The sequence below is a fragment of the Luteimonas sp. 22616 genome (genome assembly GCF_052044325.1).
GTDB lineage: Bacteria > Pseudomonadota > Gammaproteobacteria > Xanthomonadales > Xanthomonadaceae > Luteimonas.
Map to the genome: position 1 here is coordinate 1,510,716 of NZ_JBQEMW010000001.1, position 112,980 is coordinate 1,623,695.

At 68.9% G+C, this 112,980-nt stretch carries 106 protein-coding genes, 2 tRNA genes and 1 pseudogene (2 of these 109 running past the window's edge); 73 read left to right on the top strand and 36 right to left on the bottom strand.

Translation table 11 applies throughout. The features are described from left to right. On the bottom strand, positions 1–450 hold the start of the coding sequence (ffh, locus tag ACTJIL_RS06925) for a signal recognition particle protein (protein ID WP_440754808.1). 915 nt of this gene lie to the left of the window's left edge; 450 of the gene's 1,365 nt are visible here — the first part of the coding sequence; its start codon is at positions 448–450; the stop codon falls past the left edge of the window. A gap of 147 nt (positions 451–597) precedes the next feature. Here ffh and ACTJIL_RS06930 point away from each other — a divergent pair, with 147 nt between their 5' ends. From ACTJIL_RS06930 to ACTJIL_RS06950, 5 genes are all read left to right on the top strand, one after another. After that, on the top strand, positions 598–1,389 hold the full coding sequence (locus tag ACTJIL_RS06930) for a cytochrome C assembly family protein (RefSeq protein WP_440754809.1): 792 nt from the start codon (positions 598–600) through the stop codon (positions 1,387–1,389). 101 nt (positions 1,390–1,490) lie between these two features. Next, entirely contained in the window at positions 1,491–1,943 is a 453-nt protein-coding gene (locus ACTJIL_RS06935; protein ID WP_440754810.1) for a MarR family winged helix-turn-helix transcriptional regulator, read from the top strand. Between the two features lie 3 nt (positions 1,944–1,946). Next, positions 1,947–3,461, top strand: coding sequence for an efflux transporter outer membrane subunit (locus ACTJIL_RS06940; protein WP_440754811.1), 1,515 nt, complete (start codon positions 1,947–1,949; stop codon positions 3,459–3,461). Further along, a complete protein-coding gene (locus ACTJIL_RS06945; protein ID WP_440754812.1) occupies positions 3,458–4,657 on the top strand; it encodes an HlyD family efflux transporter periplasmic adaptor subunit in 1,200 nt (399 codons plus the stop codon). Before ACTJIL_RS06940 ends, ACTJIL_RS06945 begins: the two co-directional genes overlap by 4 nt. Before the next feature lie 9 nt (positions 4,658–4,666). Beyond that, positions 4,667–6,271, top strand: coding sequence for a DHA2 family efflux MFS transporter permease subunit (locus ACTJIL_RS06950; RefSeq protein ID WP_440754813.1), 1,605 nt, complete (start codon positions 4,667–4,669; stop codon positions 6,269–6,271). 108 nt (positions 6,272–6,379) lie between these two features. Here the strand turns inward: ACTJIL_RS06950 and radA are convergent, their stop codons facing one another. The 8 genes from radA to murJ form a co-directional block, all read right to left on the bottom strand. After that, positions 6,380–7,774: a DNA repair protein RadA gene (gene radA, locus ACTJIL_RS06955; protein ID WP_440754814.1), complete on the bottom strand. Its 1,395-nt coding sequence runs from the start codon at positions 7,772–7,774 to the stop codon at positions 6,380–6,382. 97 nt (positions 7,775–7,871) lie between these two features. Further along, entirely contained in the window at positions 7,872–8,186 is a 315-nt protein-coding gene (locus ACTJIL_RS06960; RefSeq protein ID WP_440754815.1) for a hypothetical protein, read from the bottom strand. Positions 8,187–8,212: 26 nt separating this feature from the next. Then, positions 8,213–8,288: transfer RNA gene (locus tag ACTJIL_RS06965), tRNA-Thr, on the bottom strand. Positions 8,289–8,353: 65 nt separating this feature from the next. Then, entirely contained in the window at positions 8,354–9,307 is a 954-nt protein-coding gene (gene ispH, locus ACTJIL_RS06970) for a 4-hydroxy-3-methylbut-2-enyl diphosphate reductase (protein ID WP_440754816.1), read from the bottom strand. Between the two features lie 297 nt (positions 9,308–9,604). After that, complete coding sequence (gene lspA, locus ACTJIL_RS06975; protein WP_440754817.1) at positions 9,605–10,108, bottom strand: signal peptidase II; 504 nt, start codon at positions 10,106–10,108, stop codon at positions 9,605–9,607. Between the two features lie 50 nt (positions 10,109–10,158). Next, entirely contained in the window at positions 10,159–12,957 is a 2,799-nt protein-coding gene (gene ileS / locus ACTJIL_RS06980; protein ID WP_440755869.1) for an isoleucine--tRNA ligase, read from the bottom strand. An 82-nt stretch (positions 12,958–13,039) separates the two neighbouring features. Next, entirely contained in the window at positions 13,040–14,023 is a 984-nt protein-coding gene (locus ACTJIL_RS06985; RefSeq protein ID WP_440754818.1) for a bifunctional riboflavin kinase/FAD synthetase, read from the bottom strand. Between the two features lie 106 nt (positions 14,024–14,129). Then, on the bottom strand, positions 14,130–15,788 hold the full coding sequence (gene murJ, locus ACTJIL_RS06990; RefSeq protein WP_440754819.1) for a murein biosynthesis integral membrane protein MurJ: 1,659 nt from the start codon (positions 15,786–15,788) through the stop codon (positions 14,130–14,132). A 119-nt stretch (positions 15,789–15,907) separates the two neighbouring features. Between murJ and rpsT the strand changes: the two genes are divergently transcribed. Next, positions 15,908–16,180, top strand: coding sequence for a 30S ribosomal protein S20 (gene rpsT / locus ACTJIL_RS06995; protein WP_386712176.1), 273 nt, complete (start codon positions 15,908–15,910; stop codon positions 16,178–16,180). A gap of 160 nt (positions 16,181–16,340) precedes the next feature. Here the strand turns inward: rpsT and obgE are convergent, their stop codons facing one another. From obgE to rplU, 3 genes are all read right to left on the bottom strand, one after another. Continuing rightward, positions 16,341–17,408: a GTPase ObgE gene (gene obgE, locus ACTJIL_RS07000; protein WP_440754820.1), complete on the bottom strand. Its 1,068-nt coding sequence runs from the start codon at positions 17,406–17,408 to the stop codon at positions 16,341–16,343. 126 nt (positions 17,409–17,534) lie between these two features. Then, complete coding sequence (rpmA, locus tag ACTJIL_RS07005) at positions 17,535–17,792, bottom strand: 50S ribosomal protein L27 (RefSeq protein ID WP_440754821.1); 258 nt, start codon at positions 17,790–17,792, stop codon at positions 17,535–17,537. A 12-nt stretch (positions 17,793–17,804) separates the two neighbouring features. Then, positions 17,805–18,125: a 50S ribosomal protein L21 gene (gene rplU, locus ACTJIL_RS07010; RefSeq protein WP_440754822.1), complete on the bottom strand. Its 321-nt coding sequence runs from the start codon at positions 18,123–18,125 to the stop codon at positions 17,805–17,807. 629 nt (positions 18,126–18,754) lie between these two features. Here rplU and uvrA point away from each other — a divergent pair. Further along, positions 18,755–21,700, top strand: coding sequence for an excinuclease ABC subunit UvrA (gene uvrA, locus ACTJIL_RS07015; RefSeq protein WP_440754823.1), 2,946 nt, complete (start codon positions 18,755–18,757; stop codon positions 21,698–21,700). Further along, a complete protein-coding gene (locus ACTJIL_RS07020) occupies positions 21,697–22,122 on the top strand; it encodes an acyl-CoA thioesterase (protein ID WP_440754824.1) in 426 nt (141 codons plus the stop codon). The genes uvrA and ACTJIL_RS07020 overlap by 4 nt, the downstream gene beginning before the upstream one ends. Positions 22,123–22,150: 28 nt before the next feature. Here ACTJIL_RS07020 and ACTJIL_RS07025 read toward each other — a convergent pair whose 3' ends face one another. The 7 genes from ACTJIL_RS07025 to ACTJIL_RS07055 form a co-directional block, all read right to left on the bottom strand. Beyond that, on the bottom strand, positions 22,151–23,551 hold the full coding sequence (locus tag ACTJIL_RS07025; protein ID WP_440754825.1) for a sigma 54-interacting transcriptional regulator: 1,401 nt from the start codon (positions 23,549–23,551) through the stop codon (positions 22,151–22,153). Between the two features lie 172 nt (positions 23,552–23,723). Beyond that, a complete protein-coding gene (locus ACTJIL_RS07030) occupies positions 23,724–25,151 on the bottom strand; it encodes an acetate kinase (protein ID WP_440754826.1) in 1,428 nt (475 codons plus the stop codon). Between the two features lie 45 nt (positions 25,152–25,196). Beyond that, positions 25,197–25,697, bottom strand: coding sequence for a hypothetical protein (locus ACTJIL_RS07035; RefSeq protein ID WP_440754827.1), 501 nt, complete (start codon positions 25,695–25,697; stop codon positions 25,197–25,199). Between the two features lie 13 nt (positions 25,698–25,710). Further along, positions 25,711–26,403: a C39 family peptidase gene (locus ACTJIL_RS07040; protein WP_440755870.1), complete on the bottom strand. Its 693-nt coding sequence runs from the start codon at positions 26,401–26,403 to the stop codon at positions 25,711–25,713. A gap of 2 nt (positions 26,404–26,405) precedes the next feature. Next, complete coding sequence (locus ACTJIL_RS07045; RefSeq protein WP_440754828.1) at positions 26,406–26,813, bottom strand: hypothetical protein; 408 nt, start codon at positions 26,811–26,813, stop codon at positions 26,406–26,408. Between the two features lie 131 nt (positions 26,814–26,944). Then, positions 26,945–27,865: a hypothetical protein gene (locus tag ACTJIL_RS07050; protein WP_440754829.1), complete on the bottom strand. Its 921-nt coding sequence runs from the start codon at positions 27,863–27,865 to the stop codon at positions 26,945–26,947. Positions 27,866–28,204: 339 nt separating this feature from the next. Then, positions 28,205–28,660, bottom strand: a complete 456-nt coding sequence (locus ACTJIL_RS07055; protein ID WP_440754830.1) for a copper chaperone PCu(A)C — start codon at positions 28,658–28,660, stop codon at positions 28,205–28,207. A gap of 74 nt (positions 28,661–28,734) precedes the next feature. On the opposite strand from ACTJIL_RS07055, the gene ACTJIL_RS07060 reads away from it, so the two are divergent. After that, the gene (locus tag ACTJIL_RS07060; RefSeq protein WP_440754831.1) at positions 28,735–29,493 is read left to right on the top strand and encodes an enoyl-CoA hydratase/isomerase family protein; all 759 of its coding nucleotides are present in this window, start codon (positions 28,735–28,737) and stop codon (positions 29,491–29,493) included. Between the two features lie 45 nt (positions 29,494–29,538). Here ACTJIL_RS07060 and ACTJIL_RS07065 read toward each other — a convergent pair whose 3' ends face one another. From ACTJIL_RS07065 to ACTJIL_RS07075, 3 genes and pseudogenes are all read right to left on the bottom strand, one after another. After that, positions 29,539–30,387 carry a sulfurtransferase gene (locus tag ACTJIL_RS07065; RefSeq protein WP_440754832.1) on the bottom strand — a complete coding sequence of 283 codons (849 nt, stop codon included), beginning with the start codon at positions 30,385–30,387 and terminating at the stop codon, positions 29,539–29,541. Further along, a pseudogene (locus ACTJIL_RS07070) lies at positions 30,384–31,215 on the bottom strand (NUDIX hydrolase). Before ACTJIL_RS07070 ends, ACTJIL_RS07065 begins: the two are co-directional and overlap by 4 nt. A gap of 191 nt (positions 31,216–31,406) precedes the next feature. After that, on the bottom strand, positions 31,407–32,108 hold the full coding sequence (locus ACTJIL_RS07075; protein ID WP_440754833.1) for an FKBP-type peptidyl-prolyl cis-trans isomerase N-terminal domain-containing protein: 702 nt from the start codon (positions 32,106–32,108) through the stop codon (positions 31,407–31,409). 215 nt (positions 32,109–32,323) lie between these two features. Here ACTJIL_RS07075 and ACTJIL_RS07080 point away from each other — a divergent pair, with 215 nt between their 5' ends. From ACTJIL_RS07080 to rnt, 14 genes are all read left to right on the top strand, one after another. Next, positions 32,324–33,106: an enoyl-CoA hydratase/isomerase family protein gene (locus ACTJIL_RS07080; protein ID WP_440754834.1), complete on the top strand. Its 783-nt coding sequence runs from the start codon at positions 32,324–32,326 to the stop codon at positions 33,104–33,106. 83 nt (positions 33,107–33,189) lie between these two features. Then, the gene (locus tag ACTJIL_RS07085) at positions 33,190–33,528 is read left to right on the top strand and encodes a hypothetical protein (RefSeq protein ID WP_440755871.1); all 339 of its coding nucleotides are present in this window, start codon (positions 33,190–33,192) and stop codon (positions 33,526–33,528) included. Continuing rightward, positions 33,525–34,211, top strand: a complete 687-nt coding sequence (gene nth / locus ACTJIL_RS07090) for an endonuclease III (protein WP_440754835.1) — start codon at positions 33,525–33,527, stop codon at positions 34,209–34,211. The genes ACTJIL_RS07085 and nth overlap by 4 nt, the downstream gene beginning before the upstream one ends. Before the next feature lie 217 nt (positions 34,212–34,428). Then, positions 34,429–35,574: an OprO/OprP family phosphate-selective porin gene (locus ACTJIL_RS07095; RefSeq protein WP_440754836.1), complete on the top strand. Its 1,146-nt coding sequence runs from the start codon at positions 34,429–34,431 to the stop codon at positions 35,572–35,574. 130 nt (positions 35,575–35,704) lie between these two features. Further along, positions 35,705–36,781, top strand: a complete 1,077-nt coding sequence (pstS, locus tag ACTJIL_RS07100; RefSeq protein WP_440754837.1) for a phosphate ABC transporter substrate-binding protein PstS — start codon at positions 35,705–35,707, stop codon at positions 36,779–36,781. Between the two features lie 329 nt (positions 36,782–37,110). Beyond that, a complete protein-coding gene (pstS, locus tag ACTJIL_RS07105) occupies positions 37,111–38,208 on the top strand; it encodes a phosphate ABC transporter substrate-binding protein PstS (protein ID WP_440754838.1) in 1,098 nt (365 codons plus the stop codon). 21 nt (positions 38,209–38,229) lie between these two features. After that, a complete protein-coding gene (gene pstC, locus ACTJIL_RS07110) occupies positions 38,230–39,201 on the top strand; it encodes a phosphate ABC transporter permease subunit PstC (RefSeq protein WP_440754839.1) in 972 nt (323 codons plus the stop codon). After that, a complete protein-coding gene (gene pstA / locus ACTJIL_RS07115) occupies positions 39,201–40,082 on the top strand; it encodes a phosphate ABC transporter permease PstA (RefSeq protein WP_440754840.1) in 882 nt (293 codons plus the stop codon). Before pstC ends, pstA begins: the two co-directional genes overlap by 1 nt. A 38-nt stretch (positions 40,083–40,120) precedes the next feature. Then, positions 40,121–40,954, top strand: coding sequence for a phosphate ABC transporter ATP-binding protein PstB (pstB, locus tag ACTJIL_RS07120; RefSeq protein ID WP_440754841.1), 834 nt, complete (start codon positions 40,121–40,123; stop codon positions 40,952–40,954). Positions 40,955–41,092: 138 nt separating this feature from the next. Next, positions 41,093–41,803: a phosphate signaling complex protein PhoU gene (phoU, locus tag ACTJIL_RS07125; RefSeq protein ID WP_440754842.1), complete on the top strand. Its 711-nt coding sequence runs from the start codon at positions 41,093–41,095 to the stop codon at positions 41,801–41,803. Between the two features lie 245 nt (positions 41,804–42,048). Continuing rightward, positions 42,049–42,477, top strand: coding sequence for an HvfA family oxazolone/thioamide-modified RiPP metallophore (locus ACTJIL_RS07130; protein ID WP_440754843.1), 429 nt, complete (start codon positions 42,049–42,051; stop codon positions 42,475–42,477). A 60-nt stretch (positions 42,478–42,537) separates the two neighbouring features. Then, entirely contained in the window at positions 42,538–43,380 is an 843-nt protein-coding gene (locus ACTJIL_RS07135; protein WP_440754844.1) for an HvfB family MNIO-type RiPP peptide maturase, read from the top strand. Then, complete coding sequence (locus ACTJIL_RS07140; RefSeq protein WP_440754845.1) at positions 43,370–44,176, top strand: HvfC family RiPP maturation protein; 807 nt, start codon at positions 43,370–43,372, stop codon at positions 44,174–44,176. The genes ACTJIL_RS07135 and ACTJIL_RS07140 overlap by 11 nt, the downstream gene beginning before the upstream one ends. A 160-nt stretch (positions 44,177–44,336) precedes the next feature. Further along, a complete protein-coding gene (rnt, locus tag ACTJIL_RS07145; protein ID WP_440754846.1) occupies positions 44,337–45,005 on the top strand; it encodes a ribonuclease T in 669 nt (222 codons plus the stop codon). Between the two features lie 112 nt (positions 45,006–45,117). Here the strand turns inward: rnt and rlmB are convergent, their stop codons facing one another. Genes rlmB through rnr form a run of 3 tightly spaced genes read right to left on the bottom strand, consistent with a single transcriptional unit; the run spans position 45,118 to position 48,708 of the window. Next, positions 45,118–45,876 (bottom strand): 23S rRNA (guanosine(2251)-2'-O)-methyltransferase RlmB, encoded by a 759-nt coding sequence (gene rlmB, locus ACTJIL_RS07150; protein ID WP_440754847.1) that lies wholly within the window; start codon positions 45,874–45,876, stop codon positions 45,118–45,120. Between the two features lie 49 nt (positions 45,877–45,925). Then, a complete protein-coding gene (locus tag ACTJIL_RS07155) occupies positions 45,926–46,219 on the bottom strand; it encodes a hypothetical protein (protein ID WP_440754848.1) in 294 nt (97 codons plus the stop codon). Further along, on the bottom strand, positions 46,216–48,708 hold the full coding sequence (rnr, locus tag ACTJIL_RS07160) for a ribonuclease R (protein ID WP_440754849.1): 2,493 nt from the start codon (positions 48,706–48,708) through the stop codon (positions 46,216–46,218). Before rnr ends, ACTJIL_RS07155 begins: the two co-directional genes overlap by 4 nt. Before the next feature lie 92 nt (positions 48,709–48,800). On the opposite strand from rnr, the gene ACTJIL_RS07165 reads away from it, so the two are divergent. The 5 genes from ACTJIL_RS07165 (at position 48,801) to ACTJIL_RS07185 (ending at position 55,292) form a co-directional block, all read left to right on the top strand. Next, positions 48,801–48,887 (top strand) — tRNA-Leu (locus tag ACTJIL_RS07165). A gap of 188 nt (positions 48,888–49,075) precedes the next feature. Beyond that, positions 49,076–49,498 (top strand): nucleoside diphosphate kinase regulator, encoded by a 423-nt coding sequence (gene rnk, locus ACTJIL_RS07170; protein WP_440754850.1) that lies wholly within the window; start codon positions 49,076–49,078, stop codon positions 49,496–49,498. 130 nt (positions 49,499–49,628) lie between these two features. Further along, positions 49,629–51,875 (top strand): DNA topoisomerase IV subunit A, encoded by a 2,247-nt coding sequence (gene parC, locus ACTJIL_RS07175; protein WP_440754851.1) that lies wholly within the window; start codon positions 49,629–49,631, stop codon positions 51,873–51,875. 93 nt (positions 51,876–51,968) lie between these two features. After that, positions 51,969–52,631 carry a thiopurine S-methyltransferase gene (locus tag ACTJIL_RS07180; RefSeq protein ID WP_440754852.1) on the top strand — a complete coding sequence of 221 codons (663 nt, stop codon included), beginning with the start codon at positions 51,969–51,971 and terminating at the stop codon, positions 52,629–52,631. A 168-nt stretch (positions 52,632–52,799) separates the two neighbouring features. Then, positions 52,800–55,292, top strand: a complete 2,493-nt coding sequence (locus ACTJIL_RS07185; protein ID WP_440754853.1) for a penicillin acylase family protein — start codon at positions 52,800–52,802, stop codon at positions 55,290–55,292. Positions 55,293–55,340: 48 nt separating this feature from the next. On the opposite strand, the gene asnB is transcribed toward ACTJIL_RS07185, so the two are convergent. After that, positions 55,341–57,035, bottom strand: a complete 1,695-nt coding sequence (gene asnB, locus ACTJIL_RS07190; protein WP_440754854.1) for an asparagine synthase B — start codon at positions 57,033–57,035, stop codon at positions 55,341–55,343. 358 nt (positions 57,036–57,393) lie between these two features. Between asnB and ACTJIL_RS07195 the strand changes: the two genes are divergently transcribed. Then, positions 57,394–58,077, top strand: a complete 684-nt coding sequence (locus ACTJIL_RS07195; RefSeq protein ID WP_440754855.1) for a hypothetical protein — start codon at positions 57,394–57,396, stop codon at positions 58,075–58,077. Positions 58,078–58,261: 184 nt separating this feature from the next. On the opposite strand, the gene dapE is transcribed toward ACTJIL_RS07195, so the two are convergent. From dapE to map, 6 genes are all read right to left on the bottom strand, one after another. Continuing rightward, positions 58,262–59,389 carry a succinyl-diaminopimelate desuccinylase gene (dapE, locus tag ACTJIL_RS07200; RefSeq protein ID WP_440754856.1) on the bottom strand — a complete coding sequence of 376 codons (1,128 nt, stop codon included), beginning with the start codon at positions 59,387–59,389 and terminating at the stop codon, positions 58,262–58,264. Between the two features lie 37 nt (positions 59,390–59,426). Then, positions 59,427–59,786 (bottom strand): Spx/MgsR family RNA polymerase-binding regulatory protein, encoded by a 360-nt coding sequence (locus ACTJIL_RS07205; protein ID WP_440754857.1) that lies wholly within the window; start codon positions 59,784–59,786, stop codon positions 59,427–59,429. An 82-nt stretch (positions 59,787–59,868) separates the two neighbouring features. Further along, on the bottom strand, positions 59,869–61,758 hold the full coding sequence (locus tag ACTJIL_RS07210; RefSeq protein WP_440754858.1) for a CocE/NonD family hydrolase: 1,890 nt from the start codon (positions 61,756–61,758) through the stop codon (positions 59,869–59,871). A gap of 90 nt (positions 61,759–61,848) precedes the next feature. Beyond that, complete coding sequence (gene dapD / locus ACTJIL_RS07215) at positions 61,849–62,778, bottom strand: 2,3,4,5-tetrahydropyridine-2,6-dicarboxylate N-succinyltransferase (protein WP_440754859.1); 930 nt, start codon at positions 62,776–62,778, stop codon at positions 61,849–61,851. Continuing rightward, positions 62,775–65,399 (bottom strand): [protein-PII] uridylyltransferase, encoded by a 2,625-nt coding sequence (gene glnD, locus ACTJIL_RS07220; RefSeq protein ID WP_440754860.1) that lies wholly within the window; start codon positions 65,397–65,399, stop codon positions 62,775–62,777. The genes dapD and glnD overlap by 4 nt, the downstream gene beginning before the upstream one ends. 1 nt (position 65,400) lies before the next feature. Continuing rightward, positions 65,401–66,177 (bottom strand): type I methionyl aminopeptidase, encoded by a 777-nt coding sequence (gene map / locus ACTJIL_RS07225; protein WP_440754861.1) that lies wholly within the window; start codon positions 66,175–66,177, stop codon positions 65,401–65,403. 508 nt (positions 66,178–66,685) lie between these two features. Here map and ACTJIL_RS07230 point away from each other — a divergent pair. Then, complete coding sequence (locus ACTJIL_RS07230; protein ID WP_440754862.1) at positions 66,686–68,422, top strand: EAL domain-containing protein; 1,737 nt, start codon at positions 66,686–66,688, stop codon at positions 68,420–68,422. Positions 68,423–68,473: 51 nt separating this feature from the next. On the opposite strand, the gene ACTJIL_RS07235 is transcribed toward ACTJIL_RS07230, so the two are convergent. The 4 genes from ACTJIL_RS07235 to flgA form a co-directional block, all read right to left on the bottom strand. Continuing rightward, on the bottom strand, positions 68,474–69,706 hold the full coding sequence (locus ACTJIL_RS07235) for an ATP-binding protein (protein WP_440754863.1): 1,233 nt from the start codon (positions 69,704–69,706) through the stop codon (positions 68,474–68,476). Beyond that, positions 69,703–70,044: a flagellar protein FlgN gene (locus ACTJIL_RS07240; RefSeq protein ID WP_440754864.1), complete on the bottom strand. Its 342-nt coding sequence runs from the start codon at positions 70,042–70,044 to the stop codon at positions 69,703–69,705. Before ACTJIL_RS07240 ends, ACTJIL_RS07235 begins: the two co-directional genes overlap by 4 nt. 5 nt (positions 70,045–70,049) lie before the next feature. Continuing rightward, a complete protein-coding gene (gene flgM, locus ACTJIL_RS07245; RefSeq protein ID WP_440754865.1) occupies positions 70,050–70,361 on the bottom strand; it encodes a flagellar biosynthesis anti-sigma factor FlgM in 312 nt (103 codons plus the stop codon). A gap of 111 nt (positions 70,362–70,472) precedes the next feature. Continuing rightward, positions 70,473–71,162 carry a flagellar basal body P-ring formation chaperone FlgA gene (flgA, locus tag ACTJIL_RS07250; RefSeq protein ID WP_440754866.1) on the bottom strand — a complete coding sequence of 230 codons (690 nt, stop codon included), beginning with the start codon at positions 71,160–71,162 and terminating at the stop codon, positions 70,473–70,475. Positions 71,163–71,346: 184 nt separating this feature from the next. Between flgA and ACTJIL_RS07255 the strand changes: the two genes are divergently transcribed. From ACTJIL_RS07255 to ACTJIL_RS07465, 43 genes are all read left to right on the top strand, one after another. Continuing rightward, the gene (locus ACTJIL_RS07255) at positions 71,347–72,267 is read left to right on the top strand and encodes a chemotaxis protein (RefSeq protein ID WP_440754867.1); all 921 of its coding nucleotides are present in this window, start codon (positions 71,347–71,349) and stop codon (positions 72,265–72,267) included. 121 nt (positions 72,268–72,388) lie between these two features. After that, positions 72,389–72,751 carry a flagellar basal body rod protein FlgB gene (gene flgB, locus ACTJIL_RS07260; protein WP_440754868.1) on the top strand — a complete coding sequence of 121 codons (363 nt, stop codon included), beginning with the start codon at positions 72,389–72,391 and terminating at the stop codon, positions 72,749–72,751. A 43-nt stretch (positions 72,752–72,794) separates the two neighbouring features. Continuing rightward, positions 72,795–73,202, top strand: a complete 408-nt coding sequence (gene flgC / locus ACTJIL_RS07265) for a flagellar basal body rod protein FlgC (protein WP_440754869.1) — start codon at positions 72,795–72,797, stop codon at positions 73,200–73,202. Positions 73,203–73,228: 26 nt separating this feature from the next. Beyond that, positions 73,229–73,918, top strand: coding sequence for a flagellar hook capping FlgD N-terminal domain-containing protein (locus tag ACTJIL_RS07270; RefSeq protein ID WP_440754870.1), 690 nt, complete (start codon positions 73,229–73,231; stop codon positions 73,916–73,918). Positions 73,919–73,973: 55 nt separating this feature from the next. Further along, entirely contained in the window at positions 73,974–75,194 is a 1,221-nt protein-coding gene (gene flgE / locus ACTJIL_RS07275; protein WP_440754871.1) for a flagellar hook protein FlgE, read from the top strand. A 161-nt stretch (positions 75,195–75,355) separates the two neighbouring features. Next, the gene (locus ACTJIL_RS07280) at positions 75,356–76,102 is read left to right on the top strand and encodes a flagellar basal body rod protein FlgF (RefSeq protein WP_440754872.1); all 747 of its coding nucleotides are present in this window, start codon (positions 75,356–75,358) and stop codon (positions 76,100–76,102) included. A gap of 37 nt (positions 76,103–76,139) precedes the next feature. Beyond that, positions 76,140–76,925 (top strand): flagellar basal-body rod protein FlgG, encoded by a 786-nt coding sequence (gene flgG, locus ACTJIL_RS07285; protein ID WP_440754873.1) that lies wholly within the window; start codon positions 76,140–76,142, stop codon positions 76,923–76,925. 110 nt (positions 76,926–77,035) lie between these two features. Next, on the top strand, positions 77,036–77,716 hold the full coding sequence (locus tag ACTJIL_RS07290; protein WP_440755872.1) for a flagellar basal body L-ring protein FlgH: 681 nt from the start codon (positions 77,036–77,038) through the stop codon (positions 77,714–77,716). An 11-nt stretch (positions 77,717–77,727) separates the two neighbouring features. Next, complete coding sequence (locus tag ACTJIL_RS07295; RefSeq protein ID WP_440754874.1) at positions 77,728–78,837, top strand: flagellar basal body P-ring protein FlgI; 1,110 nt, start codon at positions 77,728–77,730, stop codon at positions 78,835–78,837. Between the two features lie 27 nt (positions 78,838–78,864). Beyond that, positions 78,865–79,890 carry a flagellar assembly peptidoglycan hydrolase FlgJ gene (gene flgJ, locus ACTJIL_RS07300; RefSeq protein ID WP_440754875.1) on the top strand — a complete coding sequence of 342 codons (1,026 nt, stop codon included), beginning with the start codon at positions 78,865–78,867 and terminating at the stop codon, positions 79,888–79,890. A gap of 3 nt (positions 79,891–79,893) precedes the next feature. Further along, positions 79,894–81,777, top strand: coding sequence for a flagellar hook-associated protein FlgK (flgK, locus tag ACTJIL_RS07305; protein ID WP_440754876.1), 1,884 nt, complete (start codon positions 79,894–79,896; stop codon positions 81,775–81,777). Between the two features lie 40 nt (positions 81,778–81,817). Beyond that, positions 81,818–83,017, top strand: a complete 1,200-nt coding sequence (gene flgL / locus ACTJIL_RS07310; protein ID WP_440754877.1) for a flagellar hook-associated protein FlgL — start codon at positions 81,818–81,820, stop codon at positions 83,015–83,017. 157 nt (positions 83,018–83,174) lie between these two features. After that, positions 83,175–84,338, top strand: a complete 1,164-nt coding sequence (locus ACTJIL_RS07315) for a flagellin (RefSeq protein ID WP_440754878.1) — start codon at positions 83,175–83,177, stop codon at positions 84,336–84,338. Positions 84,339–84,562: 224 nt separating this feature from the next. Continuing rightward, positions 84,563–85,909, top strand: coding sequence for a flagellar filament capping protein FliD (gene fliD / locus ACTJIL_RS07320; RefSeq protein WP_440754879.1), 1,347 nt, complete (start codon positions 84,563–84,565; stop codon positions 85,907–85,909). Position 85,910: 1 nt separating this feature from the next. Then, the gene (gene fliS / locus ACTJIL_RS07325) at positions 85,911–86,300 is read left to right on the top strand and encodes a flagellar export chaperone FliS (RefSeq protein WP_440754880.1); all 390 of its coding nucleotides are present in this window, start codon (positions 85,911–85,913) and stop codon (positions 86,298–86,300) included. Beyond that, positions 86,300–86,581: a hypothetical protein gene (locus tag ACTJIL_RS07330; RefSeq protein ID WP_440754881.1), complete on the top strand. Its 282-nt coding sequence runs from the start codon at positions 86,300–86,302 to the stop codon at positions 86,579–86,581. The genes fliS and ACTJIL_RS07330 overlap by 1 nt, the downstream gene beginning before the upstream one ends. Then, positions 86,578–87,156: a PilZ domain-containing protein gene (locus ACTJIL_RS07335; RefSeq protein WP_440754882.1), complete on the top strand. Its 579-nt coding sequence runs from the start codon at positions 86,578–86,580 to the stop codon at positions 87,154–87,156. The genes ACTJIL_RS07330 and ACTJIL_RS07335 overlap by 4 nt, the downstream gene beginning before the upstream one ends. A gap of 101 nt (positions 87,157–87,257) precedes the next feature. Next, positions 87,258–87,896, top strand: a complete 639-nt coding sequence (locus ACTJIL_RS07340) for a response regulator transcription factor (RefSeq protein ID WP_440754883.1) — start codon at positions 87,258–87,260, stop codon at positions 87,894–87,896. A 198-nt stretch (positions 87,897–88,094) separates the two neighbouring features. After that, complete coding sequence (rpoN, locus tag ACTJIL_RS07345; protein ID WP_440754884.1) at positions 88,095–89,486, top strand: RNA polymerase factor sigma-54; 1,392 nt, start codon at positions 88,095–88,097, stop codon at positions 89,484–89,486. 14 nt (positions 89,487–89,500) lie between these two features. Next, entirely contained in the window at positions 89,501–89,902 is a 402-nt protein-coding gene (locus ACTJIL_RS07350) for a response regulator (RefSeq protein ID WP_440754885.1), read from the top strand. After that, the gene (locus ACTJIL_RS07355) at positions 89,899–91,377 is read left to right on the top strand and encodes a sigma-54 dependent transcriptional regulator (protein ID WP_440754886.1); all 1,479 of its coding nucleotides are present in this window, start codon (positions 89,899–89,901) and stop codon (positions 91,375–91,377) included. The genes ACTJIL_RS07350 and ACTJIL_RS07355 overlap by 4 nt, the downstream gene beginning before the upstream one ends. Positions 91,378–91,434: 57 nt before the next feature. Further along, positions 91,435–91,800: a flagellar hook-basal body complex protein FliE gene (fliE, locus tag ACTJIL_RS07360; protein WP_440754887.1), complete on the top strand. Its 366-nt coding sequence runs from the start codon at positions 91,435–91,437 to the stop codon at positions 91,798–91,800. A gap of 165 nt (positions 91,801–91,965) precedes the next feature. Continuing rightward, positions 91,966–93,672: a flagellar basal-body MS-ring/collar protein FliF gene (gene fliF, locus ACTJIL_RS07365; protein WP_440754888.1), complete on the top strand. Its 1,707-nt coding sequence runs from the start codon at positions 91,966–91,968 to the stop codon at positions 93,670–93,672. 28 nt (positions 93,673–93,700) lie between these two features. Continuing rightward, positions 93,701–94,687, top strand: a complete 987-nt coding sequence (gene fliG, locus ACTJIL_RS07370) for a flagellar motor switch protein FliG (RefSeq protein WP_440755873.1) — start codon at positions 93,701–93,703, stop codon at positions 94,685–94,687. Between the two features lie 16 nt (positions 94,688–94,703). Beyond that, entirely contained in the window at positions 94,704–95,333 is a 630-nt protein-coding gene (locus ACTJIL_RS07375; RefSeq protein WP_440754889.1) for a FliH/SctL family protein, read from the top strand. Continuing rightward, entirely contained in the window at positions 95,330–96,748 is a 1,419-nt protein-coding gene (fliI, locus tag ACTJIL_RS07380; RefSeq protein WP_440754890.1) for a flagellar protein export ATPase FliI, read from the top strand. Before ACTJIL_RS07375 ends, fliI begins: the two co-directional genes overlap by 4 nt. A 5-nt stretch (positions 96,749–96,753) precedes the next feature. Next, positions 96,754–97,212 carry a flagellar export protein FliJ gene (gene fliJ / locus ACTJIL_RS07385; protein ID WP_440754891.1) on the top strand — a complete coding sequence of 153 codons (459 nt, stop codon included), beginning with the start codon at positions 96,754–96,756 and terminating at the stop codon, positions 97,210–97,212. Between the two features lie 191 nt (positions 97,213–97,403). Next, entirely contained in the window at positions 97,404–98,366 is a 963-nt protein-coding gene (locus ACTJIL_RS07390) for a flagellar hook-length control protein FliK (RefSeq protein WP_440754892.1), read from the top strand. A gap of 239 nt (positions 98,367–98,605) precedes the next feature. Then, the gene (locus tag ACTJIL_RS07395; RefSeq protein ID WP_440754893.1) at positions 98,606–99,109 is read left to right on the top strand and encodes a flagellar basal body-associated FliL family protein; all 504 of its coding nucleotides are present in this window, start codon (positions 98,606–98,608) and stop codon (positions 99,107–99,109) included. Further along, positions 99,106–100,113: a flagellar motor switch protein FliM gene (gene fliM / locus ACTJIL_RS07400; protein ID WP_440754894.1), complete on the top strand. Its 1,008-nt coding sequence runs from the start codon at positions 99,106–99,108 to the stop codon at positions 100,111–100,113. Before ACTJIL_RS07395 ends, fliM begins: the two co-directional genes overlap by 4 nt. Beyond that, positions 100,110–100,448 carry a flagellar motor switch protein FliN gene (gene fliN / locus ACTJIL_RS07405; RefSeq protein WP_440754895.1) on the top strand — a complete coding sequence of 113 codons (339 nt, stop codon included), beginning with the start codon at positions 100,110–100,112 and terminating at the stop codon, positions 100,446–100,448. The genes fliM and fliN overlap by 4 nt, the downstream gene beginning before the upstream one ends. A gap of 218 nt (positions 100,449–100,666) precedes the next feature. Continuing rightward, a complete protein-coding gene (gene fliO / locus ACTJIL_RS07410; RefSeq protein ID WP_440755874.1) occupies positions 100,667–101,011 on the top strand; it encodes a flagellar biosynthetic protein FliO in 345 nt (114 codons plus the stop codon). Between the two features lie 254 nt (positions 101,012–101,265). Continuing rightward, positions 101,266–102,027, top strand: coding sequence for a flagellar type III secretion system pore protein FliP (gene fliP / locus ACTJIL_RS07415; protein ID WP_440754896.1), 762 nt, complete (start codon positions 101,266–101,268; stop codon positions 102,025–102,027). A gap of 12 nt (positions 102,028–102,039) precedes the next feature. Then, positions 102,040–102,309 carry a flagellar biosynthetic protein FliQ gene (locus ACTJIL_RS07420; RefSeq protein ID WP_440754897.1) on the top strand — a complete coding sequence of 90 codons (270 nt, stop codon included), beginning with the start codon at positions 102,040–102,042 and terminating at the stop codon, positions 102,307–102,309. A gap of 27 nt (positions 102,310–102,336) precedes the next feature. After that, positions 102,337–103,125 carry a flagellar biosynthetic protein FliR gene (fliR, locus tag ACTJIL_RS07425; protein WP_440754898.1) on the top strand — a complete coding sequence of 263 codons (789 nt, stop codon included), beginning with the start codon at positions 102,337–102,339 and terminating at the stop codon, positions 103,123–103,125. A gap of 25 nt (positions 103,126–103,150) precedes the next feature. Next, positions 103,151–104,311, top strand: a complete 1,161-nt coding sequence (gene flhB / locus ACTJIL_RS07430) for a flagellar biosynthesis protein FlhB (protein ID WP_440754899.1) — start codon at positions 103,151–103,153, stop codon at positions 104,309–104,311. Beyond that, positions 104,308–106,377: a flagellar biosynthesis protein FlhA gene (gene flhA, locus ACTJIL_RS07435; protein WP_440754900.1), complete on the top strand. Its 2,070-nt coding sequence runs from the start codon at positions 104,308–104,310 to the stop codon at positions 106,375–106,377. The genes flhB and flhA overlap by 4 nt, the downstream gene beginning before the upstream one ends. Positions 106,378–106,524: 147 nt before the next feature. Further along, positions 106,525–108,306 carry a flagellar biosynthesis protein FlhF gene (flhF, locus tag ACTJIL_RS07440; protein ID WP_440754901.1) on the top strand — a complete coding sequence of 594 codons (1,782 nt, stop codon included), beginning with the start codon at positions 106,525–106,527 and terminating at the stop codon, positions 108,304–108,306. A 7-nt stretch (positions 108,307–108,313) separates the two neighbouring features. Beyond that, positions 108,314–109,207 (top strand): MinD/ParA family protein, encoded by an 894-nt coding sequence (locus tag ACTJIL_RS07445; RefSeq protein WP_440754902.1) that lies wholly within the window; start codon positions 108,314–108,316, stop codon positions 109,205–109,207. After that, positions 109,204–109,956, top strand: coding sequence for an RNA polymerase sigma factor FliA (locus ACTJIL_RS07450; RefSeq protein WP_440754903.1), 753 nt, complete (start codon positions 109,204–109,206; stop codon positions 109,954–109,956). Before ACTJIL_RS07445 ends, ACTJIL_RS07450 begins: the two co-directional genes overlap by 4 nt. Positions 109,957–110,158: 202 nt before the next feature. Further along, complete coding sequence (cheY, locus tag ACTJIL_RS07455; RefSeq protein ID WP_440754904.1) at positions 110,159–110,551, top strand: chemotaxis response regulator CheY; 393 nt, start codon at positions 110,159–110,161, stop codon at positions 110,549–110,551. Further along, positions 110,548–111,168 carry a protein phosphatase CheZ gene (locus tag ACTJIL_RS07460; RefSeq protein ID WP_440754905.1) on the top strand — a complete coding sequence of 207 codons (621 nt, stop codon included), beginning with the start codon at positions 110,548–110,550 and terminating at the stop codon, positions 111,166–111,168. The genes cheY and ACTJIL_RS07460 overlap by 4 nt, the downstream gene beginning before the upstream one ends. Before the next feature lie 9 nt (positions 111,169–111,177). After that, positions 111,178–112,980, top strand: partial view of a chemotaxis protein CheA gene (locus tag ACTJIL_RS07465; RefSeq protein WP_440754906.1) — the 5' portion only. 18 nt of this gene lie beyond the right edge of the window; 1,803 of the gene's 1,821 nt are visible here — the first part of the coding sequence; its start codon is at positions 111,178–111,180; the stop codon falls past the right edge of the window.

Here is a 112,980-nt window from a genome sequence, read left to right on the forward strand (position 1 = left end):
CGTCTTCAGCTGCTCGATCGCCGCCGGGCGATAGACGTCGGCGCTGACCACCATCACCTTCTTCTTGCGCTTGTCCTTCAGGTGTTTCGCAAGCTTGGCCACCGTGGTGGTCTTGCCCGCGCCCTGCAGGCCGGCCATCAGGATCACGGCCGGCGCCGGCACGTTGAGGTTGAGCTCGCTCGCCGCCGCGCCCATCACCAGGGTCAGCTCGTCGCGGACGACCTTGATCAGCGCCTGGCCCGGAGTCAGCGACTTGAGAACTTCCTGGCCCACCGCGCGCACCTTGATGCGCTGGATCACCGCCTGCACCACCGGCAGCGCGACGTCGGCTTCGAGCAGTGCGATGCGCACCTCGCGCAGCGCCTCGCTGATGTTGGATTCGGTCAGCCGGCCGCGGCCGCGCAGGCGCTCGATGGTGCCGGACAGGCGTTGGGTCAGGGATTCGAACATGGATGCGGGATGGTTCGGGAAAGCGGCCGCGGATTATAGCTTGGTGGTCGCGGTCGCCCGGCTCGTGGCGGCTCTCGTGCCGGCACCCGCGCCTGCGATCGCATCCGCGGACGCTCCGGCGGGCCGGCCATGTGCGACACTTCCCGGATGACAATCGTTCTCATCGCCATCGCCCTTTACCTGCTGGCCGCATTCGCACTGGTGGCCGGCGTGATGCGCGAACAGCGTCGCCGCGGACGCGCCTGGTTGTTCCCCGCGCTGCCGGCCGTTGCCCTGCACGCCGGTTACCACGCCATGGTGTGGCGCAACGCCGGCGGCACCGACCTGCACTTCTTCTCGGCGCTGTCGCTGGTGGGGCTCGGCATGGCGCTGCTGACGTTGCTGGTCGGTGCGCGCGGGCGGATGGCGACGCTGGGCGTGGTGGTCTTCCCGATCGCCGCCGCCGCGCTCGGCGGCTACGCCGGCTACGGCCACCACTTGGCCGAAGGGCTGGACGTGCGCCTGCAACTGCATGCGTGGTGCGCCCTGCTCGCCTACGCCACGCTGGCGATCGCCGCGCTGCTGGCGATCATGCTGTGGCTGCAGGAAGGCGCGCTGCGCCGGCGCGACTTCCACGCCTGGCTGCGCGTGCTGCCGCCGCTGACCGAACTGGAAACGCTGCTGTTCCGCACGATTGGCGTGGGTTTCGTGCTGCTGACCGCGACCCTGCTCACCGGTGTGCTGTTCGTCGACGACCTGTTCGCCCAGCACTTGGTACACAAGACGGTGCTCAGCGTGCTGTCGTGGCTGGCGTTCGGCGCGCTGCTGCTCGGCCGCTGGCGTTACGGCTGGCGTGGCGCGATCGCGGTGCGCTGGACGCTCGCGGCGATGGCGCTGCTGGTGCTGGCCTTCTTCGGCAGCAAGTTCGTGCTGGAGCTGGTCCTGCATCGCGCAAGCTGAGGGGCGAAGCTGAATCCGCGAACACCGGGATTTTCAATTCCATTGCCGGGACAATAGTTGCATTGACAACTATTGCATGGGGCAGCAAAATGCCGCCCCTCATGAACACCCCCGCCTTCCCCGACAGCGGCGCGAGCCTCGGCCTGCTGTTCCGGCAGCTCCGCGACGCCATGTGGGCGCGGATGAAGCTGGAACTGGCCGACCTGGGCCATGACCTGACCTTCAGCCAATACGTCACGCTGAAAAAGCTGGCAATTGGCTCGACCGGCGTCACCGACCTGGCACGCGCCGCCGAACTCAATCCCGGCGCGATGACGCGCCTGCTCGACCGCCTCGTCGCCAAGGGCATCGTGGCCCGCACGGCAGACCCCACCGACCGACGCGCGCTCAACATCCACCTGACCGAGTCCGGCCTGGCCATCTGGCAGGACATCAACAAGTGCGGTGAACGCGTGCGTGAACGCGCGATGGCCGGCATGAGCGAAGAAGAACGCAGCGTGCTCACGCAGCTGCTCGAACGCGCGCGCGACAACCTCACCTCCACGGAATCCTGACCCATGGCCGCCCCACGCCATCGCCCGCGCCGCGGGCTGCCCTTCGTGCTTTCCGTCTTTTTCGCGTCTGTCGCAGCGCTGGTCCTGGCCGGCTGCGCCAGCACCCGCGGACTTGCGCCGGAGGAGCATGCGATCGAAGCCGATTCGCTCGCCAGCAGCCGCAGCCTGGGGCCGCAGGCGCTCAGCGACGCCGCGTTCCCGGCCCAGGACTGGTGGACCGCGCTCGGCGACCCCCAGCTCGACACGCTCATCCGCGAAGCGCTGCAGGACAGCCCCTCGCTCGCCGCCGCCGACGCGCGCGTGCGCCAGGCCCAGGCGCAGGCCGGGCTGGCGGACGCCGCTCGCAAGCCGACGCTCGGCGCCAGCGCGCAGGAAACCGCCGTGCAACTGCCCGAAACACTGGCGCCGGCGCCGCTGGGCGGCGACCTGCAGGCCAGCACCGTGCTGATGCTCGACTTCAAGTGGGCGCCCGACCTGTGGGGCGGCAAGCGCGCGAAGTACGAGGCCGCCGTCGGCCAGGCGCGCGCCGCACAAATTGATGCGCAGGCCGCGCGGCTGGCGCTGTCGTCGAACGTCGCGCGTAGCTACATCGCGTTCGCGCAGGCCCACGAGATGCTCGACGTCGCGCAACGCGAACAGGCGCGCGCCTCGCACCTGCGCGACCTGGCCCGCCAGCGCGTCGAAGCCGGCCTCGACAACCAGCTGCAGCTGCGCCAGTCGGAAAGCACCATCGCCGCGGCAAGGCAGCAGGCCCAGTCGGCGCAGCAGCAGATCGACGCGCTGCGCAACGCGCTGGCCGCGCTGCTCGGCAAGGGTCCGGACCGCGGCCTCGACATCACCCGTCCGCACCTGCTCGACGCGCCCTCGCCCGCCGTGCCGGCGGTGCTGCCCAGCGAACTGCTCGGCCACCGCGCCGACGTCGTCGCCGCGCGCTGGCGGGTGGAAGCCGCGAGCCGCGGCATCGACGCGAGCAAGGCCGCATTCAAGCCCAGCATCAACCTCAACGCGCTGGTCGGGCTCGCATCCGCCGGCCTGTCCGACCTGTTCAGCGGCGACGCGCTGCTGGGGTTCGGCGGCCCCGCGATCAGCCTGCCGATCTTCGACGGCGGTGGCCTGCGCAGCCAGTTGGCGAAATCGGACGCCGACTACGACCTCGCCGTCGCCGGCTACAACCAGTCGCTGGTTGCGGCGCTGCATGAAGTCACCGATGCGGTGCAGGCGGCGCGCGCGCTCGACGCTCAGATCGCCTCGGCCACGCAGGCGCGCGACGCCGCGCAATCGGCGCTGCAACTGGCCGACACCCGCTACCAGGCCGGCATCGGCACCCAGCTCGACGTGCTGTCGGCGCAGCGTCCGCTGCTGCAGCTCGAACAGCAACTCGCCGCGCTGCGCGCGCAGCGCTATGCGGCCACGGTCGATCTCGACCGCGCGCTCGGCGGCGGCCTCGTGCTCGCCGGCCCGGATGCCGCTCCCGAATCCGATTCCAACCCAGACCTTGCCGGGGCCCCCACGCCATGACGTCCGAAATCAATCCGCAAGCCGCCACTCCCACCGCCGCGCCCGCGCCGAAGAACGGCAAGCGCAAGCGTGCATTGCTGATCCTCGCGACGGTCGTGGTCCTGGCCGGCATCGCCTGGCTGGCGTACTACCTGCTGGTCGCACGCTGGCACCAGGACACCGACGACGCCTACGTGCAGGGCAACGTGGTCAGCATCGTGCCGCAGACGATCGGTACGGTGGTCAGCATCGACGCCGATGAGGGCATGAAGGTCGAAGCCGGCCAGCCGCTGGTGGAACTCGACCCCAACGACGCGCAGGTCGCCTACGACCAGGCCGTCGCCAACCTCGCCGGCACCGTGCGCCAGGTCCGCGGCCTGTACAGCAGCGTCGACGCCGGCCAGGCCGACATCAAGGCGCGCCAGGTCGCGGTGGCGCAGGCGCGCGCCGACGCGAAGCGACGCGAAGGACTGGTTGCCACCGGCGCGGTGTCGCGCGAAGAACTCGCGCATGCACGCGACATGCTCGCCGCCGCCGAGGCCGCGCTGTCTGCCTCGCATGGCCAGCTCGCGCGCAGCCGCGCGCTGGTGGATGCCACGACCGTGCAAGGGCAACCGCAGGTCCAGGCCGCCGCGGCGCAGTTGCGGCAGGCCTACCTCAACCTGCAGCGCACGGCGATCGTCGCGCCGGTGTCGGGCTACGTCGCGCAGCGCAGCGTGCAGCTGGGCCAGCGCGTGCAGCCGGGCACCACGCTGATGACCATCGTGCCGATCGAGCAGATGTGGGTGGAGGCCAACTTCAAGGAGACGCAGCTGACGAAGATGCGCATCGGCCAGCCGGTCGAGGTGCGCGCCGACCTGTACGGCGGCAGCGTGAAGTACGACGGCAAGGTCGCCAGCCTCGGCATGGGCACGGGCAGCGCGTTCTCGCTGCTGCCGGCACAGAACGCCAGCGGCAACTGGATCAAGATCGTGCAGCGCGTGCCGGTGCGGATCGACCTTGACCCGAAGCAGCTGGCCGAGCATCCGCTGCGGCTTGGACTGAGCATGGCCGTGGACGTTTCCATCCGCGACCAGGACGGCGCGGTGATGGCCAGGGCGCGCAAGGGCGCAGAGCCCTTGCTGAGCACGCAGGCCTACGCCAGCCAGCTCGACGATGCCAATGCGCTGATCACGCGCATCATCGAACAGAACCTGCCGCAAAGCGCGCGCAACTGATCCGCGGCCATGTCCACGACCGTCGAACAGGCTGACGGCGGCGCGCCGTCCGCGCACGATCCAGCGAAGCCTTTCCGCCCGCCGAACATGGCGCTGGCGACGATCGGCATCGCGCTGGCGATGTTCATGCAGGTGCTGGACATCACCATCGCCAACGTCTCGCTGCCCACGATTTCCGGCAACCTCGGCGCCAGCGCCAACCAGGCCGTCTGGGTCATCACCTCGTTCGCGGTCAGCAACGCGATCGCGCTGCCGCTGACCGGCTTCCTGACCCGCCGGTTCGGCGAGCGACGACTGTTCATCTGGGCCACGTTCGCGTTCGCGATCGCCTCGCTGCTGTGCGGCCTGGCCACCTCCATGGGGATGCTGGTGGCCGCTCGCGCGCTGCAGGGCTTCGTCGCCGGCCCCATGTACCCGGTGGCGCAGGCGCTGATGATCTCGATCTATCCCCCGGCCAAGCGCGGGCAGGCCATCGCACTGCTCGCGATGGTGACCGTCGTCGCGCCGATCGCCGGCCCGATCCTGGGCGGCTGGATCACCGACAACTACAGCTGGGAATGGATCTTCTTCATCAACGTGCCGATCGGCATCTTCGTCAGCTTCGTCGTCGCGCGCCAACTGCGTGGCCGTCCGGAGAGGCTCGACAAGCCCCGGATGGATTACGTCGGCCTGGCAACGCTGGTGGTTGGTGTCGGCGCGCTGCAGATCCTGCTCGACCTGGGCAACGACGAGGATTGGTTCAACTCCACCAAGATCGTGGTGCTGGCGATCGTCGCGGTGATCGCGCTGGCGGTGTTCTTCATCTGGGAACTCACCGATTCCGACCCCATCGTTGACCTGCGGCTGTTCCGGCACCGCAACTTCGCCACCGGCACGATCGCGCTGGTGCTGGCCTACGCCGCGTTCTTCGCGGTGGCGCTGATCATCCCGCTATGGCTGCAGCGCAACCTCGGCTACACGCCGATCTGGGCAGGCCTGGCGACCGCGCCCATCGGTGTGTTGCCGGTGCTGTTGACCCCGTTCGTGGGCAAGTACGCGACCCGCTTCGACCTGCGCATCGTGGCGAGCCTGGCGTTCATCGCGATGGCCGCCACCAGTTTCGCGCGCGCCGGGTTCAACCTCGACGTCGACTTCGAGCGCGTGGCGATGGTGCAACTGTGGATGGGCCTGGGTGTCGCGCTGTTCTTCATGCCGGTGCTGACGATCCTGCTGTCGGACCTGGAGCCGCACGAAATCGCATCGGGCTCGGGTGTGGCGACGTTCTTCCGCACCCTTGGCGGCAGCTTCGCCGCGTCCCTGACAACGTGGGCCTGGAACCAGCGCACCGTCATCCACCATGCGCAGCTCACCGAGCACATCCCCGCCGCCGATCCGGTGATCCGCCAGACCGTCGAGGCGCTCGGCCAGGGCGACCCCGGATCAGGTCCGGGGCAGGTCCTGCAGCGCGGCGCGCTGGCGCTGGACCACATGATCTTCCAGCAGGCCGCGCAGATCGGCTTCAACGAGATCTTCCATCTGCTCGGCATCCTGTTCATCGGCGTGATCGCGTTCGTCTGGCTCGCCAGGCCGCCATTCGCGGCAAAGATGGGCGGCGGCGCAGCCAGCGGACATTGATGCAGGTCGGGGGCTATGCCCCCGACGCGAGGGTTCCGTCGACGTCGCCCCGGCCTGCAGCGAAGGATTCTGGCTGCACTGGATGCGGGCGCGTAGCCCGGACCGGCGTCAGCCGGCAGCTTCCAGGGCGTCGGCCAGGCGCTCCACGGCGACCACCTCCATCCCCTTGTAGCTGCCACCCTTCGGCGCATTGGCCTTCGGCACGATCGCGCGCTTGAACCCGTGCGTGGCCGCTTCCTTCAACCGCTCCTCGCCGTTGGGGATCGGGCGGATCTCGCCGCTCAGGCCCACTTCGCCGAAGGCGACGGTCTTGTCGGCCAGCGGCTGGTCGCGCAGCGAGGAAAGCACCGCGAGCAGCACGGGGAGGTCGGCTGCGGTCTCCTGCACGCGGATACCGCCGACCACGTTGACGAACACGTCCTGGTCGGACACCACGATGCCGCCGTGGCGATGCAGCACCGCCAGCAGCATCGCGAGGCGATTCTGCTCGAGGCCCACCGCGACCCGGCGCGGATTCGACAAGGGCGACGCGTCGACCAGCGCCTGCACCTCCACCAGCAGCGGCCGCGTGCCTTCGCGCGTGACCATCACGCAGCTGCCGGGCTGCTGCGTGCTGCCGCCGGAGAGAAAGATCGCCGAGGGATTCGGCACTTCCTTCAGGCCCTTCTCGCCCATCGCGAACACGCCCAGCTCGTTGACCGCGCCGAAGCGGTTCTTGAACGCGCGCAGCACGCGGAAACGACTGCCGCTGTCGCCTTCGAAATACAGCACCGCGTCGACCATGTGCTCGAGCACGCGCGGGCCGGCGATGCCGCCTTCCTTGGTGACGTGGCCGACCAGGAATACGGCAGCGCCGGTTTCCTTGGCGTAGCGCACCAGGCGCGCGGCCGATTCGCGCACCTGGCTCACCGAGCCCGGCGCGGCGGTCAGCGACTCGGTCCACAGGGTCTGGATCGAATCGGCCACGATCAGTTTCGGCTGCAGCGCGGAGGCGTGTTCGAGGATGCGCTCGACGCCGGTCTCGGCCAGCGCATTGACGCCATCGAGCGGCAGCCCCAGGCGCGCCGCGCGGCCTGCCACCTGCGCCAGCGATTCCTCGCCGGTGACGTACAGGCCGGGCAGCGTCGCCGCCATCTGCGTGACCGCCTGCAGCAGCAGCGTGGACTTGCCGATGCCGGGGTCGCCGCCGACCAGCACCACCGCACCCTCGACCAGCCCGCCGCCAAGCACGCGGTCGAACTCGCCGATGCCGGTGGTGACGCGCGCATCCTCGTGATGGCGGACGTCCTTGAGCGCGGTCACCTTCGGCGCGTCGACCTTCCCCGCCCAGCCGCTGCGCCGCGACGCCGGCGACTTCGCCGCCGCGGCCGACTCGAGCACGATCTCGGACAGCGAGTTCCACGCCCCGCATTCGCCGCACTGGCCCTGCCACTTGTTGTGCTCGCCGCCGCACTCGCTGCAGACGTAGGCGGTCCTTACCTTGCTGGTGGGCTTTACGGCCATTGGGTTCCCCGTTCGACGCCGGCACTCTAGCCGAACGGCGTCGCAAGGACGGAGATCATCCGACCGCGCCCGAGCGGCGGGCGAAGCGATCGCGCCGTCAACGGGCGCGCGGTGTTTCCAGGTCGCCGTGCGGGTCGGACCCATTGCCATCGCTGGCCGCGACGCCATCATCCGCTTCGCGCTGCTCGATGATCTTCGCGGCCTGCGCGTCTGCGGCGACGCGATGCTGCAGCGACTTGCACAGCTCGATGCCGGCGGAGGTCAGCCGCAGCGGGTCCGTGTCGACGGTTACCAGGCCGCTGTCGACCAGGCGCTGGTGGATCTTCGTGTCGCCCGACTCCAGCGGAAGGCACTGGTCGACCCGCTGCAGCACCTCGAGCAGGGCGAGGTCTTCTAGGGCAATCGGATCCATGGGCTTGCTCGGTACGGCAGTGAAGATGGTGCCGGAAATAGGAATCGAACCTACGACCTACGCATTACGAATGCGCCGCTCTACCAACTGAGCTATTCCGGCGATGTTGCCTGGCCCGACCGTCACCGGTCGCGGGCCGTGAATTCTAGGTTTCAACGCAGGCAGGGTCAATCGACCAGCTGCATGCGCAGTTCCTTGGGCAGCGCGAAGACCATGCTTTCCGGTTCGCCGGACAGCTCGCGCAGGCCGGCGGCGGCGCCCAGCGCCTGCAGGCGCTCGATTACGCCGCGCACCAGCACGTCGGGGGCCGAGGCGCCGGCGGTGACGCCGATGTGGCGGCGGCCCTCGACCCACTGCGGGTCGATCTCGTCGGCGCCGTCGATCAGGTACGCCTCGACGCCCTCGCGCTCGGCCAGCTCGCGCAGGCGGTTGGAATTGGAACTGTTCGGCGAACCGACCACCAGCACCAGGTCGCATTGCGCGGCAAGCTCGCGCACGGCGTCCTGGCGGTTCTGGGTGGCGTAGCAGATGTCGTCGTTCTTCGGGCCCTGGATCGCGGGGAACCGGTCCCTGAGCGCCTCGATCACGCCGCGGGTGTCGTCGACCGACAGCGTGGTCTGGGTGGTATAGGCAAGATTGTCGGGCTGCTCGACTTCCAGCGCAGCCACGTCCTCGACGTCCTCGACCAGGTAGATGCGGCCGGTCCCGCACTCGCGGTCCCACTGCCCCATCGTGCCCTCGACCTCGGGATGGCCGGCATGGCCGATCAGCACCACGTCGCGGCCGGCGCGGCAGTGGCGCGCGACTTCGAAATGCACCTTGGTCACCAGCGGACAGGTCGCGTCGAACACCTTGAGCCCACGCCGCCCGGCTTCGTTGCGCACGGCCTGCGAGACGCCGTGCGCGCTGAAGATCACCGTGGCGTCGTCCGGCACCTCGTCGAGCTCCTCGACGAAGATCGCGCCGCGCTGCTTGAGGTCGTCGACCACGTAGCGGTTGTGCACGACCTCGTGGCGCACGTAGATCGGCGCACCAAGCGTCTCGATCGCGCGCTTGACGATCTCGATCGCGCGGTCGACGCCGGCGCAGAAGCCGCGGGGGTTGGCGAGGACGATGTCCATGGCACCGATTTTACCGGAGATACGACCCCAAAGCCGTCCTTTCCGCTACCGGGGCGATTTCCGCATGGCGCATTCTCCCCTCTCCCGCTTGCGGGGTGAGGGTGGCCCGCCTGGCGGCACTGCCGCGCGGGCCATTCGAACGCCCGGCGCGCTGCGCCGGGGCGGCGCGCGGGAGGGGGTGAGGGAGTCTCAGGTCGCGACTCGCTCAAAAGAAGCCAGGGCTGAACGCCGGAGCGTCAAAAGCCCCTCATCTGTCGCTTCGCGCCACCTTCTCCCGCAAGCGGGAGAAGGGCTGGATTACTTCCCGGGCGGCGCCGGCTTGCGCTGGAACAGCCCGAATAGGGCGATTCCCACCGCCCCGGCGACGATCGCCGAATCGGCGATGTTGAACGCCGGCCAGTAGTGGTCGCGCCAGTACCACTGGATGAAATCGATGACGTGGCCGTGGGCGATGCGGTCGATGACGTTGCCCACCGCGCCGCCCACCACCAGCGCGAACGGCAGCGCCGTGCGCCAGTCACCGCGCGGGGTGCGCGACAGCCAGAACGCCAGCAGCCCGCTGATGCCGACCGCCAGCGCCGAGAACAGCCACGTCTGCCAGCCGCCAGCATCGGACAGGAAGCTGAACGCCGCGCCGGTGTTGTAGGTGCGATACCAGTTCCAGAAGCCGTCGATCACCGGCACCGGCTGGTACTCGGGCAGGCTCGACAGCACCCAGGCCTTGGTCCACTGGTCGAGGGCGATGACGATGACCGAGAGGACCAGCCAGATCAGCGCGTTGGGTTTGGGATGGGTCGACATTCGATGTCATTGCCTTTTGTTGTTCCTTCTCCCTCCGGGAGAAGGGCACATCAGAACCACTTCCGGTCTTCGCCCGGCCCTTCGATGTTGGACACGCAACGCCCGCACAGCTGCGGATGCGCGGCATCGCTGCCGACGTCGGCGCGATGGTGCCAGCAGCGCACGCACTTCGGCTTTTCCGTGCGGCGCGCGAGCACCGTGATCTCGTGCGCATCGCCGTCGGCCTCGAGGGTGACGTCGCCGCTGATCAGCAGGAAACGCAGCTCGTCGACCAACGGCGCCAGCCAGTTCTGGTCGGAGACGCCGCATTTCAGGCCGATCTCGGCTTCCAGCGCCGCGCCGATCTCGCCGCCGGCACGCATCGGCTCGAGCACCTTGGCGACCTGCTCGCGCAGCGCCAGCAGCGCGTCGAATTCCTTGGCCGATGGTGTCGCGGCTTCGTCCATCGGAGCCAGGCCGTCGTACCAGGTCGCGAACAGCACGTTGTCCTTGCGCGCGGCGCCGTCGACGGACGCGGGGAGGTAGCCCCACATCTCGTCGGCGGTGAAGCTGAGCACCGGCGTGATCCAGCGCACGAACGCCTCGGTGATGCGGTACATCGCGCTCTGCGCGCTGCGGCGCCCGCGTGAATCCTCCGGCATGGTGTAGAGCCGGTCCTTGGTGACGTCGAGGTACAGCGAGCCGAGGTCGACGCTGCAGAAGTTCAGCAGCGCCTGCACGATCTCGGCGAAGTCGTAGCGCCCGTACGCGTCGACGATCTTCTGCTGCACCTCGAACGCGCGGTGCACGATCCAGCGGTCCAGCGCGACCATGTCGTCGAGCGGACGCAGGTGCTTGTCCGGATCGAAGCCATGCAGGTTGCCGAGCAGGAAGCGCGCGGTGTTGCGGATACGGCGATAGGCGTCGGCGTTGCGCTTGAGGATCTCCTGCGACAGCGACATCTCGTTGCTGTAATCGGCCGATGCGATCCACAGTCGCAGGATGTCCGCGCCCAGCGTCTTCATGATGTCCTGCGGCTCGATGCCGTTGCCGAGCGATTTCGACATCTTGCGGCCGTGCTCGTCGACGGTGAAGCCATGCGTCAGGCACTGCCGGTATGGCGCGGCCTTGTCGATCGCCACGCCGGTCAGCAGCGACGACTGGAACCAGCCACGGTGCTGGTCGGAGCCTTCCAGGTACAGGTCGGCCGGCTTGCCGAGGCCGCGTTCGAGCAGCACGCCCTCATGGGTGACGCCGGAGTCGAACCAGACATCGAGGATGTCGGTGATGCGGTCGTAGTCCTTCGCCTCGTCGCCGAGCAGTTCCGCCGGGTCCAGCGAATACCAGACGTCCACCCCACTCTCCTCCACGCGCTCGGCCACCGCGCGCATGATTTCGGTGCTGCGCGGATGCGCCTCGCCGGTTTCGCGATGCACGAACAGCGCGATCGGCACGCCCCAGGTGCGCTGGCGCGAGATCGTCCAGTCGGGCCGGCCTTCGATCATGCCGGCGATGCGCGCCTCGCCCCAGGCGGGGTACCACTTGACGCCCTTGATGGCTTCGAGCGCGTCGCGGCGCAGGTGGGCCTGGTCCATCGAGATGAACCACTGCGGCGTGGCGCGGAACGCTACCGGCGTCTTGTGCCGCCAGCAGTGCGGATAGCTGTGTTCGAGCCTGGCGAACGCGAGCAGCGCGCCGCTGCCGCGCAGCACCTCGACGATGGCGTCGTTGGCCTTCCAGATGTGCATCCCGGCCAGATCGACATCGCCCGCCGGCGGGGTCGACGGCAGGTACACGCCGCGCCCGTCGACCGGATTGAGCTGGGCGGCCGTGTACTGCTCGACCAGCCCGTACTTCTGCCCGGCGACGAAGTCCTCCTGGCCGTGACCCGGTGCGGTATGTACTGCGCCGGTGCCGTCCTCGGCCGAGACGTGTTCGGCAAGGATCAGCGGGATGTCGCGCTCGGCGTAGAACGGGTGCGCCAGCAACTGGCCTTCGAGCGCGGCGCCGGTGGCGCGCCCGTGCACCACCGCCTCATCCACGCCGTAGCGCTGCAGCGCCTTGCCGACCAGCCCTTCGGCCAGCACCAGCCAGCGGGGCTTGCCGTCGTGCGACGGACCTTCGACCAGTGCGTATTCGAGCTCCGCGCCCAGCGACACCGCCAGCGAGGCCGGCAGCGTCCACGGCGTGGTGGTCCAGATCGGCACGGCCACCTCGGCGCCCTCGGGCAGGTCGGTGCCGAACAGCCGCGCCAATGCCTTCGCATCGCGCGCGGCGTAGGCCACGTCGACCGCGGGCGAGACCTTGTCGTGGTATTCGATCTCCGCTTCAGCCAGCGCCGAGCCGCAGTCGAAGCACCAGTACACCGGCTTGACGCCGCGCAGCAGGTGGCCGTTGTCGATCACCTTGGCCAGCGCGCGCATTTCGTCGGCTTCGAACCTGAAGTCGAGGGTCTTGTACGGGTTTTCCCAGTCGCCGATCACGCCCAGGCGCTTGAAGTCCTTGCGCTGCACGTCGATCTGCGCGTTCGCGTACTCGCGGCACTTCTGTCGGAACTCGACCGCGTCGAGCTTCACCCCGACCTTGCCGTACTTCTTTTCGATCGCGATCTCGATCGGCAGGCCGTGGCAGTCCCAGCCCGGGATATACGGCGCATCGAAGCCGGCCAGGTACTTCGACTTGACGATGATGTCCTTGAGGATCTTGTTGACCGCGTGGCCGAGATGAATCACGCCGTTCGCATACGGCGGGCCGTCGTGCAGCACGAACAGATCGCGGCCCTTCGCGTTCTCGCGCAGGCGCGCATACAACCCTTCCGACTCCCAGCGCGCCAGGATGTCCGGCTCGCGCTTCGGCAGGTCGCCGCGCATGGGGAAATCGGTGGCCGGCAGGTGCAGCGTGGCCTTGTACGGGTTGTCAGCCTTGATGGGTTTGTCTGCGCTCACGCTGGGCTCATCGTCTCAATGCTTCTCGTGGAAAGCCCGCAGTTGCACATGCGGGCTCTTGCTCGGGGGCGAGCAGGCGGCGCGCCTGTTGCGCGTCGCGGTCCATCTGCGCGACCAGGGCCGGCAGGTCGGGGAACTTCTCTTCGTCCCGGAGCCTGGCGACGAATTCGACCTCGATCCGGCGACCGTACAGGTCGCCGTCGAAATCGAACAGGTGCGCTTCGAGCAGCGGCTCGACGCCGCCTACCGTCGGCCGGGTGCCGAAACTCGAGACCGACGGCCACGGCTGCGCACCGACGCCATGCACGCGCGTGGCGTAGATGCCCGACAACGCCGGCCGCTTGTTGTCGAAGCGCAGGTTGGCGGTGGGGTAACCGAGCGTCCGCCCGAGCTGGCGGCCGCGCACGACGCGCCCGCCGATCGCATACGGCGCGCCCAGCAGGCGCGAGGCGATATCGAAGGCCCCGTCCTGCAGCGCGGTGCGGATGCGGGTGCTGGACACGCGCTCGCCGTCGAGCCGTACCGGTTCGATCGCATCGGCGGTGAAACCGTGCGCGGCGCCCTCGCGCCGAAGCATGGCTAGGTCGCCGGCGCGACGGTGGCCGAAGCGGAAGTCCGGCCCAACATGCACCTCGCGCGCCGACAACCGCCGTACCAGCACGCTGCGCACGAAGTCCTCCGCGCTCATCGCCACCATGCGGGCGTCGAAGCGCAGCAGGCCGACCAGGTCCGCGCCAAGCCCGCGCAGGCCTTCGAACTTCGCCCGCGGCAGCTGCAGCCGCGGCGGCGGCTCGCCCTGGGCGAAGAACTCGCGCGGCAGCGGCTCGAAGCTCAGCGCCACCATCGGCACGCCCAGCGCGCGCGCGCGCGCCGCCGCATGGCCCACCAGCGCGCGATGACCCAGGTGCAGGCCGTCGAAGGCGCCGATGCAGACCACACTGCCGTGGGGGCACAGGGGCCCGCCTTCGACGTCGCGGAACAGCCGGTTCATGGAGTCTCGATGTGGGGCCGCCCGGTCGTGGAAGACCATGCGCCGCGATGGATTCGCGCTGCCCGGAACCGAAAAGTATAGCTGCGGCGCAACAAACCCAAGCCCGTCAGTGCCGCAGGTGGCGCGGGCGGATGCCCTGCAGCCAGAGCGCGGCCCCATATGCGAGCGCACCGGCGCCAACCACCACCGCCAGCCGCCAGATCCGCTCCCACCAGGGCCATGTGGTCCAGTCCTGCCATTGCCAGAGGATGGCCATTACAACCGCCACCAGCGCCGCGGCCGCGAACGCCAGCTGCCGCAGGAACGTCTTCCAGCCGGGCTGCACGGCGTACACCGCCGCCCGCCGCAGGTACCACCACAGCTGGATCGCGTTGAGCCAGCCCGCCAGCGCGATCGCCAGCGCCAGGCAGGCGTGCGCACCGGGAATGCGGCCCAGCGCCTTGAACGGATTGCCGCCGGACGCGTCCATCGCTTCGCGGCCGATCCCGGTCAGCAGCAGCAGGCCCAGCATCAGCAGCGCGGTGAACAGTATGTTGCCCGCCACCGACACCACGGCCGCCTTCACCGGCGTCTTCGTGTCCTGGCGCGAATAGAACGCCGGCGCGAGCACCTTGACCAGCAGGAACGCGGGCACCGCGGTGGCCTGCGCCACCAGGCTCAGGCGCGCCATCGCGGTGTCGTGCGCGACGAAGTTGCCGTGCTGGAACAGGGTCGCGATCAGCGGTTCCGCGCACAGGACCAGGCCGAGGCAGGCGGGCACGCCGATCAGCAGGCACAGCCGGAATCCCCAGTCCAGGGCTTTCGAAAAGCCCTGCGGGTCGGTGGAGGCATGGCGGCTGGACAGGTGCGGCAGGATCACCGTGCCGATCGCGACGCCGAACATCCCCAGCGGGAACTCCAGCAGGCGATCGGTGTAGTACAGCCAGGTCACGCTGCCGCCGATCAGGAACGAGGCCATGATCGTGTTCAGCAGCAGGTTCACCTGCGCGACCGACGCGCCGAACAGGGTCGGCACCATCAGCTTCATGATCCGGCGCACCCCGGCATGCGCCACGCCCCAGCGCGGCCGCGGCAGCAAGCCGAGTCTGGCCAGCGACGGCAACTGGAACCCCAGCTGCAGGATGCCCGCGGCGAACACGCCCCAGGCCAGCGCCAGCACCGGGTTGTAGCCCCACGACTGCATCAGCGGCGCCAGGCACAGCGCCGCCGCGATCATCGACAGGTTCATCAGCACCGGCGACAGCGCCGGGATGGCGAAGCGGTCGTAGCTGTTGAGGATGCCGCCGGCCAGCGAGGCCAGCGAGATGAACAGCGCATACGGGAACGTGATGCGCAGCATCTCCGCGGCCAGCTGGCCCTGCCCGGTATCGGCGCCGAAGCCCGGCGCGAACAGCGGCATGATCCATGGCGCCAGCAGCACCGCCGCGGCGGTCAGCACCAGCAGGAAGGCGGTCAGGGTGCCGGCGACGCGGTCCACCAGCTCCTTGACCGCGTCGTGGCCGTGCCGGCTCTTGTACTCGGCCAGGACCGGCACGAAGGCCATCGAAAACGAGCCCTCGGCCGACAGCCGGCGCATGAAATTGGGGATCCGGAACGCGACCACGAAGGCGTCCATGGCCGGACTGGCGCCAAATACCGCCGCGTAGACCTGGTCGCGGACCAGCCCGGAAACACGCGACAGGAAGGTCATCGCGCTGAACACCGCGGTCGAGCGCAGCAGGCCGGTCCTGCGCGGCGCGGCCGCCGCCGGGTCGGGGGCGCTCAAGCCAGGCCTCCGGCCGGGGCCTGGCTGTTGACGCAAGTCACTGGATTGCCCATAATTTCCCGTTCGTTTTCCCGCCCAACGCTCAAACCCGGCATGCCCGGGCCATCCAGGAATTCATTGTGGCCAACATCAAGTCCTCCAAGAAGCGCGCCAAGCAGGCCGTCGTGCGCAACCTGCGCAACAACAGCCAGCGTTCGATGCTGCGCACCGCCGTCAAGAAAGTGCTCAAGGCGCTCGACGCCAACGACGCCACCGGCGCCCAGGAAGCCTTCAAGGTCGCGCAGCCGATCCTCGACCGCTTCAGCGCCCGCGGCCTGATCCACAAGAACAAGGCTGCCCGCCACAAGAGCCGCCTCACCGCGCGCATCAAGGCGATCCAGGCCGCCGCCTGATCGCATCGATCGACGCTTCGCGAAAAACCCGGCGCAGGCCGGGTTTTTTGTTGCCCGGACTTCCGTCCGCGCCATCCCTTTCCCGGCAAGCAGCGGAAGCGGGTGGAAACCACCGGACGCGGCCGTCACCGAAGCGGACGCAGCCCCGGGCACCATCGCGTCAAAGCCCGTCGACGGGTGCATTCAAGGCCGCCGCCTCCAGCGCGTCGGCGCGCAGGCGGTCGAAGAACGCCTGCACTTCCAGCATGATCGGCCAGGTACCCTCGCGGCCGATCGCCGAAACCAGGAACCACGGGCCTTCCCAGCCGAGCCCGGCGACGATCTCCTCCGCCTTCACCCGCGCCTCGTCCTCGAACATCAGGTCGGCCTTGTTGATGATCAGCCAGCGCGGCTTTTCCAGCATCGCCGGGTCGTACTTGCGCAGTTCCGCCTCGATCGCGCGCACTTGCTCGACCGGTTCGACCTCCACGCCGGTTTCCATCGGCGCGATGTCGACCAGGTGCAGCAGCAGCCGGGTGCGCTGCACGTGGCGCAGGAACAGGCTACCGAGGCCGGCGCCGTCGGCCGCACCTTCGATCAGGCCCGGGATATCGGCGATCACGAAGCTGCGCCCGGGCTCGACGCTGACCACGCCCAGGTTCGGGTACAGGGTGGTGAACGGATAGTCGGCGACCTTCGGCGTCGCCGCCGAAACCGCGCGGATGAACGTGCTCTTGCCGGCGTTGGGAAAGCCGAGCAGGCCGACGTCGGCCAGCAGCTTGAGCTCCAGCCGCAGCGCGCGCTCCTCGCCCGGCAACCCCGGCAACGCCTGGCGCGGCGCACGGTTGGTCGAGCTCTTGAAGTGCATGTTGCCAAGGCCGCCCTTCCCGCCCTTGGCGACCAGCAGGCGGTCGCCGTGGCGGATCAGGTCGCCGATCAGCTCGTCGGTGCCGACGTTGATGACCTGGGTACCGACCGGCACGACGATGGTGACGTCCTCGCCCCCCTTGCCGTAGCGCTGCTGGCCCATGCCGTTCTCGCCACGCTGGGCGCGGAACTGCCGCTGGTGGCGGAAATCGACCAGCGTATTGAGGTTCTCCGACGCTTCCAGCCAAACGTTGCCGCCGTCGCCGCCGTCGCCGCCGTCCGGGCCGCCCAAGGGGATGAACTTCTCGCGCCGGAATCCCACGCAGCCATTGCCGCCGTTGCCGGCGCTGACAGTGATTTCGGCTTCGTCGACGAGTTTCATGCGCGTGGATTCTGAAGGTGTCTTGTGAAGTGGTTGCGAAGCGCGGCCACGGAAGCGCGGCCACGCATATCGCACAAACGAAAAACCCCGCCGAAGCGGGGCTCCTCGTGGATCAGCGTGTCGGGATCAACCGGCGACGACGCTGACCGTACGACGCTTCTTCGGGCCCTTGACCGCGAACTCGACCTTGCCGTCGACGAGCGCGAACAGGGTGTGGTCGCGGCCGAGGCCGACGCCCATGCCCGGATGGAACTGGGTGCCGCGCTGGCGGACGATGATGTTGCCGGCCTCGATGGCCTGGCCACCATAGATCTTCACGCCGAGGTATTTCGGGTTGGAGTCGCGGCCGTTGCGCGAGGAACCTACGCCCTTTTTATGTGCCATGGCTGCTTCTCCTTACTTCTTGTCGCCACCGGCGATGCCGGTGATCTCGATTTCGGTGTAGTGCTGCCGGTGGCCCATCTGCTTGCGATGGTGCTTGCGGCGGCGGAACTTGACGATGCGGATCTTGTCGGCGCGGCCATGGGCCTTGATGGTCGCGGTGACGGTGGCGCCCTTGAGCGCGTCGCCGACCTTGATGCCATCGCCGTCGCCGAGCATGAGCACGTTGTCGAACGTGATCTCCTTGCCGGCTTCTGCATCGAGCAGCTCGACGCGGAGCGTCTCGCCCTTCATCACGCGGTATTGCTTACCGCCGGTGACCAGAACTGCGTACATGTTTGCGATTTCCTGATTTCGTGGATCTTCTGTAGTTATTCTTCGCCTGCCCGCCATCGAGGGCGAACAGAAGCGGAATTGTAGGGGTTTCAGCGGGTTAGGGTCAACCATCCCCAGCCTTGGATTGAACTGCGGGGTCGGGTGGCGTCAGCCCGCGGCTGGGAGGCCGGGGGCTGCTTTTCCCTCGATCAGGGCATCCTGCCCTGACTCGGGCGCGCGCCATCCATGGCGCGCTTGACGCAGCCCCCAGCCTCCCAGCCGCTCTGTCGGGGACGCAGGCTTCTCTGAACCCAACGCCCCAGCGACGCTATCCAAGCGGTCGGGCGGGGTGGGCCTCGCGTCAAGCCGGCCATGGATGGCCGGCGCGCGAATCAGGGCAGGATGCCCTGACTGAGCGAAGAGCGAGGCCCGCCCCGCCCGGCCGCGGGCCGATGCTGGTCCACTCGCTCGCGGAGATCCCAGCCGCCCAGTGCATCGCCTGAATGCCCGCGTCGCGCCGTTTGCGACGCCGCTCCGGCAGGCTGGCAATTTCCGCCATTTGCCCCCAAATCGGGGGCTCGTTACGCTTCCCTGTTCGCTCGCGATCCTGGCGACGGACCCCCTCCCCGCTTCCAAGGTCCCCACACCCGATGGCGATGGACACCATCCGCATCCGCGGAGCCCGTACCCACAACCTCAAGAACATCGACCTCGACCTGCCGCGCGACAAGCTGATCGTGATCACCGGCCTGTCCGGCTCGGGCAAGTCGTCGCTGGCGTTCGACACGATCTACGCCGAGGGCCAGCGCCGCTACGTCGAGTCGCTGTCGGCCTATGCGCGCCAGTTCCTGAGCGTGATGGAAAAGCCCGACGTCGACCACATCGAAGGCCTGTCGCCGGCGATCTCGATCGAGCAGAAGTCGACCTCGCACAACCCGCGTTCGACCGTCGGCACCATCACCGAGATCTACGACTACCTGCGCCTGCTGTACGCGCGCGTGGGCCTGCCTCGCTGCCCGGACCACGGCTACCCGCTGGAGGCGCAGACGGTCAGCCAGATGGTCGACCAGGTACTGGCGCTGGGCAACGACGAAAAAACCGCCGAGCAGCGCTGGATGCTGCTGGCGCCGGTGATCCGCGAGCGCAAGGGCGAGCACGCACAAGTCTTTGAGCAACTGCGCGCGCAGGGCTACGTGCGCGTGCGCGTCGACGGCGTACTGCACGAGATCGACGCGGTGCCACCGCTGGCGCTGCGCGTCAAGCACACCATCGAAGCGGTGATCGACCGCTTCAAGGTCCGCGACGACATCAAGCAGCGCCTGGCCGAGTCGTTCGAGACGGCGCTCAAGCTCGGCGACGGCATGGCCACGGTGCAGTCGCTCAACGACAGCGGTACCGATGGAAGCCCGGCCGAGCCGCTGCTGTTCTCCTCGAAGTACAGCTGCCCGGTCTGCGACTACGCACTGCCGGAGCTCGAACCGCGCCTGTTCTCGTTCAACTCGCCGGTCGGCGCCTGCCCGGGCTGCGACGGCCTCGGCGTGTCGCAGTTCTTCGATCCTGCGCGCGTGGTGGTGCACCCGGAGCTGTCGCTCGCCGCGGGCGCAGTGCGCGGCTGGGACCGCCGCAACGCCTACTACTTCCAGCTGATCCAGTCGCTGGCCAAGCACTTCGGCTTCGGCGTCGACACGGCGTGGAACGAACTGGCCGAAGAGTCGCGCCAGGCGGTGCTGTTCGGCAGCGGCAAGGACGTGATCAGCTTCAGCTACCTCACCGATGCCGGCGGCCGCACCCAGCGCAAGCACAAGTTCGAGGGCATCGTGCCGAACCTGGAGCGCCGCTACCGCGAAACGGAGTCCGCGGCAGTGCGCGAGGAGCTTTCGAAGTACATCAGCGAGCGCCCCTGCCCCGACTGCGGCGGCGCGCGCCTGAATGCCGCGGCGCGCAACGTGTTCGTCGCCGACCGGCCGCTGCCCGACCTGGTGGTGCTGCCGATCGACGAGGCACTGGCGTTCTTCGGCCAGATGCAGCTGCCGGGCTGGCGCGGCGAAATCGCGACCAAGATCGTCAAGGAAATCCGCGAGCGGCTGACCTTCCTGGTCGACGTGGGTCTCGATTACCTGACGCTCGAGCGCAAGGCCGACACACTGTCCGGCGGCGAGGCGCAGCGCATCCGCTTGGCGTCGCAGATCGGCGCCGGCCTCGTGGGCGTGATGTACGTGCTCGACGAACCGTCGATCGGCCTGCACCAGCGCGACAACGAACGCCTGCTGGGCACCCTCACCCGCCTGCGCGACCTGGGCAACACGGTGATCGTGGTCGAGCACGACGAGGATGCAATCCGGCTGGCCGACCATATCGTCGACATCGGACCGGGTGCCGGCGTGCACGGCGGCGAGGTGGTGGCCGAAGGCAGCTACGCCGACGTGCTCAAGGCCCCGCGTTCGCTGACCGGCCAATACCTCAGCGGCAAGAAGCAGATCGCGGTGCCATCGCTGCGCCACAAGCCCAACCCGAAGATGCAGCTCAAGCTGCTGGGCGCGTCGGGCAACAACCTCAAGGACGTCGACCTGACGATCTCGTCGGGGCTGTTCACCGCGATCACCGGCGTGTCCGGGTCCGGCAAGTCGACGCTGATCAACGACACCCTGTATGCGCTGGCCGCCAACGAGATCAACGGCGCCTCGCACAAGCCGGCGCCGCATCGCGCGGTCAAGGGCCTGGACCTATTCGACAAGGTCGTGGACATCGACCAGTCGCCGATCGGTCGCACCCCGCGCTCGAACCCGGCGACCTACACCGGCCTGTTCACGCCGCTGCGCGAGCTGTTCGCGCAGGTGCCCGAATCGCGCGCGCGTGGCTATTCACCCGGGCGTTTCTCGTTCAACGTGCGCGGCGGCCGCTGCGAGGCCTGCCAGGGCGATGGCCTGATCAAGGTCGAGATGCACTTCCTGCCCGACGTCTACGTGCCCTGCGACGTCTGCGGCGGCAAGCGCTACAACCGCGAGACGCTGGAGATCCTCTACAAGGGCTTCAGCATTCACGACGTGCTGGAGATGACGGTCGAGGACGCGCTGAAACTGTTCGAACCGGTGCCGAGCATCGCGCGCAAGCTCGAGACGCTGCTCGACGTGGGGCTGAGCTACATCAAGCTCGGCCAGCCGGCGACCACGCTGTCGGGCGGCGAGGCGCAGCGCGTCAAGCTGTCCAAGGAGCTCTCGCGCCGCGACACCGGCCGCACCCTGTACATCCTCGACGAGCCGACCACCGGCCTGCACTTCCACGACATCGAGCACCTGCTCGCGGTCCTGCACAAGCTGCGCGACGACGGCAACACCATCGTGGTGATCGAGCACAACCTGGACGTGATCAAGACCGCGGACTGGGTGGTCGACCTCGGCCCCGAGGGCGGCCATCGCGGCGGCATGATCATCGCCCAGGGCACGCCGGAGGATCTGGCCGGGATGCCGCAGTCGTACACCGGCCAGTTCCTCGCCAAGTCGCTGGGCATGGACAAGCCCGCGGTTGCGGACAAGGGCAAGGGCAAGGTCGCGAAGGCGGCGAAGAAGGCCACGACCCGCAAGAGGACCGCCGCATGAGCCTGGACAACCGGACCTCGCTGTTCCGGATGCAGATCGCGCTGCGCTGGCGCGACCTGGATGCGTTCAACCACGTCAACAACTCGAACTTCATGACCTACCTCGAAGAGGCGCGGATCCGCTGGTTCGAGTCACTGGGCGAGGAATGGGTGACCGACGCGACTGCGCCGCTGCTGGCGGCGGTGCAGATGAACTACCGGGTGCCGATCCCCTACCCGGCCGAAGTCATCGTCGAATTGTTCGCCGATCGCGTCGGCAACAGCAGCGTGACCATCGGCCACGCCATCGCCAGCGCCGACGGCGCCACGCTGTACGCCGACGGGCATGTCGTCATGGTCTGGGTGGAACGCGCCAGCGGGCGTCCGACACCGCTGCCGGGCGCGGTGCGCCGCGCCGCGAGTGGGGAGCTATCCGCCAGCTGAGGTGGCGAGGATTCTCCTCGAGCCGTCGCTAGGAGCGGCCCGCACCGACGGCCGCCTCGTCATCGCGCAGCCCGTGCCGGGCCATCAGCCGGTACAGCGTCACGCGCGAAACCCCGAGGTCGCGGGCTGTCGCCGCCATCCGGTGACCGTTGCGCTGCAGGGCGCGTTCGATCGCCGCGCGTTCGCCCTGGCAACGGGCGGCGTCCAGCGTTTCCGGCGCGTCGATGTCCTCGCCATCCAGGCGCAGGTCCCGGGCGGTGATGCAGGGGCCATCGGCCATGACCACAGCTTGGCGCACCCGGTTGACCAGTTCACGCACGTTGCCCGGCCATGCATAGCGCTGCATCGCCTGCCGCGCACACGACGAGAAACCGCGAATCCGGCGCGTGGCTTCGGCAGCGTGCCGCGACAGCGCATGGGCCGCGATCAGGTCGATGTCGCCGCCGCGCTCGCGCAGTGGCGGCTGGCGCAGCTCGATCACGCGCAGGCGATGGTAGAGGTCCTCGCGGAAACGGCCGTCGGCCACCGCGGCGCCGAGGTCGACGTGGGTGGCCGACAGGATGCGGACATCGATGCGGATCTCCTCGTGGCCACCGAGGCGTTCGATGCTGCCCTGCTGCAGGAAGCGCAGCAGCGACGCCTGCGAGTCCATGGGCAGGTCGCCGATCTCGTCCAGGAACAGCGTCCCGGTATGCGCCATCTCGATGCGGCCGAGCTTGCGCTGGCTCGCGCCGGTGAACGCCCCACGTTCGTAACCGAACAGCTCGGATTGCATCAGGCTTTGCGGGATCGCGCCGCAGTTGATCACCACGAACGGCCGCTCGCGCCGCGCCGAACGGCGATGGATGGCCAGCGCCGCGAGCTCCTTGCCGGTACCGGTCTCGCCGGCGATGTACACCGGGGCTTCGGTCATCGCAGCCTTCTGCAGCATCTGCTGCATGGTGCGCATCGCCGGGCTCTCGCCGATCATGTCGTCGCCGTCGAGGCTGCCGGCATGCTCCTGCCCATCGTCGGGCGACAGTGCCGCCATGCCGTGCGCGTGCCCGAGCACCACGCCCAGCAACGAACTGGCGCACGGCAGGGTGACGTAGTCGTGGCAGTAGTGGTGGATCAGCCGGCGCACCCACGGCTGCTCCAGCTGCTTCTGGGTGACGCCCGCGACCCAGCCGATGCGCGCGATCGTCAGGACCGGCATCAGGTGATCCACGCGCGGGGGAGAGCCGGTCTTGCGTGGATCGGCGCCGCGCAGCTCCAGCAAGGCGGCAAAGCAGGTTCGCGGCTGGGTCTTGAGCAACCGCAGGATGTCGCTGGCGCTTTCGGCCCTCCACAGGCGCCAGCCCTGTTGCAACAGCCCGTCGAGGTCGCCCGCGGGCCCGGTGCCCGCCATCGACACCACGATCAGATCGCGCGTTTCCCGCCTGGTTCGCATGCGCCCCTCACTCCATGCGCCCGCCCCCTCAGGCACCGCAAATGTCGTCCAAGTCAGGCAACGGCGACGCACGCGCGGTGCGGACACGTCGTGCACGGGAGCATTCACGTGGATGACGGCACGCCCGTGCCGCAATGCGAGGCGTTTGCGCGCGGCCGCCTGGGCTGCCTGTTCAGAAAGTGATCGGCACCCGCACGTTCAGCGACACGTCCGGCGTGTCGCGGGTGACGCCGACGCCCAGCGCCACGTTCAGGCTGGTGCGGTCGCTGAGCCGGTACGAGCCGCCGAGCACCAGCGTGCCGAGGATGACCCGCACCGCACCGGGCGTGTCCTCGCCGTTCTGTTTTGTCTTGCCGACCAGGCTCTGGTCGTAGCCGATGCTGATCGCGGCCTTCTCGTTGAGCGCCAGCCCCATTCCGACGTTGAAGCCGATGATGTCGCCGGCCTCGACGTCGCCGATGAACTCGGTGGTGGTCTGCGGGAAGCCTTCGGGCGCGCCGGTAAGCACCGTACGCGAAACGTTGCTGCGCTTGAAGTTGTGCAGGTAGCTGAAGCTGCCGAAGAACACGACCGGGTCGGACGCGTACAGCCAGGTCACGCCGGGCTGGATCGCCTCGAAGCCACTGCCGGTCGGCAGCTCCAGTGGCAGCCCGGTGCCGGTCGCGTTGGCCACGCAGCGGGTGACGCAATCGGTGGTGACCTCGAACAGGTCCCTGCCGGTTCGGCTCTTGTAGCGCAGCCACAGCACGTAGAACGGCCGGTCGGGGCCGGCGTTGCTGAGCTGGTAGCGGCCGGTGAACTCGACATCGCCGATGCCGCGGCCGTCGGTGTTGAAGACGCTGTCCTGCGCGGTGCCGGTGAAGATCTCGCGGCTGACCGTGTCGCCGTTGACGTAGGTGTACGGCACCTTGAGCTCGAGCTCGAAGCGGTTGCTGACGCCGTAACGGCCGGCCAGCGCCGCGGTCACGCTGGTGGTCTTGACCTGGCGCACGTCGATCAGGCCGATCAGGATCGCCGGGATGATGGTGTAGCCGACCAGCGCGACGCGGTCATTGGACGAATAGCCGAACTGCAGCGACGGCTCGAGGATGAATTTCCCGCGCGGCGTGAGCACGCCGGGCTGATCGAAGATCTGCGCGATCTCCGGCGGTCGCGACAGCTCTTCGGGCGGGCGTCCGACCTGCACGCGTCCGTCGCCGGAATTGCCGGCCTGTGCCTGCGTCGCGATGGGCGCCGTGGCGTCAGGCGCCGCGGCACCGGGCATCGCGGCGACCGGCGCTGCCGCACCAGCCGCCGCGAACGCCGGCGCCAGCGGCGATGGCTGATCGGCCGATTCGCCCCGCGCACGCAGCGCATCGAGCTGGCGCGCCTGCATTTCCCCAGCCGGGCTGCCGAGCGCCTCGATCGAACGCTGCTGCTCGACCAGCATCCGGCGCAGGCTTTCGATCTGCCGATCCTGCGCCTGCACCTTCGCCTCGAGCTGTTCGATGCGGTCGGCGCCGGACGGTGCCGACTGCGCATGGGCCACGCCCGCGAGTGCCAGCGACAGCGCGCTGGCCAGCAGCGTGCGTACCACGATCTCCCCTGCCTTCCGTTCCATGGTCATCCTTTCCGTTGCCTGTACATATCGAAGCATCGCCGCGCGTCACGGCGCTCCCGGCGCGGTGAACGCTGCGTTGCGCAATGCATCGCCCGCGTTCAACGCCTGGAACAAGCCGAGCGTGTTGACGCTCACATCGAGCGTGGTGCTTGCGCGGATGTCCTGCCCGTCGAGGGTGTTCTGAATGACCAGGCCGCCGTTGCCAATGCCGTTGAACACGTTCCCCGGCCCCACCTGCACCAGCTGCGTCTGCGCGATCTTCGACAGTTCCTGCGCCTGCGCGGGGGTGATGTTGGCGATGTCGGGAATGTCTACGCGCAGGTACGAGACCAGCTCGCCGTTGACCCAAGCCGCGCGCTCGATCCCGAACGACAGCAGCAACCCGGACGGCAGCTGGTAGCCGCCGCGCAGGCCGTCGAGCGTTTCGGGTGCGAGCGGAATCCAGCCCGGCCCCGGCAGCGCTTGCGCCGGCGCGCGATCCGGCCAGCCGATCCCCGCGGTCGCCAGCAGCGCCACGAGCAGCAGGCGTCGCGAGGTCGCTTTCATGTGCATTGCCATCTCAGATGTCCCCCGGTCCGCGCCTGGACATGACGATGGACTGCAGGCTCTGCCGGCCGATGCCGGTCTCCATCGGCGCCGGTGGTGCGGTCCGCCAGTCGCGTGGCTGGTTGAAGGCCGCCAGGTCGCGGCGGTTATGCACCACGAACAGCACCCGGTTGTCCCACAGGCGCTCGAAGTCGCGGCGCGTAAGCGCGCGCGTGCCGCGCGCGGGATCGCCCACCAGCACGCGGCCACGGCGCAGGCCCTTGACCACCACGAAGTGGCGATAGCCGCGATCGTTGAGCAACACGATTGCCGGCAAGCCTTCGTCGAACAGTTTGTCGAGCGGCAGTTCGAAGCCGTCCGCCTGGAAACCCTGTGACTGCAGGTAGCGCCGCATGTCCAGCAGCGAGAAACCCTGCTTGCGGATCGTGGCCTGGTCGCCGTTGGCATACATCTGCCGGAATACCTCGGCCTCGGTGACCGGATGTCCGTACTGGTAGGTCAGCAGCGTCGCGGTCGCCGCCGAGCCGCAGCTGAAGTCGTACTGCTGCGGCACGGTGGTCTTGAACCGCGCTTCCTTGAGGCTGGTCAGGTGGATCTCGTAGCTGCCGCTGTACGGCACCCGCACGCTGACCGAGCCGGCATGCGCAACCGCACACGCAGCGAACGCGAGCACGCAGCCCGTGAAGCAGCGCAGGCCCGCGAGCATGTTCACGGCATCGGGTCCGCGAACTGCACATTCACCGCGGTACCGTTCTGGATCAGCACGTTCGAACCGCTGTTCTGGATCACCGTGGTGATGCCGCTGGCATTGGCGAACGCGCCACCGTCGATGGCGTTCAGGCCGCTGGTGACGTTGTCGGCATGGTTGCCGTTCACCTCGCCGTCGTTGCGGGTCTCGGTGACGACCAGCGATTCGCCGCCGCGCAGCGCATCGAGCGCGCCATCGCCGAGCGGCTGCCCGATCGTCGGGGCCGGCAGCGCCGCTTGCGCCACCGGCATAGAGTCATCCGTGGCGCCGGAGGCAGCCTGTTGGCCGGCTGCGAACGCCACGCCCTGCAGGCCCAGCGCGATGCCGGTGACGCACACCAAGGAAACTCTCGGAATCAGGGAACGCATCTTCGATCTCCTGTCCGCAAGGGGCCGCGGAGGAAAACCGTGCGCACCGCCGAGGGGGCCTGGCGATGCGCACGGGGCACGACAACGACGCGCCGCGGCGCAGGGGAACACCGCGACGCGCCGAACGTCGCCTACGGGCCGCCCACGTTGAGGTTGGCCTGCACGGTGACGCCCTGCTGGATCAACGACGATGCGCCGCTGTTCTGCGCAACCACCATGATCCCGGCCGCCGCGTTCGCGGAGCCGTTCATTGCATTGGACATGTCGAAGCTGCCGGCATCGGCCGAAGCCGAGCCGCCGTCGCCACCACTCCCGCCACTGCCGCCTACACCGGCACCGGCGATGGCATCGCCACCGTTGCCGTTGCCGCCATCACCACCACGCCCGCCGTCGGCCATCGCGTCGCCACTGCTGCCGTCGTTGGTGCTGCTGGTGTCGCCGCCGGTCGCCGAGGCATCGGCGGTCGCGCTGGCGTTTCCGGTGGCGCTGGCGTCGGCGCTGGAATCGCCGGCACCCCGCTCACGCGAACGCGCCCGGGCGTCGGTCTCGTCGTACGCGCCGGCCAGGCCAATCGCGCCGACAATACCGGTGCTGCCCGAATCGCCGTCGCGCGCGCTGAGCGCACCGGCGTCGCCGCCGTCACCGCCGTCACCGCCATCGCCATTGCCGCCGTACGCGAAGCCACCGACCGCAAGGCCGCCGTCTCCGCCATCGCCGCCATTGGCGTTGCCGTTGTTGCGGGCGGTGTTGCCGATGTCGTACACGGCGTTGCCGCTGACGACCCCGACCAGGTTGGTCGTGGCGACCGCCGAGCTGGAGTTGAACGAATCGGCGACGTTGGTCGTCGCCGTGCTGTTGTTGTCCGCGGCCGCATTGCCGAGCCCGAGGGCGACTGCAATGCCGAGGTTGTCGCGGTTGTCGCCGCTGTTGTCTTCGTTGTAGGTGGAATTGTTGTCGCCGCGTCCGGACTCGTCCTGCTGGCACCAGGCCTGCCCCGAGAAACCAAGCGCGACCGACACGGCCGTTGCAATCAAGCTCTTGCGAATGCGCATTGCTGTTCTCCTTCGATGGTTTGCGCCGCCACGCCCGACCCGGGCGTCGACGGCGACGCATCGACCGCTGTCGCAGGTTCGATGCCAACCGCGCTCGGCCATCGCAAACCATTGAGGCAACTGGAGTTTCTCGCCCACTGCTTCACGCCCGTCCCCCGGCCGGCGAAAAACAGGCGAAAACAGCATCAAAAGCGTTGCAGGGATGAAACATCGCGCAGGCGAAGCCGGCGCCCGGGCGCGGCGCTGCGCGGCAAGTGGCTGATTCAACGGGGATGGGCGCGGCATCGCCGCCGCGCAATGTGTTTCATGCGTGCAACGCCCGCCGGCGTCGACGCCTGCCTACAGGGCGTCGGGCTTGCGCACTTCGAACTCGCCGAGCAGTTCGCCGCCATCGGCCAGCCGGAACGACACCACGACCCGGCTGCCGGCCTTCAGCGGCGCGTGCGGCTGCATCAGCATCAGGTGCATGCCGCCGGGCTTGAGCACGGCCACGGCGTCGGGCGCGATGCGCAGTTCGGGCAGGTGGCGCATGCGGTTGACGCCGTCGACGATGCGCGTCTCGTGCAGTTCCGCGCTGCCGAACGCCGGGCTGCTCGCGCCGGTGATGGTGACCGGCGTCGCGCAGCTGTTCTCGATGCGGCCGAAGCCGGCCATCATCGGCATGCCGGCCGGCCCCAGCCGCACCCAGCCGTCGCGCACCTGCGGCTGGCAGTCGCGGGCCGAAGCCGGTGGCAGGAAGGCCAGCATGCCGGCCGAGGCGAGCGCGAGCGCGGCGAGGATTCGGTGCATGGACATGCGCCTATGATAACCACTCCCACCAAGCCCCCCTTCAACCGGCCCGAAGCGGCCATGCACAGCACAGGACCGGCATGACCACCCTGATCAAGCGCACCGACCACGGCGACATCCGCGAACTGCAGCTCGACCGCGCACCGGTCAACGCCCTGAACCCCATGGTCTGCAACCAGCTGGCCGAGGCGATCGGCGACGCGGTCGCGGCCGGCGTGGGCGGGGTCGTGCTGTCGGGCGGCCCCAAGGTGTTCTCGGCCGGGCTGGACGTGCCCTTCCTGCTCACCCTGGCCGACCGCGACGCGCTCAAGGCGGCGTGGGAACAGTTCTTCGCGGCCGCCCGGGCGCTGGCCGCGTGCCCGGTTCCGGTCGCGGCCGCGATCAATGGCCACGCGCCGGCGGGTGGCTGCGTGCTGGCGCTGTGCTGCGACTACCGGGTGATGGCCAGCGGGCCGTACCGCATCGGCCTCAACGAAACCCAGGTGGGACTGGTCGCGCCGGACGGCATCCAGCGCCTGATGCGTCGCGCCGTCGGCGCGCACCGCGCCGAACGCCTGCTGGTGTCCGGCGAACTGGTCGAATCCGAACAGGCGCTGGCGCTGGGCCTGGTCGACGAGCTCACCGGCATCGACGAGGTCCCCGCGCGCGCACTGTCCTGGCTGGAACAACTGCTGCAGCTGCCGCGCAAGCCGGTGCTGGCAACGCGCGCGATCGCCCGGGCCGACATCGTCGAGGCGCTGCAGCCGGAGAACATCGGGCTCGACCATTTCGTCGACGCGTGGAACGACCCGGATACGCAGGCGGGATTGCGGGCTCTGGTAGCCAAGCTCGGCAAATGAACGGCGCGCCTGCGAAGGCAACTGGCGTCCGGGCGTAGCCCCGACCTACGGGCCGCTCGCGACCGGTCGTTGCGGATCCTCGATCCATCCGCTCCACGAGCCGGTGAACAGCTTCGCGCCGGGCAGGCCGGCGTGTTCCATCGCCAGCAGGTGGTGGCAGGCGGTGACGCCCGAGCCGCACATCGCCACCACGTCGTCGGCTTCGCGCGCGCCTAGCAGCTCCCGGAATTCCCGCGCCAGCTGCTCGCGCGGCTTGAAGCGGCCTTCGGCGAGGTTGTCCGCGTAGGGGCGGTTCACCGCGCCGGGCACGTGCCCGGCAACGCGGTCGATCGGTTCGACCTCGCCGCGGAACCGTTCGCGTGCACGCGCGTCGACCAGCATCCCGCCGCGCGCAAGGTGGCCTTGCACCTGCGTCGCGTCGAGCAGGCGGGCATCGTCGAAGCGCCCGGTGCGGGCCACGCGCGTGATGTCACGCACGCCGGTCTGGGTGGGCAGGCCGAGCGCGGTCCAGCGTGCCCAGCCGCCATCGAGCACCGCGGCGCGTTCATGGCCCAGCGCACGCAGCAGGAACCACAGCCGCGCCGCGTGCGCACCATCGCCATCGTCGTAGGCCACCACCTGGTGCGCGGCCGTGATGCCCCAGTCACCCAGGCGCGCGTTGAAATCGGACGCGTCAGGCCACGGATGGCGGCCGCCGCCGCGCTTGCGGTGGTCGGACAGGTCGCGGTCCAGGTGCACGTACAGCGCGCCCGGGATGTGCGATGCGGCGTAGGCGGCCGGGCCGGCTTCGGGAGCCGCCAGCGAGAACCGGCAGTCGAGGATGGCCAGGTCATCGCGATCGAGCGCTGCAGCCAGCGTCTCGACATCGACCAGCGTGGTCCAGGGCGTGGTCATGGCAATCGCTCCAGTCTTTCGCGCAGGTTGAACAGGATCGATGCGGTCGCGCCCCAGATGCGCTGCGAGGGAGCGGCCGGCGGGCGCAGGAATTCGAGCACCTCGCGGTTGCGGCCACGATAGTCGATGGCGATGCGCTGCAGGTTGCCCGGCGCCATCAGCCAGTCCAGCGGCACCTCGAACACGTCCGACACCTCCGACGGATCGGGCACGGCGACGAAGGCGGGGTCGACCCGCGCCACCACCGGCAGCACGCGGAAACCGGTCACCGTGGACAGCGGGTCGAGATAGCCCAGCGGCTGCGCCTGCGACTGCGCCAGCCCGACTTCCTCGGATGCCTCGCGCAGGGCCGCGGCCACCACGTCGGCGTCGTCGTCCTCGACCTTGCCACCGGGGAAGCTCACCTGTCCGGGGTGGTGGCGCAGCGCGTCGGTGCGCCGGGTCAGCAACACGCGCAGGCCGAATTCGCGCGGCACCAGCGGAACCAGCACCGCGGCTTCGGCGATGACGGCCTCCGGCAGCAGCAGGTCGTGCAGTTCGTCGTGGTTCCAGCCGTCGCCGGTCGGCATCGCCGCCAGCGGATGCAGCGCTTCGCGCAGGCGCGACAGGGTGATCGGTGCGGGGTCGCCGGATGCCATCGGATCAGCCGCGGCTGGCTTCCCGCTCGGGCAGCACGGTTTCCATCAGCCGCAGCCGCTCGTCATCGCCCATCTGGATCCAGCGCGCGATCTCCGCGGATGTGCGGTGGCAGCCGTGGCAGTAGCCGTCGTCGGCCATGGTGCACACGCCGGTGCAGGGGCTGAGCACGGCGCGGAATGCGAAATCCATGATTCCTTCTACTCGATGCGCTGCGGAACAGCGCAATAAAAAGGCTGCGTCGACGGGGCCGGCGCAGCCTGGTGACATCAGGTGATCCGGGCGTTCCTGGTCAGGATACGCGCCGGGTCACAAGTCGCTGGATCCCCGCGTTCGCGGGGATGACGCATCGGCAAAGGCGCGCTGAAGCGCGCGCCGATGCGTCACTTGACGCTGACGAGCTGGACGTCGAACACCACGGCCTGGTTCGGGCCGATCGGCGATTCTGGCGTATTGCCGTAGGCCTTGTCGGCCGGCATCACCACTTCCCAGCGCGAGCCGGCGGGCATCTGCAGCAGCGCTTCGCGCAGGCCGACCAGCGGGACTTGGCTGACCTTCAGGCTCACCGGGCCGGGCTTCTGGCCTTCCGGCGGGCTGAAGGTGTCGACGAAGGCCTGGCCGGTGGTCAGCGCGCCCTTGTAGTTGATCTGCACTTCGCTGGCCTGGGTCGGCTTGGCGCCCGTGCCGTTGGTGACGACGCGGTACTGCACGCCGCTGGGCAGCGTCTTCACGCCGGTCTTGGCCTTGTTCTGGGCCAGGTAGGCGTCGCTCTTGGCCTTGTTCGCGGCCGAGACCTTATCGAACTCCGCCTTGGCCTTGGCCATCTGGCGCTTCTGCATGTTCTGCACCGCGGTGCGCAGCTTGTCGACCGGAACCGCCGGTTCCTTCTTGGCGTAACCGTCCTGCACGGCCTTGATCACGGTGTTGACGTCGACGGCTTCGCCGCTTTCGATCAGGTTGCGGCCGAGGTCGTAACCGAGCGCATAGCTCAACTGGCCTTTTTCGGACGAGGTGTCCTGGGCCGATGCAGTGCCGGCGACCAGGGTCAGAGCCGCGAGGGTGGCGGCAAGCAAACGCAACTTCATTCGGTGGATCTCCAGGATTGGTCCGTATGGGGTCCGGTCGTTAGATGGATCCGGCATGTTGTGGGTCCATCATGCAATTGGGGCGGTCGAGCCGCCCCATTTGGACGGGGTAGGATAACGGTCACAGGGCTTAACCGCCACTGACGACCGCCTTCCGACCCGCGCCGGCCCGGCAAGTTCCGCTAGCTGGCCACGCCTGCCCAAGAGATCGCCCGATGACCGACTCCCCCCTGCTGATCGCCGATCACGATGCGATCCGCGTGATCACCGTCAACCGCCCCGACAAGCTGAATGCGCTGAACGTCGCCACCCTGGATGCGCTGCATGCCGCCTTCGACGCGGCCGCAGACGACGATTCCATCCGCGCAGTCGTGCTGACCGGCGCCGGCCCGAAGGCCTTCGTCGCCGGTGCCGACATCGCCGAGATGGCCGGGTTGACGCCAGTCCAGGGACGCGATTTCTCGCTGCGCGGCCAGCGCATGATGCGACGCGTGGAGAAGATGCCCAAGCCGGTGGTCGCGATGGTCAACGGCTTCGCGCTCGGCGGCGGCCTGGAACTGGCGATGTGTTGCCACCTGCGCATCGCCGCCGACACCGCCAAGGTCGGGCAGCCGGAGATCAACCTCGGCCTGGTGCCCGGTTTCGGCGGCACCCAGCGGCTGCTGCGGCTGGCCGGGCGCGCCGCGGTGCTGGAGCTGTGCCTGACCGGCGCCCCGATCGACGCCGCGCGCGCGCAGCAGCTGGGCATCGTCAACCGCGTGGTGCCGGCGGCCGAACTCGAGGCCGAGACGATGCAGTTGGCCGCGCAGCTGGCCGCCGCGGCGCCGCTGGCGCTGCGCGGCATCCTCGACTGCGTCAACGTCGGCGCCGAATGCGGCATCGAGGAGGCTCTGGAGTACGAAAGCGCGCAGTTCGGCCTGGTGTTCTCGACCGACGACATGCGCGAAGGCACACGCGCCTTCCTCGAACGCCGCAAGCCCGAATTCCGCAACCGCTGACGCGCGGTGCAATGCCTATCCACCCACGCGACCCCGGGACTTCCGACGTGACGCCCTGCCCCACCTGCAACGACCGCCACGCCATGCAGGCCTCGAGACTGGCGGGCCTGCTGCGCGACGACGACATCGACGCGGCGATCGAAGCGGGACTGATGGCGTTCACCGCGTGCCCGGAATGCGCCCGGCGCGACGACCACGCCGATGCGTACGCACGGATCGCCGCCGCGCAGCAGCGGCTGCGTGACGCCTGGGCCGCGCGCGACCGCCATCGCGCACGCAGCGCGCGCTTGCAGCGCCGCGCCGCCGAACGCGCCGCGCGACGGGCGGCCCCGGCGCAAACCGATGCACGCAAGCCTGCCCTGCCACCGGCCGCGGCCGCCGCGCTCGCGCGCGCCAAGGCCCGGGCGGCCGGCAAGCCATGAGCCCTGCATCGAAGGCGGCACGGCGCAGCCGCAATCTCCCGGCCGCCGAGGTCCATGAACTGTTCGCACGGCTGAAGGAGCTCGATCCGAAGCCGACCACCGAGCTCGTCTACTCGACGCCGTTCGAACTGCTGGTCGCGGTGATCCTGTCGGCACAGGCCACCGACGTCGGCGTCAACAAGGCCACGCACCGCTTGTTCCCGATCGCCAACACCCCGGCGCAGCTGGTCGCGCTGGGCGTCGAAGGACTCAAGCCGTACATCTCCACCATCGGCCTGTACAACGCCAAGGCCGCGAACGTGGTGGCGATGTCGCAGCTGCTGCTGGACCTGCACGACGGTGAAGTGCCGCGGACCCGCGCGGCACTCGAAGCCCTGCCGGGCGTCGGCCGCAAGACCGCCAACGTCGTGCTCAACACCGCGTTCGGCGAGCCGACCATCGCCGTCGACACCCACATCTTCCGGGTATCGAACCGGACCGGGCTGGCACGCGGCAAGGACGTGCGGGCGGTCGAGGAGCGCCTGTTGAAAGTGGTGCCGGCCGAGTATCGGCACGACGCGCACCATTGGCTGATCCTGCACGGCCGCTATACCTGCAAGGCGCGCAAGCCCGACTGCCCGCACTGCGTGATCCGCGATCTGTGCCGCTATCCCGACAAGACCCCGGGCGATCCCGTGACGTGAAGCCCGCACCCTTGTCACACGCCGGTCATCGGGGCGAAAGATGACGCCGTCACGTTACCGGGCACAGACTCAGGCAGGCTGCGGCACCCTGCCGATGCTGACGATACTGGCCGCTGCCATGGCGCGGCCAGGGTGCATTCGCGGCCAGCTGTCATGCCAACGAAATATTCACGCCATAGTCTGCGCGGCGTCTCCTCTCCACGCCCCAGGGCACGCCATGAACCTTCCCCGTCTTACCCTCAGCCTCGCCTTGCTTGCCGCACTCGCGGCGCCCACCGCCCACGCCGAGATCGCGATCGACTCGATCGCCGGTTCCGATGTCAGCCTCGAAGGCCTGATCCAGGCCGATGGCAACTGGTTCGACAACGACCTCGCCGACCTCAATGGCATCGGCGCCAACGGTGACGACAGCGAGTTCGAGCTGCGCCGCGCCGAGATCGTGCTCAAGGGCAAGGGCCCGGGCAACTACGAATGGGTGATCGGCTACGACGCCAAGGCCGACAAGTTCCTCGACGTCAACGTCAAGTACAAGCTCGGCGGCAACAGCAGCCACTTCGTGCAAGTGGGCCAGTTCAAGCAGCCCAACAGCATGGAAGAGTCGTCCTCGACCAAGAACAACGACTTCATCTCCAAGTCGATGGCCACCAACACCTACGCGGTCGCGCGCAGGCTCGGCGTCGGCTATGGCTTCGGCGCCGACAACTGGAGCATCAACGCCAGCTACTTCGGCCGCGAACTGACCCGTAACCTCGCCCACGGCAGCGGCTACGGCCTGCGCGGCACCTGGGCACCGATCAACGACAAGGGCAACATCCTGCACTTCGGCCTGGCATACGCGAACTACGACACCGACGCCGATACCTTCCGCGTGCGTGCGCGCCCGGACGCCGACCTGGCCACCGTGCGCCTGGTCGATGCCGGCACCATGACCGACAGCGACCGCGTCGCCACCACCAGCATCGAGGGCCTGTGGATCCACGGCCCGTTCAAGCTGCAGGGCGAGTACTACACCAGCGACATCAAGCGCCTGGCCAACAGCGACTACACCAGCACCGCCGGCTATATCCAGGGCCTGTGGAACATCACCGGCGAGACCTGGGGCTACAAGGGCGGCGTGCCCACCACGCCCCTGCCCGACCAGCCCGGCAGCGGCATGTGGCAGCTGGGCCTGCGCTACGACACCATCGACCTCAACGACGGCGCGGTCGAAGGCGGCAAGATGAATACCCTGACCGCGGGCGTGAACTGGTACTGGCGTTCCAACTTCAAGTTCGCGCTGAACTACGTCAAGGTCAACAGCGAGCGCCAGGGGCTGAGCGACGATCCGAGCATCGTCGAGGCACGCGCGCAGTTCTACTGGTAAGACCGGGCTCCGTCCCATCCCCGAAGGCGCGGCGCAAGCCGCGCCTTTTCCTTCTCCGGCGCCCGCGATCGCGGCGACCGGCTGTCATCGAACCGACACTTTCCCGCCATCGCGCTGTCATCGCGGTGTTATGCAATGCGTCGCGAGCGGGCAAGACCCGCCAAGCATCCACTCCAGGGAGTCATCCGTGCGCAAGTCCTCCATCCTCAACGCAGCCGTCGCCACCGTCGTGCTCGGCCTCGCCTTCAACGCGCAGGCCGCCGACGTCACCGGCGCCGGCGCTTCGTTCATCTATCCGGTCATGACCAAGTGGTCTTCGGATTACAACAAGGCCACCGGCAAGCAGGTCAACTACCAGTCGATCGGCTCCGGCGGCGGCATCGCCCAGATCAAGGCCGGCACCGTCGATTTCGGTTCCTCCGACGCCCCGCTCAAGCCCGAAGAACTGGAAAAGCACGGCCTGGCGCAGTTCCCGTCGGTGATCGGCGGCGTGGTGCCTGTGGTGCACATCAAGGGCATCGAATCGGGCGCGATGAAGCTCGACGGCGAAACCCTGGCCGGCATCTTCCTGGGCAAGGTCAAGAAGTGGAACGACCCCGCCATCGCCGCGCTCAACGGCGGCCTGCAGCTGCCCGACAAGAAGATCACCGTGGTCCATCGCTCGGACGGTTCGGGCACCACCTTCAACTTCGTCAACTACCTGTCGAAGGTGAGCCCCGAGTGGCAGTCGAAGGTTGGCGAAGGCACCTCGGTCAAGTGGCCGACCGGCATCGGCGGCAAGGGCAACGAAGGCGTCGCTGCCTACGTCAAGCAGATCGATGGCGGCATCGGCTATGTCGAGCTGTCCTACGCGCTGCAGAACAAGCTCACCTTCACCCGCATGAAGAACGCCGCCGGCAACTTCGTGCAGCCGCGCGACGAGACCTTCTCCGCCGCGGCGGCCAGCGCCGACTGGGCCAACGCCAAGGACTTCTACCTGGTGATGACCAACGCGCCGGGCGAGAACTCCTGGCCGATCACCGCCACCAACTTCATCCTCATGTACAAGCAGCCGAAGAGCGCCGCCACCGCGAAGAACGCCAAGGAGTTCTTCCAGTGGGTCTACGCCAACGGCGACGCCCAGGCCAAGGCGCTCGACTACGTGCCGCTGCCGGACGAACTGGTCCAGCAGATCGAGGCGTACTGGTCGCAGAACATGGCGTACTGAACGACGCCTCCGACATCACAACGCAGCAGGCGGGTCGCCCCCGACCCGGGTTTTACCTCCATTCGGGTTTCTCTCTCCTTGATGCGGGCCTTCGGGCCCGCTTTTTTCTCTGCCTTTGTTTTTGTAGGAGCGGCTTCAGCCGCGAGCTTCCCGCCACGCTGCCAGGCGGGCCAAAAGCTCGCGGCTGAAGCCGCTCCTACAAGGTTTCCGACGGCCGGCTCCAGCCGCCCGATGACGATTGCGGCGCCACTGTCATCGTGGTGTAACAAAAACATCATTTCATGTGCGCATCCCCAGCAGGCGCGACAGCGCCCTTCCCCGGAGCCCACATGAACACGTCGATCTTCCGCACCACCGCGCTCGCCCTGTCCACCCTGCTGTTCGTCGCCGCCTGCCAGCCGTCCGGCGAGCAGGCAGCGTCCGGCGAAACCGGCGCAGCGGGCGCCAAAGCACCCGCCGACAGCGGCGACAAGGTCGCTGCCAACATCACCGGCGCCGGCGCCACCTTCATCTATCCGCTGATCTCCAAGTGGTCGTCCGACTACAACAAGGCGACCGGCAACAAGGTCAACTACCAGTCGATCGGCTCCGGCGGCGGCATCGCCCAGATCAAGGCCGGCACGGTCGATTTCGGCTCGTCCGACGCGCCGCTGTCGAGCGAAGAGCTGGCCGAGGCTGGCCTGGGCCAGTTCCCGTCAGCAATCGGCGGCGTGGTCCCGGTGGTCAACCTGGAAGGCTTCGAACCCGGCAAGCTGCGCGTCACCGGCGCCGTGCTCGGCGACATCTACCTGGGCAAGGTTGCCAAGTGGAACGACCCGGCGATCGCCGCGCTCAATCCCGGCGTCGCCCTGCCCGACCTGAAGATCAACCTCGTGCACCGTTCCGACGGCTCGGGCACCACCTTCAACTTCACCAACTACCTGTCCAAGGTCAATCCCGAGTGGAAGTCCAAGGTCGGCGAAGGCAAGTCGGTGCAGTGGACAGGCGGCGTCGGCGGCAAGGGCAACGAAGGCGTGGCCTCGTACGTGCAGCAGATCAAGGGCTCGATCGGCTACATCGAGCTGGCCTACGCGCTGCAGAACAAGATGAACTACCTGTCGATGCAGAACGCCGCCGGCAACTGGGTGCAGCCCAATGCCGCGACGTTCCAGGCCGCGGCCGCGGGCGCCGACTGGAAGAACGCCAAGGACTTCAACCTGGTCATCACCAACGCGCCCGGCGACCAGGCCTGGCCGATCACCGCCACCAACTTCATCCTGATGTACAAGCAGCCGCAGGACGCGCAGCGTTCGGCGAACGCGATGGCCTTCTTCAAGTGGGCCTTCGAGAACGGCCAGCAGCAGGCCGAAGCGCTCGACTACGTGGCCCTGCCGCCGGAGCTGGTGCAGCAGATCGAAGCCTACTGGTCGGCCGAGTTCGCCAAGTAAGCGCACGCCACCGGTCGCCCGATGAACGCATCCGTCCTCTCCACCGCCGTCGCGCCCACCGGGCGCGACGTGCGTGACGCCCGCAACGACAAGCTGTTCCGTCGCACGCTGGCCGCGGCAGTCGTGTTCGTGCTGGTCGCGCTGGCCGGCGCGGCGCTGTCGATGCTCTGGGGCGGTCGCGAGGTGCTGGCGCACGAAGGCCTGAGCTTCTTCTATTCGTCCGAATGGAATCCGGTCGAGAACAAGTACGGTGCGCTGGCGCCGATCTACGGCACCGTCGTCACCGCCATCATCGCGATGCTGATCGGCGTGCCGATCAGCTTCGGCATCGCGCTGTTCCTCACCGAAGTCGCGCCGCGCTGGCTGCGCGGGCCGGTGGGCACGGCGATCGAACTGCTCGCCGGCATCCCTTCGATCATCTACGGCATGTGGGGCCTGTTCGTGCTGGTGCCGATGATGACCAGGTACGTCACGCCGTGGATCAACGACCACCTCGGCACGCTGCCCTTCGTCGGTGTCGTGTTCCAGGGGCCGCCGCTGGGCATCGGCATCCTCACCGCCGGTTTCGTGCTGGCGATCATGGTGATCCCGTTCGTCACCTCGGTGATGCGCGAGGTGTTCCTCACCGTGCCGACGCGGCTGAAGGAGTCCGCGTACGCGCTTGGCTCCACGCGCTGGGAAGTGAGCTGGGACATCGTCCTGCCCTACACGCGTTCGGCGGTGATCGGCGGCATCTTCCTTGGCCTCGGCCGCGCGCTCGGCGAAACCATGGCCGTGGCCTTCGTGGTCGGCAACGCAGTGCGGCTGTCGCCCTCGCTGCTGGAGCCGGGCACCACCATCGCCGCGCTGATCGCCAACGACTTCGGCGAGGCCACCGACACCTACCGCTCGGCGCTGCTGCTGCTCGGCTTCGTCCTGTTCATCGTCACCTTCGTGGTGCTGGCACTGGCGCGGCTGATGCTGGCCCAGCTCGCGCGCAGGGAGGGCAACTGATGAACGCCGTCTCCCGCGAATTCGCCGTCGCCGACCGGCTCTACGCGCGCCGCAAGCTGCTCAACTGGGCCGCGCTGACGCTCTCGTGCGTGGCCGCGGTGTTCGGCCTGGTCTTCCTGGCCTGGATCCTGTGGACGCTGGTGACCAAGGCCATCGGCGGCATCAATCCCGCACTGTTCACGCAGATGACGCCGCCGCCCATGGAAGAAGGCGGCCTGCTCAACGCGTTCTTCGGCAGCGCGGTGATGTGCGGGCTGGCGATCGCCATGGGCACGCCGCTGGGGGTCGCCGCCGGCACCTGGCTGGCCGAATATGGCAACTCGCGCAAGGTCGGCACGGTGGTGCGCTTCGTCAACGACATCCTGCTGTCCGCGCCGTCGATCGTGCTGGGTCTGTTCGTCTACACCCTGGTGGTGATGCAGACCGGCGGCAACTTCTCCGCGCTGGCCGGCGCGATCTCGCTGGCCTTCATCGTGCTGCCGGTGGTGGTGCGCACCACTGACGAGATGCTGCGGCTGGTGCCGGTGCAGATGCGCGAGGCCGCGCTGTCGCTGGGCGTACCGCAGTGGAAGGTGATCGTGCAGGTGCTCTACCGCAGCGCCTCGGCCGGCATCGTCACCGGCATCCTGCTCGCCCTTGCCCGGATTTCCGGCGAGACCGCGCCGCTGCTGTTCACCGCCTTCGGCAACCAGTACTGGAACGCCAACGTCATGCAGCCGATGGCCAGCGTGCCGGTGGTGATGTACCAGTACGCCGGCAGCCCCTACGAAACCTGGCAGCAGCTGGCCTGGGCCGGCGCCCTGGTGCTGACCGTGTTCGTGCTGCTGGTCAGCCTGGGCGCGCGTGCACTGCTGCTGCGCAAGCGCATCAGCCACGACTGAAGACCGCCGTGCTCACCTCTTCCTCCCGGACCAACGCCATGAACGACCTCCACGCCACTGCCGATGCGTCGCCGCGGATCACCGTCGTCACGACCGCCCGCACGGCAACCCCGGCGGCACCGGTCAAGATCGCCGCCCGCGGCCTGAATTTCCATTACGACAAGTTCCATGCGCTCAAGGACATCGAAATGGAGATCCCGGAGAAGCGCGTGACCGCGCTGATCGGGCCATCCGGCTGCGGCAAGTCGACCCTGCTGCGCATCTTCAACCGGATCTACGCGCTGTACCCGAAGCAGGTCGCCAGCGGCCAGGTGCTGCTCGACGGCGAGGACATCCTGTCGCCGAAGTACCCGATGAACCGGCTGCGCAGCAAGGTCGGCATGGTGTTCCAGAAGCCGGTGCCGTTCCCGATGACGATCTTCGAGAACATCGCCTACGCGATCCGCCACCACGAGAAGCTGTCGAAGGCGGAGATGAACGTCCGCGTCGAACAAGCACTGCGCCAGGCCGCGTTGTGGGACGAGGTCAAGGACAAGCTGGGCCAGAGCGCGCTGGGCCTGTCCGGCGGCCAGCAGCAGCGCCTTTGCATCGCCCGCGCAGTGGCGCTCAAGCCCGACGTGCTGCTGCTCGACGAGCCGACCTCGGCGCTGGACCCGATCTCCACCAGTCGCATCGAGCAACTGGTCGAGGAGCTCAAGGTCGACTACACCATCGCCATCGTCACCCACAACATGCAGCAGGCCGCGCGCGTGTCCGATTTCACCGCCTTCATGTACCTGGGCGACCTGATCGAGCACGGGCCGACGGAGACGATCTTCTCCAATCCCTCGAAGCGACAGACTGAGGATTACATCACCGGAAGATTTGGCTGATAGCCCCTCCCCCTGTTCGCAGGGGGAGGTTGGAAGAGGGTGCGAGGCGCACAGCGCCGAGTTGCGTCGGTGACCACGCAACCCTTCCCCAGCCCTCCCCTGCAGCCGCAGGGAGGGAGCACTTCACAGGGCAACATCATGAACACGACTTCGCAACCCCACGACCACATCCTCAAAAGCCACGACGAGGAACGCAACCGCGTCATCGGCGAGATCCTGCGCATGGGCGAGATGGCCGCGGCGCAGCTGGAGGCCGCGCTGGACGTGGTCGAGCGGCGCGACGACCGGGCCGCCGACCGCATCATCGCCAACGACGAGGCGATCGACGCGCTGGAAACCGCGATCAGCCACGACGCGATGACCCTGGCGCTGCGCGGACCGATGGCACGCGACCTGCGCGAGATCCTCGCCACGCTACGCATCGCCTCCGACATCGAGCGCATCGGCGACTACGCCGCCAACGTCGCCAAGCGCTCGAAGGCGCTGAACCTGTCGCCGCCGCTGCCGCACACCCGCGGACTGCACGCGCTGGGCACGCTGGCCGTGCGGCAGGTGCGCGCGGTGCTGGAGGCCTACCGCAACAACGATGCCGACGCGGCGCAACAGGTGCGCGCCCGCGACGCGGAACTCGACGCCGAGTACACCGGCCTGTTCCGCGAACTGCTGACCTACATGATGGAAGACGCGCGCGCGATCACGCCCTGCACCCACCTGCTGTTCATGGCCAAGAACCTCGAGCGCATCGGTGACCACGCCACCAACATCGCCGAGAACATCTGGTTCCAGGTCAACGCCGACGCGCCGCTGGCGCCGCGCGAAAAGCGCGACGAGACCAACACCGCCACCTAGGGCGGGCCCTGGCCCGCCGCCCTGCAAACCTCCCGCGCGCCATGCCGGCCGACCCCGGCAAGCGCTGCGCACATCGAGGCCCGCAGCGCCCGGCGAAAGCCCCGGGGCGCCATGCTGTCCGGCCTGCCTGAAGGCTTCCCACTACTCGGTCGTCGCCAGTCGATCTGGACGACTCCACACGCAAGGCAAGGGGTTAACATCGCCTCTCCATACCCGGGCCCCCGCCCGCACCCAGGAGAGAAGCCATGTCCCAGAACAGGAAACCCGTCGCCCTCGCCATCGGCGCCACCCTTGCCAGCGGACTGATGCTGTCCGGTTCCGCGTTCGCCTCCACCCCGCTCGCCCAGGGCTACCTGCTCGGCGCCCAGGAAGCGGCCCCGGTCGAGAAGGCGAAGGAAGGCTCCTGCGGCGCCGACAAGGCGAAGGAAGGCAAGTGCGGCGTCGCCGCGATGGATTCGGACAAGGACGGCAAGGTCTCGCGCGCCGAGTTCGACGCCGCGCACGCCGACAAGGCCGGCAAGTTCGACGAGATCGACACCAACAAGGACGGCTTCATGGACGCCGACGAGAGCAAGGCGCACCACGAAGGCCGCTGCGGTTCCGACAAGAAGGCCGGTGATGCCAAGGCCGGCATGGAAGGCAAGTGCGGCGAGGGCAAGTGCGGCGGGATGTAATGCCGGCGCCATGCTGCAACCCGCGCGCTCACGCTTCGCGTCGCTGACACGCACGCGACCATGGGCCTGAAGGACGACAGCGTCGGCCTGGGCCTGCGGCGGTCCCTGCTAGGATCGCTGCAGGCCGCACCGGCCGGCACGTTCGATTTCCTCGAAGCCGCGCCGGAGAACTGGATCGGCGTCGGCGGCGCGCTCGGCGATGCATTCGCCGCGCTCGCCTCGCGTTACCCGCTCGTCTGCCATGGCCTGTCGCTGTCGCTCGGCGGCCCGGCCGAACTCGACGAGACCTTCCTGCGCCGGCTGCGCCGCTTCCTCGACGCGCACGGCGTCGCGGTCTACAGCGAACACCTGAGCGCCTGCGGCGACAGCCGCGGCCAGCTTTACGACCTGCTGCCGCTGCCGTTCACCGAGGAGGCGGTCGCCCATGTCGCCACGCGCATCCGCCACGCACAGGATCTGCTCGGCCGGCGCATCGCGGTCGAGAACATCTCCTATTACGCCGCGCCTTTTCAGGCGATGGCCGAGATCGACTTCGTCAACGCCGTGCTCGCCGAAGCCGACTGCGAGCTGCTGCTCGACGTCAACAACATCGTCGTCAACGCCACCAACCACGGTTACGACGCCGCTGGATTCCTGCGCGCCCTGCCCTCCACGCGCATCCGCTACATTCATGTCGCCGGCCATCGCGACGAAGCGCCCGACCTGAAGATCGACACCCACGGCGCCGCCGTGTCCGACCCGGTCTGGGCGCTGCTGGCCGATGCCTACCGCATCCACGGCCGCCGGCCGACGCTACTGGAACGCGACTTCAACTTTCCGCCGTTCGCGGAGCTCGTCGACGAACTCGGCACTGTGCGCCGACACCTGGCGGATGCCGGAAGCGGAGCGCGCCATGTCGCCTGAAAGTTCGCCAGGAACGTCGCCCGGCGGCGCGCTGCAGGCGCAACTCGACGCACTCGCGACATGGATCCGCGAACCGGCTACCCACACGCCGCCGCCGGGCATCGAACAGCGGCGCCTGGATGTCTATCGCGAGCTGTTCTTCAACAACGTATCCGGCCTGCTGGGCGGCAACTTCCCGGTGCTGCGACGCCTCCACGGCGACGACGCCTGGCAGGCCCTGGTGCACGCCTTCTACCGCGACCATGGCAGCCGCACGCCGCTGTTCACCGAACTGCCGCGCGAGTTCCTGCGCTATCTCGAAACGCGCGAAGTGGATCCGGCGATGCCATGGCTGCGCGAGCTGGCCCACTACGAATGGGTCGAACTGGCGCTGCAGATCAGCGAGGCGACGCGCGACGACATCCCGCACGACCCGCTCGGCGGCCCGGGGTCGGATCCCGGGCAGGCCCTGCTGGCCGGGCGCCCGCTGCCCTCGCCGCTGGCCTGGCCGCTGGCGTATGCGTGGCCGGTGCACCGCATCGGCCCGGACCATCGGCCGTTGGAGAGGCCCGACGAACCGACCCTGCTGCTGTTGCGCCGCGAAGTCGATGGCCGCGTCAGCTTCCACATCCTCAGCCCGCTGACGTTCCGGCTGCTGCAGCGGCTGGACCAGGAGCCGGGGTTGTCCGGGCGCGAGCAACTGCTTGCGCTCGCCGCCGAAGCCGGCGCAGACGATGCCGTCGCCTTCCTCCACGACGGCGCCGCGATGCTGGCGCAGCTGCACCGCGAAGGCACGATCCTCGGCACCCGCTCGTAGGTCGGGTTACGCCACCGACGGATTTTCTCGTACGACGATCCCGGAAGCGGGGCTTCCTTAGAGTGTCCCGGCTGGCCGCATGCGGGCCGTCCGGGGCGTAGCCCCGACCTGCGGCCTTGTTCGGCAACGTGGCGAAGGGGTCGTCTGCTAGGCTGGCGCGATGACGCAAACCGACACCGCCGCACCCGCCTTCCGCAAGATGTCAGAACGCTTCCGCGGCTACCTGCCCGTGGTGGTCGACGTGGAGACCGGTGGCTTCGACTGGAACCGCCACGCGCTGCTGGAGATCGCGGCGATCCCGATCGAGCTCGACGACGCCGGCGAGCTGGCGGTGGGCGAAGTCACCAGCGCGCACGTCGTGCCCGCACCCGGCACCGAGATCGACCCGAAGTCGCTGGAAGTCACCGGCATCGACCTCGACCACCCGTTCCGCTTCGCCAAGCCCGAACGCGAGGCCCTCGACCACATCTTCGCCGCGGTGCGCGAGGCCGTGCGCCGGCACGAATGCCAGCGCGCGATCCTGGTCGGGCACAACGCCCACTTCGACCTCAACTTCCTCAACGCCGCGGTCGCGCGCGTGGCGCACAAGCGCAACCCGTTCCATCCGTTCAGCGTCTTCGACACGGTGACGCTGGCCGGCGTGGCCTACGGCCAGACCGTGCTGGCCCGCGCGGTGCAGGCCGCCGGGCTGGAATGGCGCAGCGAGGACGCCCACTCGGCCGTCTACGACACCGAGCGCACCGCGCAGGTGTTCTGCAAGATCGCCAATGCGTGGCCGCGATCGATGGCCGGCGGCGCCGCACCCGCCGCACGACCCGCGAACCCGTAGGAGCGGCGGAAGCCGCGAGCTTTTGGCTTCCTCCCCTGCGAAGGCAGGGAAGGCGCCAAGGGCGAGAGCTCGCGGCTTCCGCCGCTCCTACACGGGCTGGGGCGTGGACCGATCAGCCCAGTCGCTGGCGCACCGCTTCGAACAAGGTCACGCCGGCGGCCACCGACACATTGAGGCTTTCCACACCCTGCGCGGCATCGCCGGGCATCGGGATGGTGACCAGCTGGTCGCAGTGCTCGCGCGTCAGCCGGCGTAGACCGTCAGCCTCGCCGCCCAGCACCAGCGCGACGTTGCCGCGCAGGTCGAGCGCATACAGCGACGCACCGGCATCGCCGGCCAGGCCGTAGATCCACACGCCCAGCCTCTGCACCTCGCGCAACGTGCGCGACAGATTGGTCACGCGTACCACCGGCACGCTGTCCGCCGCACCGGCAGAGGTCTTGCGCACGGTGGCATTGACCTGCACCGCCTTGTCCCGGGGGATCACCACCGCCGTCGCCCCTGCGGCCGCCGCGCTGCGCAGGCAGGCGCCGAGGTTGTGCGGATCCTGCACGCCGTCGAGCACCAGCAGCAGGGCCTTGCCCTGCGCCGCCTCGATCAATCCCGGCAACGCATCCTCGTCCCAGGTCTTCGCCGCCGCGTAACGCGCCACCGCGCCCTGGTGGCGCAGGCCGCCGGCGACGCCGTCGAGCGCGTTCTGCGCGACCCTGCGCACGTCGATGTCCTTGCGCCGCGCGCTGGTTTCGATCTCGGTGATGCGCGGGTTCTTCGCGCCGGCCTCGAGCAGCACCTCGCGCACGTTGCCGGCGTCGTGCTCGACGGCCGCGGCCACGGCGTTGAGGCCGACGATCCACTGGTTTTCCTTGCTCATTACTCGATCCGCCGTTTACGGGCCCAGCGGCCCGCCAGTTGCACATTATCTAGGCAAAAACCCGCAAATTAACCGTGTATACGAAGATCAGGTACACCAACATCAGCCCAATACCCAAGGGGATCGACTTGCGCGAGAGCAAAAGAAACGCGCCGAATGCCGCACCGCCAACCCACATCGCAGGCGCGGGGGAGTAGACCTGACCGGCATCGGATGGAATTGGCGGAATCGCGATCGCAAGCGAGAAGCCGAACAACAGAATCTCGCCGGTTCCTCGTACGAGCGTCCGCAACCGTTGGTTCGGCGGCTCCTTCCCTGCCTCCGTGCGACCGCCAACGGTCAATATTTTTTCTTGGGCCGCTTCGCCGGCTGCCCGCGCGGCGGCAGCGGCGGTGCACCGCCCTCGCTCCGGTCGTCCTCCCGGACCAGCCGGAAGTCGATCTTGCGCTCCTCCAGGCTGGCCTTGAGCACCACGATGCGCACCCGGTCGCCGAGGCGGAACTGGCGGCCGGCGCGTTCGCCGCTCAGCGTCTTGCGGATCGGGTCGAAGTGGTAATAGTCGTTCGGCAGCTGGGTCACGTGCACCAGGCCGTTGACCTTCGAATCGTCGAGTTCGACGAACAGGCCGAAGCTGGTGACGCCGCTGATCACGCCGTCGAACTCGCTGCCCACGTGCTGCTCCATCCACGCCGCGCGGTAGCGGTCGTCGACTTCGCGCTGGGCCTCGTCGGCGCGACGCGAGCGTTCCGAGCACTGCAGCGACAGCGCCGCCATGGTGCTGTGCGGATAGAGGTAGCGATCGGCGTTGCCGCCGGCCAGCGCGTGCTTGATCGCGCGGTGCACCAGCAGGTCCGGGTATCGGCGGATCGGCGAGGTGAAGTGCGCGTAGGCTTCCAGCGCCAGGCCGAAGTGGCCGATGTTCTCCGGCGCGTACACCGCCAGGCTCTGGCTGCGCAGCACCACCGACTCGAGCAGCGCGGCGTCGGGCCGGTCGCGGATGGTTTCCAGCAGCTTGCGGAAGTCCATCGGCCGCACCTTCGCCCACGGCGGCATGCGCAGCTGGAACTCCTTGAGGAACTCCAGCAGGTCGGCGTACTTGGCCTCCGGCGGCTTGTCATGGTCGCGGTACGGCGCCGGCACACCGGTGCCGAGGAGGTACTTCGCCGCCTCGACATTGGCGGCGATCATGCATTCCTCGATCAGCTTGTGCGCGTCGTTGCGCTGGATCATGCCGGCCTGGGTCACCTCGCCCTGCGGCCCGAGCACGAAGCGCACCTCGGAGGTCTCGAAGTCGATCGCACCGCGCTGGCGGCGCGCCTTGTCGAGCACGCGATACAGCTGGTGCAGGCGCTCGACCTGCGGCAGCTGCGCGCCGACGAACGCGCGGGCCTGCGCACGATCTTCCTCCGGCACGCCGTCGCCTACCGCGTTCCAGACCTGGGTGTAGGTCAGGCGCTGGTGGGAATTCATCACCGCCTCGTAGAACTTCGATTCCGCCACCTGTCCGTTGCGGTCGACCTGCATGTCGCAGACGAAGCACAGCCGGTCCACCTTCGGCTTCAGCGAACAGATGCCGTTGGACAGCGTCTCGGGCAGCATCGGCACCACGAAGCCGGGGAAGTACACCGACGTGGCGCGCTTCTGGGCTTCGTCGTCCAGCGGCGTGCCGGGGCGCACGTAATGCGAAACGTCGGCGATCGCCACCACCAGGCGGAAGCCATTGCGATTGGGTTCGCAGTAAACCGCGTCGTCGAAATCCTTGGCGTCCTCGCCGTCGATGGTCACCAGCGGCAGCGCGCGCAGGTCGACGCGCTTCACGGCGTCCGCCGCCTCGACGTCCACCGGCACCGCGGCAGCCTGCGACAGCACCTCGGGCGGGAATTCGTGCGGGATCTCGTGGCCGTGGATCGCGGCCTCCACCGCCAGCGACGCGGTCAGCTTGTCGCCCAGCACCGCCAGCACGCGGCCGATCGGCGGGCGGTGCGACGTCGGCGGCTGCACGATCTCGCACACCACCAGTTGGCCGGTCTTCGCATCGAGCCGCGCATCGGACGGAATCTGGATATTGCGCTGCACGCGGGCGTCGTCAGGCACCACGAAGCTGATTCCGGATTCCATCTCGAAGCGGCCGATCAGGCGGTTCAGGCGCCGCTCCAGCACTTCGACGATCGCGCCTTCGCGGCGGCCGCGCCGGTCCATGCCGGTGACCGACGCCAGTACGCGGTCGCCGTGCATCGCCTTGCGCATTTCGAACGGCGGCAGGAACAGGTCGTCGCCCACGCCCGAGTCCGGGCGCAGGAAGCCGAAGCCGTCGGGGTTGGCGATCACCGTGCCGGGGATCAGGTCGAGCCGCTCGGCAGGCACGTAGCCGCCGCGACGGTTCTGCAGCAGCTGGCCGTCGCGCACCATCGCCGCCAGGCGCTTGCCCAGAGCGTCGAAGCGGTCCGGTTCGGTCAGCCGCAACTGCTCTGCCAGGGACTCGGCCGACTGCGGGCCATCGGCGTCGACCAGCAGTTGCAGGATCGCCTCGCGGCTGGCGATGGGATTCTCGTAGCGCCCCGCTTCGCGCGCGGCGTGCGGGTCGTGGAGGCCACCGCGGCCACCGGCCTGCTGCGTTCCGCCGGCATGCTTCGCGGGGGGCGTTGGCCCGCCCCGCCTCGCGGGCTTCGCGCCGGTACCCGTCGACCCCACGTCCGGCATCCAGCCCGGCAATTTCTTGCCTCCCGCGGCCTTTCCAGCAGCCTTCTGGCCGCCGCGCTTCGTCTCCGGCTTGCCGTTTCCGGCACCGGTCTTGCCGCGGGCATCGCCGCGCTTGCTGGGGGGTTTCGTCATCGCGTGGATGTTACACGGCCACTCCGCACGGCCCCGTGTGCGAAGGCGTTGACAAGCTCCGCCTTGCACCGCAACATACGCGGCCTGCACCCGCCCGGGTGGCGGAATTGGTAGACGCACTAGCTTCAGGTGCTAGCGGGGGCAACTCCGTGGAGGTTCGAGTCCTCTCCCGGGCACCAGGTTGTAGAAAACCCCCGCTTGCGGGGGTTTTTCGCGTCCGTGCCCCGCAGGCCGACCGGTTTCGCGGGGCGTGGTTCGACGCGCCTGCTTGATGCCCGCGGGCTTCGGGGCTAACGTCGAAACCATCACACCTGACCCGCGGACGACGCGTTCAGCGCGCCGTCCCCTTCCGCTTTGGAGTCCCGCCATGGCAACACCCCCATCCACGCGTCCGTCGATCGTCATGTCGCGCCTGGACTACGACCGCATCGAGGCCCTGATCGAAAGCGCCAACGAGCGCGGCATCGACACCTCGGCGCTCGAAGCGGAAATCACCCGGGCCGACGTGGTCGAACCGACGCAGATGCCGGGCGACGTGATCAGCATGAATTCCACCGCCCGCTTCCTCGACGAGAACAGCGGCGAAGAGCGCGAACTGACCCTGGTCTATCCGCGCGACGCCACCGGCGAACCCGGCCGCGTCTCGATCCTCGCCCCGGTCGGCAGCGCCCTGCTCGGCCTGCGCGTCGGCCAGAGCATCGACTGGCCGATGCCCGGCAACCGCCACATCAACCTGCGCGTGCTGTCGATCCAGTACCAGCCCGAGGCGGCCGGCGAACTGCATCGCTGACGCTGCGTTCCAGAGTTGTCCGAAGCCCCCGCCCTGCGGGGGTTTTGTTTGTGCGGGAGCATGGGCATCGGGATGCGGGCGCGGCCGGTAGAATTGCCGGATCGCTCCCGATCCAGGCTTCCGCCCCGCAATGACCGATCTCGTCCGCCCCACCTTCCACGGTTTCGAGCAGATCCCGCTGCGCGAGTACGCCGAGCGCGCCTACCTCGACTACTCGATGTACGTGGTGCTCGATCGCGCCCTGCCCTTCATCGGCGACGGGCTCAAGCCGGTGCAGCGGCGGATCATCTACGCGATGAGCGAGCTGGGGCTGGCGGCCGGGGCGAAGCCGAAGAAGTCGGCGCGCACCGTCGGCGACGTGATCGGCAAGTACCACCCGCACGGCGATTCGGCCTGCTACGAAGCGATGGTGCTGATGGCGCAGCCGTTCTCGTACCGCTACCCGCTGATTGATGGCCAGGGCAACTTCGGCTCGCAGGACGACCCCAAGTCGTTCGCGGCGATGCGCTACACCGAATCCAAGCTCACCCCGATCGCCGAGGTGCTGCTGGGCGAGCTCGGCCAGGGCACGGTCGACTGGGCGCCGAACTTCGACGGCACCCTGGAAGAGCCCACCTGGATGCCGGCGCGGCTGCCGCACCTGCTGCTCAACGGCACCACCGGCATCGCCGTGGGCATGGCCACCGACGTGCCGCCGCACAACCTGGGCGAGATCGTCAGCGCCTGCGTGCGCCTGCTCGACGACCCCGACGCCACCGTGCGCGACCTGTGCGAGCACGTGCGCGGCCCCGACTACCCCACCACCGCCGAGGTCATCACCCCCGCCGCCGACCTGCTGGCGATGTACGAAACCGGCCTCGGCAGCATCCGCGCGCGCGCCACGTTCGCCAAGGAAGCGGCGAACATCGTCATCACCGCGCTGCCCTACCAGGTGTCGCCGTCGAAGGTGATCGAGCAGATCGCCGCGCAGATGCGAGCCAAGAAGCTGCCGTGGCTGGAAGACATCCGCGACGAATCCGACCACGCCAACGCCGTGCGCGTGGTGCTGATCCCGCGCAGCAACCGGGTCGACGCGGAACAGCTGATGGGCCACCTGTTCGCCACCACCGATCTGGAGAAAAGCTACCGGGTCAACCTCAACATCATCGGCCTGGACGGTCGCCCGCAGGTCAAGAACCTGAAGGCGATCCTCGCCGAATGGCTGACGTTCCGCGCCGACACCGTCACCCGGCGCCTCAACCACCGGCTGGAAAAGGTCGAACGCCGCCTGCACCTGCTCGAAGGCCTGCTGGTCGCGTTCCTCAACTTGGATGAAGTGATCCGCATCATCCGCAGCGAGGATGAGCCCAAGCCGGCGCTGATCGCGCGCTTCGACCTCTCCGACGACCAGGCCGAGTACATCCTCGAAACCAAGCTGAAACAGCTGGCGCGGCTCGAGGAGATGAAGATCCGCGGCGAGCAGGACGAACTGGATGCCGAACGCGACCGCCTCATCTCAACCCTCGGCTCGAAGGCGAAGCTGAAGAAGCTGATCAAGGATGAACTGCTGGCCGACGCGAAAAAGTTCGGCGACGACCGCCGCTCGCCGCTGGTCGCGCGCGAAGCCGCGCAGGCGCTGGCCGAGACCGAGCTGGTCGCCAGCGAGCCGATGACCATCGTGCTCAGCGAGAAGGGCTGGGTGCGCGCGGCCAAGGGACACGACGTCGACGCCGCCGCGCTGTCGTATCGCGACGGCGACGGCCTGCTTGGCGCCGTGCGCGGGCGCAGCACGCAGCAGGTCGCCTTCCTCGATTCGAACGGCCGCAGCTACTCGACCCTGGCCCACACGCTGCCGTCGGCGCGCGGCAACGGCGAGCCGCTGACGGGGCGTTTCTCGCCGGCCGCGGGCGCGTCGTTCGAGGCGCTGGCGACCGGCGACAACGACACCCGCTTCGTGCTCGCCTCGTCGCACGGCTACGGGTTCGTGACCCGCTTCGAGAACCTCACCGGGCGGCAGAAGGCGGGCAAGGCGATGCTGTCGCTCAGCGCCGGCTCGCACGTGGTGCAGCCGGCGCAGGTGGGCAATGCCGACAGCGACCGCATCGTCGCGGTGACCAGCGCCGGCCACCTGCTGGCATTCCCCGTCGCCGAGCTGCCGGAACTCGACAAGGGCAAGGGCAACAAGATCATCGAGATCCCCAAGGCCAAGCGCGGCACCGAGCACGTGGTGGCCATCGCCGTGGTGTCGCCGGGCGGCACGCTGTCGGTGAGATCCGGCGCGCGCACGATGTCGCTGTCGTTCAAGGACCTGGACCCGTACATGGGCGCCCGCGCCAGCCGCGGCGGACTGCTGCCGCGGGGCTGGCAGAAAGTGGAAGGGCTGCATGTCGAACGATAGCCCTTCGTCGCAACGCACCGCGGCACGACCAGCGCCCGTGCGTTCGATGTGGTGCCTGGCGTCGCAAGGCGCCTGCGTGCGCGGGATGGATTGATGGACGCGGCGTTCTGGCGGCAGCGCTGGGAGGAAGGGCGCATCGGTTTCCACCGCGATCGCGTGATGCCGCTGCTCGAACAGCACTGGCCATCGCTCGGACTCGCCCCCGGCAGCCGCGTGTTCGTGCCACTGTGCGGCAAGACGCTGGACATGGCGTGGCTGGCGTCGCGCGGGCATCGCGTGCTGGGCGTGGAGCTATCGCGGATCGCGGTCGAACAGTTCATGGCCGAGAACGGCCTGGTGCCAACGATCCACGAATCGCCGCTGGGCACGCACTTCGTCGCCGGCGCGATCGAGATCATCTGCGGCGATGCGTTCGCGCTGGATACGACGACGCTGGCTGATTGCATGGCCGTCTATGACCGCGCCGCCCTGATCGCCCTGCCGCAGCCGATGCGCGATACCTATGTGCGCGAACTGCATGCGCGACTGCCGGCCGGCTGCCGCGAGTTGCTGATCACGCTGGAATACCCGCCGCACGAGAAGGCCGGCCCGCCGTTCCCGGTCGATGCGGACGAGGTGCACCGGCTGTACGACCGCGACTGGCAAGTGGAATGCATCGAGCGCCGCGACATCCTCGCCGCGGAACCCGGGTTCGTCGCCGAGGGCGTGACGGCATTGCATACTGCGGTGTGGCGGCTGGAAAGGCAGGCTTCGTAGGAACGACTTCAGCCGCGAGCTTTTTGCGGGACGGAACGACCCACCATTCGCTGTCGGGAATGGTGGTTGGTGATTCGAAGCGGCCTTCGGTGCTCGGCGACCCTCTGGCCTGCCTTCAAGTGCTCGCGGCTGAAGCCGCTCCTACAGGGAATTGACAGGGGAGGTTGCATGGCACGCTGGGTCAAACGCATCGCTTTGCTGGTCGTCGCGCTGCTGGCGCTCACTTTGCTCGCCCCCTGGCTGCTGCTGCGCGGCAGCCTGCCGAAGCTCGACGGCGAGCACGCCCTGCCCGGCCTGTCGGCGCCGGTGACCCTCCAGCGCGACCGCCTTGGCGTGGTCACCATCGACGCGGCGAGCGAGGCCGATGCGATGCGCGCACTGGGCTACGTGCACGCACAGGAGCGTTACTTCGAGATGGACCTGATGCGGCGCACCGCGGCGGGCGAGCTGGCTGCGCTGTTCGGGCCGATCGCGCTCGATGTCGACAAGCGCCATCGCGTCCATCGCATGCGCGCACGCGCGGTCGAGTACCTCGGCGCCGTCGCCGGTGATCGCCTGGCCTCGCTGCGCGCCTACACCGAGGGCGTCAATGCGGGCCTGGCCGCGCTCCAGGCACGCCCCTGGCCGTACCTGCTGCTGCAGCAGTCGCCACAACCGTGGCGCATGGAGGACTCCGCGCTTGCCGGGTACGCGATGTACTTCGACCTGCAGGATGCGGATGGCAGCCGCGAACTCGGGCTGTGGAAGCTGCGCCAGCACCTGCCACCCGCGCTGTACGCGCTGCTGGCCCACGAGGGCACCCGTTGGGATGCGCCGCTGGAGGGCGGCGCGCTGGGGGATGCCACGTTGCCTGGTCCCGGACAAGTGGATCTGCGCAAATTGCCCATGCCGGATCGGGAAGAAGCGGGAGGTGCGCGGACAGCTGCCCTCACTCCGCCATCCGCTTTGCGAAGGGCCCCCCTCCCTCCCGCCAGGTGGAAGAGAGGCGTCGGTGGCCCGCCCGCGGCGGCCGACTTCTTTCCGGGCAGCAACAATTTCGCCGTTTCCGGCGCGCTGACCCGCGACGGGCGCGCGATCGTCGCCGACGACATGCACCTGGGCCTGCGCGCGCCGGGTATCTGGTTCCGCGCGCGATTGCGCTATCCGGACCTGCGCGCCCCGGGCGGCAAGGTCGACGTGCAGGGCTTCACCCTGCCCGGCCTGCCGGCCGTGGTCGTGGGCAGCAACGGGCACGTGGCCTGGGCTTTCACCAACAGCTATGTCGACAACACCGACTGGAAGCGCATCGTTCCGTGCGCACGCAGGCAGGAGGGTGCCGTGCCGTGCGTGCCGGTCACCGCGCATCGCGAGGCGATCGAGATCGCAGGCACCAGCGCCACAACGCTCGTCGTCGAGGACACCGCCTGGGGTCCGATCCTCGAACACGAGCCGGACGGAAGCGCCCTCGCCCTGCGCTGGACCGCACACCTGCCCGGCGCGCTCAACATCGGCCTCGTCGACGTGGCGCGCGCCGGCGATCTGGCTGCCGCGCTGCGCGCCGCCGACGACACGGCAATCCCGACCCAGAACATGCTCATCGCCGACAGCAGCGGACACATCGCCTGGCGGTTGCTGGGCCCGCTGCCGCAGCGGACCGATGCCTGCTCGACGCAGCGGCTGGTCGAAGGCGACACCATCGGCGCGCCGGCGGAATCCGGCGCGATGCAGGCCACCGGCGAATGCCGCCCGTGGCGCATTTCCACCGCGGCTGCACCGCTGCTCGCCAATCCCCCGGACCAGCGGCTGTGGACAGCCAATGCCCGCGTCGTCGGCGACAGCGAACTGCCGCGCGTGGGTGACGGCGGCTACGACCTCGGCGCCCGCGCGGCGCAGATCCGCGACGACCTGTTCGCCAGGCAGCGCTTCAGCGAGCGCGACCTGCTGGCCGTCCAGCTCGACGACCGCGCACTGTTCCTGCAGCGCTGGTGGCAACTGCTGCGCGACGAGGCCGGCCGCGCGAAGTCACCGGCACTGGCTGCGCTCGCCGGCGCGTCGAAGCAATGGTCCGGCCGCGCCAGCGCCGACTCGGCCAGCTACCGCATCGTCCGCGCCTGGCGGCTTGCGGTGATTGCGCGCATCGAGACCGGCCTGGCCGCACCCGCGCTCGCGGTGCTGGGCGACGGATTCGAGATGCCGAAGCTGGCGCAGATCGAGGGCGTGGCGTGGCCGCTGCTGCAGCAACGGCCCGCGCACCTGCTGCCGCGCCGGTTCGCGACCTGGGACGCGCTGCTCGAAGACGCAGCGCGCGAAGTCCGCGACGAGCTGTCCGCCGCCGGGCCGCTCGCCGCACGCACCTGGGGCGAACGCAACACCGCGCACATCTGCCACCCGCTGGCGTCCGCCATCCCGCTGGTGGGCGAGCGCCTGCTGTGCATGCCGCCCGACCCGCTCGACGGCGACAGCAACATGCCGCGCGTGGCCGCGCCCGCGTTCGGTGCGTCCGAACGCATGGTGGTGTCACCCGGCCACGAAGCCGACGGCATCATCCACATGCCCGGCGGCCAGAGCGGCCACCCGCTGTCGCCGTTCTGGGGCGCCGGACACGAGGACTGGATGCACGGACGGCCGACGCCGTTCCTGCCCGGGGAAACCGAACACCGCCTCACCCTGCGGCCGCACTGACACCACCCCTCCTGTTTGCTCTTGCAGGAGCGCTCCTGCAGTGCAAGCTCAGGGCGTTGCGGCGTGATGGACACCTGCCACTGCGCGGCCGGACGGATCGGCGGCCGCGGCAAACGCCGCATCCCACTCGATCGCGGCCGGCGACGAGCACGCGATCGACTTGCCGCCCGGCACCGTCCGCGCGCAGGCCTCGCCGGGAAAGGCATCCTCAAACAGGCGGCGATACCAGTAAGCTTCCTTGGTTTGCGGCGGATTGACCGGAAACCGTTCCGCGGCCGCACCCAGTTCGGCATCCCCGACGCACCGCTCCGCGTGCGCCTTGAGGCCGTCGATCCAGCCGTAACCGACACCATCGCTGAACTGCTCCTTCTGCCGCCACAGGATCTCGTCCGGCAGGTCGCCGGCGAACGCCTCGCGCAGCACCGCCTTCTCGATCCGGCGCGTGCCGTCGGCGCGCGTCGACACCATCTTGTGGCGTGCATCCATGCGCATCGCCACGTCGAGGAACTCGACGTCCAGGAACGGCACCCGCGCTTCCACGCCCCAGGCCATCATCGACTTGTTGGCGCGCAGGCAGTCGTAGTCGTGCAGGGCATCGAGCTTGCGCACCGTTTCCTCGTGGAACGCGCGCGCATCGGGCGCCTTGTGGAAGTACAGGTAGCCACCGAAGATCTCGTCGCTGCCCTCGCCCGACAGCACCATCTTCACCCCCATCGCCTTGATCCGCCGCGCCAGCAGGAACATCGGCGTCGACGCGCGCACCGTGGTGACATCGAAGCTTTCGATGTGGCGGATCACGTCCGGCAGCGCGTCGATGCCTTCTTCCAGGGTGTAGGTGAATCCGTGGTGCACGGTGCCGAGCGCATCGGCCGCCACCTGCGCGGCGACGAGGTCGGGCGAGCCGTCCAGGCCAATCGCGAACGAATGCAACCGCGGCCACCAGGCTTCCGATCCGTCATCGTCCTCGACGCGGCGGCGCGCGAAGCGGGCGGCGCAGGCGGCAATCAGCGACGAGTCGAGCCCGCCCGACAGCAGCACGCCGTAGGGCACGTCGCTCATCAGCTGCCGGTGCACGGCGCGTTCGAGCGCCTCGCGCAGCTCCCGTGGCGACACCTCCACGCCGACGGTCGCGTCATGCTCGCGCCATGGCCTCCGGTAATACTGATGCAGTTGCCCGGTTTCGCTGTCGTACCAGTGGCCGGGCGGGAACTGCGCAACGTCATCGCACAATCGCACCAGCGCCTTCATTTCCGAAGCCACCCACAGGCGGCCATCACCGTCGTGTCCCCAGTAGAGCGGGCACACCCCGATCGGATCGCGCGCAATCACCGCGCGCCCGCGCGCCTCGTCCCACAGCGCGAACGCGAAGATGCCGTTGAGGCGATCGAGCCACGCGCCGGGGTCGGCGTCCTGCGCGTACAGGGCATTGACCACCTCGCAGTCCGAACCGCTCTGGAAAGCGTAGCCACCGCGCAGCGACTGCTCCAGGTCGCGGTGGTTGTAGATCTCGCCGTTGACCGCGAGCACCAGCATGCCGTCGGCGGACCGGATCGGCTGCGAACCGCCGGCCGGATCGACGATGGCCAGGCGCTCGTGCACCAGCAGCGCACGGCGGCTGGCGTGCACGCCGCTCCAGTCGGGACCGCGATGGCGCTGGCGCGCCGACAGCGACAGCGCGAGCGGCCGCATCGGGACCAGGTCGGCGCCTGGCCGCAGGTCGAACACACCGAGGATCGAACACATGGAGAACTCCTTGTGCCGGCGATGGCCGGCGGTGGGAGCACCCTGCGCGGAAACGAAAAACCCGCGCCGGGCGCGGGTTTGGGGATGACTGGCTGGATGTGTTGCTAGTGGCCTGCCTGGTCGCCCGCCCGCGGATTGCGCGCACGATTATTCGAACCGCGATTGTTGCGGTTGAAGGCGTTGCCGGTGGCGGGACGACGGGACATGCGGCGAAGCTAGCCGAGGCATCGGCGCGCAGTCAAGCAGCAGGCGGCTCTATTATCCGAACCTGAACACGCGCGCGGGCAACGGCCTGCAATCACCACCAATTCATCCCCTGCACGCACACTATCGACCACCCAACCAGGGAGCGAACGACATGATCAGGAATCACGGACTGCACGCACTGGCGCTTGCGCTTGGCCTTGGCCTGGGGCTTGCGGCCACCGCCGTCCCGGCACAGACGGTCGGCTACAACGTTCGCACCGGCGACGTCTGGGTCGACACCCGCCTGGGCGAGATCAACGACTACGGCCGGCATTACCGCGACCCCTTCCTTGACGAGATGAGCGGGTATTACGGCGCGCCGCGTCCGTTGCTGGTCGACCTGCTCGACGATCGCGGCTGGGCACCGGCCGACGTGTACTACGCCTGCGCCATCGCCCACGCGCTTGGCATCCCCTGCATCGATGTCGTCCACGAATACGACCGCCATCCCGGCCAGGGCTGGGGCGTGGTGGCCAAGCGGCTGGGCATCAAGCCGGGGTCGGCGGCATTCCACGCCCTCAAGCGCGGGCAGGTGGACACCTATGGCCGCTGGGGCCAGACCATCGTCATTGACCGCCCGGTGCATGTCGACTGGTCGCGCTCCAACGGCGGCCGCGGCCACGGATCCCGCGGCAACCAGGGTGGCCAGAGCAAGGGGCACGGCAAGGCGAGCGCCGGGAGCCATGGCAACGCCGGCAAGGCCAAGGGCAACAGCGGCAAGGGCAGCAACGGCAAGGGCAACAGCAAGAAGGGCAACAGCGGCAAGGGCGAAGGCAAGGGTCACGGCAAGCCCTGACCACCCGCGTTCTCCCTCAAACGACGGCCACCGCAATCCCGGGTGGCCGTTGTCGTGTCCGGCGCAGTACCGCAGCCGCAGGCATTCGGGCGCAGGTCGGGCGACGGCCCCGACGGCCAGCGGGCCGAATCATCTTTGGGCCGAGCGCTGCCTGGGAAAAGCTATCGAGGGCGCAGCCCCCGACCTACGGGAGCAGGCGCTCGATCAGCGCCAGGTAGAGGTCCGGCAACGCTTCCAGATCGGCCACGCGCACATGCTCGTCGACCTTGTGGATGCTGGCGTTCACCGGCCCCACCTCGATGCATTGCGCACCCAACGGCGCGATGAAGCGCGCATCCGAGGTGCCGCCGCCGGTGCTCTCCTCGGGCGCTGCGCCGGCGAAGGCCGCCAGCACCTCGCGCGCGGCGGCGCGCAGCGGGCCTTCGGGTGTGAAGAACGGCTCGCCACTGCGATGCCAGGACAGTTCGAAATCGAGGCCATGCCGCGCGAGCAACGCTTCGATCTCCGCCTCCAGCCGCGCCGTCGTCCAGTGCGGGTTGTAGCGCAGGTTGAACAGCACCCGCAGCTCGCCGGGGATGACGTTGCTGGCGCCGGTCCCCGCATCCATGTTGCTGACCTGCAGGCTGGTCGGCGGAAAGCTTTCGTAGCCATCGTCCCAGCGCCGCGCGGTGAGCTCGGCAAGCGCCGGCAACGCCTCGTGGACGGGATTGCGGGCCTTGTCCGGGTAGGCGACGTGGCCCTGCACGCCGCGCACGGTGAGCGTCGCCGACAGCGAACCGCGGCGGCCGACGCGCAGCAGGTCGCCGAGCACCGCCGTCGAGGACGGCTCGCCGGTGATGCACCAGTCGATGCGCTGCCCGCGCTCGCCGAACACCCGCGCCACATGCCGCACGCCGTCGATGGCGTCGCCCTCCTCGTCCGAGGTCAGCAGCAGCGCGATCGTGCCGGCATGATCCGGATGCGCGGCAACGAACCGTTCGAGCGCGACGACGAACGCCGCGACGCTGCCCTTCATGTCCGCGGCACCGCGGCCGTACAACGAGCCGTCGCGCACTTCCGGCACGAACGGGTCGCTGGCCCAGGCTTCCAGTGGACCCGGCGGCACCACGTCGGTGTGGCCCAGCAGCACCAGCACCGGACCGCCCTCGCCATGCGTCGCCCAGAGGTTGTCGACCTCGCCAAAGCGCAGGTGTTCGCAGGCGAAGCCTGCACGACGCAGGCGCTGCGCAATCAGTGGCTGGCAGCCGGCATCGTCGGGGGTGACGGAAGGGCGCGCGATCAGCTCTCGCGCAAGGTGCAGGACTTCGCTCATGTGCCTATCGTAGCCGCGGGGCGGGCCCCGGCCTGCCCTACGAAACGCCGAAGCGCTTCTTGAAGCCGTTGTCGCTGAACCCCTGGGTCACCACGCCGTCGTCGGTGACCACCACCGGGCGGCGGATCAGCTGCGGATATTCGCGCAGCAGCAGCTTCCACTCCGCTTCCGACGCCGCTCCCTTGCGGTTGTCCGGCAACTGCCGCCACGTGGTCGAGGACTTGTTGATCAACGTCTCGAAGCCACCGGCCTGCCGTGCCCATTCCACCAGCGTCTCCGGCGCGGGCTTGTCGTCGCGGTAGTCGACGAAGTCGTGCGCGACTTCGAAGCGGTCGAGCCACTTGCGCGCCTTGCGGCAGGTGTCGCAGTTCTTCAGGCCGTACAGCGTGGTGGTCATGCCCCGTTCCATTCCTTGCGATGCGGGCATGATGCCGAAAACCGCCGCGCACGGCGACCGGATGGCCGCCACGCGCGCGCCGCTAGCGCCTGACCACCGGCAGTTCGATGTAGCTGGCCGCGTCTGCGGCGTGGTGCACCGCGTTGTCCGCCACCACCGGCTCGCTTTCCTTTTCGTTGTCGCCACCGGTATTCAGGTTGCGGGCGAACTTCGGGAAATTCGAGCTGGTGACCTCGACCCGGATGCGGTGTCCCTTCCCGAACTGGATCGAGGTGGTGATCGGCGTCGGTCGAAGCGTGTACACCTGCCCCGGCTGCATCAGCTCCGGCCGCGTGTAGCTGTCGCGGTAGCGTGCGCGCAGCATGGTGTCGCCGACGATCCAGGCGGTGCCGTCCTGCGCCACGTCGACGAGCTTGAGCGCGAAATCCGTGTCGCGTGCGCTGGAGGAGACCTTCAGCACCGCATCGACGAAGCCGCTGACTTCCATCGCCTCGTCGAGCGGCTCGCTGGTGTACACCAGCACGTCGTTGCGTGATTCGATCTGTCGCTGGTCGAACGCGCCGGCGGTCACCAGGCCGCCGTTGCAGCAGTCGCCGCCACCGATGGTCTGCACCGGGTTGTCGGGGTCGTACCGGTAGCTGTCCCGCGGCTCGTCGCCGGCCGGCGCGTCGAACGACAGCAAGCCGTCGCCGTACAGCGAATTGGCATGGCCACCCGAGCGCAGGTACATCCGCACCGGCTGCGCGGCCTTCGGCGGCCACTGGCTGTCCGACTGCCAGCGGTTCGCGCCCATGGTGAAGTAGCGCACGTGCGGCGTGTCCGCCGGGAACGCGGCCGGCTTGTCCTTCAGCCAGCGGTCGAAGAACGCCCAGACCTGGTCATCCACCGGAAAGCGCGCATCGCCCATGTCGCGGTCGCCGACCTTGTAGTGCTCGCTGAGTTTCGCGAACTGGCAGTGCGGGTTCGGCCCCACCACCACGTACTGGTTGGCACTGGCCTCGCGGTCGGTTCCCACCGTGCGCGCATGGTTGTACAGGGCCATGTTCGGGCCGATCGAGACGTCGTACCAGCTGTTGAACCAGAGTGCGGGCACGCCCCACCCCATCGAATCGTCGTACAGGCCGCCGCTCTTCCAGCCCGGGTCGCCGGGACCGCGCGCGATCTGCATCTCGAAGGTCCCCGGCGGCTCGTCCAGCGACGACAGCAGGCTGGCATACGGCAGGTGCCGGATGTGCCTCTTCCAGTCGACGTCCGGCTTCGTCGCATCCAGGTCGTTGTACTGCGCAACGCGCGCGCGCATCTTGCCCTTGAGATCCTGCGGCAGCTCGGCGCGCAGCGGATTGTCCACGCCATACATCCACACCGCGAACAGGGTCCGCGGCACGCCGCCGGTATAGAAGTTTCCCTGCTCCCAGAACGGGCCGACCTTGCCGATGCCGGCGCCCGCGGCCATCGGCACCATCGCCGCATGCACCGGATGGTTCATGCCCGCCAGCGCGAGCTGCCATTCGGCGGATGACGAACAGCCCAGCGTGCCGACCTTGCCATTCGACCAGGGCTGCTCCGCGATCCAGCTGAGCGCGTCGTAGCCGTCGGTCTGCGGATAGCCGAGGATCTCGTATTTGCCCTGGCTGAAGTAGCGGCCGCGCTCGTTCTGGACGATGAAAGCGTAGCCGCGGCGCACCGCCTCGATCGCGTAGCGCGCGGTGCCGCCACGCACCTTGTGTTCGTTGTATGGCGTCTTCCACAACACCGTGGGCAGCTTTCCGGTGGCGCCCTTGGGACGCCAGATGTTGGTCGACAGCCCCTTGCCGTCGCGCATCGGCACGAGCACCGCGGTCTCGGTCTCGGCGATGGCGTCCAGTTCGGCACGCAGCCCCTCGTCGCTGTAGCGCGACAGGTCCTGCGCAGGCGCCGCGGAGGCAACGACTAGGGCCGCCATCAGCAACGCGGCGGCAAACGGCATTCTCATTGCGCGACTCCCCAGTGGCGATCAGGCTTGTGTCGCACGTTCCGCCACGCGCCACCCCTGCCGGAAGTCACGCCTGCCCGGGCATTGCGCTCAATCTGCCAACCCGCGCAGCAATTCGTTGATCGACGTCTTGGCGCGCGTCCTGGCATCGACCTGCTTGACGATCACCGCGCAGTACAACGAATGCGAGCCGTCGGCTGCCGGCAACGAGCCCGACACCACCACGCTCCCCGGCGGCACCACGCCATAGCTGATCTCGCCGGTGGCGCGGTTGTAGATGCGGGTCGACTGGCCGAGGAACACGCCCATGCCGATCACGCTGTGGTGGCCGACGATCACGCCTTCCACCACTTCCGAACGCGCGCCGATGAAGCAATGGTCCTCGATGATCGTCGGCGCCGCCTGCAACGGTTCCAGCACGCCGCCGATGCCCGCACCGCCGGAGATGTGGCAGTGCTTGCCGACCTGCGCGCAGGAGCCCACCGTGGCCCAGGTGTCGACCATCGTCCCGGCGCCGATGTACGCGCCGATGTTGACGAACGACGGCATCAGCACCACGTCCTTGCCGATGTAGCTGCCGCAGCGCGCGATCACGCCCGGGAGCACGCGCGCGCCGAGCTTGCGGAACTTCGCCTCGTCGAAATCCTCGAAACGCAGCGGGATCTTGTCCCAGAACGGCGCCGGGTAGGATTCCCCGAGCTCCATGTCCTGGACGCGGAAATACAGCAGCACGGCCTTCTTCAGCCACTCGTTGACGGTCCAGCCACCATGGCCATCGGGTTCGGCAACGCGGAACTCGCCGCTTTCCAGGCCCTCGATCACGCGCTCCACCACCGGCCGCGTCGAGCCTTCCATCTCCTCGGGCGTCAGCGTGGAGCGCCGTTCCCATGCGCTTTCGACCATGAACCTGAGTTCGTCGTTGGCCGAAGGCTTCGGCGCTTCCTTCTTCGCGGTCTGCTTGGCGGCCTGCTTGGCAACCTTCTTGGCGACTTTCTTCTTGGCGGTCTTGGGCGGGCTCATCGGTTCGCTTCTCCATCGATGCGGGACAGCAGCGCATCGCGCAAGGCGGCGCGGCTGTCCGGGTTCAACGCGGTGTTGTCGGATTCGGTGATGCGGAACACGTCCTCCGCGCGCTCGCCGAAGGTGGCGATGCGCGCGTCCTGCACGCGCAGCCGGCGCGCACGCAGGACGTGCGCGATGTCGGCCAGCAGGCCCGGACGGTCGGTGCACACGAGGCTGAGCACGGTCTGCCCGCCGTCGGCGCCATCGTCGAACTGGATGCGCGGGACGATGCGGAAATGCCGCAGGTGGCGTGGCTGGGTGCGTCGCGCGGGGTGGATGCGTTCGAGCGGGCCGGACAGCGCGCCGGCCAGGCGGCGCTCGATGTCGGCCACCGACGGCGGCTGGCGCGTGTCGCCGGGCAGCACCTGGAAACTGTCGAAGATCGTCCCGCCAGGGCCGTCGAGCGCGCGCGCCTGCTGGATTTCCAGGCCGAGGCGGTCGAGGCTGATCACAATCGCAGCGAACAGGCCGTCGCGGTCGGGCGAATGCACGAAGACCTCGAGCGCGTGGTCGCCGGCATCCAGCGAGCGCACCGCCACCACCACCTGCCCCGGTTCGCGGTCGCGCAGCGCCAGCGCCTGCCAGGCGATCTGGTCGGGCCGCGCGCGCAGGAAGCTGTACTCGGGGAAGCGCAGGAACAACGTGCTGGCCTCGTCGTCGTCGATGCCGCGCGCCGACAGCAGGCCGCGCACCGCGGCGCGCGTCTCGGCAATGTGCTCGATCGCCGCCACCGGATGCTCCAGGCCCTGCCGCAGCGCCAGCCGCGTCGACGTGCGCAGGTCGGCGAGCAGCCGGTCCTTCCACGCGTTCCACAGCTTCGGCGAGGTGCCGGCGATGTCGGCGCAGGTCAGCAGGTAGAGGTAGTCCAGTCGCTCGCGGTCGGCGACTTGCGTCGCGAAGCGATGGATCACGGCCGGATCGGAAATGTCCTGCTTCTGCGCGGTGATCGACATCAGCAGGTGCTTGCGCACCAGCCACACGACCAGCGCGGTGTCGCTGGCCGACAGCGCGTGCGCGGCGCAGAAGGCCTGCGCATCCTCGGCGCCGACTTCGGAATGGTCGCCGCCGCGGCCCTTGGCGATGTCGTGGAACAGCCCGGCGAGCAGCAGCAGTTCGGGCTTGCGCAGCGTCGGCCAGACCTCGTGCGCCATCGAGAATCGGTCGTCGGCGGCTTCGCTGCCGAACGAAGCGAGATTGCGCAGCACCGCCAGCGTGTGCTGGTCGACGGTGTAGACATGGAACAGGTCGAATTGCATGCGCCCCGACACCTGCGCGAACGCGGGAATCCAGCGCCCCAGCACGCCCAGGCGCGCCATGCGCTCGAGCGTCGGTACCGGCCGCTCGCCGCGCAGCAGGCCCATGAAGCGATCGCGCAGCGCCGGGTCTGCCGCCGTGTAGTCCGGCACCACGTCCAGCGCCTCGGCCAGCGCGCGCGCGGTCTGCGAGTGCAGGCCGCGTGCATCGCGCCGCGAGGCCCAGGTGGCGAACAGTTCGAACACCTGCGCGGCATCGCCGTGCGGCCATTCCTCGTCGCGCGCGGCCAGGTAACCGCGGCGCAGTTCGAAGCGCGCATCGATCGGCTCGGGCGTGGCAGTCCCATCGAAGTGCTCCTCGAAACGCTGCAGCAGGCGGTCGTTGATCCGGCGCACGATCGCCGCGGACCGATAGAAGCCCTGCATCATCTGCTCGACGCCCAGGTTGCGGGCATCGTCGGCGTAGCCCAGGTGCGCGGCGAGTGCTTTCTGGTAGTCGAAGCGCAACCGCTCCTCGTGGCGGCCGGCGACCAGGTGCAGGCCGAAGCGCAGGCGGCCGAGCGCCTGCTGCTCGCGTTCCAGCGCGGCGGCCTCGTCCGCACCGACGTGGCCGAGCCCCACCAGCGCATCGAGTTCGCGCACGCCGAAGCTGCGCAGCGCCATCCAGCCCAGCGTATGCAGGTCGCGCAGCCCGCCGGGGCCGTCCTTGAGGTTGGGCTCCAGGTTGTCAGAGGTATCGCCGAAGCGTGCGTGCCGCTGGCGCTGCTCCTCGGCCTTGGCGAGGAAGTAGTCGCGCGCGGGCCAGACCTTGTCCGGGGCGATCGACGCCTCCAGCGCACCACGGTCGGCGATGTCCGCCACCAGCGGCCGGGCTTCGAGCAATGCGGTCAGCACGGTGGGATCGGCCGCCGCCTGGGTGCACTGCTCCGCCGAGCGCACCGCATGGCTGGCCTGCAGGCCGATGTCCCACAGCAACGCGAAGAAGCAGGCCAGCGCCTCGTGGCGGGCGTGCTGCTCGGGTTCGGTTGCCAGCACCAGCAGGTCGATGTCCGAATGCGGGAAGAGTTCGCCGCGGCCGTAGCCGCCGACGGCGAACAGCGCCAGCTGCGCGTCGGCCGGGATGCAGCGCGACCAGGCGTCGCGGATCAAGCCATCGATGGTGCGGGCCCGCGCCGCGACCAGGCGGTCGACGGTCTCGCCGCGGTCGAAGCGCGCCGCCAGCGCGGCATCGGCCTGCGCGAGCGTGTCGCGCGCAAGTTGCAGCCAGGTCGCCTCGTCGTCCGCGCCTGCAGGAGCCGCCGCGTCGGGAGGTGCGGCGCTGGCCACGTCAGTGGCCGGCGTCGTCGCCCGGCGCCAGCGTGAGGACGTCCACGCCGGTCTCGGTCACCGCGATCATGTGCTCCCACTGCGCCGACAGCTTGCGATCCTTGGTAACCACGGTCCAGCCGTCGGGCAGCACCCGGGTGTGGCGCGTGCCCTCGTTGATCATCGGCTCGATGGTGAAGGTCATGCCCGGCTGCAACACCAGGCCGTCGCCGGGACGGCCGTAATGCAGCACCTGCGGTTCGTCGTGATAGACCTTGCCGATGCCGTGGCCGCAGTACTCGCGCACCACCGAGAAGCGCTCGCCCTCGGCGTACTGCTGGATCGCGTGGCCGACGTCGCCCAGGGTCGCGCCCGGCTTCACCGCGCGGATGCCGCGCCACATCGCCTCGAACGTGGCCTCGACCAGCCGCCGTGCCATCACCGACGGCGTGCCGGCGTAGTACATGCGGCTGGTATCGCCATGCCAGCCGTCCTTGATGACGGTGACGTCGATATTCACGATGTCGCCGTCCTTGAGCACCTTCGCTTCGCTCGGGATGCCGTGGCAGATGACGTTGTTGACCGAGATGCAGGTGGCCTTGGGATAGCCGCGGTAGCCGACGTTGGCCGGAGTCGCCTGCTGCACGTTGACGATGTGTTCGTGGCAGATGCGGTCCAGTTCCTCGGTGGTCACGCCCGGCTTCACATGCGGGGCGACCACCTGCAGGACCTCGGCGGCCAGCCGGCCGGCCTCGCGCATCTGCTCGATTTCGGCAGGGGTTTTCAGGTGGATGCTCATAGGTCAATTATCCCCTATTTGCCAGGCCGCCTGAACGCTGGCCCCGGGGGGATGACCAATACCCCATTGCCCTGGGGCCCTGACCGGGGATAACCGGCGCCCCGGGACCATGCCGGGAAGTGCCATGAAAGGTCACGCGTGCGCTTTCCAGGGCAGTCCGACCGTGCATGGGCCGCAAGCCGAGTGGGATTTCCTGCGCCGATGGTAGCGCGGCGACAGCCTGCGCCTGGATAGCAACTGGCAATGGCCGTTCCCCGACTCGACGCAGCGACTCACGGTCGACGATACCCGTAGCGGAAACCTGGTCCGGATCCGCGTGGTGCGCATGGGTGGATCCGCTTCATTGCCGCCGATGCCACGCGCGTGACGGCAAGCAACCGCGGCCGGGAATGTGCGCAGGTGCACATCGCCCGACAGGTATCGACATACACTTGCCCATTCCTCCGGCCGCACACCGATTCCGGCGTGGCCGACGCCCACAGCGTCCGACAGGTCCCGATCCTTTGCCATGAACCTGCACTACCACGAACTCGGTGGGATTCCGGTGGATCCGGTGACTTCGCTATACCGCTTCGGCGCCGGCGGACCGAGCCTTTCGTCGGCAGTGGCAACGGCCAAGGCGACCAAGCGCCAGTTCGCATTGCTGCACATCGACATCGATACGTTCCACCTGATCAACTTGAACATGGGCGAGGAGATCGGCGACCAGGTTCTCGCTGCCGTCGCGCAGCGCTTGCGCAAGGCCATGCCCGACGACGGCTGGTTGTGGCGACTGTCGAGCGACGAATTCCTGGCCGGGATCGGCTACCTGCCCGGCGAAACAGACGGTGCCGCGCTGGCCGAGATGCTGCGCGACGCCTTCGAGACGCCATTGTGGATTCCGCCCTACACGCTGCCCATCACGCTCTCGATCGGCATCGCGGTATTCCCCGACCATGCCGCCGACGCGCCTTCTTTGCTGGCCAGCGCCGAGCATGCATTGCGCGACATCAAGCGCGAGGGCCACAACAGTGTCGGCCTCTACTCGGAGACTTCCGGCAAGGCCGCATCCAAGGACGGTTTCGCACAGCGCTTCGTGGAAGCGCTCGGCAAGCATGAGCTGCAGTTGTTCTACCAGCCGTTGATCGATGCGCAGGACGGAGGCCTGGCGGGATTCAGCGCGTTGCTGCGCTGGAACACCGCCAACCACGGCCTGCTGCGGCCAAGCCGGTTCCTGGGTACCGTCGAGCGCGTGGGACTGTCAGCGCACCTGGGGGCATGGGTGGTCGAAAGCGCGGCACGTCAGCTTGCCGACTGGCGCGAACAGGGACTCGATTACCTGTCGCTGTCGATACACCTTTCGAGCTCGCTGCTCGCGCAACCCGATTGCCTGGACCTGGTTGGCGAACAACTGCACCGCCATCACGTAGACGGAAGCGCGCTGGAGCTGGAGATTTCCGAGAGCGCGCTTGCGCTCGACGCGCACCGCACCCACGACACGCTCATCGGCCTGCGCGCACTCGGCGCGACCCTCACCGTCCAGGATTTCGGCCTGGGCGGATTGAGCTTCGCCGCGCTCGCGCAATACCCGCTTGACCGGCTCAAGATCGGCCGTGGCTTCATCCGCAACGTCGCCAGAGACCCGCGCAGCGCAGCGATCGTGCGCGGCATCATCGCGATGGGACATCGCCTTGGAATGAAGGTCACGGCCAAGGGCGTGGAGAGCGAACCCGAGCTGGGTTTCCTGCGTCGCAACCATTGCGACTTCTTCCTCGGCCACCTGTTCAGCCCGCCCCTGCCAGTGGAAGAACTCGGCGAACTGATCCGCCGTCGCTTCCTGCTGCCCGGTGCATTCGCCGCCACGCGTCCGGAACGCACGCTGCTGTTGCTCGACGACGAGGAAAACATGCTGCGCTCGCTGGTGCGATTGTTCCGCCGCGACGGTTACCACGTGCTCACCGCCAGCGGTGTGCGCGAAGCGTTCGACCTGCTGGCCAGCAACCCGGTGCAGGTGATCGTGTCCGACCAGCGCATGCCCGACATGAACGGCACCGAATTCCTCGCCAAGGTGCGCGATCTCTATCCCGACACCATCCGCATGGTCCTGTCGGGCTACACCGACCTGGCCACGATCACCGAGGCGATCAATCGCGGCGCGATCTACCGCTTCCTCTCCAAGCCCTGGGACGACAACGAGTTGCGCGGCCACATCCAGGCCGCGTTTCGTGCCCACGAGCAACGGGCCGCCGGCGAAGGCGGATACTGATCGACGCGCCGCATCAGAATCGAAAGCGCGTTCGTCGCGGCGAAAGCGCTTTCAGGCTTCCGGGGGCGTGGCTGCCTCGCGTTCCGGCTGCATCACCGGCAGCACCACCCGGAACGTGCTGCCGACACCGGGCTGGCTGCTGACCTCGATGCGGCCGCAGTGCTTGGCGACGATGCGGTAGGCGATGGCCAACCCGAGGCCGGTACCGCGGCCGATCGGCTTGGTGGTGTAGAACGGCTCGAAGATGCGCTGCGCCATCTCAGGTGCGATGCCGCAGCCGGTGTCGGCGATGCTGATCCAGGCTTCGCCGTTCTCGGCACCGGTGGCGATATCGATGCTGCCGCGATTCTCGATCGACTGGCCGGCGTTGATCAGCAGGCTCATCAGCACCTGGTTGATCTCCGATGGATGGCATTCGACCAGTGGCAGTTCGCCGTAGTGCTTCTCGACCCGGGCCTTGTACTTGAGGTCGTTCCAGACGATGTTGAGGGTCGATTCCAGCCCCTTGTGCAGGTCGGAAGGCCGCATCTCCTCGCCGCGACCGACGTACGAGAAGTCCTTCAGGTCCTGCACGATCTTGGTGACGCGCTCGATGCCCTCGCGCGATTCCACCATCAACTTGGGCAGATCGCCGAGGATGAAGTCGATGTCGAGGCGCTCGCGCTTGGCGAGCACGTCGTTGCGCCCGGCCACGGGATCGTCGGACTGCAGGACCGCTTCATGGCATTCGATCAACGCGAACAACGCGCCGATGTACTCCTGCAGTGTGCCGAGGTTGGAATGGACATAACCGATCGGGTTGTTGATCTCGTGGGCGACGCCGGCGGCGAGCAGGCCAATCGAGGCCATTTTCTCCGACTGCAGCAACTGTTCCTGCGCACCCGCGAGACGCCGGTGCGCGGCCTGCAGTTCGTCGTGGCGCTGCTGCAGCTCGACCTGGCGGGCGTTGCGCAGCGAAACGTCGTCGAAGGTCACGATGCTCTGCGCCACGCCCTCGCGCTCGCCGCAGTGCAGGATGATTTCGATGACCACGTCGTTCGCGACGATCTCGCCCGCCCAGCGCCCCGTCTCGCGGGCAACCGTCCAGGCCTCGGCCGGAAGCAGGCTCAACAGGCGGTCGGGCGCCTCGGCCGGCAGGGCGCGCGCGGCCAAGGCGTTCGCCGCCGGATTGGCACGGGTCATCCTGCCGTCGCCGTCGACCAGCATCACGGCGTTCTCGGTCTTGCCGAATGCCCAGAAAATGTCCTCGTCACGAGGTTCGGTTTTGTCGCTGGCCTGGTTCATCCCACTCCCAGACAGCGCGCCTGCGGGCGGGCGCCGGACTGTCCGTTGGAATCGTACACGCCTGTCGACTCGACGCGACCGATGTGGCGCAACGCCCAGGCCACTTCGCGGCGCCGGCGCGCGAGCAGGACGCCGTTGGCCTGGTTGAACTCGCGCAGCGCGAACAGGCGTTCGGCAGCAGCGGAATCCGGTGTCGCGGTCTCGGCGCGGCGCAGCGCGGCGAGCTTGTCGGCGGTGGAAGCCAGCAGCGCATCGACATCGTGCTCGAGCAAGGCACGACGCTCGGCGTTGAGGGCCCGTTCCAGGGCCTCGAGCGGATGGTCGATGGCGATGCCCATGTCCTTTACTCGCCCAGTTGCCGCTCAAGGTCGAGCATGCGGGTGGCGATTTCCTGCGCGTCGACGCGATAGCTGCCGTCGGCGATCGAGGCACGCAACGCGTTGACGCGGGCGACGTCGATGCCGGCCGGCGCGGCGCCGAGCTGGCGCTCGAGCGCCTGCAGGCCTTCGGCCTCGCCGGTCAGGCGGATGCTGTCGGTCGCGGCGGCGGCGGCGATCGGCTGGCCGCGTTCGCTGCCGGCACGCGCCGTGGCGGACGTATTGATAGCCTCCGACGCCCGGGCGACGGGCATCCCGCTGTCGATCTTTTGGGTCATGGCACGCTCCTGGATGTCCTCGGTCGAGCACTGTAACGGCCCGTCCCCGGCGAACTTGAGCCGTTCCCGCCGGGCCATGCCCCGGCAGCACACCAGTCCCGTGGGCGTCGGTCAAGGCAGCAGCTCGACCACGCCTTCCCCGGCCACCCGCCCGCGCAGGACGCGGTGGGACGACATGTTCTCCACCGCGACCATGCCGCCGGCCCGAGCCGGACCGAGCGCCCGGCCGGGCATGCGTACCTCGACGCCGCCGGTGCGCGAGACCAGCACCACAGGATCGCCGCGGCGCAGCGGCCTGCCGATCGCAAGATCGGCTTCGGTCGGCACCACGCCGGGCGCGAGCGCACGGTTGGGGATGCGTCCGACCAGGGCGGAAGGATCGCTGAAGGCCGCACCGGCGGCGTCACCGATGTCGCGCCGCTGGACGATCAGCTGGTTGGCCGAAATCGGCACGCCGGACGCGGCCGGCGTGCCGAGCACGACCACGTCGGCCACGCGACGCACGCGCACCGGCACGTACAGGCGCCAACCCGGGGTATCGGCGCAGCGCACCAATGCGGTTTTCGACCCCGAAGCTATGGCCTGCAATGGCTGGCTGCACTGCGCAAGGTGCAGCCTGGGGTCGAGGACCGCTTCCGCCGACTGCGCGTCGGCGGCACCCAGCGCGGCGATCGCGGCGGCGCGGATGTCGTCCAATGGCTGTGGCCCGGCTGCAGCGGCCTGGCCGGCGGCGAGCAGGATCCAGCCCAGCAGCGCGATGGCAACGCCGACACGGACGGGGGGATGCGCGGTGGTTGCCACGGCGTGAGGTCTCCTGCTGGCTTGTGGCCCGAACGGATGTCGTTGTGGTGCGTGCAAGAGGCGTGCCGTGGGCACATGTGCGCCCTTCTCCCTCCGGGAGAGCGTGCAAGCAGATCCGAGGAGTTTCCCCACGCAATGACGACCACACCTCAAGGAATCCGCACGCCAGCCGACAAACCGGGGCATGAGCCAGGACCTGCTGGACCGCATCGACCAACGCACCCGGCTGGCCGGCCACAACCGGCTGGCCCTGCTGTTGTTCCGGCTCGGCTCGCGTCAGCTTTTTGGCGTCAATGTATTCAAAGTCAAGGAAGTGCTGCCGCGACCGCGGCTGTTCACCTTGCCGCAACTGCCACCGGCGTTCGCCGGTGCCGCCGACGTGCGCGGACGCAGCGTGCCCGTCCTTGACCTCGCCCGCGCCATCGGCCACTCCGGCAACGACGGCGATGAACCCGGCTACCTGGTGGTGACCGAGTTCAACCGTTCGGTGCAGGGCTTCCTGGTGGCCGGCGTCGACCGCATCGTCAACATCGCGGTCGAGCACATCCAGCCGCCGCCGGAGCCGGGCGGCGGGTGCCATTACCTGACGGGCGTGACCCGCCACCAGGGCGAATTGATCCAGCTGATCGACGTCGAAAGCGTGCTGGCCGAATCGGCGCCGCGCAGCAGCGATCTCGGCTCGCTCACCGCCCTGCCCGACAGCGGCGGCCCGCGCGAAGTGCTGGTGGTCGACGACTCGCGCGTGGCGCGCAACCAGATCCGTTCGGTGCTGCAGCAGCTGGGGCTCGAGGCGACGCTGCTGTCGGACGGCAAGCAGGCGCTGGACCACCTGCAGGCGCTCGCACAGGGCGGCCAGCCGCCGTGCGACCGCTACGCGATGGTGATCTCCGACATCGAAATGCCGGCCATGGACGGCTACACGCTGACGACGGAAATCCGTCGCGACCCGGCGTTGCGCGGCCTGTTCGTGCTGCTGCACACCTCGCTCTCGGGCGTGTTCAACCAGGCCATGGTGGAGCGCGTCGGCGCCGACGATTTCGTGCCGAAATACTCCGAACGCGAGCTGGCGCAACGGGTTGCGGCCCGGATCGGCGCGGCCCGCTGAGTTTCCGGCCGGGGCGTTCCGGCGCTTCCCGCGTGTTCCGCGCTTGCCGGTGAACCGCCCCGGGGCCGCGGCTGGCACGCCACTTGCCTGATCCGGGAGGGAAACCCGCCCCGGAGGGCACATGTCCGACTTCCTAGGCATCCACGGCACCGCGCTGGTCCTGCGCGAGCAGCGCCTGCAACTGCTCAGCGCCAACATCGCCAACGCCGATACGCCGAATTACAAGGCGCAGGACCTGGACTTCAACAGCGCCCTGCACGCGGCGTTGCAGCCCGGTGCCGGCGCCGGCGGAGACGCGCTCGACGCGGCCGCGGCGTCGGCGCGCTACGTCCGCGCCGCCACCCAGCCGAGCCTCGACGGCAACACCGTCGATGGCGACCGCGAGAACGCCGCCTTCGCGCAGGCGTCGCTCGAATACCGCGCGTCGCTGTCGTTCGTCGAATCCAAGGTGCGTTCGATGCTGACCGCGATCACCGGCCAATGAACGCCTTTGCGACGACATCGCCGCGCGCTGACGGGGAATCCGCATGAGCAACCTGCCCATCTTCGACGTCGCCGGCTCGGCGATGAATGCGCAATCGGTGCGGCTGAGCACCATCGCCTCCAATCTCGCCAATGCCGATTCGGTGTCCGGCGATCCCGATGCGGTGTTCCGCGCCAAGCAACCCGTTTTCTCGGCCGAGCCCGTGGCAGGCAATCCAGCCCTGGCCGGCGTGCAGGTGAACCAGGTCAGCGAAAGTACCGCCGCACCGATCAAGCGCTACGAACCCGGCCATCCGCTCGCCGATGCCCAGGGCTACGTGTACGCGCCCGACATTGATCCGGTCGCGCAGATGGTCGACCTGATCTCCGCGTCGCGCAGCTACCAGGCCAACGTCGAAGTCTTCAACAGCGCCAAGGAACTCGCCCTGGCCACGCTGAACATGGGTCGCTGACGCGACCGTCCACCAAGGAATTCCGAATGAGCACCATCCCAGGCACCAGCGGCACCGCCGACAGCAGCTTCTCGCTGCTCGGCCTCGGCGTGCAGCAGGAGGAGCGAAGCAGCACACTCGGCCAGGCCGACTTCCTGCACCTGATGACCGAACAGCTGAAGAACCAGGATCCGCTGAAGCCGCTCGACAGCCAGCAGTTCCTCGGCCAGCTGGCGCAGTTTTCCACGGTGCAGGGGATCGACAGCATGCAGAGCGCGATGGGCGCGATGGCCAGCGTGATGGAGTCCGACCAGACCCTGCGCGCGGCGGCCCTGGTCGGCCACGACGCTCTGGTGCAGGTCGATTCGCTCGACCTGGCAGCCGGCGCCAGTGTCGAGGGTGAGATCACCGCGACCGCGGCCGGTCCGGTCACCGTCGACATCCTCGACGCCAACGGTGCGCGCGTGCGGCGGATGACCGTCGAGGCCGGTGCCGCCGGTGCGACCGCATTCGCATGGGACGGCCGCGACGACGCCGGCAACGCCATTCCCGCGGGCAATTACACGATCCGCGCGGTCGCCGGCAACACCGATCCCGCGACCGTCGACGACAACGGCCTGCTGCCGTTCTGCGTCAAGGCCAACGTCGACAGCGTTTCGATCGAGTCCACCGGGCTCGCCCTCAACCTCGCAGGCCTGGGCAGCTTCCCGCTGTCCGCGGTCCGTCGCATCGGCTGACCGCCGAACCGAACAGTCCGGCGCAACCGGCCGACACACCACCCAGGAGCACAGCATGAGTTTCCGCATTTCGCTCAGCGGCATGAACGCGGCCTCGGCCGACCTCAACATCACTTCCAACAACATCGCCAACGCCAACACCTCCGGCTTCAAGCAGTCACGTGCGGAGTTCGCCGACGTGTTCGCGGTGTCCGCATATGGCCTGGCGAGCAATGCCGTCGGCGCCGGCGCGCGGTTGCAGCGCGTGGCCCAGCAGTTCGGCCAGGGCAACGTCGACTTCACCGGCAAGTCGCTCGACATGGCGCTGTCGGGACAGGGCTTCTTCACCCTGTCGGGCAACGGCGCGATGTCATACTCGCGCGCCGGCAACTTCGGCGCCGACCGCGAGGGCTACGTGGTCAATCCGGCCGGCCAACGCCTGCAGGTGTTCCTGCCCAACGCCGACGGCAACGGCTTCGACACCGGCCGCATGGGCGACCTGAGGCTGGCGACCGGCGATTCGCCGCCGCTGGCGACCGGCGAGGTCGAAGTCGGGCTCAACCTGCCCGGCAACGCCACCGCGCCGACGCTGACGCCGTTCGATGCCAACGATCCTTCCACCTACAACCACACCACGTCGCTGACGGTGTACGACTCGCTCGGCGCGCCGCACTCGCAATCGATGTACTTCGTCAAGACCGCCAACCCCAACGAATGGCAGCTGCACACGCAGATCGACGGCAACGACGTCGGCGCCGCGCAGACGCTGCAATACTCGGCTACGGGCGCCCTCACCTTGCCGGCCACCGGCAACATCGCGCTCCCGGCCTACACGCCACCGGGCGGCGCCGCGCCGATGGCCGTGAGCCTGCAGCTCGGCACCTCGACCCAGTACGGCAATGCATTCGGCGTCTCCGCGCTGGTCCAGGACGGCCACGCCACCGGTCGCCTGAGCACCATCGAGGTCTCGCCCGAGGGCGTGGTCAACGCGCGCTACAGCAATGGCGAGTCGATCGCGCTCGGCCAGGTCGCGCTGACCAACTTCGCCAACCCGCAGGGCCTGCAACCGGTCGGCGACAACGGCTGGGCGGAAACCTACGCCTCCGGCGACGCGCGTCGCGGCGCTGCCGGCACTTCGGAATTCGGCCTGGTGCAGGGCGGCGCGCTGGAGGCATCCAACGTCGACCTGACCGAGCAGCTGGTGAACATGATCACCGCGCAGCGCAACTTCCAGGCCAACGCACAGATGATCCAGACCCAGGACCAGATCACCCAGACCGTGATCAATCTCCGCTGACGGCCGGGATTAGGGATTGGGGATTCGCGAACGAAGCGGCGCCGTCGCTCGATTGCCCGTCTCCGGGATCGATCGAAAGACACGACGCCGATCCGCACGTCTCCCTAACCCAATCCCGATTCCCGCCCACACGAATCCCCAATCCCGAATCCCGGCTCTCCATGGACAAGTCCCTCTACATCGCGATGACCGGCGCCAGCGCCACGCTGCGCGCCCAGGCGTCGGTGTCGCACAACCTCGCCAACGCCGACACGATCGGTTTCCAGGCGACGTTGAGCGGGACCGTCGCGGCGCCGGTGGCCGGCGACGGCTTGGCATCGCGGGTAGCCGTGGTCCAGCGCGAGCTCGGCGTCAGCGACGCCGCCGGCTCGATCACCAGCACCGGCAATCCGCTCGATGTCGCCCTGCACGCCGATCGCTGGCTTGCCGTCCAGGACAGCCGCGGCGGCGTGGCCTACACCCGTGCCGGCGACCTCAGGGTCACCCAGAACGGACTGCTCACCACCGCCAGCGGACGCCCGGTGCTCGACCAGGCCGGCGCGCCGATGTCGATCCCGCCCGCCGATGCATTGGAAATCGGCGGCGACGGCACCGTGTCGGTCGTGCCGCAAGGCCAGCCGGCCTCGACGATGGCGACGATCGGCCGGTTGCAGGTCGTCGCGGCCAATACCCGCGACCTGGTCCGCGGCGAGGACGGCCTGATGCACGCCGCCCCCGGCGCCGCCCCGCCCGCGCCCGCCGCCGGCAACGTCCTGACATCCGGGGCGCGCGAAGGCAGCAATGTCGACAGCACCGCGATGCTGGTGTCGATGATCCAGCTTTCGCGCCAGTTCGAGATGCAGGTACGGGTCTTGCACAGCGGTGACGAGAGCGCCCGCGCCGCCAACACTTTGCTGTCCTCGCGCTGACCGCGCATCACCACGACACGATTCAGGAGAACCCGCCATGACCCAGGCCCTGTGGATCGCCAAGACCGGCCTCGACGCGCAGCAGACGCGCATGGCGGTGATTTCCAACAACCTCGCCAACACCAACACCACCGGCTTCAAGCGCGACCGCGCCAGCTTCGAGGACCTGCTGTACCAGACCGTGCGCCAACCCGGCGGCGCCTCGTCCGAGCAGACGCAGCTGCCCAGCGGCCTGTCCACCGGCACCGGCGTGCGCGTGTCCTCCACCTCCAAGGAGTTCGCGCAGGGCAACATCGACCAGACCGGTGGCGCGCTGGACGTGGCGATCAACGGCCGCGGCTTCTTCGAAGTGCTGCTGCCCGACGGCAGCAGCGCGTACACCCGCGACGGCAGCTTCCAGATCAACGCGCAGGGCGAGCTGGTGACCAATTCCGGCTACCCGGTGCAACCAGGACTGCAGCTGCCCGAGGGTGCGCAGAGCGTGACCATCGGCAGCGACGGCACCGTCAGCGTGCAGGTCGCCGGACAGGCCGAGGCTGTGCAGGTCGGTTCCCTGACGCTGGCCGACTTCGTCAATCCCGCCGGCCTGCAGGCCAAGGGCGAGAACCTTTACATCGAGACCGGCGCCAGCGGCCCGGCGCAAAGCGGCGCACCCGGCCAGTCCGGCGCCGGCCTGCTGGTGCAGGGCGCGCTCGAGGGCTCCAACGTCAACACCGTGCAGGAACTGGTCTCGATGATCGAGACCCAGCGCGCCTACGAGACCAACGCCAAGGCGATCTCGACCATCGATTCGATGCTCGCCTTCCTCAACAACAACCTGTGAACGCACGGATGAACATGTTGCCCAATAGCCGGTTGTTCAACACCCGGGCGTCCAAGGGCCGGCTGTTGCTGTGTCCGCTGCTGCTGGCCTTGGCCGGCTGCGCGACGGTCATGGGCGACGTACGCCCGTTCGCGCCGGTCGGGCCGCAGGCACACGCCGCCGGTTACGCCGCCGCGCCAGGTGCACCGGTCGCGACGCCCGTCGCCTACTCGCCGCGCAATGGCGACGGCGGCGGTTCGATCTACGCCACCGCCGGCAACGGCAACGACCGCGGCCTGCGCCTGTTCCAGGACAGCAAGGCCCGCGAGGTCGGCGACCTGCTGACCATCGTGCTGGTCGAGAACACCCGCGCCAGGACCAACGCCAAGACCGCGGTGACCAAGGACGCCGGGCTCGGCCTGGGCGCTCCGACGCTGTTCGGCCAGTCGGTCAGCTACAACGGCAAGCCCATCCTGCAGGCCGAGGTCGAGGGCACGCGCGACTTCGCCGGCGCCGGCGACAGCGCGCAGAGCAACCAGCTCAACGGCAACATCACCGTGCGCGTCGTCGAGCAGCTTGGCAACGGCAACCTGCGCGTGGCCGGGCAGAAGCAGGTGCGCCTCAACCAGGGCGACGAGCTGGTCCAGGTTCAAGGGATCGTCCGCATCGCCGATATCTCTCCCGACAACCGCATCAGCTCCGACCGGGTCGGCGAGGCGCAAATCGTCTATGGCGGTCGCGGCACGCTGGCCCGTTCGAACGCGATGGGCTGGCTGGGTCGCTTCTTCAACTCCGCCGCCTTCCCCTACTAGGACCGCGAACCATGCGCACTTCCATCGCGATCCGTTTCTGCTTCCTCGTCTCCGGTCTCTTTGCCGTGTTCGCTGCTCCGGTGCACGCCGAACGCATCAAGGACCTCGCCCAGGTCGCCGGTGTCCGCGGCAATCCGCTGGTCGGTTACGGCCTGGTCGTCGGCCTCGACGGCAGCGGCGACCGCACCAGCCAGACGCCGTTCACCGTGCAGAGCCTGAAGACCATGCTCGACCAGCTCGGCGTGTCGATCCCGCCTGGCGTCAACCCGCAGCTCAAGAACGTCGCCGCGGTCGCGATCCAGGCCGAACTGCCGGCGTTCGCCAAGCCGGGCCAGACCATCGATGTCACCGTGTCGTCGATCGGCAACGCCGGCTCGCTGCGCGGCGGCGCGCTGCTGATGGCACCGTTGCGCGGCGCCGACGGCCAGGTCTACGCGATCGCGCAGGGCACGCTGGTGGTCAGCGGCTTCGGCGCGGCCGGCCGGGACGGCTCCAGGATCTCGGTCAACGCGCCCAACGGCGGCAGTATCCCCAACGGCGCGATCGTGGAGCGCGCGGTCGCCAACGCTGCGCCGACGGGCGTGGTCACGCTGAACCTGCACGAATCCGATTTCACCACCGCGTCGCGCATCGTCAGCGCGATCGACGGCGCCTTCGGCCCCGGCCGCGCGCACGCGCTGGACGGCGTCACCATCGAGGTGACGCCGCCGGCCGGTGACCGCATCGCCTTCCTGTCACGGCTGGAGACGCTCGACGTCAATCCCGGCGCGGCGGCGGCCAAAGTCATCGTCAACGCACGCACCGGCACCGTGGTGATGGGCGGCGAGGTCACGGTCATGCCTGCGGCGGTGTCCCACGGCTCGCTGACGGTGTCGATCACCGAAACCGCGCAGGTCAGCCAGCCCGAACCATTCGGCCGTGGCCAGACGGTGGTCACGCCGCAATCGAACGTCGAAGTCGCGCAGGACGGCGGCCGCATGTTCATGTTCGCCGGCGGCACGTCGCTCGAGTCGATCGTGCGCGCGGTCAACGCCGTCGGCGCCGCACCCGGCGACATCGTCGCGATCCTCGAAGCGCTCAAGCGTGCCGGCGCGCTGCGCGCCGAACTCGAGGTGATCTGAGCGCCGCGCTCGGACCACGCTGCCGCCATGCGCCTGCCCGCCGCCAATCCGATCGCGCTCGCACCGACGTCGACGACCCCGCATGCGGGCATCGAGAAGGCCGCGCGCGAGCTGGAAACGCAGTTCGCGCAGATGCTGATCAAGTCGATGCGCAGCACGGCGATGGGCGACTCGATGTTCGGCGGCAACAACACCTATCGCGAGATGTACGACCAGCAGCTCGCGCGCGAACTTGGCAAGGGCGGCGGGCTCGGGCTGGCCCCGATGATCGTTCGCCAGCTCGAGCGCGGCAGCAACGGTGCGGCAGCGGCGACCGGCGCGACCCCGCCGGGTGCATTGCCACTGCGCATGCCCGGCACCTCCGCGACCGCCACGCCGATGCCGTTGGCCGCGCCGTTTGGCGCCTTGCCGCTGGCGCCGTCGAGCAGTGGCGTGTCGATGCCGGCGTTCGACGTCCCGGCAACCTCCATGTCCGAAACCCAGGCTGCGGTCGAATGCGCCGATATTCCGCTGGACTGCAGTTCGCCGGAAGCCTTCGTGCAATCGATTTGGCCGCAGGCGCAGAAGACCGCCGCCGAACTCGGCGTGCCGGCCAGGGCGCTGGTCGCGCAGGCCGCGCTGGAAACCGGCTGGGGCCGACGCCTGGCCGGTCGCGAAGGCGTGTCGTCGCAGAACCTGTTCGGGATCAAGGCCGGCAGCCGCTGGAACGGCGAACGCATGAACTCGGCCACCCACGAATTCGTCGACGGCGTGCGCCGCAGCGAACGCGCCGACTTCCGCGCCTACGGCTCGACCGCAGAGAGTTTCGTCGATTACGCGCGCCTGCTCGACAATCCGCGCTATGCCGCCGCGCGCAATGCCGGCAACGATACCCATCGTTTCGCCAGCGCCCTGCAGCAGGCCGGCTACGCGACCGATCCCAACTACGCCGCCAAGATCACCGCGATCGCCAACGGCGCGACGCTCAACCGTGCGCTGGCCGCCATGCCGGCCGCGTCGCCGGCCAGCGGCGCCGTCTACGCATCGAACGCCATCGCGATGGCCAGGGAATAACGCATGTCCGGACTGCTCTCAACCGGTAGCTCCGCCCTGCTCGCTTTCCAGCGCGCGCTCGGCACCGTCAGCCACAACGTCGCCAATGCCGCCACGCCCGGCTACAGCCGGCAACGCGTCGAACTGGCCGCGCGCCCGGGCCAGCCGACGGCGGGCGGCTACATCGGCCAGGGCGTTGACGTGGCCAAATTGCAGCGGCTTGCGGACGGCCTGGTGTTTGCACGCCAGATCGACAGCAGCGGCGAACTCGGCCGCCTGCAGCAGTTGTCATCGATGGCCGGCCGCGTCGATTCCCTGGTGTCGGATCCATCCACCGGCTTGTCGACGCAGTGGTCGGCGTTCTTCAACGCCGCCGATGCGGTCGCCGCCGATCCGACCTCGTCGGTCGCGCGCAGCCAGTTGCTCGCCGCCGGCGACCAGCTCACCTCGCGCTGGCGCACGCTCGACGGCCAGCTGTCCGCGCTGGAAACCGAATCCGGCCAGCGCATCCAGGGCACGATCGGCGATGCCAATCGGCTCGCTGGCGAAATCGCCGAACTCAATCGCAACATCACCGCCGCCGGTAGCAACGCTTCGCCCGACCTGGTCGATGCGCGCGCGTTGCGCATCGACCAGCTGGCCACTCTGGTCGGCGCGGAAACGGTCATGCAGGACGATGGCTCGCTCAACGTTTTCACCGGCGGCGGCCAGCCACTGGTGCTCGGCAACCAGGCGATGAAGCTCGCCACCGTCGCCGATCCGTTCCGTCCCGACCGCGTGCAGATCGCGCTGCAGGGCGCCAGCGGCAATGTCCGGCTGCCCTCGGCGAGCGTCTCCGGCGAACTCGGCGGCCTGCTCGAATTCCGCGACCGCGTGCTGGATCCTGCGCGCGCCGAACTCGGACGCCTCGCCACCGTCTTCGCCACGGGTTTCAACGCAGCCCAGCGCGCAGGCGTCAACTACAACGGCGCGCCCGGCGCCGATTTCTTCACCCTGGCACCACCGCGGGTCGATGCGCACGCCGCCAACACCGGCTCGGCGACGATCGCGGCCACGATCGACGACGTCTCGGCGCTCAAGGGCAACGACCTGGTGCTGCGCTTCGACGGCGCCTGGTCAGCGACCCGCGCCGACACCGGCGAACCGGTGGCGATGACCGGTAGCGGTACTGCGGCCGATCCGTTCAAGGTGGCCGGCGTGTCGCTGGAGATCGGTGGCACCCCGGTCGTCGGTGACCGCTATTCGCTGCGCCCGACCGCCGATGCCGCCGGCAACCTGCGCGTTGCGCTGACCGACCCATCCAAAATTGCCGCCGCGTCGCCGCTGCAGGCCCAGGCCGACACCGCCAACCTCGGCGATGCACGCGCGGGCTCGGCGCAGGTCACCGACGGCGCGGCATTCGCGTCGTTCGCGGGCGCCACCATCGAGTTCATCGACGACGGCCAGTACACGATCAATGGCGCCGGTCCGTATCCCTACACCGCCGGCAGTCCGATCGCCGATGTGGCTGCGGGCTGGTCGATGTCGCTGACCGGCGCGCCCGCGGCGGGTGACCGTTTCACCCTCGCCCGCACGCCGCCGCGTTCGGGCGACAACGGCAACGCACTGGTGCTTGGGGGTTTCGACCGGCAGGGCATCCTCGACGGCGGCACCCAGTCGCTGACCGACGGGCTGAGCCAGCTGAGCGCACGCGCCGGCACCGATGCCCGCCATGCCGCGCTGAGCCTGGAAGGCCAATCGGCGATCCACGGCCAGGTCATCGCCGAGCGCGAATCGGTGAGCGGCGTCAACCTCGACGAGGAGGCGGCCGACATGATGCGTTTCCAACAGGCCTACCAGGCTGCGGCGCAGGTGATCAGCACCGCCGACACGATGTTCCAGACCCTCCTGTCGGCCGTGCGCCGCTGATGTCCATGCCATCGCGGTCCATGCCTTTGAGGTTCATGCCATGACGCTACGCATCTCCACCGCCGGGTTGTACGCGCAGGGCCTGCAGGGCATGTTGCGGCAACAGCAGCAGGTCGCACGCACGCAACAGGAGCTGGTCAGCAACAAGAAGCTGCTGCACGGCGCCGACGACCCGGCCGCCATGGCCCAGTCGCAGCGGCTCGACCACGCGCTGTCTTCGCTCGAACAGAACGGCAAGAACGCCGACACGGTCGAACACCGCCTGCGCTCGCAGGAATCGGCGCTGACCGACGTCGGCAGCCAGCTCGACCGCGCGCGCGAACTCGCCCTGCAGGCGAACAACGGCGCGCTGTCGCAGGCGGATCGCAAGTCGATCGCCGACGAGCTACGCTCGATCCGCCTCGAAGTGCTCAGCATCGCCAACCGCGACGACGGCACCGGCAGGCGCTTGTTCGCCGGCTCGCGCGACGGCGTGGTCCCGTTCGCCGACAACGGTGGCTCGGTCGGTTACGTCGGCGACGACGGCCGCAACCTCGTGGAAATCGCGCCAGACCTGTTGCTCGCCGACACCGATGCCGGCAGCGACGTGTTCATGCGCGTGCGTACCGGCGACGGCACCGTGCGCGGCAGCGCGGCCTCGGGCAACACAGGGACCGGCGTACTGCAGACCAGCACGGTCATCGACCATGCCGCATGGAGCGGCGGGACGCTGCGCGTCGAATTCACCGCCGCGGACGCGTACCAGGTCGTCGATGCCGGCGGTGCCGTGTTGTCCAGTGGCAGCTACGCACCCGGCGACAGCATCAGCGCCGGTGGCGTGCAGCTCACCCTGACCGGTGCGCCCGCGAGCGGCGATGCGTTCACGGTCGAACGTGCGCCGACCCAGGACATCTTCGCGACGCTGCAAAACCTCGCCGACGCGCTCGACGCACCGGTCGCCTCGCCAGGCGACCAGGCACGGCAGAGCAATGCCGTCGGCATGGCGCTCGGCAACCTCGCCACCGCGCAGGACCACATGCTTGCGCTGCGCGCCGGCACCGGCACCCGGCTGGCCTCGCTCGACGGCGCCGCGGACTCGCGCAGCAGCGGCGAGATCTCGCTGTCGGAGTCGCTGTCGCAGTTGCGCGACGTCGACTACGCCGAAGCCGCCAGCCGGCTGGCGCTGCAGCTCACCGCGCTGGATGCCGCGCAGAAAACGATGCTGCGGGTGCAGACGATGTCGCTGTTCGACCGGATGTAGGGATTTTTAGGCTGCTGAGCGATTTCGCCCTAAAGCTTGACAAACAGGCGCCGTTACCGATGACAGCAGCGGCGAGGGCCCCTCCGGCCAACACCCTGCGAACACCGGCCCAGCCCACTCGTCGCAGCCGGACCCAACCTTCCAGGAGATCGCAACCATGCAAGTCATCAACACCAACGTGATGTCGCTCAACGCGCAGCGCAACCTGACCTCGTCCGGCGCCGAACTCGCCACCAGCCTGCAGCGCCTGTCCTCGGGCATGCGCATCAACAGCGCCAAGGACGACGCCGCCGGCCTCGCCATCTCGCAGCGCTTCACCACCCAGATCCGCGGCATGGACCAGGCCGCACGCAACGCCAACGACGGCATCTCGCTGTCGCAGACCGCCGAAGGCGCGATGGGCGAGATCGGCAACAACCTGCAGCGCATCCGCGAGCTGGCCGTGCAGTCGCGCAACGCCACCAACTCCGCTTCCGACCGCGCCGCGCTTAACGCCGAAGCCCAGCAGCTCCGCGAAGAGATCGACCGCGTGGCCAGCCAGACCAACTTCAACGGCGTCAAGCTGCTCGACGGCACGTTCCAGGACCAGGCCTTCCAGGTCGGCGCGAACCAGGGCGAGACCATCAACATCAGCGGCATCGTCGATGCCAAGTCCGAAGCACTCGGCAGCTGGACGTCGGTCGACAGCACCACCTACACCCAGACCACCGCCGCCGCCACTGCCACCGCATTCGCCACCGGCGTGTCGCTCGACATCAACGGCGTGACCATCAGCACCGCCGACGGCGCGGCCGATGCCGGCGCCGCGACCGCGGCACTCAAGGCCGCGTTCGACGCAGCCAAGGCCGACGTCAACAACACCGGCCTGGCCAATGTCTCGATGGATGCCGCCGGTGCAATCACCTCGACCGACGCCACCCTGGTCCTGGCCAACCTGACCAACGTCAGCGGTGTCACTGCCGGCACCACCGACGGCACGGCTTCGGTCGTCGCGGGCACCGCGCAGACCGGCTTCGAGGACCTGGACATCTCCACTGCCGCCGGCGCCGACAACGCGATGAAGGCGATGGACGCCGCGCTCGACGCGATCAACACCGGTCGCGCCAACATGGGTGCGATCCAGAACCGCTTTACCTCGGTCGTGGCCAACCTGTCGACGACGTCGGAAAACCTGTCGGCTGCCCGCAGCCGTATCCAGGACGCCGACTTCGCCAAGGAATCGGCGCAGCTGTCGCGCAACCAGATCCTGCAGCAGGCCGGTACGGCGATGCTGGCCCAGGCCAACCAGTCGTCGCAGGGCGTGCTCAGCCTGCTCCGCTGATGGCGTAAACGCAGGGCGCGGCTGCGGTCGCGCCCTGCGGTTTTTCGTTCCACCGATCCCGCAAGACACCCCGCAACACACGACTCCGCAACACCCCTCTCAGCAACACCCAATTTTCCCCGCCCCGCCGAGGTTCCCGCGATGCGCCAGAGGACTGCCAGGATGCAGAACGAAGGATGCCGCAGCGCGGGCCCGGCGGGGTCCCTTCCAGGAGGCCGCGCGCCATGACCACGATCGGAACCGCCGGCAAGCTCGACGTGCCGACGATGGTCGCGCAGCTGGTCGCCGCCGATCGCGCGCAGACCGACGCGCGCTACGACCGCACCGAGCGCCAGATCACCGCGCAGGTCTCGGCCATCGGCACCCTGAAGAGTGCGTTCTCCGGCCTGGGCACCGCGCTCACCGCGCTGTCCTCGAAGGACGCCGCGCTGGCACGCAAGATCACCCTGCCGACCGATGCCAACTTCGCCGCCACTGCAAGCCCTGGCGCGGCCTCGGGCCGCTACCAGATCGAAGTGCTGGCGCTGGCGACCGCTCAGAAGCTCACCTCCGGCGCCTTCGCCACCGGCGACAGTGTCGTCGGTACCGGCCAGCTGACCATCGGTTCGGGCGACACCAGCCTGGTGATCGACATCGATGCGGGCAACGGCACGCTCGCCGGCATCCGCGACGCGATCAATGCCAAGGCCGGCGGCAAGACCGTCACCGCCAGCATCGTGACCGGCGACGATGGCGCGCACCTGGTGCTCAATGCCGTCGACAGCGGCAGCGCCGGCGCGCTCACCGTCACGGCCAGCGGCGGCGATGGCGGCTTGGCCGCATTGGCCTACGATCCGTCCGGAAGCTCCGGGTTGTCCGAACTGGTCGCCGCCACCGATGCCCGCGTCAAGGTCGACGGCTTCGAGCGCACCAGCGCCAGCAACACCCTGTCGGACGTCATCAGCGGCGTCAGCCTGACTCTCACCAAGGCCGAGCCGGGCGTCGTGCGCGAACTCGGCATCGTCGCCGACGGCAGCCTGCAGCGCACCGCGGCGAAGAACTTCGTCTCCGCCTACAACGCGGCGATCGGCGCGATGGCCTCGACCACCGCGTACAACCCCGCGACCAAGATCGGCGCGGCGCTCAACGGCGACTCGATGGTGCGCAATGCCAGCCGCGAGCTGCGCGACACGGTCAGCGACAACGTCACCGATCTCAAGGCACTCGGCATCACCATCAACAAGGACGGCACGCTGAAAATGGACGATGCCGCCTTCGATGCCGGCATGTCCAAGGACCCGGCGGCCGCGTCGCGCCTGTTCTCCGGCAGCGCCGGCAGCCTGGCCGGCAAGCTCGACGCCACCATCGATCGCCTGGTCGACCCCGACGGCCTGCTCGACGGTCGCACCCAGAGCCTCGCGGACCGCACCAAGTCGCTGGCCAGCCAGCGCGACGCGCTCGACTTCCGCATGACCCAGGCCGAGTCGCGCTACCGCACGCAGTTCACCGCGCTCGACCTGCTGCTGACCAGCCTGCAGACCAGCAGCGACTTCCTTACCCAGCAACTTGCCGCCGCCGGCAACAGTGACTGACATGAGCGCCCGCCACTTCGCCAACCAGTATCGGCAAACCGGTGTCTCCAGCGCCGCGCTCGACGCCAACCCGCATCGCCTCATCGCGTTGATGCTGGCCGGCGCCCGCGAACGTGCGCGCCTGGCGGCGGCCTGCCTGCAACGCGGCGATCTGCCGCGCAAGTCGCAGGCGATCAGCGACGCCAGCGCGATCATCGGCGGTCTCAACGGCGCGCTCAACATGGAGGCTGGCGGCGACATCGCCGACGGTCTGCAGGCCCTGTACGACTACGCACAGCGGCGCCTGCTGGCGGCGAACGCCGACAACGACCCGCGTCCGCTGCATGAAGTGGACGACCTGCTGGGCGACATCGAGTCGGCCTGGCTGGCGATCGCCCCGGACGCGTCGTGATGGTGCCCGTCCTGCCGACCGCACGCGTCCGCGTCGCGATCGAGGCCGACGACTGGACGCATGCGACCGAACTTCTCGCCGAGCACCAGCGCGTGCTCGTTTCGGCGCTCGTAGGGACCGATCTGGCCCGCGAATCCATCGCGCCCTGGCGCGAACTGCTGCTCGAACAGCGCGCGCTGCAGGACGAACTGCGCGAGGCGCGCGATCGCGCAGCGCATGCCCTGGCCAAGCTCGGCCAGGACCAGCGCGGCGCCCGTGCGTGGCTGCGGGAATTGGCATGACCACCCCGGCGGAGGCACGCGAGATCCTGTTCGGCGACATACTCGCCTGCGAGGAAATACGCCCGGCGGCCTTCGTGCACGGCGATCCCGGCAACGTCACGCTGCAATCCTTCGGCACGCGTGGCGAGGCGCTGCTGCGTGCGCTGGCGGTGATCGAGGACGGCGCGCGCAGCGAGGCCCATGCCGGCCTCGAGCCGGAGCAGCCAGCCGACCACGCGATGCATCGTATCGAGGCCAAGCTCGACCTGCTCACGCTGCTCGTCGCGAGCGTCCATGCCAGCAACGACAGCGATCCGCTGCAGTCGCTGCAATGGTCGGCGCGCGGCGCCTGCCTTGCGATCGATGGCCCCTTGCCAGCCGGCACCAGTGGCCATTTCCGGGTCAGGCCGGCGGACTGGCTGCCCTCGCCGCTGCTGCTGCCCGCGAGCGTGATCGCCTGTGACACAGGCGCGCCCGGGGTGACCCGCGCCTGGTTGCGTTTCGGATCGCTTTCGCCCGCGCTGGAAGCCGCGCTGGAGCGGCATCTTTTCCGGATCCATCGTCGCTCGATCGCCGAAAGTCGACGCCCACGCTGAGTTTCTGTAACACTCGTCACATTACGGCAAGGATTTCACCCTTGCGACGCATGCGCGCCGCTATGGTGCGTCGGCGGTCGAATGGGGGAGGATGCCGATTGGTGCGGGTGCTGATATGCGACGACCACACGCTGGTGCGGGCCGGCTTGCGCCGGTTGCTGGATTCGTTCGACGGCATTGAAGTGGTCGCCGAGGCGAGCAATGCCGACGAGGCGGTCATGCGTGCGCAACAGGTGCTGCCGCACATCGTGCTGCTCGATCTCTCGATGCCCGGCCGCAGCGGCTTCGATGCACTCGTCGAACTGCGCCAGACCTGCCCGGAAACCGCGGTGGTCATCATGTCGATGCACGACGACGCGCTGCACGTGCGCGAATCCCTGGCCCGCGGCGCCATCGGCTTCGTGGTCAAGGATGCCGCGCCTGCGGAGCTGGAAATCGCGATCCGTGCTGCGGCCGCCGGTCGTACCTTCCTCAGCCCGCAGGTTTCCGCGCCACAGTTGCACGGCTATCGCAACGGCAAGCGCGGCAATGGCCAGGACGACATCGAGGCGCTGCCGCGTCGCCAGCGCGAGATCCTGCATGCGCTGGGCGCCGGCCGTACCACCAAGCAGATCGCCGCCGACCTCGGCATCAGCGTCAAGACGGTGGAAACGCACCGTTCGCGGATGATGGAAGCGCTCGGTTGCCGCAACGCCGGCGAGCTGCTGCGCGTGGCGATGCGCCACCACGACCGCCCCTGAATAACTGACGCACAGCGTCGTACTGCGTCACTGTTCATACCATCCGCGTCGGTTCTACGACGCAATGTCGGGGTTTCCCCGACATCGATACGGGGATGCCCCTAATCCGGCTCGGGTTCGCCCCTATTCGTTAGCCGTCACCGGGCGCTCACGATGCATTCCGTGGCCAGCGGATGCTGGCAGGGGGGGATCGTCATCGTGAAAGCCAACATGCGCGCCGGGATGGCGCAAGGCGTCAACCTGACGCCACAACTGCTGCAGTCGATCCGGCTGCTGCAACTCACCGCGCCGCAGCTCGAGCAGGAGCTGCGCCAGACGCTTGAACTCAATCCCATGCTCGAGCAGGAAGACCCTGTCGAGGAAGCGGATTGCACCGACGACGCGGACACCGCCGCGCTCGAAGCCGCCAGCTGGGACGAGCTGCCGGAGCCGGCGTTCCTGTCCGGCGGCGGCCTGCATGGCGGCGATGGCGACGACGCCACGCTGCGCATAGCCGACCCCGCGTCGAGCGACCCACGCGTTCGCCTGCTGCAACAACTCGCGCTGCACTGGAACCTGCGCGACCTCGAACTGGCGGCATGGTGGCTGGACCACTGCGACGATCGCGGCTATCTCGAACAGCCGCTGGCCGACCTGCTCGTTCAGGGCGCGGAGGCGTTCCCGCAACGCACCAATGATGTCGTCGCGGTGCGCCAGCGCCTGCTGCATGGCGACTGGCCCGGTATGGCCGCCGCCGATGCCGGCGAGTGCCTGCATGCGCAATTGCTGGCGTTGCCGGAAAGCCCGCTGCGCGTATTGGCCGCGCGCATGCTGGGCGAACACATCGAACTGCTCGCCAGCCACGACGACGACGCGCTTGCGGCCGTGCTGGACACGGACGCGGCGCAGGTGCGGGCAGCGGTCGCGCTGATCCTCACGTTGCGCGCGCACCCGGTCGAAGCCCCGGCCCAGGGCGAGGACGCGCACATCGTGCCCGACGTCGTCGCCTGGCTGGGCGGCGGCGCCTGGCGCGTCTCATTGAATCAGCGCCGCATGCCGCGCGTGCGCATTGCCGCGCACTGCGAGCGTGCGTTGTCGGGCAACGGCAGCGACCATCCCGTGCTGCGTGGCCTGCTCGACGAGGCGCGCTGGCTGGTACGCGGGCTGGCAATGCGCAACGACACCCTGCTGCGCACCGCGCAGGTGCTGGTCGAGCGCCAGCGCGGTTTCCTCGAACAGGGTGACGAGGCGATCGCGCCGCTGACCCTGCGCGAGGTCGCCGACGCGATCGGAGTACACGAATCCACGGTCTCGCGCATCGTCAGCGGCAAGTACATGCAGACCCCGCGCGGCACCTTCGAGCTCAAGCGCCTGTTCGCGGTGCGCCTGGAAGGCGCGCAGATCGCCGGCAGCGCGGTCAAGGCCATGGTCAAGCGCCTGATCGAGGCCGAACCCGCGGCCGCGCCGCTCGCCGACGACGTCATTGCCGGCCTGCTCGCCCGCCAGGGCGTGCGGGTGGCGCGGCGTACCGTCGCCAAGTACCGCGATCAGTTGTCGATCGGCCCCGCCCGCGCGCGCCAGCGCCAGGCGCCGCGCGCGATGACGTGCTGAGAGGAGTGAACGAAATGCGCGAACTGAAAGTGCTGCTGGTCGACGACCATGCCGGCTTCATCTCCGCCGCGGTGCGCCACCTGCGCCGCCTGCCGTGGCTGACCGTGGTCGGCTCGGCCGGGAACGGCGTCGAGGCCATCGCCCAGTGCGAGATCCTGCGCCCGGACGTGGTACTGATGGACCTGGCGATGCCCGAGATGGGTGGGCTGCAGGCCACGCGCCTGATCAAGGCCCAGGACAACCCGCCCTACATCGTTATCGCCAGCCATTTCGACGACGGCGAACACCGCGATCATGCGCTGCGCGCCGGCGCCGATGCCTTCGTCAGCAAGCTCGCCTACATCCACGAGGTGATGCCGCTGCTGGAGGCGCTGGCGGGCACGGGCCCGGATGCAGCGACGGGAGCGCCGGCATGAGCGAATCCCGCATCCTCGTGCTCGACCAGGACATGGCGCGCGCCGAGCGCGTCTTCACCCTGCTCGAATTCATGGACTTCACCCCGCGCATCGTCACCGATGCCGCCGACATCGACCTGGCGCGCGCGCGCGGCAGCGACTGGGTGGCGATCATCGTTGGCGACATCGGCGATGGCGCGAGCTGGGCCGATTTCGCGCGCTGGCTGGCCACGCAGTCGTTGCACCCGCCGGTGCTGGAACTGCCCGGCCACGCGGCCGATGCCGCATGGCGCGCGCACCTGCATCCGCAGTCGGTGTGGCCGCTGGCGTATCCGATCCGCCGCACGCAGCTGCAGGAGGCTCTGCGCCGTGCCAGCCTCAAGCGCCTGGACGAGGATGCGCGCCGCGAAATGCCGACGGTCGGCCCGACTGGCCGCAGCCCCGGCGTGCTGCAGCTCAACCGCATGATCGACCAGGTCGCGCCGCACGACACCACGGTGCTGGTGCTGGGCGAGTCCGGCACCGGCAAGGAAGTCGCCGCGCGCGCGCTGCACTCGCGGTCCGCGCGTCGCGACAAGCCCTTCGTGGCGATCAATTGCGGCGCGATCCCGCCCGACCTGCTCGAAAGCGAGCTGTTCGGCCACGAGAAGGGTGCCTTCACCGGTGCGCTGACCCAGCGCAAGGGCCGTTTCGAGATGGCCGAGGGCGGCACCCTGCTGCTCGACGAGATCGGCGACATGCCGCTGACGATGCAGGTCAAGCTGCTGCGGGTGCTGCAGGAGCGCACGTTCGAGCGCGTCGGCGGCACCGCGACCATCAAGTGCGACGTGCGCCTGATCGCCGCTACCCACCGCAACCTCGAGACGCAGATCGCCGAAGGCAAGTTCCGCGAGGACCTGTTCTACCGCCTCAACGTGTTCCCGATCGAGATGCCGTCGCTGCGCGAGCGCGGCGAAGACTTGCCCGACCTGATCACGGAGATCACCCGCCAGCTCGCGAAAGGCGGTCGCGGCCAAGTGTCTCTGGCCGGCGATGCGATCGCTGCGCTGCGCCACTATCCATGGCCGGGCAACGTGCGCGAGCTCAGCAACCTGCTCGAGCGCCTGGCCGTGCTGCACCCCGGTGGCAGCGTACGGGCCGCCGACCTGCCCGCGCGCTACCGCGCCGGGCTGCCGGCCGGTGAGGCTTTCGTGGAGGTGCCGGACGTCACGCAGATCGCTTCCCCGCAAGCAGGCGCGGGCGCTTCGGCCGGCGTCGATCCCCGGCAGCTGTCGGCCAATACCACGCTGCCGCCGCAGGGTATCGACCTGCGCGGGCACATGGCCGAGATCGAGCTGGAGCTGTTGCGCGCCGCGTTGGTCCAGTCCGGCGGCGTAGTCGCCCACGCCGCGCCGCTGCTCGGCCTGCGCCGCACTACCCTGGTCGAGAAGCTGCGCAAGTACGGCATCGACCGCGATCAGGCGGAACCGGACAAGGAACAGGCGGCGGGTTTCTGACGCGGCGCTGGCACGCGACTTGCCTAGTTCACGCAAGACCGTTTGGCAGCCACCGCGATGACCGACGCCATCTCATCGATCCTCTCCCAGATCCGCGCGCACGAACTGCAGACGCGCGGACCACTTGCCGAGGCACCGGCCGGCAACGCCATCGATGTCGGTGGCGCCGGTCGCCTCGGCGGCGGGAGCACGGTGGCGGCGCCGGGATTCGGACACACGCTGGCCAACGCGATCGACAAGGTCAGCCAGACCCAGGCCAATGCCGGCAGCCTGCAGCAGGCCTTCGAACTAGGCGACCCGCGCGCCGACCTGGCACGGGTGATGGTGGCGATGCAGCAATCGCAGGTGGCGTTCCGCGCCACCGTCGAGGTGCGCAATCGCCTGGTGCAGGCATACCAGGACGTGATGAACATGCCGATTTGAGGGGCCGGGAACCGGGGACTGGGGGCTGGCAATGCTTCGCTCCAGCGTCCCCTCACGATGGTCCGGTAGTGCCGCCAGTCCCCAGTCCCCGGCTCTCGACCCGACTTCCGGTTCCCAGCTCAGTCCCAGTCCCCAGATCCCAGCCCCTAGATCCCGGTCCAGCCCATGAGCGTCATCGCCCTTCCCGACAAGACCGCAGCCAGCCTCCGCGACCTCGGTCGCCTGCAGGACATCCCTGCCGTGCGCCAGCTCGGCATGTTCGTGCTGGTGGCCGCGACCATCGCGCTCGGCCTGTGGTTGTTCTTCTGGACCCAGAAGCCCAACTTCGTGCCGGTCCAGGCCGGGCTCGACGCCAAGGCCACCGGCGAGGCCTCGGAACTGCTGCGCGGTGCACGGATCCCGTTCCGCATCGATCCGTCCAGCGGCGCGCTGGCGGTGCCGACCGACCAGGTCGGCGCGGCGCGGATGGCGCTGGCCGCGGCAGGCCTGCCGGCCGGCGACAGCGCCGGCTTCGAATCGATGCAGGGCGACCAGGGTTTCGGCACCAGCCAGTTCATCGAGAACGCGCGCTACCAGCACGCGCAGGAAGTCGAACTCGCCCGCACCATCGCCAACCTGCGCCCGGTGCGCGAGGCGCGCGTGCACCTGGCGCTGCCCAAACCCAGCGCCTTCACCCGCCAGAGTGAACCAGCCAGCGCCTCGGTGGTGCTGCAACTGCGCAGCGGCAGCACGCTCGAACAGGGTCAGGTCAACGCGATCGTGCACCTGGTCGCGTCGAGCATTCCCGAACTGCCGCCCGAACGCGTCACCGTGGTCGACCAGTTCGGACGCATGCTCTCCAATGCAGACCCGGACAGCGACGACGTGATCGGCGCCAAGCGCTTCGAACAGCAGCGCCGGCAGGAATCGGTGTACGTGCAGCGCATCCAGGAACTGCTCGAGCCGATGACCGGCCCCGGCCGGGTCAGTGCCAAGGTCAGCGTCGACATGGATTTCGCGCAGACCGAGGAAGCGCGCGAACGCTACGGCCCGGAGCCGGCGATGGTGCGCAGCGAGCAGATCTCCGAATCGGGCAATCTCGCCGGTCCTGCCGCGACGCCCGCCGGCGCTCCGGCGCAGGGCGTTCCGGGCAGCGCCAGCAATACGCCGACCGCGGCCAATACCACGACAGCCGGCGCGACCACGGCTGCACCGGCGACTGCTGCATCGGCGACGGCAGCTCCGCCGGCGGTGTCGGGCCCAGGCAGCCGCACCGCGGTGCGCAACTACGAACTCGACCGCACCCTCACCCACACCCGCCAGGCGCCCGGCCGCATCCGTCGCGTCACCGCCGCGGTGCTGGTCGACAACCTGTCGACCGGTGCGGGCGCGCCGGGCGCGGCTGCGGATGGCAAGAAACCGAAAGAACGTGCGCTCAGCGACGCCGAGATCAAGCGCATCGAGACCCTGGTGCAGCAGGCGATCGGCTTCGATGCCCAGCGCGGCGACGTGGTTTCCGTGGTCAACGCACCGTTCGCACGCGACGTGCTCGAAGTGCCCGACAACGGCCCGCCGATCTGGCAGCAGCCGCGCGCGCGCGAACTCGCGCGCCTGGTGTTCGGCGGACTGGCCCTGCTGCTGCTGATCTTCACCGTGCTGCGCCCGGCCTTCCGCCAGTTGCTGGCGCCGAAGCCGCGCGTCGCCACCGTCGCCGCCACCCTGGTCGAACAGGACGAGGAGGTACCGGTCACCCTGACCCCCGCCCACGCACCCAAGTCCGGCGCTGCGTCGCTGAACTTCGACGACAAGCTCGAGGTCGCACGCACCGCGGTCAACACCGATGCCAAGCGCGTGGCGCAGGTTGTGCGCGACATGGTCGAAGCCGATGGCTGAGTCACTGCCCTCCCAGAATGCGGCGCCCCTGACGGGCGTGCAGCGTGCCGCGATCGTGTTGCTGTCGCTCGGCGAGCAGCAGGCCGCCGAAGTGCTCAAGCACATGGGCGCCAAGGAAGTACAGAAGCTCGGCGTGGCGATGACCTCAGTCGGCGGCATCAAGCGAGAGGCCGTGGTGCGCGTGTTCGACGAGTTCGTCGACGTGCTCGCCCAGCCCAGCGCACTGGGCAGCGGCGCCGACGAGTACGTGCGCGCCGTGCTGACCCAGGCGCTCGGCGAAGAGCGCGCCAGCAGCCTGATCGACCGCATCCTCCTGGGACGCAACACCTCCGGCCTCGACACGCTGAAGTGGATGGAGCCGCGCGCGATCTCCGAACTGGTGCGCAACGAACATCCGCAGATCATCGCGATCGTGATGGCGCACCTCGACGGCGACCAGGCCGCCGAAGTGCTCAAGTGCCTGCCCGATCGGGTCCGGGTGGACGTGCTGCTGCGCCTGGCCACGCTCGACGGCATCCCGCCGCACGCGCTCAACGAACTCAACGACGTGATGGCGCGCCAGTTCGCCGGCAGCCAGAACCTCAAGTCGTCTTCGGTCGGCGGGGTCAAGGTCGCCGCCAACATCCTCAACTTCATGGATTCCGGACAAGACGAAGCGATCCTCGGTGCGATCGGCGAAGTCGACAGCGAACTGGGCACGCGCATCCGCGACCTGATGTTCGTGTTCGACGACCTCGCGGAGATCGACGACCGCGCGATGCAGTCGGTGCTGCGCGAAGTGTCAAGCGAACGCCTGGCGCTGGCGCTGCGCGGCGCCGACGCGCGGGTGCGCGAAAAGATCACCGGCAACATGTCACAGCGTGCCGCCGAGATCCTGGTCGAGGACATGGAAGCGCGCGGCCCGGTGCGCCTGGCCGAAGTCGAAGCGGCGCAGAAGGAGATCCTCGCGATCGTGCGCAGGATGGCCGACAACGGCGAGATCCAGCTTTCGGCCAAGGCAGAGACGTTCGTATGACCACCGGGGCACCCGCATGAGCGCGCTCGCCCGGGCATCCGCCGCACCCGATGCGGTGCGCTGGAATGCCCCCGGCTTGGTCGTCGCCGCGGCGCCGGCCCCCGCGTGTTCGCCACCACCGAGCGTCGAGGATCTGCAGGCGCTCGAACAAGCCGCGCATGCCGAAGGCTACGCGCGTGGCCACGCCGAGGGCCTTGCTGCCGGTCAGGGCGAGATGCGACGGATGGTGGCGCAGATCGAGGGCATCCTCGACGGCTTCACCCGGCCGCTGGCGCGGCTGGACGGCGAGGTCGCCGAGGCGCTCTCCGATCTCGCGGTGCGCATCGCTGGTTCCCTGCTCGGCCGCGCCTACCTCATCGACCCAACCCTGCTCGCCGACCTCGTGCGCGAGGCGCTCGACGCGGTCGGCAGCGGCAGCCGCGAAATGGAACTGCGCCTGCACGCCGACGATTTCGGCGTGCTCGCCCCGCACTTGGCCGGCCTCGACGGCGTGCGCCTGACCATCGACAACGCGCTCGGCCGCGGCGAGCTGCGCCTGCACAGCGAAAGCGTTCGCATCGACGGCACCATCGCCGCGCGCCTGCAGGCGGTACTGGAAGCCACGCTCGCCGCGAACCCGAACGTCGACGCGGAGCCGGCTTCATGAGTGGCAGCACACCCGCGGCGCACTGGCAGGAAGCGCGCAACCTGCGCCTGGCCGCGCGCCTGCGAGCCGCCAATCCGCAGACGCCCTCGCTCGGCCTGGCCCGCGAAGGCGTGCTGCGACGTGCGGTCGGCCTGACCCTGGAGGCTTCCGGCTGCAGCGCGCCAATGGGCTCGCGCTGCCGCGTCGAGACCGCGGGCGGACACTGGGTCGACGCCGAAGTCGTCGGTTTCGCCGGCGACCGCACCTTCCTGATGCCGACCGCCAACCTCGAGGGCTTGCTGCCCAACGCGCGCGTCGTACCGATGCGGCGGCGCGGCGAAGTCGCGGTCGGCGAGGGCCTGCTCGGCCGCGTCATCGACAGCGACGGCGTGCCGCTCGACGGCCGCGGCCCGATCCGGGCCGAACACTGGGTCGGCCTCGGCGGCGTCGCGATCAACCCGCTGATGCGCGAGCCGATCACGCGCTCGCTCGATGTCGGCGTGCGTGCGATCAACGCGCTGCTGCCGATCGGCCGTGGCCAGCGCATCGGCCTGTTCGCCGGCTCCGGCGTCGGCAAGTCGACCTTGCTCGGCATGATGACCCGCTACACCGCCGCCGACATCATCGTCGTCGGCCTGATCGGCGAACGCGGCCGCGAAGTGCGCGATTTCGTCGAGTCCACACTGGGCGAGGAAGGCCTGCGCCGTTCCGTGGTCGTCGCCACGCCCGCCGACCGGCCACCGCTGGCACGCCTGCACGGCGCACTGCGCGCGACCGCGATCGCCGAGTGGTACCGCGACCAGGGCCTGCACGTGCTGCTGCTGATGGACTCGCTGACCCGTTTCGCCCATGCGCAGCGCGAAATCGGCCTGTCGGTCGGCGAACCGCCGACCACGCGCGGCTACCCGCCGTCGGTGTTTGCGAAGCTGCCGCAACTGGTGGAGCGTGCCGGCAATGGCGCCGACGGCCGCGGCTCGATCACCGCGTTCTATACCGTGCTGACCGAAGGCGACGACCAGCAGGAACCGATCGCCGACGCCGCGCGCGCGATCCTCGATGGCCACATCGTGCTGACCCGCCGCATCGCCGACGCCGGCCAGTATCCGGCGATCGACGTCGAGGTCTCGGTCAGCCGGGTGATGCAGGACATCACCGATCCGGCCTGGCGCGAGCGCATCCGCAAGCTCAAGCGGCTGATGGCCGCGTACTCGGCGCAGCGCGACCTGATCGCGATCGGCGCCTACCAGCGCGGCAGCGACCCGGCGGTCGACGAGGCGATGGCGCGCTGGCCGGCGATCCAGCAGTTCCTCGGCCAAGACGTCACCGAAGCCGCCGGCGTCGAGGCCAGCCGCGCCGCGCTCGCGCGCCTGCTCGACGACCCCACCGCCGACGGCGACAGCAATTCCATCCCCCTGCCGATCTCCGCGGAGACCTGATCCCGATGCGCTCGCAACGTCTGGACCCCCTGCTCAAGGTGATGCAGCAACGCCAGGACACGGCCGCGCGCGAAGTCGCCGAGCGCGAGCGTGCGCTGCTCGAACAACAGGAACGGCTGGAGGCGCTGCGCCGCTACGCCGAGGAGTACGCGGCCACCCCGGATACCGCCACGATTTCACCCGCGCTGCTGGTCAACCGGCTCGCATTCCGCGAACGCCTCAATGCCGCGGTCGTGCAGCAGGCCGGCATCGTCGACCACAACCGCCAGCTCAGCGACGTCGAACGCACGCGCCTGCTGTTGGCCAGCCGCGAGACCAAGGTGCTCGAACAACTCGCCGACAGCTACCGCGCGCAGGAATCGAAGGTCGCCGAACAGCGCGTGCAGCGCGAACTCGACGACCTCGGCGGCCGCCGCGCGCGCGCCGCTGCGCTCGCCGCGGAAGACCCGGAACCGGAAGCATGATCGGCGCGTCCTTCCCGGCAACCCCCGCTCCCGCCGCCACCGCCGTGGCGGCAGCGGAACACGCGGCCGCGACAGCCGACGCCGGCACAGCGTCACGTGTCGATGGCGATGCGGCTACTGCGAATGGTCCGCCCCGGAGCGCCTCACCGAAAAATGGGCCGAACGGCCGCGACGCAGCGCGGGTCGACGCCGTGGCGCAGCGTGGCGCGACCGCACAGGATCGCAAGACCGGAGACGACACATCGCCGCGCGGTTTCGCCGAACTGCTTGCCGCGAACGGCACGATCGACACGATCACCGACGCGGCGACGAAACCGGCGGCCACCGAACCGGACGCAGCCGAACCGCCTGCGACGGCCACCCTACCCGACCAACTGCTCGCGCTGCTGTCCGGCAGTTTGGCCGCAACCGCCAAGCCAGTGACCACCGCGCCGGCCAGCGCGGCCCCGAGCGGCAAGGCAAGTACCCCGACGCTGCAACTCCCGGCTGCCACGACTGCCGGAGCACAGCCGCTTGCAATGCCTGCGACCATCGCCGCCACTGTAGATGCGGGCGGCGAAAGTTTCGCGGCACTGGCCAAACTTGCGGCCGATGCCCTTGTGGCCGGGTCCGGGTCTACGGACAAGCCTGCTACGCAAGCTGCCGATGCATCATCGCTGCCCGATGGCCTTGCCCTGGCCACCACCACCCCGATCGCGGCGTCCACGCGCGCCAACGTCGTGGCACCAGCCATGGCGCTGGCGATGCCGGCCGACCCCGACGTCGGTTTCGACGACGGCTTCGGCGCGCGCATCGCGTGGATGGCCGAACAACGCGTTGGCCACGCCGAAATCCGCCTCAATCCCGAACACGTCGGCCCGATCGACGTCCGCGTGCAACTCGACGGCAACCGCGTCACGGCCGAGTTCCACAGCGCCCACGTGGAAGTCCGCCGCGCGATCGAGGCGAGCATGCCGCAACTGCGCGAAATGCTCGGCCAACACGGCCTGCAGCTCGGGCACGCGGACGTCGGCCAGCGCCACGCGCAGGGCCAGGCAGCGTCACGCGGCGGCTTCGCCGACCCCGCCGGGGAACGCGACGGCGGCGACGGCGTCGCCCACGCGCCTTCCGTCGCGCCGCTGCGCAGTCGCGGACTGCTCGACGAGTACGCCTGACACCCGCTGCACCGGCTTGTGGAAATGGCAGTGGCATGCCGCTGTCGGCAAGTCGCGATGGAAGGAGTCGCGACTTCCGTCGCTCCAACGGGGTCGCTCCCCCACCCTCGCTCCCCGTCGCCGCGTCAAAGCGTCGGCATCCGCGCCTCCAGCGCCGCGTCAAGACTCCGGCACGCGGCGCTACCGGTCGCGGCACGCCGCTTGCATTGATCCGGCATCGACCGCCGGAGTCTCCATTCGTGCCAGCCCCCAATCCCGCTGCCGCCCAGTCGCGCAAGTCAAAAAAGGCCGGTAGCGGCCGCAAATGGTTGTGGATCCTCATTGCCTGCGTGCTGCTCTCCGCGGGTGCCGGCCTGGGATGGTGGAGATCGCAGATCGCCACGGCACAGGCGTCCGACAAGAAGGCGCCGGTTGCCTTGCGCGCAGCCGCCAGGTACTACGCACTCGAACCGGCCTTCGTGGTCAACCTCGCCGACGAGGACGCGGTGCGCTACCTGCAGGCCGACGTGCAGCTGGTGACACGCGACCCGGCCACGCTCTCGGCGATCGAGGCGAATGCGCCGGCGATCCGCAACCGCCTGCTATTGCTGTTCGGCCAGCAGTCGTCCGCGCAGCTCGGCCAGCGCAGCGGCAAGGAACGCCTGCAGGAGGCCGCCCGCGGCGAAGTGCGCCAGGTACTCAATGGTGAAGGCGCGGCCGACAAGATCGAATCGGTGATCTTCACCAGCCTGGTCACGCAGTGATGAGCGCCGACCTGCTGTCCCAGGACGAGATCGACGCGCTGTTGCACGGCGTCGACAGCGGCGCGGTCGAGATGGAGCCGCCGCCGGCGCCCGGAGAGGCGCGCAGCTACGACTTCGCCAGCCAGGATCGCATCGTTCGCGGCAAGCTGCCGACACTGGAGATGATCAACGAGCGCTTCGCGCGCACGCTGCGCATCGGCCTGTTCAACCTGCTGCGGCGTTCGGCCGACCTGTCGGTGCGCGGCATCGACCTGGTCCGTTTCGGCGAGTACATGCACTCGCTGCAGGTACCGACCAACCTCAACCTGGTGAAGATGAAGCCGCTGCGCGGCACCGCCATCGTCGTCTTCGAGCCGCGGCTGGTGTTCACCGTGGTCGACAACTTCTTCGGCGGCGCCGGCAAGTACCCGGCCAAGATCGAGGGCCGCGAGTTCACCCCGACCGAGATGCGGGTCATCCAGCTGCTGCTGAAGCAGACCTTCACCGACCTCGTCGAGGCCTGGGCGCCGGTGATGCCTGTCGAGTTCGAGTACCTCAACTCCGAGGTCAACCCGCACTTCGCCAACATCATCAGTCCGCGCGACTACATCGTGGTCAGCCGCTTCAACGTCGAGCTCGAGGGCGGCGGCGGCGAGCTGCACGTCGCCCTGCCCTACGCGATGCTCGAGCCGATCCGCGAGCAGCTCGACGCCGGCGTGCAGAGCGACCGCATCGAGAAGGACGAAGGCTGGGTGCGCGCGATGCGCGCGCAGCTGCTGGACGCCGACCTCGAGCTGAGCTCGGCGATCGCGCGGCGCCAGATCAGCCTCCGCGAGCTTTCGCGGCTGAAGATCGGCGACATCATCCCGATCGACCTGGCCACGACCGTGCAGCTGCAGGTCGAACAGATGCCGCTGTTCTCCGGCGAGTTCGGCATCCACAACGGCCGTAATGCCATCAAGGTCACGCAGGTGCATGCCGCGCGGACCGTTCCCACCCTCGACTCACTGACGGCGACACCATGAACAACGCAGACACCGCCGCGGCGCGCGCCGCATTCGATCCGCTGACCGCCGACGCCGAGATCGGCCAGGGCGCCGACCTCAACCTCGACGTGATCCTCGACGTGCCGGTCTCGCTGTCGCTGGAAGTCGGCCGCGCACGGATTCCGATCCGCAACCTGCTGCAGCTCAACCAGGGCTCGGTGGTCGAACTCGAACGCGGCGCCGGCGAACCGCTGGACGTCTACGTCAACGGCACGCTGATCGCGCAGGGCGAGGTGGTCGTGGTCAACGACCGCTTCGGCGTGCGCCTGACCGACGTGGTCAGCCCGGCCGAGCGGATCAAGAGGCTGCGATGAGCCCCACCGTCCCGCACCCGGTGCTGCTGCCGCAGACCGCCGCGCCAGCCGCCGTCGTGGAAGCGCCTGTCGCCGTTCCGGAAGTCGCTATCGGCACCGTCGCGATTGCCACGCCCTCGCCTGCCGACGCCACCGCGACGATCAATGCAAGCGTCGACGCGCCGCCGCACGCCCTGGGCACGAAGACCGCCATCGCGCAGGTCGGCGTGCCCGCGCCGATGCCGCAACCGGCGTCCGCGGCCGGCAGCATCGGCGGCGCGCTGTTCGCGCTGGTGCTGGTGATCGGCCTGATCCTGCTGCTGGGATGGCTGGCCAAGCGCATGCCCGGCCTCGGCGGCGCGCGCAGCAATTCAGGGCTGCGCGTCGTCGGCTCGCTGGCGCTGGGTCCGCGCGACCGCGTGGTCGTGGTCGCGGTCGGCGACACCCAGCTGCTGCTGGGCGTCGGCAGCGGCGGCACGCGCACGCTGCATACGCTCACGGAACCGTTGCCGGTCTCGCCGGAGTCGAAAGCGGCGCCGGCCTTCGCGCAACTGCTCGCGCAGCATTTCGGGAAGAAATCATGAACGCCCGGGTTGCGTTGACGGGCCCGGAGCCTTCCGTCGCTCCCCTTCCCCTTCAAAGGGAAGAACGGGATGGGGATGGGAATGGTGTTGACGCTGCGCTCAAGCTTCGTCCCAGAGCCACACCATCCCCACCCAACCCTCCCCTTGAAGGGGAGGGCTTCAGAACAGTCGTCAGGCGCGCATCGCGCTGGGCTTCGCGTTCGTGCGGTGGATTGCTGCTGGCCGTGGTCGCGCTGACTTGCCTGTTTCCCTTGATGGCATCTGCGCAGTCGAGCACCTCCACGACTGCTGCCATGTCGATGCAATCAGCAGGTACAGTCGCCACTCCAGCGCCACCATCTCAGCCGCTGCCGTCGGTCACCGTCGGCAGGATCGGTGGCGAGCCCGTGAGCATGCCGTTGCAGGTGCTGGCGCTGATGACCGGCATCACCCTGCTGCCGGCAATCCTGCTCGGGCTGACTGCGTTCACCCGCATCATCATCGTGCTCGGCCTGCTGCGGCAAGCGCTCGGCACGGGGCAGACGCCGAGCAACCAAGTGCTGTTGGCGCTGGCGCTGTTCCTGACCGCAATGGTCATGATGCCGGTGTTCGACCAGGCCTGGGCCAACGGCATCGCGCCGTACCTGGACCACACGATGGACTTCAAGAGCGCGTGGGCCGCGGTCTCGCAGCCGTTCCGCGGCTTCATGCTGGCGCAGGTGCGGCAGAACGACCTGATGACCTTCGCCGGGCTTTCCCACACCGGTCCGTACGCGACGCCGCAGGACGTGCCGTTCGGCGTGCTCGCCGCATCCTTCCTGACCAGCGAACTGAAGACTGCGTTCGAGATCGCGTTCCTGGTCTACATCCCGTTCGTGATCATCGACCTGGTGGTCGCCAGCGTGCTGATGTCGATGGGCATGATGATGCTGTCGCCGATGCTGATCTCGGCGCCGTTCAAGATCCTGCTGTTCGTGCTGGTCGACGGCTGGGTGCTCGTGGTCGGCTCGCTCGCCGCCAGCTTCAATCCCATCTGACGGGCGACGACGATGAGCCCCGAAGTCGCCCTCGACGAAATCGCCCGCGGCCTGCAGATGGCGCTGCTGCTCGGCGGTCCGCCGCTGGTCGCGGTGCTGGTGATCGGCGTGGTCGTCGGCATCCTGCAGGCCGCCACGCAGATCAACGAACCCACCATCGCGTTCGTGTTCAAGGCGGTGATGCTGATCGCGACGCTGGCGGCGACCGGGCATTTCCTGCTCGGCCGGCTGGTCGCCTTCACCATCGACCTGTTCCAGCGCATCCCTCAACTGATCGGGTAGCGGCGTGGCCCGTAGCCGTTCGTAGCGATGGACACCGTTACCCTCACCACGTCCGCCGGCGTCGACCTGTTCGCGATGCTCGGCACGGTGATCTGGCATGCGCTGCGCATCGGCGCAGCGTTGCAGGTGCTGCCGGTGCTCGGTGGCCGCGGCATGCCGGCGCGCGCGCGGCTGATCGTCACCCTGGCGCTGGCCGCGACCATGTCGACCGTGCTGCCGACGCCTCCGGCGATGGGCGTGGATGCGGCCACCGTGCTCGGCGTGCTGCGCGAATTCACCGTCGGCGTGGCAATCGGACTGATGTTGCGGCTCGCGTTCGAGGCCGGGCAACTGGCCGGCGAACTCGTCAGCCAGGGCATGGGCCTGTCGTTCGCGACCATGGCCGATCCGCTCAGCGGCGCGTCCTCGCCAGTGCTGTCGCAATGGTTCTACCTGGTGTTCGCGCTGCTGTTCTTCACCCTCGACGGCCACCTTGCGCTGGTGCGGCTTCTGGCCGACAGCTACGGCGGCCTGCCGATAGGCGCCACGCTGCCCGACGCCCATGCGCTGCTCGCCGCGGTACCGGCGTTCTTCAGCGAATGCCTGCGCGCCGGCGTGCTGCTGGCACTGCCGGTGATGATGGCGCTGCTGGCGGTCAACATCGCGTTTGGTGTGCTCGCGCGCGCCGCCTCGCAACTCAATCCGATGGCGATCGGCCTGCCGGTCTCGTTGCTGGTCGGCCTGCTGCTGATGATGCTGCTGACGCGCGAACTGCAGGCGCCGGTGCAGCGCCTGTTCGAAGACGCCTACGCCGCCGCGCGCGGCCTCACCGGTTGATCACCTTGTCCAGGAGCCGGCGGCGATGAGCAGCGAAAGCCAGAAGGAAGACCGTACCGAACAACCGACCGAAAAACGCCTGCGCGAGGCGCGCGAACGCGGCGACGTGCCGCGCTCGCGCGAGCTCGCCAACGTCGCGGTGCTCGGCTGCGCGGTGCTCGCGCTCAAGGCCAGCAGCGGCCACCTCGGCGGCGCCGCGCGCGACTGGATGCGCGGCGCACTGAGCATCGACCGCAGCGTCCTCGAATCACCCGACCGGCTGCTGCCGCACGCCGCGCAGCTGCTGGCCGGGCTGGTGCTGCCGATGCTGCCGCTGGTGCTGGCCGCGCTGGCGGCGTGCGCGATCGCGCCGATGGCAATGGGTGGCCTGCGCTTCGCCGGCAAGTCGCTGCAGCCCGATTTCGCGCGCCTCAGCCCGATGAAGGGACTGGCACGCCTGTACGGCAGCGAGAGCCTGGCCGAACTGCTGCGCTCGCTGCTGCGGGTGCTGCTGATCGGCGGTGTCGGCGCATGGGTCGTGTATCACGCGTTCTCGACCTTGCTGGCGATGCCACGGGCCTCGCTCGAGATTGCCGTGGCCGAGGGTGTCGAACTGGCGCTGACCGCCTTGATGGCGATGGTCGGCTCGCTCGGCGTCCTGGCCCTGGTCGACGTGCCGTGGCAGCACTTCCAGCACCGCAGCAAGTTGAAGATGACCAAGCAGGAGCTGCGCGACGAGGCCAAGGAATCCGAGGGCAACCCCGAAGTCAAGGCGCGTGTGCGCCAGGTCGCGCGGCAGATGTCGCAGCGCCGGATGATGGACGCGGTGCCCACCGCGGACGTGGTGGTGATGAACCCGACCCACTACGCCGTGGCGATGAAGTACCAGGCCGGCATGCGCGCGCCGAAGGTGGTCGCCAAGGGCGTCGACGAAATGGCGCTCAACATCCGCGCACTCGCCGAGAAACACCGGGTCGCGATCGTCGAAGCGCCGCCGCTGGCACGCGCCTTGTATAGGCAGTCCCAGGTCGATCAGGAAATCCCGGTGAAACTCTACGCCGCCGTCGCACAGGTGCTGTCCTACGTGTACCAGCTCAAGGCCTGGGTACCCGGCCGCGGGCCGATGCCGTCGCTGGCGGACGTCGAGGTCGGCGCCGACGGCGCGCCTGATGTCGATGCCAGCGCCGACGGAAAGCCGACGCGATGAGCACGACCCCGGGTCGCGTCTCCGGAATCCTCGCCGGCCTGCGCAACGGCGCGGCCGCGCCGCTGGTGGTCGTCGCGATGCTGGCGATGGTGTTGGTGCCGCTGGCGCCGGTGGTGCTGGATGGGCTGTTCACGATCAACATCGCGCTGTCGCTGGTGGTGGTGCTCGCGGTGATCTACGTGAAGCGGCCGCTGGAATTCTCGATCTTCCCCAGCGTGCTGCTGATGGTCACGCTACTGCGGCTGGGATTGAACGTGGCGTCCACCCGCGTGGTGCTGCTGCACGGCCACAAGGGAGAGGCCGCGGCCGGCCACGTGATCGAATCGTTCGGCCAGTTCGTGATCGGCGGCAGCTACGCGGTCGGCATCATCGTGTTCGCGATCCTGACCATCGTCAATTTCGTCGTCGTGACCAAGGGTGCCGGGCGCATCTCCGAGGTGTCGGCGCGCTTCATCCTCGACGCCCTGCCCGGCAAGCAGATGGCGATCGACGCCGACCTCAACGCCGGCCTGCTGACCCGCGAGGACGCCAAGGCACGGCGCCAGGAAGTGCGCGAGGAAGCCGACTTCTACGGCTCGATGGACGGCGCCAGCAAGTTCGTCCGCGGCGACGCGATCGCCGGCATCCTGATCCTCGTGATCAACCTGGTCGGCGGCCTGCTGATCGGCATCGTGCAGCACGACATGAGCTTGTCCGAGGCCGCGCGCACCTACACCATGCTCGCGATCGGCGACGGGCTGGTCGCGCAGCTGCCGGCGCTGCTGGTCGCGGTCGCGACCGCGATGCTGGTCACCCGCTCGACCGGCGAGCAGGAAATGGGCGCGGCGGTGTCCAGGCAGATGTTCGGGCAGCAGCGTGCGCTGACCGTCGCGGCCCTGCTGATGGGCCTGATCGGCATCGTCCCGGGCATGCCGAACATCCCGTTCCTTGCACTTGCCGCCATCCTCGGCTTCGCCGCATGGAAACTGCGCCAGCGCGCGTTGCTCGCCGACTCCCTGCCGGAAGCCGGTGCCACTGATCCCGCCGCCACGCCGGCCGCGGAACTTGGCTGGGATGAGATCCGCCCGGTCGAACCGCTCGCGCTGGAAGTCGGTTACCGCCTGATCGCGCTGGTCGACAAGGCGCAGGGCGGCGAACTGCTGGCGCGGCTCAAGGGCGTGCGCCGCAAGCTCACCCAGGACCTCGGGTTCCTGATCCCGGCCGTGCACGTCCGCGACAACCTCGAGCTCGCGCCGGGCCAGTACCGGGTACTCGTGCACGGCGTGCCGGTGGCCAGCGGCGAACTGCATCCGGACCGCGAACTCGCACTCGACCCGGGCCGCGTGTTCGGCCCGCTCGACGGCATTCCCGGCAAGGACCCGGCGTTCGGGCTGGATGCGGTCTGGATCGTGCCGGGCCAGCGCGCGCACGCCGAATCGCTGGGCTACACCGTGGTCGACGCGGCCACCGTCGCCGCCACCCATCTCTCGCACCTGGTGCGCGAACGCGCCGCCGACCTGCTCGGCCACGACGAGGTCCAGCACCTGCTGACGGCACTCGGACGCAGCGTGCCCAAGCTCGTCGAGGATTTGACGCCGAAGCTGCTGCCGTTGTCGGTGGTGGTGAAGGTGCTGCAATCGCTGCTGGCCGACCGCGTGCCGGTGCGGCAGATGCGGCAGATCGTCGAAACGCTGCTCGAACACGGCGCGCACAGCCAGGATCCCGCGGTGCTCACTGCCGCGGTGCGGGTCGCGCTGGGCCGCTTCATCGTCCAGGAACTCAACGGCATGGCGCCCGAACTGCCCGTCTACACCCTGGCGCCGGCGCTGGAACGGGTATTGCAGGACTCGGTCAGCGGACAGGGCGCCGCGCTGGAACCCGGACTCGCCGAACGCCTGCACCAGAACCTCGGCGACTGCGTGACCCGCCAGGAAGGCCGCGGCGAACCCGCGGTGCTGCTGGTCCCCGGCGGAGTCCGCGCCGCGGTGGCGCGGCTGGTCCGGCACAGCGTCCCGTCGCTGGCGGTGCTGGCCTACGGCGAGGTGCCCGAGGACAAGCGTTTGCGGTTGGTGGGGGCGGTGGGTTGAGAGCGGTGATTGGTGATTCGTCATTGGCAAGGAGCGAGGACACATGAGCCGAAGCAATGAAACGCACGCACCTCCCGACCCCGTGGCCACTTTCCGGCTGCCCTTGCGAACCACTGATCAACAATCACCAATCACGGTCTTCAACCCATGAGAATCAAACGCTTCCAGGCCCCCGACATGCGCACCGCGTTGCGCATGATCCGCGACGAGCAGGGCCCCGATGCGGTGATCCTGTCGAACCGCGCCACCGCGGGCGGCATCGAAGTGGTCGCCGCGACCGATTACGACGAGGCCCTCGTGGCACAGGCGCTGCGCGCCGCGGCGCCGGGACTGGAGACGACGTTCACGCCGCAGGTCACGCATGCGCGTGCGACAGCAGGCATTACGGCAACGATTGCCGACGAACCCGTTGCGACCGCGGCACCGACGGCCAATACCGGGACGGCCGCGAACATGATTCGTGAAGCGGCCGCCACATCGGCGATACGCCCCGCGACTTCGGCTCCTGCGCGCGAGTCGCTGATGTCGCGCGCCCGCGCCGTGTTCAAGATCGGCGACGGCCCGACCCTGGCCGAATTGTCCGCGGCGTCCACCACCAATCCGCACAGCCAGCCAGCCAGCACGACTTTCGCGCAGGCGCCTGCCATGGCAACGACGTACGCGCCTGCGAACACCGGTGCTTCGAGCCCCAACACCACGCCGGAACCCACCCGCTTCGAAGCAATGATGGCCGCGCTGACTCCGGCGCAAACGGCAACCTTGCCAAATGATCAGAAGACCTCGCATTCCGGACTTGTCATTCCGAGCGCAGAGGGGAATCTGGCTCCTTTGGAATCGGACAACACGTCGAAACAGATCCCTCACTGCGTTCGGGATGAAATCCGTGGGGAAGCCCCGGAACACCAACCAGTGGAAGTTCCCGCCGGCGATCCGGGCATCGGCGAATCGGAGATCCCGAAGTCCACGACTTCGGACACCGTCCCCCGCCTCCGCGCCGTCGCCAGCGGTAACGACCAGCCCTCCGATCCCACCATCAGCGCGATGCGCGACGAACTGGCGCGCATGCGCCAGCTGATGGAAACGCAGATGGAACAGCTGTCGCTGGAACGCCTGCGCGGTTCGCCGGCACGCGCCGCCGTCTTCGACGCGCTGCTCGGGTTCGGCTGCGAGGACACGCTGGCGCAGGCGGTCGCCGCCAGGATCGACCCGCGCCTGCCGCCGGCCGAGATCCGCGAGCCGATGTTCGTCGAACTCGCACGCATGCTGACGATCGCGCGCAGCGAGCCGATCGACGATGGCGGCGTGATCGCCCTGGTCGGCCCGACCGGTGCCGGCAAGACCACCACCGCCGCCAAGCTCGCCGCGCGCTTCGCCGCGCGCCATCGCGCCCGCGACGTCGCCCTGGTCACCACCGACGCCGCGCGCCCCGGCGCCCGCGAACAACTGCACGCGCACGGCCGCCGCCTCGGCATCACCGTCTGCGAAGCCGCCGGACCCGAAGGCCTGCAGGAAGCGCTTGCCCAACTCGTCGACTACCCGCTGGTGCTGGTCGACACCACCGGCCATGCGCCGCGCGACCGCGCCCTGTTCGGCCAGATCCTGTGGCTGCGCGCTTCGCGCAAGGTACGCAGCCTGCTCGTGCTGCCGGCCAACGCCCACCCGCACGATCTCGGCGAAGTGATCCGCCGCTATCGCCCGGCCGCCCCGGAAGCCGTGGTGCTGACCAAGCTCGACGAGGCCGGTCGCCTGGGTTCGGCGCTTTCGGTCGCCGTCCGCCATGGCCTGAGCCTGGCCTACACCACCCAGGGCCAGGAGGTGCCGTCCGACATCGAGGCTGCCGACGCCGGTCGCCTGGTCCACACACTGGAGAAATTGCGCCGTGCTGCCGATAACCCCCTCGCCATCGAGGATCGCCATGCAGTCGTCTGACCCCAACATGTCCGATTCGCATCCGGCCAACAGCACTCCCGTGTTCGCCGCGGACAATCTTCCCGCGGGTGCCCCGCGCGTGATCGCGGTCGCCAGCGGCAAGGGCGGCGTCGGCAAGACTTCGGTTTCGGTCAACCTCGCCACCGCGCTGGTCAACGCCGGCCAACGCACCTTGCTGCTCGACACCGACCTGGGCCTGGCCAACATCGACGTGATGCTCGGCCTGTCGCCGCGCTTCACCCTGGCCGACGTCTTCGCCGGCCGCTGCGAGCTGCGCGACACCCTGCTCGAAGGCCCGAACGGCCTGATGGTGGTGCCGGCCGCGTCCGGCAAGCGCCACATGACCGAACTCACCGCGCAGCAGCACGTCGGCCTGGTGCATGCCTTCAGCGAACTCGATCTTCCGATCGACACCATGGTCGTCGACACCGCGGCCGGCATCGCCGATGGCGTGCTGACCTTCTGCCAGGCCGCGCAGGACGTGGTGGTGGTGGTCTGCGACGAACCGGCCTCGGTCACCGATGCCTACGCGTTGATCAAGGTGCTCAGCCGCGAGCGCGGCGTCAGCCGCGTGCAGGTACTGGCCAACCAGGTGCAGCACGCCAAGGAAGGCCGCCAGCTGTTCGACAAGCTCGAACGGGTCAGCGCGCGCTTCCTCGACGTCACCCTCAACTACCTCGGCGCAATCCCGCGCGACGAATGGCTGCGTCGCGCGATCCAGCGCCAGGAAGCCGTCGTCGATGCGTTTCCGTCGTCGCCGTCGGCGGTCGCGTTCCGCGACATCGCCCGCCGCTCGCGCCAATGGCAGTCGCCGCCGGGCCCGCGCGGCCACGTCGAGTTCTTCCTCGAGCGGCTGATCTCGCAGCCATCCAACGACACGACCCGGGGGGCCACCGCATGAACTCCACAGCGACCGCCCATTACCGCGCCAACCAGCACGGCTCGACCAACGACATCGTCGAGCGCCATGGCGAACTGGTCCGGCGCATCGCCCACCACCTGGCGGCGCGCCTGCCGGCGAGCGTGGAGATCGACGATCTGATCCAGGCCGGCATGCTCGGCCTGATCGACGCGGCCCGCAATTTCCAGGCCGACCAGGGTGCGGCGTTCGAGACCTACGCCTCGATCCGCATCCGCGGCGCGATGATCGACGAGATCCGCCGCGGCGACTGGGTGCCGCGTTCGGTGCACCGGCGCTATCGCGACATGGTCGCGGCGACGCGCGAGATCGAACAGCGCACCGGCCGCGCCGCCACGCCGCAACAGATCGCCGAAGCCCTCGGCGTCGGCCTCGACGAATACCACGCCATGGTCGAGAACGCCGCGCGTGGGCAACTGGTCAGCCTCGACGCGCACATGGACGAACACGACGGCGAACCGCGCCTGGCCTCGACCGGCACCGACACGCCCGCGCGCGAGTTCGAGCACGGCGCCTTCCGCGAGGCGCTGGGCGCCGCGATCGGCGACCTGCCGGAGCGCGAACAGCTGGTGCTGTCGCTGTACTACGAGCAGGAGCTCAACCTGCGCGAGATCGGCGCGGTCCTCGGTGTCAGCGAATCACGCGTATGCCAGATCCATGGCCAGGCCACGGTGCGCCTGCGCGCGCGCCTGGCCGACTGGCATGGTGCGCAGGACGAGAGCGACATCTAGCGCAAGCCATGTTCGACCAATGCATGTGGGAGCGGCCATGGCCGCGATGGCTCGCGAGCGTTCATCGCGGCCATGGCTGCTCCCACAAAGAAATGGATGAAAGCGCTTGCAGGGGCCTCACGACGCCAATCCGGGCGGCGATCTCCCCCATCAAGAATTCCTTCCCCGTGCCGATAGCATCGGTAAAGACATCGAGACCCGCATGGACAAGAACATCCGCATCCTGATCGTCGACGACTTCTCGACCATGCGCCGCATCGTCAAGAACCTGCTCAACGACCTGGGCTTCTTCAACACCGCCGAGGCCGACGACGGCAGCAGCGCGCTGGTCGAACTGCGCAAGGGTCCGTTCGACCTGGTCATCACCGACTGGAACATGCCCGGCATGCCCGGCATCGACCTGCTCAAGGCAATCCGGGCCGACGCCACGTTGTCGAAGATCCCGGTGCTGATGGTCACGGCCGAAGCCAAGCGCGAGCAGATCATCGAAGCCGCGCAGGCCGGCGTGAACGGCTATGTCATCAAACCGTTCACCGCAGCCACGCTCGGCGACAAGCTCGGCAAGGTGTTCGAACGGATCGGGGCGATTGCGTGAGCCCGCAACCGGCCAACACCGTCGTGGCCGCCGAAGGCGAACGCCTGGCGCTGGTCGACTGCCTGCATGCCGCGCTCGCTGCTCTGGAGACCGGCGACTACGTCGCCTGGCGCGCCAATGTCGACGAACTGATCCAATGGCGGACCCAACCGCTGGTGCAGGGCCTGGTCAGGCTCGCGCGTGAACTCGAACACACGCTCGGCGATGGCACGCCCGGTAGTGGCGGTTCGCTGCCCGAGGCCTGCCTGCGCCTGGAGCACGTGGTGCGCGTCAGCGAGGAATCCAGTCACCACACCCTCGACCTGATCCAGGACTGCGGCATGCTTCTGGGCACGCTGCCCGACGCCTCGGACGAAAAGCAGGCCGCAACCATCGCCGCGATCCGCAGCCGCCTGTCGGAGATGACCGCGGCGCAGGGCGTGCAGGACCTGACCGGACAGATCATCCGCCGCGTGGTCGCGCTGGTGCGCACGGTGCACGCCGGCCTCGGCGATGCCGTTGGCGATGTCACGCCGCTGCAGCTGCACCACGGCACCGGCCCCGCCGTTTCCGGCCTGGACCCGAGACCGGCGACCCAGGAAGACGCCAACGCCTTGCTGTCCGCACTGGGCCTGTAGGAGGCCCTGATGTCCGCGCTCGCCTCCGACATCTGCGCCGACTTCCTGGTCGAGGCGCGCGAGATCCTCGACCAGCTCGGCGAGCAGATGGTCGCGCTGGAGCGCGCGCCGGCCGATCGTGAATGCCTCAATGCGGTGTTCCGCGGCTTCCACACCATCAAGGGCGGTGCGGGCTTTCTCGACTTCACCGACATGGTCGCGATCTGCCACGCGGTCGAGGACCGCCTCAACGCCGCCCGCAACGGCAGCGCGCCGCTCGATGCCGAAGCATTCGATGGCGCGCTGCAGGCACTGGACCTGCTGGTCGACATGCTGCAATGCATCTCGGCTGGCGGCACATCGTCCGCGGCACCGGCAGCACTGCTCGCGTCGCTGCGTGCGAGCGCAACCGGCACGGCATCGATGCCCACGCCGTCCACACCCACCGCAGTCGCAACCGCAGCGGCCGCGGAGGGGGGCGACGGGCTCGACGACCTCGATTTCGAAGCATTGCTGGACAGCCTGCACGGCGCCGGCGGCATTCCCGGCGATCCGACCGCCGCTTCCGTCGCATCGCCGCCATCGATGCCGTTGCCGGTCACCGCGACGACGATCTCCAGGCCCGCCACCGCCAACACGCCGCTCGAAGCCGCGGAGGCCACCGTGCGCGTCGACGTGCGCCGCCTCGACGCGATGGTCAACCTCGTCGGCGAACTGGTGCTCGCGCGCAACCGGCTCAAGACCATCCGCCCGCGCCTGCGCGACGACGACCTCGACCGTGCCGTGGCATCGCTCGACGTCGCCACCTCGCGCCTGCAATCGGCGGTGATGACCGCGCGCATGCAGCCGGTCGGCCGCGTGTTTGCACGCTTCCCGAAGCTCGCGCGCGATGTGGCGCGGCAACTGAAGAAGAACGTCGAGCTGGAAGTGCTCGGCGCCGATACCGAGCTCGACCGCAACCTGGTCGAAGCGCTCGCCGACCCGCTGGTGCACCTGGTGCGCAACGCGATCGACCACGGCATCGAAATGCCCGAGGTTCGCCGCCGCAGTGGCAAGCCCGAACAGGGCCGCGTGCGGCTGAGCGCGCAGCAGGAAGGCGACCATGTCGCCATCGAGGTCCGCGACGACGGCGCCGGCATCGATCCCGAGAAGATCCGCCGCAGCGCCGTCGACAAGGGGTTGATCGACACCGAATCGGCCGCGCGCCTGTCGCCCGACGAATGCCTGCAGCTGCTGTTCCTGCCCGGCTTCTCAACCCGCGACGAAGTCAGCGACCTGTCCGGCCGCGGTGTCGGCATGGACGTGGTGCAGTCGCGCATCCGCGAACTGTCCGGCGCCGTGCAGATCCATTCCGAGATCGGCGCGGGCTCGCGTTTCGCGATCCGGGTGCCGCTGACCCTGGCGATCCTGCCGACGCTGCTGGTGGAAATCGACGACGACGTGTACGCATTGCCGCTGGTGCGCGTGATCGAGGTGCTTCCGCACCAGCCTGGCGACGCGCTGTGGATCGATGGCCAACAGGTCCTCGACCTGCGCCAGGAGCCGCTGGCGCTGCTTGGCCTGCGCGACTGGCTCGGCGCGGCATCCGCATCGTCGCCATTGCCGGCGTGCGTGGTGGTGCTGCAGTCGGGCGAGCAACGCTTCTGCCTCGTGGTCGATCGTGTGCGCGGCCGCGAAGAAGTCGTCATAAAGGCCTTGCCGCCGACCCTGCGCGGCCTGCCCGGCTACGCCGGCGCCAGTCTGGTGGGCGACGGTCGCATGGCGCTGATCCTCGATGTCGACGCGCTGCTGCGCACCGGGCTGCGCGGCGGCATGGCGCAGCGTTCAAGTAAC

What these genes read in the sequence shown, in the direction of transcription:
- ACTJIL_RS06930 (WP_440754809.1), top strand. Translation starts at nt 598, where the DNA reads ATGACAATCGTTCTCATCGCCATCGCCCTTTACCTGCTGGCCGCATTC.
- ACTJIL_RS06935 (WP_440754810.1), top strand. Translation starts at nt 1,491, where the DNA reads ATGAACACCCCCGCCTTCCCCGACAGCGGCGCGAGCCTCGGCCTGCTG.
- ACTJIL_RS06940 (WP_440754811.1), top strand. Translation starts at nt 1,947, where the DNA reads ATGGCCGCCCCACGCCATCGCCCGCGCCGCGGGCTGCCCTTCGTGCTT.
- ACTJIL_RS06945 (WP_440754812.1), top strand. Translation starts at nt 3,458, where the DNA reads ATGACGTCCGAAATCAATCCGCAAGCCGCCACTCCCACCGCCGCGCCC.
- ACTJIL_RS06950 (WP_440754813.1), top strand. Translation starts at nt 4,667, where the DNA reads ATGTCCACGACCGTCGAACAGGCTGACGGCGGCGCGCCGTCCGCGCAC.
- radA (WP_440754814.1), bottom strand. Translation starts at nt 7,774, where the DNA reads ATGGCCGTAAAGCCCACCAGCAAGGTAAGGACCGCCTACGTCTGCAGC.
- ACTJIL_RS06960 (WP_440754815.1), bottom strand. Translation starts at nt 8,186, where the DNA reads ATGGATCCGATTGCCCTAGAAGACCTCGCCCTGCTCGAGGTGCTGCAG.
- ispH (WP_440754816.1), bottom strand. Translation starts at nt 9,307, where the DNA reads ATGGACATCGTCCTCGCCAACCCCCGCGGCTTCTGCGCCGGCGTCGAC.
- lspA (WP_440754817.1), bottom strand. Translation starts at nt 10,108, where the DNA reads ATGTCGACCCATCCCAAACCCAACGCGCTGATCTGGCTGGTCCTCTCG.
- ileS (WP_440755869.1), bottom strand. Translation starts at nt 12,957, where the DNA reads ATGCGCGGCGACCTGCCGAAGCGCGAGCCGGACATCCTGGCGCGCTGG.
- ACTJIL_RS06985 (WP_440754818.1), bottom strand. Translation starts at nt 14,023, where the DNA reads ATGAACCGGCTGTTCCGCGACGTCGAAGGCGGGCCCCTGTGCCCCCAC.
- obgE (WP_440754820.1), bottom strand. Translation starts at nt 17,408, where the DNA reads ATGAAACTCGTCGACGAAGCCGAAATCACTGTCAGCGCCGGCAACGGC.
- rpmA (WP_440754821.1), bottom strand. Translation starts at nt 17,792, where the DNA reads ATGGCACATAAAAAGGGCGTAGGTTCCTCGCGCAACGGCCGCGACTCC.
- rplU (WP_440754822.1), bottom strand. Translation starts at nt 18,125, where the DNA reads ATGTACGCAGTTCTGGTCACCGGCGGTAAGCAATACCGCGTGATGAAG.
- uvrA (WP_440754823.1), top strand. Translation starts at nt 18,755, where the DNA reads ATGGCGATGGACACCATCCGCATCCGCGGAGCCCGTACCCACAACCTC.
- ACTJIL_RS07020 (WP_440754824.1), top strand. Translation starts at nt 21,697, where the DNA reads ATGAGCCTGGACAACCGGACCTCGCTGTTCCGGATGCAGATCGCGCTG.
- ACTJIL_RS07025 (WP_440754825.1), bottom strand. Translation starts at nt 23,551, where the DNA reads ATGCGAACCAGGCGGGAAACGCGCGATCTGATCGTGGTGTCGATGGCG.
- ACTJIL_RS07030 (WP_440754826.1), bottom strand. Translation starts at nt 25,151, where the DNA reads ATGGAACGGAAGGCAGGGGAGATCGTGGTACGCACGCTGCTGGCCAGC.
- ACTJIL_RS07035 (WP_440754827.1), bottom strand. Translation starts at nt 25,697, where the DNA reads ATGAAAGCGACCTCGCGACGCCTGCTGCTCGTGGCGCTGCTGGCGACC.
- ACTJIL_RS07040 (WP_440755870.1), bottom strand. Translation starts at nt 26,403, where the DNA reads ATGCTCGCGGGCCTGCGCTGCTTCACGGGCTGCGTGCTCGCGTTCGCT.
- ACTJIL_RS07045 (WP_440754828.1), bottom strand. Translation starts at nt 26,813, where the DNA reads ATGCGTTCCCTGATTCCGAGAGTTTCCTTGGTGTGCGTCACCGGCATC.
- ACTJIL_RS07050 (WP_440754829.1), bottom strand. Translation starts at nt 27,865, where the DNA reads ATGCGCATTCGCAAGAGCTTGATTGCAACGGCCGTGTCGGTCGCGCTT.
- ACTJIL_RS07055 (WP_440754830.1), bottom strand. Translation starts at nt 28,660, where the DNA reads ATGTCCATGCACCGAATCCTCGCCGCGCTCGCGCTCGCCTCGGCCGGC.
- ACTJIL_RS07060 (WP_440754831.1), top strand. Translation starts at nt 28,735, where the DNA reads ATGACCACCCTGATCAAGCGCACCGACCACGGCGACATCCGCGAACTG.
- ACTJIL_RS07065 (WP_440754832.1), bottom strand. Translation starts at nt 30,387, where the DNA reads ATGACCACGCCCTGGACCACGCTGGTCGATGTCGAGACGCTGGCTGCA.
- ACTJIL_RS07075 (WP_440754833.1), bottom strand. Translation starts at nt 32,108, where the DNA reads ATGAAGTTGCGTTTGCTTGCCGCCACCCTCGCGGCTCTGACCCTGGTC.
- ACTJIL_RS07080 (WP_440754834.1), top strand. Translation starts at nt 32,324, where the DNA reads ATGACCGACTCCCCCCTGCTGATCGCCGATCACGATGCGATCCGCGTG.
- ACTJIL_RS07085 (WP_440755871.1), top strand. Translation starts at nt 33,190, where the DNA reads ATGCAGGCCTCGAGACTGGCGGGCCTGCTGCGCGACGACGACATCGAC.
- nth (WP_440754835.1), top strand. Translation starts at nt 33,525, where the DNA reads ATGAGCCCTGCATCGAAGGCGGCACGGCGCAGCCGCAATCTCCCGGCC.
- ACTJIL_RS07095 (WP_440754836.1), top strand. Translation starts at nt 34,429, where the DNA reads ATGAACCTTCCCCGTCTTACCCTCAGCCTCGCCTTGCTTGCCGCACTC.
- pstS (WP_440754837.1), top strand. Translation starts at nt 35,705, where the DNA reads ATGCAATGCGTCGCGAGCGGGCAAGACCCGCCAAGCATCCACTCCAGG.
- pstS (WP_440754838.1), top strand. Translation starts at nt 37,111, where the DNA reads ATGAACACGTCGATCTTCCGCACCACCGCGCTCGCCCTGTCCACCCTG.
- pstC (WP_440754839.1), top strand. Translation starts at nt 38,230, where the DNA reads ATGAACGCATCCGTCCTCTCCACCGCCGTCGCGCCCACCGGGCGCGAC.
- pstA (WP_440754840.1), top strand. Translation starts at nt 39,201, where the DNA reads ATGAACGCCGTCTCCCGCGAATTCGCCGTCGCCGACCGGCTCTACGCG.
- pstB (WP_440754841.1), top strand. Translation starts at nt 40,121, where the DNA reads ATGAACGACCTCCACGCCACTGCCGATGCGTCGCCGCGGATCACCGTC.
- phoU (WP_440754842.1), top strand. Translation starts at nt 41,093, where the DNA reads ATGAACACGACTTCGCAACCCCACGACCACATCCTCAAAAGCCACGAC.
- ACTJIL_RS07130 (WP_440754843.1), top strand. Translation starts at nt 42,049, where the DNA reads ATGTCCCAGAACAGGAAACCCGTCGCCCTCGCCATCGGCGCCACCCTT.
- ACTJIL_RS07135 (WP_440754844.1), top strand. Translation starts at nt 42,538, where the DNA reads ATGGGCCTGAAGGACGACAGCGTCGGCCTGGGCCTGCGGCGGTCCCTG.
- ACTJIL_RS07140 (WP_440754845.1), top strand. Translation starts at nt 43,370, where the DNA reads ATGTCGCCTGAAAGTTCGCCAGGAACGTCGCCCGGCGGCGCGCTGCAG.
- rnt (WP_440754846.1), top strand. Translation starts at nt 44,337, where the DNA reads ATGACGCAAACCGACACCGCCGCACCCGCCTTCCGCAAGATGTCAGAA.
- rlmB (WP_440754847.1), bottom strand. Translation starts at nt 45,876, where the DNA reads ATGAGCAAGGAAAACCAGTGGATCGTCGGCCTCAACGCCGTGGCCGCG.
- rnr (WP_440754849.1), bottom strand. Translation starts at nt 48,708, where the DNA reads ATGACGAAACCCCCCAGCAAGCGCGGCGATGCCCGCGGCAAGACCGGT.
- rnk (WP_440754850.1), top strand. Translation starts at nt 49,076, where the DNA reads ATGGCAACACCCCCATCCACGCGTCCGTCGATCGTCATGTCGCGCCTG.
- parC (WP_440754851.1), top strand. Translation starts at nt 49,629, where the DNA reads ATGACCGATCTCGTCCGCCCCACCTTCCACGGTTTCGAGCAGATCCCG.
- ACTJIL_RS07180 (WP_440754852.1), top strand. Translation starts at nt 51,969, where the DNA reads ATGGACGCGGCGTTCTGGCGGCAGCGCTGGGAGGAAGGGCGCATCGGT.
- ACTJIL_RS07185 (WP_440754853.1), top strand. Translation starts at nt 52,800, where the DNA reads ATGGCACGCTGGGTCAAACGCATCGCTTTGCTGGTCGTCGCGCTGCTG.
- asnB (WP_440754854.1), bottom strand. Translation starts at nt 57,035, where the DNA reads ATGTGTTCGATCCTCGGTGTGTTCGACCTGCGGCCAGGCGCCGACCTG.
- ACTJIL_RS07195 (WP_440754855.1), top strand. Translation starts at nt 57,394, where the DNA reads ATGATCAGGAATCACGGACTGCACGCACTGGCGCTTGCGCTTGGCCTT.
- dapE (WP_440754856.1), bottom strand. Translation starts at nt 59,389, where the DNA reads ATGAGCGAAGTCCTGCACCTTGCGCGAGAGCTGATCGCGCGCCCTTCC.
- ACTJIL_RS07205 (WP_440754857.1), bottom strand. Translation starts at nt 59,786, where the DNA reads ATGACCACCACGCTGTACGGCCTGAAGAACTGCGACACCTGCCGCAAG.
- ACTJIL_RS07210 (WP_440754858.1), bottom strand. Translation starts at nt 61,758, where the DNA reads ATGAGAATGCCGTTTGCCGCCGCGTTGCTGATGGCGGCCCTAGTCGTT.
- dapD (WP_440754859.1), bottom strand. Translation starts at nt 62,778, where the DNA reads ATGAGCCCGCCCAAGACCGCCAAGAAGAAAGTCGCCAAGAAGGTTGCC.
- map (WP_440754861.1), bottom strand. Translation starts at nt 66,177, where the DNA reads ATGAGCATCCACCTGAAAACCCCTGCCGAAATCGAGCAGATGCGCGAG.
- ACTJIL_RS07230 (WP_440754862.1), top strand. Translation starts at nt 66,686, where the DNA reads ATGAACCTGCACTACCACGAACTCGGTGGGATTCCGGTGGATCCGGTG.
- ACTJIL_RS07235 (WP_440754863.1), bottom strand. Translation starts at nt 69,706, where the DNA reads ATGAACCAGGCCAGCGACAAAACCGAACCTCGTGACGAGGACATTTTC.
- ACTJIL_RS07240 (WP_440754864.1), bottom strand. Translation starts at nt 70,044, where the DNA reads ATGGGCATCGCCATCGACCATCCGCTCGAGGCCCTGGAACGGGCCCTC.
- flgM (WP_440754865.1), bottom strand. Translation starts at nt 70,361, where the DNA reads ATGACCCAAAAGATCGACAGCGGGATGCCCGTCGCCCGGGCGTCGGAG.
- ACTJIL_RS07255 (WP_440754867.1), top strand. Translation starts at nt 71,347, where the DNA reads ATGAGCCAGGACCTGCTGGACCGCATCGACCAACGCACCCGGCTGGCC.
- flgB (WP_440754868.1), top strand. Translation starts at nt 72,389, where the DNA reads ATGTCCGACTTCCTAGGCATCCACGGCACCGCGCTGGTCCTGCGCGAG.
- flgC (WP_440754869.1), top strand. Translation starts at nt 72,795, where the DNA reads ATGAGCAACCTGCCCATCTTCGACGTCGCCGGCTCGGCGATGAATGCG.
- ACTJIL_RS07270 (WP_440754870.1), top strand. Translation starts at nt 73,229, where the DNA reads ATGAGCACCATCCCAGGCACCAGCGGCACCGCCGACAGCAGCTTCTCG.
- flgE (WP_440754871.1), top strand. Translation starts at nt 73,974, where the DNA reads ATGAGTTTCCGCATTTCGCTCAGCGGCATGAACGCGGCCTCGGCCGAC.
- ACTJIL_RS07280 (WP_440754872.1), top strand. Translation starts at nt 75,356, where the DNA reads ATGGACAAGTCCCTCTACATCGCGATGACCGGCGCCAGCGCCACGCTG.
- flgG (WP_440754873.1), top strand. Translation starts at nt 76,140, where the DNA reads ATGACCCAGGCCCTGTGGATCGCCAAGACCGGCCTCGACGCGCAGCAG.
- ACTJIL_RS07290 (WP_440755872.1), top strand. Translation starts at nt 77,036, where the DNA reads ATGGGCGACGTACGCCCGTTCGCGCCGGTCGGGCCGCAGGCACACGCC.
- ACTJIL_RS07295 (WP_440754874.1), top strand. Translation starts at nt 77,728, where the DNA reads ATGCGCACTTCCATCGCGATCCGTTTCTGCTTCCTCGTCTCCGGTCTC.
- flgJ (WP_440754875.1), top strand. Translation starts at nt 78,865, where the DNA reads ATGCGCCTGCCCGCCGCCAATCCGATCGCGCTCGCACCGACGTCGACG.
- flgK (WP_440754876.1), top strand. Translation starts at nt 79,894, where the DNA reads ATGTCCGGACTGCTCTCAACCGGTAGCTCCGCCCTGCTCGCTTTCCAG.
- flgL (WP_440754877.1), top strand. Translation starts at nt 81,818, where the DNA reads ATGACGCTACGCATCTCCACCGCCGGGTTGTACGCGCAGGGCCTGCAG.
- ACTJIL_RS07315 (WP_440754878.1), top strand. Translation starts at nt 83,175, where the DNA reads ATGCAAGTCATCAACACCAACGTGATGTCGCTCAACGCGCAGCGCAAC.
- fliD (WP_440754879.1), top strand. Translation starts at nt 84,563, where the DNA reads ATGACCACGATCGGAACCGCCGGCAAGCTCGACGTGCCGACGATGGTC.
- fliS (WP_440754880.1), top strand. Translation starts at nt 85,911, where the DNA reads ATGAGCGCCCGCCACTTCGCCAACCAGTATCGGCAAACCGGTGTCTCC.
- ACTJIL_RS07330 (WP_440754881.1), top strand. Translation starts at nt 86,300, where the DNA reads ATGGTGCCCGTCCTGCCGACCGCACGCGTCCGCGTCGCGATCGAGGCC.
- ACTJIL_RS07335 (WP_440754882.1), top strand. Translation starts at nt 86,578, where the DNA reads ATGACCACCCCGGCGGAGGCACGCGAGATCCTGTTCGGCGACATACTC.
- ACTJIL_RS07350 (WP_440754885.1), top strand. Translation starts at nt 89,501, where the DNA reads ATGCGCGAACTGAAAGTGCTGCTGGTCGACGACCATGCCGGCTTCATC.
- ACTJIL_RS07355 (WP_440754886.1), top strand. Translation starts at nt 89,899, where the DNA reads ATGAGCGAATCCCGCATCCTCGTGCTCGACCAGGACATGGCGCGCGCC.
- fliE (WP_440754887.1), top strand. Translation starts at nt 91,435, where the DNA reads ATGACCGACGCCATCTCATCGATCCTCTCCCAGATCCGCGCGCACGAA.
- fliF (WP_440754888.1), top strand. Translation starts at nt 91,966, where the DNA reads ATGAGCGTCATCGCCCTTCCCGACAAGACCGCAGCCAGCCTCCGCGAC.
- ACTJIL_RS07375 (WP_440754889.1), top strand. Translation starts at nt 94,704, where the DNA reads ATGAGCGCGCTCGCCCGGGCATCCGCCGCACCCGATGCGGTGCGCTGG.
- fliI (WP_440754890.1), top strand. Translation starts at nt 95,330, where the DNA reads ATGAGTGGCAGCACACCCGCGGCGCACTGGCAGGAAGCGCGCAACCTG.
- fliJ (WP_440754891.1), top strand. Translation starts at nt 96,754, where the DNA reads ATGCGCTCGCAACGTCTGGACCCCCTGCTCAAGGTGATGCAGCAACGC.
- fliN (WP_440754895.1), top strand. Translation starts at nt 100,110, where the DNA reads ATGAACAACGCAGACACCGCCGCGGCGCGCGCCGCATTCGATCCGCTG.
- fliO (WP_440755874.1), top strand. Translation starts at nt 100,667, where the DNA reads ATGCCGCAACCGGCGTCCGCGGCCGGCAGCATCGGCGGCGCGCTGTTC.
- fliP (WP_440754896.1), top strand. Translation starts at nt 101,266, where the DNA reads ATGGCATCTGCGCAGTCGAGCACCTCCACGACTGCTGCCATGTCGATG.
- ACTJIL_RS07420 (WP_440754897.1), top strand. Translation starts at nt 102,040, where the DNA reads ATGAGCCCCGAAGTCGCCCTCGACGAAATCGCCCGCGGCCTGCAGATG.
- fliR (WP_440754898.1), top strand. Translation starts at nt 102,337, where the DNA reads ATGGACACCGTTACCCTCACCACGTCCGCCGGCGTCGACCTGTTCGCG.
- flhB (WP_440754899.1), top strand. Translation starts at nt 103,151, where the DNA reads ATGAGCAGCGAAAGCCAGAAGGAAGACCGTACCGAACAACCGACCGAA.
- flhA (WP_440754900.1), top strand. Translation starts at nt 104,308, where the DNA reads ATGAGCACGACCCCGGGTCGCGTCTCCGGAATCCTCGCCGGCCTGCGC.
- flhF (WP_440754901.1), top strand. Translation starts at nt 106,525, where the DNA reads ATGAGAATCAAACGCTTCCAGGCCCCCGACATGCGCACCGCGTTGCGC.
- ACTJIL_RS07445 (WP_440754902.1), top strand. Translation starts at nt 108,314, where the DNA reads ATGTCCGATTCGCATCCGGCCAACAGCACTCCCGTGTTCGCCGCGGAC.
- ACTJIL_RS07450 (WP_440754903.1), top strand. Translation starts at nt 109,204, where the DNA reads ATGAACTCCACAGCGACCGCCCATTACCGCGCCAACCAGCACGGCTCG.
- cheY (WP_440754904.1), top strand. Translation starts at nt 110,159, where the DNA reads ATGGACAAGAACATCCGCATCCTGATCGTCGACGACTTCTCGACCATG.